Here is a 115,343-nt window from a genome sequence, read left to right as displayed (position 1 = left end):
GAGCTTGCACGATCCGCGCGCGTACGGCCAGCGTGAAGGCGCAGTCAGCTTGGTGGCGCTGGGGCTTCAGTCAGCCGCGGCGGCGGCACGCAGTGCGGCGGCGCGATCGGCGCCCAGATAGCGGGTGATAGCCCGCCGCATCAGGTACAGCAACGGAATCAGGGCAATCGCAAAGCCCATCTTGTACACGTAGTTGACGCTGGCGACTGCCAGGAACAGCGAGGTCGGCCAGTGTTGCGGGCCCAGCACGAAGGCGATCCAGATCACCACGAAGCTGTCCACCACCTGCGAGATCGCGGTCGAGCCGGTCGCACGCAGCCACACGTGGCGCTCACCGGTAGCCTGGCGGATGCGGTGGAACACCGCCACGTCGATCAGCTGGCCGAGCAGGAAGGCCACCAGCGAGCCGGCGATGGTCCACATGCCCTGGCCGAACACCGCAGCGAACGCGGCCTGGTAGTCGGGCACGCCGTAGCCGTTCATCGACGTTACCCACCAGCTGGCCGGTGCCAGCGAGATCGCTGCGAAGGCGAACAGGAAACCGTAGCCGATCAGCACCACCGCCAGCCACGAGATGAAGCGCACGCCGCGCTTGCCGAAGAACTCGTTGATGGTGTCGGTCATGATGAACACCACCGGCCACAACAGGGTCCCGGCGGTGAAGCTGAGCGAGCCGGTCTGGCCGAACAGGTTCCAGTTCAGCGGATCGATGCCGAGCGTGTCTTCGAGGGCGAAGATCTTCACCCCGATCAGCTCGGCCAGCACCGCGTTGCCGCAGAAGAACGCGGCCAGCACGATGAACAACAGGACCGCACGATCCTGCAGCGGGCGCTCGAATGGCGCCGCGGTCATTCGGCGCGATCGCCGGCGCGGGTGAACGGCACGGTGGGCGGGGCAACCGCGCCGCCGGAGATGATGAAGCTCATCGCCTGGTCCACGGTCCAGTCGGTCGGGGTCAGCAGCTCGACCGGCACGATCTCCAGATAGCCCGAGGTCGGGTTCGGCGTGGTCGGCACGTATACCGCGGCCAGCTCACGATCGGTGCCGTGTTCCTTGATGACCCGGGTCACCAGGCCGACCGACTTCATGTCGCGGTGCGGGAAGTCGATCAGCACCACGCGCTGGGTGCTGCCCGGCTCGGTCTGCAGCATGTCCAGCAGCTTCTTGGCGCTGTCGTAGATGATGCTGGCCAGTGGAATGCGCTTGATGACCGCGCCGACCCAGCGCAGCAGGCGCTGGCCGAGCACGCGGCGGCTGGCCACGCCCACCGCCAGGATCACCAGCAGGGTGGCCAGCAGGGCGATGATGTCCTGGATCCACTCGGCACGGACCCAACCGAGATAATGCGGGAAGTTTGTCGCGATCTGCTCGGACAATGGCACCACCAGCGGGCTGGAAATGCCCGACAGCAGCACGAACACGAATTTGACCACGACCCAGGTCAGCCAGATCGGCAGCAGGGTCAGCAGGCCGGTGAGAAACAGGCGCTGCAGGGAGGGGCGGGGGACCAGGGCGGGGGCTTCGAGCGACATGCGCGCATTGTAGCGGTCACTGCTGGTCGATTACGCTGGGTGATCGACTGCGGCAACGGCACATGGAAGGGAAGCTGTGTTGAAGATCCTGCGCGGACTGGGCTGGACCCTGGGCGGCCTGCTGGTGCTGGCGATCGTGGTGTGGTGCGCCTCGCGCATGTGGCCCGTGCCCGAATCGAGGGTGCTGGCGCAGCAGCGACTGGAGGCGCGCCTGCCGGCGACCGGGCGCAATGGCTATGCGCTGTTGTGGACGCTTCCGTTTGACGGGCTGGATGCCCGCCAGCGTGAGCAGGCGCTGGCCGAGGACGCGCGGCGCTGGGCGGCCGACCCGCGGGGCGGCAGTATTGGCCAGACCCACCTGGCAGCCAGCCACGCCGAGCTGCACTCACGGCCGGGTGCCAGTTGCGGGCCGACCGCCAGCAACTGCCTGGCCCAGGTGCGCGCCGACCCGCAACCCTTCGTGGACGCCCACGCCGGGCACCAGCAGTTGCACACGCGCCTGGACCAACTGGCTGAAGCGGACCACTTCGTGTCCCCATTCCAGCCGAAGGGCGAGGGCATTCTCGTCCCGTTGCCGACCTATGGCCTGGTGGTGGACGCCACCAGCGCCCGCGCGCTGGCCTATGTGCAGGGCGACGTCGAGGGTGCGTTGCGCGGCAGTTGCCGTGGCCTGCAGCTGGGCCGTCGGCTGGTGCCCGGGGGCAGCTACCTGGTCGAAAGCATCGTCGGTGCCAGCCTGGTCCAGGCCAACGCCCAGCTGCTGGCCGACATGCTGGTGGAACTGCCCGCCGACCATCCCTTGCCGGTCGAGTGCGAGCAGGCGATGCAGCCGATGCGGGCTGACGAACAAAGTCTGTGCCGCGCGACACAGGGGGAGTACGCAATGAGCCGGGCAGCGATTGAAACCTCGGCGAGCGAATTCGGCGGCGTACTGGTGCTGGACCGCAGCAGCACCCTGGCACGCGTGGCCGGCAATCTCGGCTGGGCCTGTGGTGCCACCGCCATGGCGGCGCTGGAAGCAGATCGACCGTTGCCGGTGCAGGCACCGCCGCAGCGGGATTTCGGTTGCCTGTCCAACGTCATGGGTTGCGTATTGACCGACATTGCGGCGCCGATCTATCCCGCGTATTCGTCCCGGACCCAGGACGCTGCGGCGATGCTGCGCCTGCTGGGTGCACAACGCTGGCTGCGCCAGCAGGCCGGTGATCCGGTCGATGCACTGCAGCGGTTGCCCGCGCAGTTCCGCTCGCCGGTACGCACCCCGCGCCTGTCGGCCGATGGCAGCCGCCTGCAGGTGCCACGCCGCTCGCCGCCGCGCAGCAACGATGAAAGCGCCTGGCTGTCGGTACCACTGGCCGCAGGTGCGCCTTCAACCGCCGCACGCGATTGAGGGCAGGTTCAACCGGCCCCGACCAACGGATCGAATCCCCAGCCATCGCCGACCGTTTCAAGCGTCCAGCGCCGACTGCTGCGCAGCGGTTGCCAGCGCACGCTGTCGGTATCGGTCTCGATGCTGCCTTCAACCTGTTTCACCTTGCCGGTGGAAAAGTTGACGCTCAACGACTCGGTCTGCCCGGAGTTGCGCATCACCGAATCGCGGTCATAGCCGATCAGGGCGAAGGCGCCGTTCTGCCAGCGGAAGGTGAACGCGGTCGTGCCCATCGACCAGCTGCCTGCGCTGGCGAACGAAAACAACGCCACCCTCAGCGTGCCGCGCTGGATGCTGACGCCGCCATCTTCGAGCGGATCGCTGAGCACGGGACTTTCCGGGCGCGGAATCAGCTTGTGGTCCTGCGCCGCGAGCACGTAGCCGGACGGGCGCGACCAGGCGATGGCGAGGATGCGCGGATTGCTGTCATACGGAGAAGGACCGAAGCCATCGTGCTCGATGACGTTGCGCGGGTCCTGCTGGCGCAACACCAGCACCAGGTCGGCGCGACCATCGTGGTCGAGGTCACCTTCCAGTCGGGTTTCCAGCGTCCAGCCCTTGGGCACGAAGCCGGCCGCATCGGCCGCCTGCGCCGGCAGCGTCGGGTACTGCACCGGTGGCACATCCAGTGCGTGGGCGGCGAAGGACAGCGGGGTCAGCAGTGCAGCAAGGGCGAACGGGCGCATTGGAGCCTCCATGGCGGGGAGGCAGAGAATAGCGCCGATGCCGCCGATCAGCGTGCGTGTGGTTTCAACCGCAGGTAGACCTGCTTGCGTACCTGTGCGACCACTTCGCCGCTTTCATCGACCACGTCGTTGCTGAACCAGCGCAGCACCTTGTCGCCGCTGGCCGCTTCGGCGCGCAGTTCGTCCAGCAGTGCGTCATCGATGCGGAACGACGTACGTACGGTGCCGCGGCCGGGCTTGAGGAAATCGATCGCACCGGCACGGTCCCACACGTAGTAGTCGCGGCCGAGGATGTGCAGCAGGCCAAGCATCCAGAACGGATCGGTCATCGCAAACAGGCTGCCGCCGAAATGCGTGCCGACGTAGTTGCGGTTCCAGGGCCGCATGCGCAGTTCGACGTCGATCTGCCGGTAGTCCGGCGAGACCCGGGTGACGTGGATGCCGGTGAACAGGAACGGCGGCCAGAGGTTGATGCCGAAGCGGAACAGGCGGGCGTTCATGCGGGTCCGGGGGGCGCAGGGCGAGGCCTACAGTCTAGCCATTCGCATGCGTATGTTGCACCTGGGCCGGTGTTCAGGCCTCGCCGTCGATCACGTAACCGTCGCGCCCGTTGGCCTTGGCCTGGTACAGGGCGGTGTCGGCACCTTCGACGAAGTCGTGCGGTTGCAGCTCGCCGTCCGGCACGCGGGTGAACACGCCGATGGTGAGGGTGACGCCGGCGTCGCTGCCTTCACCGGGCGCCGGCAACGCCCGCACGCAGGCGATCAGGTCTTCGATCACCAGGCGCGCGCCTTCGGCCGGCGTATCCGGCAGCACCAGCGCGAATTCGTCGCCACCATAGCGTGCGGCCATGTCGCGCGGGCGCCGTGCATGCGCACCGATCAGGCGCGCGACATCGCGCAGCACGCGGTCGCCGACCTGATGGCCGTGGCGGTCGTTGTGGCGCTTGAAATGGTCGACGTCGATCAGCGCCAGGCTCAGCGGCTTGCCACTGCGCCGCGCCGCATCGCATTCCTGCTGCAGCGACTGCTCGAAGCGCAGGCGGTTGCCGAGGCCGGTCAGCGCATCGCGGTTGGCCTGGCGGTGCCAGGCCGAAATCCGCCAGGTCGCCCAGGCCAGCAGTACCAGGGTGATGCCCAGCATGGCGCTGGCCGGGGCCCACCACAGGTCGCAGGCGCGCAGCAGCAGCCAGCTCAGCAGCGGCGCCAGCGGCAGCGAGCACAGCGCAGCCAGCCACGGCAGGCGCAAGCCGAGCAGGATCACGCACAGTGCCACCAGCACGCCGCTGATGGCGTGCTGCCAGAGGCGGGGCAGCAGGTCGATCTGCTTGTGCTGCAGCAGCATCGAAGCAATGTTGGCCTGGTACTCGCTGCCACTCATCCAGAATTCGCGGGTGGTCGGGGTCAGCAGCCGCGGCGCGACGCCGCTGGCGGTCATGCCCACCACGATGCGACGGCCGTGCAGCATGGCCATGTCCACGTGGCCATCGAGCACGTCGGCGTAGGAAACCTGGGGCAGGCGTTCGGGTGGGCCGGCGTAGCGCACCCGCACGTAGTCGTCGCGCCGCCATTGATAGGGCGAGTTCACGCCAGGATCGGGATCGGGCAGTCCGCGTACCGCGCCCGGCGGCAGATCGGCCAGCGCCAGCCCGAGTGCAGGCCAGTGCGCGCGGCCGATGCCTGCGTGCAGGTACACGCCGCGGGCAACGCCATCGCCATCCACTTCGACGTCGGTATGGCCGATCGCCGCCGCGCTGGCTGCGATCCGTGGAATCGGCAGCATTTCCTCGGCCATGCGATCACCCGCTGCGGGCGCCGCCAGGACTGGCAGCACGACCCTGCCGTTGCGCCGGATGGCCGCCGCCAACTGTTCATCCTGGCGGCTGTCACGGCGATCAGGTTCGGACAGCATCAGGTCCAGCGCCACGCGCTCGGCACCGGCATCGGTCAGGCGATCCAGCAACCGCGCATGGATCGAGCGCGGCCATGGCCACTGGCCGATGCGCTGCAGGCTGCCCTCGTCGATGGCCACGATCAGTACGCTGGGATCGGGACGGTAATCCCAATTGCCGACCATGGCGTCGTAGGCGGCTTCGTCCTGTCGCCACAACCATTGGCCATGGCTGGCCACGATCGTCAGTATTCCTGCCAGCAGCGCCAGCACGATCCGCTTCGACCATGGAAGCGGCGACCGCCTCACAACAACAACCACAGCAGCAGGGCGCCACCACCGGCGCCGTAGCACAGGCGGCAGGGCAGCTTGATCTGCTGGGCAGGGGAATACTCGCCAGCGTGGCCGTCGTCATCGATGTACTGCACGCGCACGTGCAGGGTGCCGCTCCACGGCCGCTTGAAGCTGACCTGCGGCTCGGTCACGGTTTCGTCGACGAGCGGCGCCTTGAAGTCGCCATGGCGATCCACCTGCACCCGGTAGCGCTGGCCCTCGCTGCCGGCCTGCCAGCGCAGGGTCAGCGCGCCATGCGCGGCTTCGGGTGGTTGCAGGGCGGGATCGACCGGTTCATTGCTCAGTTGCAGCGGCAGTGCCTGGCCGTAGCGGCCCTGGTGTTCGTTGCCATCGCGCGAGGCCACCCGCCAGAAGTACTGGCCCGGCGGCAGGGGCTGTGCCAGGCGCAGGTCGGTGTTCTGAGTGGTCTGTTCCTGCAACGGCTGCTGGAAGGTCGGTTCGGCGGCGATCTGCAGCACGCTGCTGTGCGCGCCGGGGGCCTGGCTCCAGCGGAAACGCGGGCGGTCACTGTTGATCGTCTGGCCGTGCAGCGGTGCGACCGTCAACGGCGGTGGCGGCTGGTCGCTGAGTTCGAAATCGGCACTGGCATCGAGGCCTTCCACGCCCTGGGCATCGACGGCGCGCAGCAGGATGCGCAGCTGGCCCGGTGGCAGGTCGCCGATCGACAGGCGGGTGTCGGTGGTGGTGGCGGCGAACAGCAGGATCTCCGGTGTCGCCGCCTGTACCACTTCAACGCGGTACTGCGCGGCGCCGTCGACCGGCTCCCAGGCCAGTCGGGTCGGCAGCGGCGCCAGGCGCAGTTCATCGTTGCGCAGCTGCGGCGCAGGCAGCAGGGCGGAGACCGCATCGGGCGCGCTATCGGCGCTGCTGCTGCGGCTGGCGTGGCCAGGCTTGACCAGCTGCCGGCCATGGCTGTTGCCGACCTGTACCTTGCCCTGCAGGACTTCAGTGGCGGCAACATGCTGGGTGTCGCCGGCACTGACCCGGAACACGGTGCCGCGAACGCTGCTGGTCGCGGTGGGTGCGTCGATGATGTAACGCGACGCAGGACCGCGGGCTGGCGTCACGCGGTTGCTGGCGCGGCCCTGCTGCAGGCGCAGGCGGGTGTCGACCATACCGGTGTGGCCGTAGCGGCTGAGCTGGTCCAGGCGCAAACGGGAATATTCGCGCAACTGCAGGCGCGAGGCATCGGCAAATTCGAGAGTGACGCTGGAATCGCCTTCGGTCTCGATGGTGTCACCGATGTGCAACTGCTCGCCGGCCAGAATGGCGCGGGTAGCCCTGCCATCGGCGCCGGACAGTTCGACCTTGCCGCGTACCGACAGCACCCGGGCCGGCGCCGGTTCGATGCGCAGCCAGCTGATCGGGAAACGCAGCAGCTGGCCGGGCGGCAACTGGTAGGGGTTGTCGATGCGGTTGTGCTGCTGCAGCTGCTGCCAGCGCACCGAGGGCTTGAGGTAAACGCCACCAAGGTCCCACAGGGTATCGCCGGGGCGGACCCGGTAGTTCCAGTCCTGGGCCGCAGCCACGGTCGGCAGCAGGAGGAGGGCGCAGAGCAGCGCACCCTTGAAGCGCATGGCAAACGACAGCGAGCGGACGAAGGTCACAGTTGGCAATCCCGGCAATGCGGGGGCGCAGCTGCAAGACCCCATGGCCCCGACCTCATCCCCCCGAACGGATCGTGGCGACCGTACGGCCGCCATCCCGCGCATTATTGCCCGCGTTCAGTGCAGGGATTCTGAACGAAGCGGGTTCCCGTTCAGAACAGCAGGGACGCCATCCGGCGGCGGTACTGCCCGACCAGGTCCTCGTCGGAGATCACATTGAAGGCGTCGATCAGCGCTTTGCGCGGCAGCCCTTCCTCGAAACCACGGTCGATCCGCAGCATTTCCAGGAACTGTTCCAGCGCGGCTTCGTCGTGGCCGCCAAGCAGCAGCTGCACGCCGCGCAGGTGGCGGGCCTTGAGGTCCTTGCCGTCGGCGGCAATTCGCGCTTCCAGCACCTCGGCGGCCGGGGCGTCCTTCAACGCAGCGGCAAATGCCAGGCGGGCGCGGCCACGCACGGCGCGATCATCGGTGGCCAGGTTGGCCGGCAGGCCATCGATCAGCGTGCCGGCTTCGTCCACGCCGCCGATCTGCAGCAGGGCCAGGGCCAGGTCCAGCTTCAGCTCATCCTTGTCCGGCTCGGCGGCGATCTGCGCACGCAGCACGTCCACCTGTGCCTGCGGGTCCAGCGGCGCGTCGTCCTCGGTGAGGGTGTCACCAGCATCGGCCGGCACCACACCGTGCTGGGCCAGGAACTCACGCAGCTGGCCTTCGGGAATGGCGCCGGGGAAGCCGTCCACCAGTTGGCCGCCCTTGACCAGGAACACGGTGGGCACCGAGCGGATCTGGAAAGCGGCGGCGATCTGCTGTTCGGCGTCGACATCGACCTTGGCCAGCTCGAAGGCGCCGTTGTACTCAGCGGCCAGCTTTTCCAGCATCGGCCCCAGGGTCTTGCACGGCCCGCACCAGGTCGCCCAGAAGTCCACCAGAACCGGGGTCTGCAGCGACTTCTGCAGGACTTCGGCCTCGAAAGTCGCAGTGGTGGCGTCAAATACGTAGGTCGTCTCGGTCATGGGGGAGGCATCGCTTGGCGTCTGGAGACCGATTCTATGGTGACGATCGATGCCGGTCTCAACCCGGGTTGCGGCAAATACCTGACAATGCAGCCTTCCCATAGACGTCGTTTCCGGAGCCCGCATGTCGCCCCTGTCACCGTTGCTGCGCCTGTCCGGTCTGGCTGCCGCGCTGTTGTTCGTAGTGGCGGTGCTGGGTTTCGGCGCCGGCCTGGACGGCTACGCGCAGGCGCGCCACCCTGTGGCGCTGCTGGGTGCGCAGGGCGTGCCGCACGCCCTGGCCTTCAATCTGCTGGGCTTCGTGCTGCCGGGCCTGCTGGCGGTGGTGGTTGCCGAGTGCCTGCGCCGGCGCCTGCCGGCCACGGCCAGCTGGGCGCCGCGGGTCGGCAGCCAGATGCTGTTGCTGGCCGGGCTGGCGTTCGCCGCGATGGGCCTGCTGCCGCTGGACGTGGACGATCTGCACGGGCCGGCCAGCCAGCTGCACGCCAGTGCCTGGATGGTCTGGGTGCTGGGCTTCGTCGCCGGCACCCTGTTGCTGGGCATCTCCCAGCTGCGCCAGGCGCGCGGCCGCGCGCTGGGCGGGGTGGCGGTTGCCTGCGGCGTACTGGCGGCGTTGGCGGCTTTCGCCCTGCAGGGCGTACTGCCGGCACCGCTGGCGCAGCGGGTCGCTTTTGCCTGCTGGGCGGTCTGGCTGGCGCTGGCCCTGCCGCTGTCGCGGCCACGCTGAGACAGGTTCCGGGCGCTGGCGGCGCCTGCGTCGGGCGGGCGGGATTGGAGCCATTTGCCGCACTGCGGTACGCTGTACCGCTTTGCCGCCGCAACCGCGTGTTACATGACCAGCGTCGAACCCAACGTTTACGATCCGCAGCAGGTTGAATCCGCCGCCCAGCAGTACTGGGATGCCACCCGTGCCTTCGAGGTCGATGAAGCCTCGGACAAGCCGAAGTACTACTGCCTGTCGATGCTTCCGTACCCGTCCGGCGCGCTGCACATGGGTCATGTGCGCAACTACACGATCGGCGACGTGATCAGCCGCTACAAGCGCATGACCGGCCACAACGTGCTGCAGCCAATGGGCTGGGACGCATTCGGCCTGCCGGCGGAAAACGCTGCAATCAAGAACAAGACCGCGCCGGCGGCGTGGACCTACAAGAACATCGATCACATGCGCACCCAGCTGAAGTCGCTGGGCTACGCCATCGACTGGTCGCGCGAATTCGCCACCTGCCGCCCGGATTACTACGTCCACGAGCAGCGCATGTTCACCCGCCTGATGCGCAAGGGCCTGGCCTACCGCCGCAACGCGGTGGTGAACTGGGACCCGGTCGACCAGACCGTGCTGGCCAACGAGCAGGTCATTGATGGCCGCGGCTGGCGCTCCGGTGCGCTGGTCGAGAAGCGCGAGATCCCGCAGTGGTTCCTGCGCATCACCGACTACGCCCAGGAGCTGCTGGACGGCCTGGACGAGCTGGACGGCTGGCCTGAATCGGTCAAGACCATGCAGCGCAACTGGATTGGCCGTTCCGAGGGCCTGGAAATCCAGTTCGACGTGCGTGATGTCGACGGTGGCGTGCTGGACCCGCTGCGCGTGTTCACCACCCGTCCGGACACCGTGATGGGCGTGACCTTCGTGTCGATCGCCGCCGAGCATCCGCTGGCACTGCACGCGGCGAAGAACAACCCCGAACTGGCGGCACTGCTGGCCGACCTGAAGCAGGGCGGCGTGTCCGAGGCCGAGCTGGAAACCCAGGAAAAGCGCGGCATGGACACCGGCCTGCGCGCCATCCATCCGGTCACTGGCGAGCAGGTGCCGGTATGGGTCGCCAACTTCGTGCTGATGGGCTACGGCACCGGTGCGGTGATGGCCGTTCCCGGCCATGACCAGCGTGACAACGAAGTGGCCAACAAGTACGGCCTGCCGATCGTGCAGGTCATCGCGCTGAAGGATCCGCGCAGCGAAGAAGAGCGCAACTGGGACGCCACCCGCTGGCAGGACTGGTACAGCGACAAGAACCGTGCCTTCGAGCTGGTGAACTCGGCCGAGTTCGATGGCCTGGACTTCCAGGGGGCCTTCGAAGCCCTGGCCGAGCGTTTCGAGCGCAAGGCGCAGGGCCAGCGCCGCGTCAACTACCGCCTGCGCGACTGGGGCGTGAGCCGCCAGCGTTACTGGGGCTGCCCGATTCCGGTGATCTACTGCGCCAAGTGCGGCGCGGTGCCGGTGCCGGAAGAACAACTGCCGGTGGTGCTGCCGGAAGACGTGGCCTTCGCCGGTACCGGCTCGCCGATCAAGACCGATCCGGAATGGCGCAAGACCACCTGCCCGGAATGCGGCGGCGCGGCCGAGCGCGAAACCGACACCTTCGACACCTTCATGGAGTCGAGCTGGTACTACGCCCGTTACACCTCGCCCGGTGCGCGTGATGCGGTGGACAAGCGCGGCAACTACTGGCTGCCGGTTGACCAGTACATCGGCGGCATCGAGCACGCGATCCTGCACCTGATGTACTTCCGCTTCTACCACAAGCTGCTGCGCGACGCGCGGATGGTGGACAGCAATGAACCGGCACGCAACCTGCTGTGCCAGGGCATGGTGATCGCCGAAACCTATTACCGCCCGAACGCGGACGGTTCCAAGGACTGGATCAACCCGGCCGACGTGGACGTGCAGCGTGACGAGCGCGGCCGCATCACCGGCGCCACCCTGATCGCCGATGGCCAGCCGGTGGTGGTCGGTGGCACCGAGAAGATGTCCAAGTCGAAGAACAACGGCGTGGACCCGCAGGCGATGGTCGGCAAGTACGGCGCCGATACGGTGCGCCTGTTCTCGATGTTCGCCGCGCCGCCGGAACAGTCGCTGGAGTGGAACGAAGCGGGCGTGGACGGCATGGCCCGCTTCCTGCGTCGCTTGTGGGCGCAGGTACAGAAGCACGCTGCCGACGGTGCCGTACCGGCGCTGGACGCGGCCGTGCTGGACGCCAGCCAGAAGGCGCTGCGCCGCAAGACCCACGAAACCATCGGCAAGGTCGGCGACGACTACGGCCGCCGCCACAGCTTCAACACCGCCATCGCTGCAGTGATGGAGCTGATGAACGCGCTGGCCAAGTTCGACGATGGCAGCGACCAGGGCCGAGCGGTACGCCAGGAAGCGCTGCAGGCCATCGTGCTGCTGCTCAATCCGATCACCCCGCACGCCAGCCACGCACTGTGGCAGGTGCTGGGCCACGGCGAGACGCTGTTGGAAGACCAGCCGTTCCCGCAGGCCGACGCTGCCGCGCTGGTGCGCGATGCGCTGACCCTGGCCGTGCAGGTCAACGGCAAGCTGCGTGGCACGATCGAGGTGGCCGCCGATGCCGCGCGCGAGCAGGTGGAGGCACTGGCCCTGGCCGAGCCGAACACCGCCAAGTTCATGGAAGGCCTGACGGTGCGCAAGATCATCATCGTCCCCGGCAAGATCGTGAACATCGTCGCTGCCTGATGCTTCCCGCACCGGCCGCCCACGGGTGGCCGGTGCTCTTTCCGGTACAGGGCCAGGCACTTGATGGCCCTGCATTCACGCGGCTTCGGGCAGGCTGTGTGTTGCCGTGATCGCCCGGCTCCGCCAGACTGTCTCCATGACCCGAATCCTGCTTGCCCTCGTTCTTGTCCTCGGCCTTGCCGGCTGCGGTTTCCATCTGCGCAGCAAGCTGATGCTGCCGACCGACACGGCACCGGTGAAGGTGGTCTCCACCGCGCCGTACAGCGAACTGGTCAAGCTGCTCAACCGCAGCCTGCTGGCGTCCGGCGCCAGGTTGGCCGATGAGGACAGCAAGGAGCCCAGTGCCCAGCTGCAGGTGCTGTCCGAGCGCTGGGGTGATCTGCCGATCGCCATCGATTCGCAGGGCCGTGCACAGGAATACAGCCTGCGCTACGCAGTGATTTTCATCTTCCGCCGCGAGGACGGCAGCGAGCTGGTGCCGCAGCAGGTGATCGAACTGTCGCGCGACTACGTGTCGCCGCCGACCGACGCCACCGGTACCACCACCGAACGCGAAATCCTGGCCAATGAGCTGCGCCGCGAGATGTCGGCCTCGATCATCCGCCGCATCGACAGCGTGGTCCGCGCCGAGATCGAGAAGGGTGGCAGCTTGTCGGCACCGAAGACCGCGCCGGTCGAAGATGCGGTGCCGGCCGGGCCGGCACCTGCAGTGAAGCACTGAGCCGCGACGATGGAACTGCGTCCGGAGCAGCTGGCCAGCCAGGGCGCTGATACCGCGCTGGCGCCGGTCTATCTGATTGCCGGGCCGGAAACCCTGCGCGTGCTGGAGGCGGCGGATGCCATCCGCGCGCGCGCGCGCGCCGCTGGCATCGGCGAGCGCGAGGTGTTCGACGCGGACGGCCGTGATTTCGACTGGAACCAGCTCGACGCAACATTCAACGCGCCCAGCCTGTTCAGCGCCCGCCGCCTGGTCGAGGTGCGCCTGCCCAGCGGCAAGCCGGGCAAGGACGGGGCCGAGGTGATCAGCCAGTTCTGTGCCAACCCGGCGCCGGACGTGGTGCTGATGATCACCGCCAACGAATGGAGCAAGGCCCACCAGGGCAAGTGGGCCGAGGCGGTCAACCGTATCGGCGTGCTGTCGGTGGCCTGGGCGATCAAGCCGCATGAACTGCCGGACTGGATCGAGCGCCGCCTGCGTGGCAAGGGTCTGCGCGCCGATCCGGCCGCGGTGCAGCGGCTGGCCGAACGGGTGGAAGGCAATCTGCTGGCTGCCGCGCAGGAGATCGACAAACTGGCGCTGCTGGCCGATGGCCAGCCGCTGGATGTAGAACGGATGGAGTCGCTGGTGGCCGATGCGGCCCGCTACGACGTGTTCCGGCTGGTGGAGGCCACCTTCTCCGGCCAGGCGCCGGCGGTGCTGCGCATGCTGGCGGGCCTGCGTGGTGAAGGCGAGGCCGTGGCGGCACTGATGCCGATCGTGATCCGCGAACTGCTGGCCGGTGCCGGCCTGGCACGGGTGCAGGCGCGTGGCGGCAATCTGGCCGCCGAAATGAAGTCCCGTGGTATCTGGGAATCGCGGCAGGCGCCGTACAAGCGCGCGCTGCAGCGGCACCCGGAAGGCAAGCGCTGGGAACGCTTCGTGGCGGAGGCCGGGCTGGTCGACCGCATCGCCAAGGGACGCGCCGACGGCGATGCCTGGCTGGCGCTGGAGCGCCTGCTGGTGGCCGTGGCTGAAGCGCGTGCCGTGCGCCTGCTGGCGCGGGCCTGAGCAATGAGCCTGCGGATCTATTACGGGGGCACCTTTGATCCGGTGCACCTCGGCCACCTGGCGATCGCGCGCGCAGCGCGTGACGAACTGCAGGTGGCGGTGCGCATGATGCCCGCGGCCGACCCCCCGCACCGTGCGCTGCCCGGTGCCAGCGCCGAACAGCGCTGCACCATGTTGTCGCTGGCCATCGGCGACGAGCCGGGCCTGCTGCTGGACCGCCGCGAACTGGATCGAGCTGCACGCTTTCCCGGCCGCCCGTCCTATACCGTTGATACCCTGCGCGACCTGCGCGGGGAGCTTGGCCCGAGCCGGCCGCTGGCCTGGCTGGTGGGGGCCGACAGCCTGCTTGGCCTGCCCAGCTGGCACGAGTGGCAAGACCTGTTCGGGTTGGCCCATTTCGTGGTGGCAGAGCGCCCCGGCAGCCCGTTGCAGGCCTCGGTGGACGGCGAGCTGGGCCGGGCACTGGAGGGGCGCTGGGCCGACAGCGAGCAGGCTCTGTTTTCCAGCCCGGCCGGCCGTATCCTGCGCCTGCACCATCCCCTGCGCGCAGAATCGGCCAGTGCTGTGCGTGCCCAGATTGCCGCCTCCGGCCCCTGGCGGGCGCTGCTGCCGCCGGCCGTGGCCGACTACGTCGCTGCACACGGCCTGTACCGCCCGGCCACGCCGTGAATGGCGCGGCAGCAGCATCCCCGTATAATCGCCCCTACGTTTATCGAGTCGATCCACTTTGAGCAACCAGACCCAGCCCCAGACCATCAAGGTCGATCTGCCCAGCCCGCCGCCGTCCGTGCCGGAACTGCTGGCCAGCGTCCGCCAAGCCACTGAAGACCTGAAGGCCAAGGACCCGGTCGAGATCGACGTGCGTGGCCGCTCCAGCGTCGCCGACTACATGGTGGTCGTGTCGGGTACGTCGACCCGCCACGTCAAGTCGATTGCCGATGAAGTCGTGCGTTTTGCCAAGAAGATCGATGTCATGCCGTTGGGCGTGGAAGGCGAGCGCGAGGCCGAGTGGGTGCTGGTGGACCTGGGCGACGTGATCGTCCACGTGATGCTGCCGCGCGTGCGTGAGTTCTATGCACTCGAGCGCTTGTGGACCGTCGGCGACCAGCCGCCGTCCCGCGACGACGACGAAGTGGCCTGAGCCACACGTTGATGCATCCCTTCGACGGCGCCGATGGCGCCGTCGACGTTTTGGAGGACCGTTGATGAAAGCCCGACTGATTGCTACCGGCGAGCGCGCACCCAGCTGGGTCGCGCAGGGCTTCGCCGAGTACCAGAAGCGTCTTTCGCACTGGCTGCCCTTCGAGCTGGTGGAAATCGAGCCGGGCCTGCGTGGCAAGGGCCGTGACCCGCGCCGCGCCACCGAAGATGAAGGCAAGCGGGTGATCGCTGCGCTGCCGAAGAATGCCTACGTGGTGGCGCTGGATGTACCGGGTCGCCAGCTCAGTTCCGAGCAGCTTGCACAGCGCCTGGAACATTGGCGCGGGCAGGGTAGGGATCTCGCGTTCCTGATCGGTGGGCCGGAAGGACATTCGCCGGAAGTCTCGGCGCTGGCTGATGAGAAGTGGTCGATCGGCCCGCTGACGCTGCCGCACATGCTGGTGCGTCTGGTGGTGGCCGAACAGCTGTATCGCGCTGCGGCGATGTTGGCAAATCACCCCTACCATCGCGCGTGAAGAGTGGTTATACTAGTCGTCTGCCCGAATAGCTCAGCCGGTTAGAGCACTTGACTGTTAATCAGGGGGTCGTTGGTTCGAGTCCAACTTCGGGCGCCACCTTGAGAAACCTGCATCGCGAGATGCAGGTTTTTTTTTGCGTCGATTGTCCGGCCCTACAATCCTTCTTCATCCATAGGGAAGTCGGATATGCGTGCGTCTGTCATTGTCATTGCCATTGCAGTGCTGCTTGTACTGTCGCCCTGCGCGGCGATGGCGGTAACGCCAACCTGGCAGCCACCACCGGGCAGCACCGAGATGCCGCTGTGGCCAGCGGGCAAGGTAACGGCGCCACCGAAACTGAAAGGGCCCGAAGAGATCAGGGATACCATCTCGAAGGCCAGCGGCGAACGCTGGGCGATGCTGCAGAACGTGGCCGTGCCGACGCTGACCGTGTTTCCCGCCAAGGGTGGTGGCAACGGAACGGCGGTGATGGTGGTGCCCGGCGGAGGCTACCGCGTGTTGGCGATGGATCTGGAAGGCAGCGAGATCTGCGACTGGTTGACCGGCCAGGGCATCACCTGCGCGCTGCTGAAATACCGTGTGCCGGCATCGGGGCCGAACTGGGATAGTGACTGCAACTGCCGAGACATTCCAGCGGTGCCGATGGCGCTGCAGGATGCACAGCGTGCGATGGGCCTGCTGCGTGCGCAGGCCGGACGCTGGAAGATCGATCCGAAGCGGGTGGGGGTCATCGGCTTTTCCGCTGGTGGCCACGTGGTGGCTGGACTGAGCACGCATGGCGCGCGCAGCTACGTTGCGATCGATGCCGTAGATGCGCAGCCGAGCCGCCCGGATTTCGCCATGGTGATGTACTCCGGGCATCTGTGGACCGGTGCGAAGCACGGGCTGTCGCTGGCCGGCGACATTACGGTGGATGATGCGGTGCCGCCGACCTTCATCGTGCAGGCCACCGATGACCCGACCGATGACGTGCGCGAATCACTGACCTATTACCGTGCGCTGGTCGGCGCGGGCGTGCCGGTGGAAATGCATCTGTTCGCGCGTGGCGGCCATGCCTTCGGCCTGCGTGTGAAGGACGCGCCGGTGGCGGAGTGGCCGCATCTGGCCGAACGCTGGATGCGCGATATCGGGATGCTGCCCAGGGTCTTGTAGAGTCAAACCCATGTTCGGCCGCTCTGCTTCGTAGCGTCGAGCTTGCTCGACTGCTGCGGAAAACCAGTCGAGCAAGCTCGACTCTACCCAGGTGCAGCCTAGCCATGCTCGGCTTTACAGTGTCAGTGCTCCTCGCCAGAACGCCACCAGCGTGGCGATCGCTACGATCAGGATCGCACCGAACAGCACCCACTCCCAACGCGTGAATACCTGTTCGCCGCGTTGGCGCCGGGTCAGCGCGAACAACACTACGCCCGGTACGTATAGCAGCACCGACAGCAGCAGGTTGTCCAGGCCGCCTGCATACACCAGCCACAGTGCATACGCGCTGGCCAGCAGCGCAACCGCGAAATCGCGCCAGCGCACACCCGGTTCACCTGCGTAGGCGTGACCGCGCCAGGCCAGCTGCACACCGAACGCGGTGGACAGGAAGTAGGGCACCAGGCTCATCGATGCGGCCAGCAGCACCAGTCCGGTGTAGCTGCCGGAATTGACCAGCACCAACAGCAGGAACAACTGGATCAGCCCGTTGCTCAACCACAGTGCATTGGCCGGCACGCCACGCGCGTTCTCACGGCCAAGGAAGGCGGGCATGGTGCCGTCACCCGCGGCGGCATAGAGCACTTCGGCGCACAGCAGCACCCAGGCCAGCAGCGCACCCAGCACGGAAATAATCGAGCCGACGATGATCACCGTCGCGCCCCATTCGCCGACGATGGCGCGCAGCACATAGGCCATCGACGGATTGGGCAGGCCTGCCAGTTCGGCCTGTGACAGCACGCCCATCGACAGCAGGCTGACCAGCACCAGCAGCAGCCACACACCCACGAAGCCGATCACCGTAGCGCGGCCGACATCGGCGCGGCGGGCGGCACGACGTGAGTAGATGCTGGCACCTTCGATGCCGATGAATACCCACACGGTGACCAGCATCATGCCGCGCAGCTGCTGGCCGAGATCGCCCAGTGCAGGCGTGCCGAGGAAATCGGCGCGGAACACGTCCATGCGGAACGCGCCAGCGGCCAGGATCAGGAACAGCGCGATCGGCAGCAGCTTGGCGACGGTCACCAGGCCGTTGACGATGGCTGCGGTGCGCAGGCCGCGCAACACCAGCAGGTGTACGGTCCATAGCAACAGCGACGAGGCCGCCACGGCGGCGGGCGTGTTGCCCTCGCCGAAGACCGGCATGAAGTGGCCGAGACCACTGAAGATCAGCACGAAGAAGCTGGCGTTGCCCAGTACCGAGGCGACCCAGTAACCCCACGCAGCAGAGAAGCCGATGTAATTGCCGAAGCCCTCGCGCGCGTAGGCGTAGATGCCGGTATCGAGATCAGGCCGGCGGTTGGCCAGCGCTTGGAACACGAAGGCCAGCATCAGCATGCCCGCGCCGCTCAGGGCCCAGCCGATCAGAGCGGCGGCCGGGCCGGCGCTGCGCGCCACGTTCTGCGGCAATGAAAAGATGCCTGCGCCGACCATCGAGCCGACCACCAGTGCAGTCAACGCGGGCAGGCCCAGGCGCTGCGATGTCGCGGTCATGGAGATCCCCTGCGGCGATGATGCCGCGTGCACACGGTAGCCATGTGCTTGTGAACATGCCTGCAAGGGGCAGAACGACGAAGGCCCGGGCAGATGCCCGGGCCTGCGAAGGTACTGCGTTGACGGATGGCGCTTGTATTACTTGAAGGTGTACTTGGCACCGACGGTGAAGTAACGGCCCAGCGCACCAGAGAAGTGCATCGGGTTGTAATTCACACCGCCATATGTGGTCGGATCGAGAGGAGCAATGCGGTCGAATACGTTGGCCACGGAGGCGTTGAGTTCGAAGGCGTCGGTGATGTTCCAGCGCCCCGACAGGTCGAACGTAGTGAAGGAGGAGATCTTCGTCACCGGCGTGCCGTCTGCATAGAACGCCTGATACGTGCCGCCGCGCTTATCGGTGTTGTCCATCTTGCCGATGTAGTTGGCAACGCCGCTGACGCTCCACGGTCCCTGCCGCCAGGTGGTGCCGAAGTTGATCTTGTCCTTCGGCGTGCCGATGCAGTTGGTGACGTCGCAGTTGCCGTGGGTGCCGGCATAGTCGACGGTCTCAGTGCCTTCGGTTCGCTCGAACTTCAGGATGTGGCTCCACTGCAGATCCATCTCCAGCTGGCCCGGGCCGATGTCGAAGGTCTGGCGGATGTCGGTATCGATGCCGCGAACACGTGAAGAGTTGGCATTCACGTAGGCCGTGTTGACTGCGAGGATATTGCCGCTGTTGGCAACGCCGCCGATGTTGTTGATGTCACGCACCACGTTGCCGGCCCGGATCGCTGCCGTCGTGCTGCCCTGGGCGATTTCGTTGGTGCGCTTGATCTGCCAGGCATCGACGGTCAACGAGGTCGAGGACGTCGGCTGCAGCACGATGCCCACCGAGTAACTCTTGGATTCCTCCGGCTTCAGATCCTTGTTCGGGCGGGTGATGATCGCCACCGTGCGGGCGGTACATTCGTCGGAGTCGATGGCGCAACGAACCGGGTCGGATGCGTTCGAGAAAGCAGCCAGGCCACCGTCACCGTTTTCGGCAGGGTTCGGTGCGCGGAAGCCTTCAGCATAGCTGGCACGCAGTGCGATCCAATCGGCAGGAGTCCACTTCACGCCGAGCTTCGGCGTGGCCTTGCCTTCACCGCTTTCGTACTTGTCGTATCGCAGGGCACCGGACAGTTCCAGCTGTTCCAGCACAGGTGCGGACAGTTCGACGTAACCGGCATACACGTTCTGGGTGCCATCGTAGGCCGAGTAACCCAGGCCGATGATGTCACCCGTGTCGGTGTAGGTCTGCGGGGTCAGGCTGTTGCTGGTCTTGCGCCATTCTGTGCCGATTGCCAGGCCCAGTGGACCACCCTTCAGGTCCATCAGGCTGCGCGACACGGTGAAGTCGAACATGTCCAGGCCGGATTTCGCACGGGCGCTGATGGTTGGTGAGATGTAGTCGTACAACGCCTGCGAATTCAGATTGGCATTGTCGCCGATGCGCCACACGCCACCTGCGCAGTTCGGATTGCCCAGTGCGCACTGCACGGCGCTGTAGCGCAGGAAACCAGTGCGCTTGTTGACCAGGTCGGTCGCCGAATGCAGGTAGGCGGTGTCGTAGCTCCAGTCACCCCAGTTGCCCTTGACACCCACCAGGAAACGGTTGAACTCGTTGGTGTTGTTGGTCACGCGCGGACCGACATCCCAAGCCGAATAGCGCAGCCTCGAGGCCTGGCCGGGAATCGGGTTGTCAGGATGGTTCGGGCCGAGCACGGTGGCTTTGGAGCCACTGTTCGCGGTGACGACGCCGCCCGGATAGCCCCAGGTACCCGCAGCGCCTGACGGGGTGTTGCTGAAGATCGTTTCCTTCTTCGAGTAGCCGATCTCCGTGTAGATCTCGCCGCCTTCGCCGAAAGCGAAGCTGGCACGGCCGAACACGTTGATGTACTTCTCTTCGGGAGTCAGGTCGCGATACTGCTGCGCCGGATCCCACAGGCAGCCTTGCGCCTGCGCGCTTGCATCCGTCTGGCCCGGAATGGTGGTGAGGTTCGCACAGCCCGGCAGCGCAACCAGGAAGGCAGGATTGTCCTTGGTTACATTGCGGTCGTCGAAGACCGAACCATTGGGGCCGACGCCGCCTGCCGTGCCCTTGGACAGATACGCGCCGCCCAGGAACTGCGAATCGGCTGCGTCGTAGCCCCACGGACGTGTGTCGCCGGTGCCGATCCACTTGCGGTTCTTTCGATCGCTGATCTTGATCGCATCGGTCTTGCCGACGTCCAGGCTGAAGAACGCGTTCCAGCCATCGCTGGCCAAGTCACCGGTGCCAGCAGTCAGGGTCGCCTTCTTGGAATCTCCATCGCTGTCGCCGGACAGGCCATAGGACGCACGCAGGATGGCGCCTTGGAAGTCACTGCGCAGGATGATGTTGACCACGCCGGCGATGGCGTCGGAGCCATAGATCGCCGAGGCGCCGTCCTTCAGAACTTCCACGCGTTCAACGGCATCGAGCGGAATGGTGCTCAGATCGGTGAACACTTTCTGACCATCGTCGGCCAGGCCGTAGGTGGCCATGCGGCGTCCGTTCAACAGGACGAGCGTGGAACCCGCACCCAGGCCGCGCAGCGAGATGCCGGCGCCACCACCTGCGAATCCGTTGCCGAAGGTCTTGGGAATGGAACCCGCGCCGTCTGCGGTGATGGTCTGCAGATACTCGGCAAGGGTGGTCTTGCCGGTACGGTCGATTTCCTGGCGGGTCACCACCTGCACAGGGGACGGTGTTTCAGTGTTGGTACGCGGAATGTTCGAACCGGTGACCGTGATGCGGTCCAGGTTGGTGGCCTTTTCCTGCGCGAAGGCGGAGGTGGAAGCCACGGCGCCAACCAGCAGCAGGGTGCCGCCGGTGAGGATATGGGTGATGGACGATGCCAGGGTGCAGCGGCGGCGGCTGGCGGGCCGTTGGATCGGGTGTTTCACAGCTTCTCTCCTAACTGGAAAACCTTAGCGTTGAGGGCTGTCTCCGGAAGGTTCCGGGACGGACCAATCTAGGTTTCCGACAGGTGACGAAGTCGTGAATTTTTGCTTAATTGATAACAGTTGATCCTGTTCCGTCCGTACCCGCCCGGACGGAAGGGCCGGCCCGGCAGATAGCCGGGCCGGCGATCACGTCAGTCCGGCAGCGAGAACTGTACCGGCACCATGCCGATGGCCGGCACGGCCACGCCATCACGCTGGGCCGGCTCGAAGCGCCAGTGCCTGAGCACTTGCTGGCGAGCGGCCTGGTCCAGGCTGCGCGAGCCACTGCTGCGCTCGATGCTGACTGCCACCGGCTGGCCGCTGCGGTCGACCTCCACCCGCAGCAGTACCGTGCCCTGCTCGTGGTTGCGCAGCGCCGGGGCCGGGTAGGTCGGCGGCGGGGCGCTGCGGTACTGCAGCTGGGCACCGGCCAGCGGTGTGGAGCTGTCGATGCTCGCTGCCACCTGCACCGGCGCAGGCTCGGCAGCAGGCAGGATGATGCCCTGTGCCTCCTCGGCAGTGGCGGTGGGAGCGGGCAATGGCGTGGGCACGGTCTGCTGCCGTGGCTCGGCCTTGACCTGTACCTGTTCCGGGTTGGTGGGCGGCTTGGGCGGCTCCGGTGGTCTGGGCTGTTCCTTCGGGATCAGCCGCACCGTGGTGTTGTCGCGGGGCAGTGCGGTGACGGCGTGGTAGGTCGCCGGGATCAGCAACATCAGCAGCGCGATCAGATGCAGGGCGATGGCCGCGCTCCAGGCGGCAACGCGGGCGGGGTCGAAGTGCGGGGATGCAACGGGATACGTACGAACCATGGTCCACCTCCATGCCAGTGACGAAGTCCTCAACGCACCAGGGCCGATCACGGGGTTGCCGCACGCGGCTGGCAGTGCATCAGTAGCGCGGCGCGGCGGCGACTGCCTAGAGGCAGGGGGGCGATCGTTGGGCTGGCCTTCAGCCAGTGCCGGCCGCGGGCATGAAAAAAGGCGGATCCCCTGCAGGATCCGCCTTTGTCGGCAATGACGAACTGGATCAGCGACCCAGTTCGAACACCACATCCAGGTTGACCGAGACGGTCGACTCGCCCGGCGCGACCGGGGTGGCCTTGTCCATCGCTGCGCCGGCCGACATTGCCCGCATCATCGGCATCGGGCGATAGCCGCCGCCGGCATTCTCGGAAATGCTGACGATGCGACGGACCTGCAGGCCCAGCGACTTCGCATAGGTCTGGGCGCGGGCCTGGGCTTTCTTCAGTGCGGCCAGGCGGGCTTCGTCATAGACCGGTTCCGGCTGGTCGATCTCGAAGCTGGGGCCATTGATCTGGTTGGCGCCCTGCGCCGCCAGTGCGTCCAGTACCTTGCCGAGCTTGGCGATGTCACGCACCTTCAGGCTGACCGTGTTGCTGGCCTGGTAGCCGGTGATCTTCGGTGCTTCGTTGTCGGCATAGCGGTACTGCGGGTTGAGGCTGACGCCGCTGGTCTGCACGTCACGCTCGGCAATGCCGGCAGCCTTGATCGCGGCCAGCACCTTGTCCATCTGCTGGGCGTTCTGGCGCATCGCGCTGTTGCCATCGGCGGCCTGGGTGACTACGCCGGCCGACAAGGTGGCCACGTCCGGCACGCGGGTGGCTTCGGCGTTGGACGAGATGTTCAGCAGGGTGCCTTCGGCCGGGGCGGCGATCGACGGCGACGACGGGGCAGCATGGGCGGTCATCGAGGTTCCAAGGGCGAGGGACAGGGCGAGCAGCAGCGGGGTGGCGGTCAGGCGCATGGGATCTCCTTGTTGTGGGGTGAGGGTGGTGTCGTAGCGATGAACGCGTTGTGAGCCTGTTCGGGGTTGGAAGCGTTCCGCGAGGGGTTGCCGACGATTCAGGTGGCGGCCTCAGGTTATGCTGTGCCGATGCTCTATCTTGCTTCCCGCTCCCCCCGACGCAACCAGCTGCTGGCCCGACTCGGACGCCCCTTCCAGGCCCTGGACCTGGAGGTCGTCGAGCAGCGCGCGCCCGCTGAAAGCGCCGAACAGTATGTCTGCCGGGTCGCTGCCGACAAGGCACGTGCCGGCCTGGCCCGGGTGCTGGCCGATGACCCGCAGGCGCGGGTGCTCGGCTCGGACACCGAAGTGGTGCTGGACGGCGAGGTGTTCGGCAAGCCGGCCGATGCTGGCGACGCGCGGGCGATGCTGGCGCGGCTGGCCGGGCGTACCCATCAGGTGATGACCGCGGTGGTGGTGGTCGGCGCGGAAGGACTGGACAGCGAGCTGGTCGTTTCCGAGGTGACCTTTGCGCCGATCGACAGCGCCGACATCGCCGCCTACGTGGCCACCGGCGAGCCGCTGGACAAGGCCGGCGCCTACGCCATCCAGGGCGGTGCCGAGCGCTGGATCGAACATCTTTCCGGCAGCTACTCCGGTGTCATGGGGCTGCCACTGCTGCATACCGATCGTCTGCTGGCGCGCTGCGGCGTGCCGGCCACAACTGCTGATGCCGCCAGGGAGGCTGCCGATGTCTGAGGAAATCCTGGTCAATGTGACCCCGCGCGAGACGCGCGTCGCGGTGATCGAGAACGGCATGCTGCAGGAACTGCACATCGAGCGCGGTTGGCGCCGGGGTGTGGTCGGCAACATCTACAAGGGCAAGGTGCAGCGGGTCATGCCGGGCATGCAGGCGGCCTTCGTCGAGGTCGGGCTGGAGCGCGCCGCGTTCCTGCACGCCAACGACGTGGTGCGGCCGGCGCCGGTGGCCAGTGCCGATACCGAGAACACCACGCTTCCACCCCCGTCCAGCGTGCCGATCGTCGAACTGCTGCGTGACGGCCAGGACATCGTGGTGCAGGTGGTGAAGGACCCGATCGGGACCAAGGGCGCACGCCTGACCACGCAGATCAGCATTCCCTCGCGCTACATGGTGCTGCTGCCGCAGTCCAAGGTGGTGGGGGTGTCCGCGCGCATCGAGGATGAAACCGAGCGCGCGCGGCTGAAGGCGCTGGTGACCGAATTGTCAGCCCAGCACGGCGGCTACGGCTACATCGTGCGTACCAATGCCGAGGGCCAGCCGGCCGAGGCCATCGCCGAGGACGTCGCCTACCTGTCGCGGGTCTGGAACGTGGTCGAACGTCGTGGCCGCGAGGCGGCCTCGTGCAGCAACATCTATGAAGACCTGAGCCTGCCGCTGCGTTCGGTGCGCGACCTCATCCGCAAGGACGTTGACAAGGTGAAGGTGGACTCCAAGGAGACCTTCGCCCAGTTGCAGGCCTTCGTGGCCAAGTACATGCCGGTGCTGGCCGAGAAGATCGAGCTGTACAGCGGCGATCGTCCGATCTTCGACATGTTCGGGGTGGAGGACGAGATCGGCCGCGCGCTGGACAAGCAGGTGCCGTTGAAGTCCGGTGGCTACCTGGTGATCGACCAGACCGAGGCGATGACCACCATCGACGTCAACACCGGCTCGTTCCTTGGCCAGCGCAACCTGGAAGAGACGGTGTTCCGTACCAACCTGGAGGCGGCGCAGGCGGTGGCCAGGCAGCTGCGGCTGCGCAACCTCGGCGGCATCATCATCATCGACTTCATCGACATGGACGATGCCGAACATCGCCGCCAGGTGCTGCGCACGCTGGAAAAGGCGCTGGCGCGCGACCATGCCAAGACCACGGTGTACGACTTCTCGCCGCTGGGCCTGGTGGAGATGACCCGCAAGCGCACGGTGGAAAGCCTGGAGCGCCAGCTGTCGGAAACCTGCCCGCAGTGCAGTGGCCGCGGCACCATAAAGACCACCGAAACGGTGACCTACGAGATCTTCCGCGAGATCACCCGAGCGGTGCGCCAGTTCGATGCCGCGCGCCTGCTGGTGATTGCCTCGACCAAGGTGGTGGCGCGCATCACCGACGAAGAGTCTTCAGCGGTGGCCGAGCTCGAGGAGTTCCTCGGCAAGAGCATCCGTTTCCAGGCGGACGAGCAGTACCTGCAGGAGCAGTACGATGTGGTTCTGCTCTGATCAACGCCGGCAACGCGCCGGCCGAGGCCGATGAGCGCGCCGCCGCGCCTGCGACTGCGAAGGATCCGCCGTCATTTCATTGCCGCCTGTGCGGTCGGCCTGGTCGGGCTTGCGCTGCTGGTGGGAACGCTCAGCCAGCTGCTGCCGCTGGCCGAGCGCCATCCTGAAAAGATTGCTGCGTGGCTGAGCGAGCGTGCCGGCCAGCCGGTCCGTTTCGATCAGTTGCAGACCGCCTGGACCCGGCGTGGTCCGCTGCTGCAGCTGAAGGGCCTGCGCATCGGTGCAGGGCAGGGCCTGGCCATCGGCGAGGCCGAAGTGCTGGTGTCGATGTACAGCGGCCTGCTGCCGGGCCGCTCGCTGACCGAGCTGCGCCTGCGCGGGCTGGCGCTGGACCTGCAGCAGGGCGAGGACGGGCGCTGGTCGGTACGCGGCCTGCCCCGATCCGACAGCGGTGGTGATCCATTGGACGCACTGCGCCGGTTGGGCGAGCTGCAGGTGATTGGTGGTCGTCTGGGCGTGCATGCGCCTGGCCTCGGCATCGACACTACGCTGCCACGCATCGATCTGCGCCTGCGCGTCAACGGCGAGCGTCTGCGGGTGGGCGTGCGGGCCTGGGCCCAGACCGATGCGCTGCCGCTGACCGCGGTACTGGACGTAGACCGCGCAGGCGGCAACGGTCAGGCCTGGCTGGGTGCCGACCCGGTCGATTTCCATGCCTGGTCGCCGCTGCTGGCGGCCGGCGGCATTCGCCTGCGCGAGGGCAAGGGCGAACTGAACCTGTGGCTGACCCTGCGTGATTTCGCACCGGTGGCGTTGACCACCGATTCGGACCTGCGCGACGTACGCATCGACGGCGCGCCGATGCCGGAGCTGGCTGCACCGCAGCTGCAGCTGCAGCGCCTGCAGGCACGCCTGCGCTGGCAACGCCAGGCCGACGGCTGGGCGCTGCAGGTCCCGCGCCTGCGCTTGAAGACGGAAGAGGGCGAGCAGCAGCTCGATGGCCTGCAGCTGCAGGTCGGCAAGCAGCTGCAGATGAGCTCCGGTGAAGTACAGGCGGGTACCGCGCTGCGCGCACTGGCGCTCAGCGACCGCCTTGACCCCGGCCTGCGCCGCTGGCTGTTCCTGTCCAAGCCGCAGCTGGACGTCGCAGAGCTGCAGCTGTCCGGCGAGCGCGATGGCCCGTTGTGGGCACAGGGCGAGCTGCAGTCGCTGGGCTTTGCCAGCGTCGGTCATTCGCCTGGCCTGCGTGGCCTTGGCGGACGCTTCGAGGGCGATGCCAATGGCTTCAGCCTGCAGCTGCAGCCGCAGCGCCAGTTGCAGTTCGACTGGCCGACCGGCTTTGGCGTGCGCCATGACCTGCATCTGGCCGGCCAGGTGGTGGGTTGGCGCGACGAGGGCGGTGGCTGGCGTATCGGCACTGCGGCGATGCGCGTGGAAGGCACCGACTACGCCGCTGACGTGCGTGGCGGGGTCTGGTTCCAGGGCGATGGCACCCGGCCGTGGCTGCAGTTGGCCGCGAAACTGGATGATGTGCCGATGATCGCGGCCAAGCGCTTCTGGATCCACTCCAGAATGAGCAAGGGCGCTACCGACTGGCTGGACATGGCGCTGGCCGGTGGCCAGGTGCGTGGCGGCATTGGTCTGGTCAGTGGTGACCTGGACGACTGGCCGTTCGACAACAATGACGGCCGCTTCGAAGCCACCGGCCACATCACCAACGGCGATATCCGCTTCCAGCACGACTGGCCGCTGATGAGCCAGGTCGACGCCGATATCGCCTTCATCGGGCCGGGCTTCGACATGCGTGGGCGCGGTGACCTGGCCGGTGTGGCCGTGCAGAAATTCGAAGCGGGCATTGCGGACTTCGGCCAGCAGCCGCTGTACGTGCGCGCCGACACCCAGAGCGAGGCAGGCAAGCTGCTGGCGATGCTGCGGCAGAGCCCGCTGCACAAGGATTATGGCGACACCCTGGACAACCTGGCCGCGGCGGGCCCGGCGCATGTGACCTTCGACCTGCTGCAGCCGTTGCACCACGATGAAGGTGGCGGCCACCTGCAGGGCACGGTAGATCTGGCGGGGGTGAAGCTGGTCGACAAGCGTTTCCAGCTGACCTTCGACAACATGCAGGGGCAGGCGCGCTACGGCAACGGTGGTTTCGGCGCCGAGGAACTAGCGGTGCGCCATCTCGGCCAGGACGGTCGCCTGAGCCTGCGGGCCGGCGGCTATGTGCACGACAGCAAACTGGCCTTCGAATCGCAGCTGTCGGCCAACCTCGACGCTGGCGTGCTGATCGACCGCGCGCCGGAGATGGCCTGGCTCAAGCCCTACATCAGCGGTGTCTCGCCGTGGACCATCGCGGTCAACCTGCCGAAGGTCGCGCCTGGTGCACCGGCCCCGCCGAGCGAACTGCGGCTGAGCTCGGATCTGGTCGGCACCCGTCTTGACCTGCCGGCACCGCTGGACAAGCCCGCCGGCGAGCCGCTGGCGACCACGGTGGCTGCGCAGTTGCCGATGGGCGCCGGCCGTATCGACGTGGCCTTCGGCCAGCGTCTGGCCCTGGCCGCGCGCAGCCACAACAACCGCACCGGCGTGCAGGTCACCCTGGGCAGCGACCATGTTGACCGGGAGCCGCCGCCCAGTGGGCTGACCGTCAACGGCCGCAGCCCGACCCTGGATGCGCTGGAGTGGATCAGCCTGGCCCGTGGGGGTGGCGACGATGATGCGATGCCGCTGCGTGCGGTGGATGTGCAGGTCGGCAAGCTGATGCTGATCGGCGGCGTCTTCGAACAGACCCGGCTGCAGCTGCAGCCCGGCCCGCAGGCACTGGACGTGCGCCTGGATGGACCTACGTTGGCCGGCCGTTTGACGGTACCCAACGCCGAGGGCGGCACCATCAGTGGCCAGCTCGACCGAGTGCACTGGCAGTCGCTGCCGCCGTCCCCCGGGGCTGCCGCGCCGGCGCGGGTGCAGGCCGGTGCCAATGACATGGACCCGGCCAAGCTGCCGCCGTTCGCGCTGGACATCGCCGACCTCAAGTTCGGCAAGGTCGTGCTCGGCCAGACGGTGCTGCGCACGCGGCCGCTGGGCAATGGCCTGAACGTGGATGAGCTGCGCTTCCGCGCGCCGGACCAGGAGATCGACATCAGCGGCCGTTGGCTGGGCCGCAGTGGTGGTGCGCGTACCGAACTGACCGCGCAGGTGCGCAGCGAAGACCTCGGTGGACTCATGCAGAACCTCGACTACGGCGGCCAGCTGCGCGGAGGCTCGGGCCGGGCGCAGTTGCAGGCGTCATGGAGCGGCGGTCCGTCGGACTTCCAGCTGGGCAACCTGCAGGGCACCCTCGATCTGCATGCACGCAACGGCCAGCTGCTGGAGCTGGAGCCGGGTGCCGGCCGCGTGCTGGGACTGCTCAGCGTCACCCAGCTGCCGCGGCGCCTGATGTTCGACTTCCGCGACTTCTTCTCCAAAGGCTTCGCGTTCAACCAGATCGACGGCAGCATGCAGTTCGGCCAGGGCATGGCACGTACCGACAAGGTGTTGATCGAGGGCCCGGCGGCGAACATCACCATCCGCGGCCAGGCCGACCTGCGCAACCAGCAGTTCGACCAGACCATCGACGTCAACCCGCGTGCCGGCAACCTGCTGACCGTGGTCGGTGCGGTGGCCGGCGGGCCTGTGGGCGCTGCGCTCGGTGCCGCCACCAATGCGGTATTGTCCAAGCCACTGGGCGAAATCGGCGCCCGCACGTACAAGGTGACCGGTCCATGGAAGGAGCCGAAAGTGGAAGTGATCGAACGCAGCCGCGACAAGACTCCGCCGCCCGCGCCGAAGCCGGCGCCGGCCATTCCGCCGACCGTTACCGACCTGCCGCGCTCGCGCTGAGCGTGGCCCTCCTGTTCACGGGGCTTGCCTGAGCGCCCCCGCATCCCCAGATCGAGACCATGACTGATACCGCCCTGACGCTTGCCCAAGACCGCCTGTTGCGCCCCGGTGGCCTGGATACCGCTGGCCTGGAGCGCACCTTCGGCCAGTTGCTCGGCCCTGGTGTCGACTTCGGCGACCTCTATTTCCAGCACGCCCGCCGCGAGAGCTGGAGCGTGGAGGACGGCATCGTCAAGGACGGTGCCCATTCCATCGAGCAGGGCGTGGGCGTGCGCGCGATTGCCGGGGAGAAGACCGGCTTCGCCTACTCCGATGACATCCATGCCGACGCGCTGCTGGCGGCGGCGCAGTCGGCGCGTGCGATCTCGCGTGAAGGCGGTGCCCAGTCCGGGCGTTCGCTGCTGCGCGGCAACGCGCGCGCGCTGTACCCGACCCTGGACCCGATCGACAGCCTGGGCAACGAGGCCAAGGTCGAGGTGCTCAAGCGCCTGGATGGCTACCTGCGTGCCGCCGACCCGCGCGTAAAGCAGGTGATGGTCAGCCTGTCCGGCGGCGTGGACACCGTGCTGGTGGCCCGCACCGACGGCGTGCTGGGCGCCGACGTGCGCCCGCTTGTGCGCCTGAACGTGCAGGTGATCGTCGAGCAGAACGGCCGCCGTGAATCGGGCTATGCCGGCGGCGGTGGCCGCTATGGTTATGCCGAACTGTTCGCCGAGGGACGTCCGGAAGCGTTCGCCCGCGAGGCGCTGCGCCAGGCGCTGGTGAACCTGGACGCGGTGCCGGCGCCGGCCGGTGTCATGCCGGTGGTGCTCGGGCCGGGCTGGCCCGGCGTGCTGCTGCACGAAGCGGTCGGCCACGGCCTGGAAGGTGACTTCAACCGCAAGGGCACCAGCGTCTACGCCGGTCGCATCGGCGAGCGCGTGGCTGCCCCGGGCGTGACCATCGTCGACGACGGCACGCTGGACGGCCGCCGTGGCTCGTTGAACATCGACGATGAAGGCCACCCGACCCAGTGCACCACGCTGATCGAGGACGGCATCCTGGTTGGCTACATGCAGGACAGCCTCAATGCACGGCTGATGGGCATGGCGCCGACCGGCAACGGTCGCCGCGAATCATTCGCGCACCTGACCATGCCGCGCATGACCAATACCTACATGCGCGCCGGCCAGCACGATCCGCAGGAGATGATCCGGTCGGTGAAGAAGGGCCTGTATGCCGTCAACTTCGGTGGCGGCCAGGTCGACATCACCAGCGGCAAGTATGTGTTCTCGGCCACCGAGGCCTACCTGATCGAGGATGGCCGGATCACCGCGCCGGTGAAAGGCGCGACCCTGATCGGCAACGGCCCGGAAACCATGCAGAAGGTGCGCATGGTCGGTAACGACCTGGCCCTCGACGAAGGCGTGGGTATCTGTGGCAAGGACGGCCAGAGCGTACCGGTGGGCGTCGGCCAGCCGTCGTTGCTGATCGAAGGCATCACCGTCGGCGGTACCCAGGCCTGAACCGGGCGATGGCCAGCGCCACCGCCAGGCCCGGCGGGGACTCAGTCCTCGTCGCTGGCGTCGGCCGTGTCGTCGGCCTCGACCTCGTCGTCGCTGGCCTTCAGGCCCAGCGCGGCCGGCAGCATCAGCGTACGCAGCACCTGGAAGATCTCGCGGTAGGCGCGCGGCGGCTTGTTCTTGGCCTTTTCGGCCTGGGCGTTGCGTACCAGCGTGCGCAGCTGCTGGCGGTCGGCCTGCGGGTAGTCATCGAGCAGGGCGGCCAGCGCCTTGTCGCCCTCGGCAAGCAGGCGCTCGCGCCAGTCTTCGGCACGGTGCATCATCGCCACTTCGCGGCGGCCGGTCTCACTGTTGGCATCCAGCGCATCGCGGATCGCATCCAGGGTGGCATCTTCTTCGCGGCGCATGTGCTTGGCCAGGAACGCCAGCTGGCGCTTGTGGGCGATGTGGGCGGTGATCCGCTTGCACTCGGCGATGTGCGGCAGCAGGTCTTCCGGAACCGGCAGGCGCGCCAACTGGGCCGGGGTCAGCGACACCAGCTTCTCGCCCAGGGCCAGAACGTCGAGCGCGTCGCGCCGGTTCTGGCTGCGGCTCTTGTCGTGGAATTCACCGGTTTCTTCGTCGCGTCCGCGCATCGTCCATACCTGATTTCAAAAAAAGTCGCCCGGCGTGATGCCGGGCCCAACCTGTACAGGATAAAGCATTGAACGTGATCGCCCCTGAAGTCGCCGTCGGTGACGACAGCCCGGCCCGGCTGGAACGGCTGGCCGACCTCTCCCAGCAGCTGCTCGACCGTGCCCGCGCGCTGGGCGCCAGCCAGGCCGAGGTCAGCTGCAGCGAGGACCGTGGCCTGGAGGTCAATGTGCGCCTCGGGGACGTGGAGACCGTGCAGTCCACGCGTGACCGCGGCATCGCCGTCACTGTCTATTTCGGCCAGCGCAAGGGCAGTGCCAGCACCGGCGACCTGAACGAGGCCAGCCTGGCGGCCACCGTCGAGCAGGCCTGCGCGATTGCCCGGCATACCGAGGACGACCCGGCCGCCGGGCTGGCCGAGGCCGCGCTGATGGCCACCGATTTCCCGGATCTGGATGCCTGGCATCCGTGGGCGCTGCAGGCCGATGAGGCCGTGGACCTGGCCCTGGCCTGTGAAACCGCCGGCCGTGAGGCTGACGCGCAGATCCGCAATTCCGACGGTGCCTCGGTGTCGAGCATGCAGAGCCTGTCGGTGTACGCCAATTCGCATGGGTTCGTCGGCCGTGAGCGCGGCACCCACCATTCGATCGGATGTGCGCTGATCGCTGGCCAGGGTGATGGCATGCAGCGCGACGGCTGGTACACCGGAGCGCTGGCCCGTGAAGACCTGGAGGATGTGGGCCTGGTCGGCCGCCGTGCCGCCGAACGCACCGTTGCCCGCCTGCAGCCACGGTCGCTGTCCACCGGCAGCATGCCGGTGTTGTTCGCCCCGGAAGTGGCGCGCAGCCTGGTCGGCCATCTGCTCTCGGCCGTGTCCGGCGGTGCGCTGTACCGCCAGGCCAGCTTCCTGCTGGACAGCGTCGGCCAGCAGCTGTTCCCGGACTGGATGCAGATCGAGGAACTGCCGCACATGCGCCGCGGCCTGCGCTCGGCCGCCTTTGACGGTGATGGCGTGGCTACCTGCGCCTCGGCCCTGGTCCGCGACGGCGTGCTGCAGCGTTATGTGCTGGGCAGCTACTCGGCGCGCAAGCTGGGCCTGCAGACCACCGCCAATGCCGGCGGCGTGCACAACCTGCAGCTGGCCGCCAACGCCGGTTCCCTGCAGGAGATTGCCCGGCAGATGGGCGACGGCCTGCTGGTGACCGAGCTGATGGGACAGGGCGTGAACGGGGTGACCGGCGACTACTCGCGGGGGGCTGGCGGCTTCCGTGTCGAGAACGGCGAGATCCAGTACCCGGTGGACGGCATCACCATCGCTGGCAACCTGCGCGAGATGTTCCGTTCGATCGAAGCGGTCGGCAGCGATGTCGACCCGCGCTCGCACATCCGCACCGGCTCGATCCTGTTGGGGCGGATGACCATCGCCGGTAATGATTGATAGCGTCGATGGCGTAAGCTATGCCCGCCTGACCCAACCAGCTTGGTGCTGGTGGGTCAAGACCACCCAATGAAAAGGAGTTTTGTCGTGAGCGAATTCGATAACGTCCCGCCGCCGCCGGTCACCACCGATGTGCCGGCCGACCAGCGCACCATGGCCCTGGCTGCCCACCTGCTGGGCATCTTCACCGGCTTCATCGGCGCGCTGATCATCTGGCTGATCAACAAGGACGATGCTGCCAAGTCGTTCGTCACCGACCAGGCCAAGGAAGCCCTGAACTTCCAGATCACCGTGACCATCGCCATGGTCATCAGCATCATCCTGATGATCGTGATCATCGGCGGCATCCTGGCCCCGATCGTCGGCATCATCAACCTGGTGTTCTGCATCATCGCAGCGGTCAAGGCCAACAACGGTGAAGCGTACCGCTACCCGTTCACCCTGCGCCTGATCAAGTAAGACCGGCTGCATGCTGAAACGAAAACGCCCGGCATTGCCGGGCGTTTTTGCTTGGCGGCAGCGCCGGGCCATGCCCGTCGAGCGCGCAGCGCGGCAGCATCACCGCCAGCGATCAGTGATCGCGTTCCACCGCCAGCGTCGCCAGCGCACGCAGCGCGTCGGCTTCCTCGCCATAGGCGGCCAAGGTGGCCTGCATGCGGGCCGCGAGTTCGCGCAGCTGGGCCTTCGCACCGTCCATGCCGAGCAGGGCGGGGAAGGTACTCTTGTCCTGCGCCTGGTCCTTGCCGGCGGTCTTGCCCAGCTGCTCGGAACTGGCTTCGACATCAAGGATGTCGTCACGCACCTGGAAAGCCAGGCCGAGCGCATCGGCGAAGCTGTCGAGCTGGGCGAGCTGTGGTTCGTGGGCCTGGCCGCACAGCGCGCCCATGCGCACCGCTGCACGGATCAGCGCGCCGGTCTTCAGTGCGTGCATGCGGGTCAGAGCCGCCAAGGTCTGCTGCTGGCCGGTAGCATCGATATCCAAGGCCTGGCCGCCGCACATACCGGAGGCACCGGAGGCATGCGCCAGGGTCTGCAGGCAGGCCACGCGCAGCGTTGCCGGCAGCGGTGCATCGGCCAGCAGACCAAAAGCACGAGTCTGCAGCGCATCGCCGGCGAGGATCGCGGTGGCTTCGTCGAAGGCGATGTGGGTGGTCGGCTTGCCGCGGCGCAGGGCGTCGTCGTCCATGGCCGGCAGGTCGTCATGCACCAGTGAATAAGCGTGGATCAGTTCGACCGCCATCGCCGCCGCGTCCAGGCTTTCCGTCTGCGCGCCGAACAGCTGGCCGCTGGCATACACCAGCAGCGGGCGCATGCGCTTGCCGCCGCCGAGCACCGAATAGCGCATGGCCTGGTGCAGGCGCTGTGGCGCCTCGGCCGGCGAGGGCAGGGCGGCGTCGAGCTGGCTTTCGATACGGTCGCGCCAGCGCGCGAACAATGCCTCAGCCGTCATGGCTGGGCGGGTCGAAAGGTTCGGCGGTTTCCGGCTGGGCCGGATCGCTGAGCAGGCGCACGCGCAGTTCAGCCTGCTCCAGCGCCTGCTGGCACTGGCGGTACAGACCGACACCGCGTTCGTAAGCACTGAGCGACGCTTCCAGGCTCAGCTCGCCGGTTTCCATCTGCTCCACCAGCTGCTCCAGCGATTCGAGCGACTGCTCGAACTGGGCGACCGGGGAGGCGTTTTCGGGGGACTTCTTGGCCATGCGGCAAGTGTGGACGGGCCGCGCGCGGGGGTCAATTCACCAGCCGCCCGGCCGCCACTGCAGCTGCGCGTCGTGCGCCTGCAACCAGGCCTGCAGTGGTGCGGCGATGACCACGTCGGCGGCGGCCAGCAACTGCGCGCCATCAAAGATCAACGGCAGCTGCGCGCGACGCCACGGCGCAAGATGTTCGCGCTGCAGGCAGTCCTTCAGCGCGTGTGAATGTTGGCGTCCGGGCAGCTGGATGCGCTCGCCACCCACGCGCGCGCGCACCTGCAGCGGGCGTTCGAAGGCAGCGATGCCCTGCAGGCGCAGCTGGCCACCGTCGGGCAGGGGCAGCGGCGCTCGCCCGTCCCATTCGGTCTGCCAGTCGTTCGGCAGCACGGGAAGCTGCGCGGGCAGCAGGTAGGCATGGTCGCGCCATTGCTGGATCGCGTGATCGTGCCAGCACGCGCGCGCCTGGCGGTCGTTGTCGGCCGGCAGCAGTTCGTCCAGTGCCTGCTGCAGCACCGTGGCCGGCAGCGGCGCGGCACCGTGGCCGACCACCCAGGCACGCAACACGCGCGCGGCGCGGCCCGGCGAGACCTGGCGCAGCAGCTGCAGCGACAGCACGCGCGGTGCCACTTCCAGATGCGTGATCAGTTCCGCGTCTTCTTCATCCAGCAGGTCCCGCGTCTGCCTGCAATGCAACGCGCTGCCCGCCAATGCGCTGGCCGCATGCGGCCAGCGCTGGCGCAGCAGCGGCAGCACCTGAAGGCGCAGGAAATTGCGATCGGCGTGGTCATCGCCATTGCTGGGGTCTTCGATCCAGCGCAGTGCGTGCTGGCGGGCATGGTCGAGCAGGGTGCTGCGGGGCACCTGCAGCAGTGGTCGCCACAGACGGTGACCGTCGAGCAGGCTGTCGGCGGACATCGCCGCAAGGCCGTCGACGCCGGAGCCACGCAAGGCGCGCAGCAGGAACGTTTCGGCCTGATCGTCCTGGTGCTGCGCCAGCGCCAGCGTTTCGCCCTCGCGCAGTTCGGCCGCGAACGCCGCCCGCCGTGCCTGCCGGGCCGCACCTTCGGGTCCCAGGCCTGTATCGCTTTCGACTTGCACGCGGTGTACGGCCAGTTCGATGCCCAATGCTATGCACTGCTGTTGGCAGTGCAGTACCCACTTGTCAGCTGCAGCTTGCAGGCCATGGTGGATGTGCACCGCGCGCAGCGGGGTACCGGAGGCCTGTGCACAGCGCCACAACCAGTGCAGCAGCACGGTCGAGTCGACACCGCCGCTGTAGCCCACCAGCACGGGCGCATCCAGCGGAACAAGGGCAGGGAATTCACTCACGTCGGCAAGTATAGGGTTGGTCGGCAGGGCTGCGCCCTGCACCCGCAGACGCGCAAGCAACGGCAACGGCCGAAGCAACAGCAGAAGCGGGTTTCCTGAGGGCAGGCGGGGTGGGTCCGGTTGCGGGGGGCGCTGCAAGTACATCCATGTAAGCTCGGTCGCCGCATCCATGCGGCTCACGCCCCCGCAACCGGACCCACACCGCCCCACCCAACTCACAGAAGACCAGAGCCGCTTTGGCTGTTGCTGTTGCTCTGGCTTGTAGCAGGTGCAGGGCGCAGCCCTGCCGAAAACCTACTTCACTCGACGACCCTTGCGGTCGATGCGGAACCAGTCGCCGCCTTCCATCGGCGTGTGGCCATCGCCATCCGGCGTGCCACGACGGCAGCCATTGCAGACTTCAGCCACGCCATCCTGGAATGGCCACGCAAAATCGAAAGTGCCTGGTACCGCCTGCTGGAACTTCAGATCGAAGTAGGCCACGCGATTGCCAACGCGCCCGCGCAACAGGCCTTCCTGCGGTGTCTCCGGGCCGTTGTCCCAGGTGATCACCGGCAGGCTGCGACCCTTGCGGTTGACGTAGTGGAAGCCTTCGCCTGCGTAGACCACGGCCAGGCCGTGATCGTCGTACGGCAGTTGCGCCAGGATGTCCCGGTTGATCTGCGGCCGGCCGTTGGCGACCTCGCAGCCCGGCAGCATCCAGAGACCATGCTCTTCGGTCATGACCTTGCAGGCCGGTCCCTGCGCCAGCGCGCTGCCGCTGGCCAGCACGCCGAGCAGGACCAGCGACCGCGCGAGGCGGCCGCTGGCGGGGGCAGGGCGTGCCGGCCACACCATCACTTGGCCTCGGCCTTGCGCTCGAAGACGGTCGGCGCCGGCAACTGCACCGGCACGCCCTTGTCATCGCAGGTACCGGCCTGGCACAGGCGCTCGCGCAGGGCCGGGGTGGCCTGCACGATCATGTGGTAGATCGCGTTCTGTTCCAGCGTGCCGCGGATCGCCTTGCTGCCGGGGCCACGGGCCCAGATGCCGACGTCCTCGCCACCGTGCGATTCGGACTTCATCGGCACCAGCGCTTCCTGCATGTAGTCCGGATGCTCGGTGTCGACCTCGCGCAGGTTCGGGCGGCCGTTGGCCGGTTCGAAGGTGCTGGGATTGTGCGGGTAGCGCTTGCTGCCGGCCGGCTGCTGGTTGCTGCTGCCGGTGTGGCCCGGGCCGTTGGCGTAGCTCAGGGTGGTGTAGGGCTGGCCGGTGCCGTCCAGCGCGTAGTCGAGCTTGCCGGCGCCATCTTCGCCGCCCTTGTCCTTCACCTTGCCCAGGATCGGGTTGCCGCGCGCCGGGTAGCCGACAAAATTCAGGGTGTGCGAGTGGTCGGCGGTGACAATGATCAGGGTGTCATCGGCCGAAGTCAGTTCGTTGGCCACGCGCACGGCGTCGGACAGCGCCACGGTCTCGGTCAGCGCCCGGTAGGCGTTGCCGCTGTGGTTGGCGTGGTCGATGCGCGCGCCTTCGATCATCAGCACGTAGCCTTCCTGGTGCTTTGAAAGATTCTTGATCGCGGCGGCAGTCAGTTCGGCCAGGCTCGGCTCACCACCCGGATCCTGCGGACGCTCGTATTCGTAGCGCATGTGGTCCGGCTCGAACAGGCCGAGGATGGCCGGCGCATTCGCGGCCGCCGCCAGCTGCTTGCTGTTCCAGACGTAGGCACCCTGCGGATGCGCCTGCTGCCATTCCTGCACCAGGCTGCGGCCGTCCAGGCGCTGGCCGACCTTGTCGTCGTACTCGGGATCGCGCTCCTCCACGGTGGTGAACTCGCCACGGCCACCGCCCAGGGCGACCAGCGGGCCGCGGCCATAGCGCGAGGTGGACAGCAGCTGCTGGGCGATGTCCTTGCAGCCGGCGGCCTTCGCCGCTTCGGTCAGATCAGTGTCGTTTTCCCAGTTGCGCTCGGGCGAGTGCGCGTAGGTGGCGGCCGGGGTGGCATGGGTCAGGCGCGCGGTGGAGACCACGCCGGTGGCCAGGCCGGCGCTGTCGGCCAGCTGCAGCCAGGTGAGCAGACCCTTGGACAGGCTGTCGGCACAGTCAGTGCGGCTGCCGGCGCTGACGCCGATCGCGCCCATGTGGGTCTTCACGCCGGTGGTGATGGCAGTCATGGTGCCGGCCGAATCCGGTGTCTGCGAATCGGTGTTGTAAGTCTTGCTGAACGCCGTGGCCGGGAAGCGCTCCCAGGACAGCAGGTTCTCTTCACCCGAGCCGCCCTTCTGCTGGCCTTCGTAGATGCGCGAGGCGGCCACGGTGGTCAGGCTCATGCCGTCGCCGAGGAACAGGATGACGTTTCTGGCCTTGCCGGACATCGCGCCGTTGGCGGCGGCCTGGGCGGCGCCGCTGCGGTACCACCACTGCGGGGTCTCGCCGGCCGGATGGGCAACGGGATCGACGGCGACCTTCAGGCCGGCCGGGGCGGACGCGGGGGTGGTGCTGGCGCAGGCGCCCAGCAGCAGGGTGGTGGCGCAGGCGGCCAACAGGGAGACGGAACGGCGCATGGACGCTGGGATCTCACAAACTGTAACGGGACGTTCATTATGCCCGCCCTCGCAAGGCACGCCGATGACACACTGATTTGCCCGCCCGGCGGTCGTTCTGCGGGCCGCCTTGGGCTATCGTGCCAGCATCCCTTCCTTCCCCTCTGGATTGCCTATGAAGCTGGTCTCTGCCTGGCTGCGGATTCCATTCTGGCAGCGCGTGGTCGGTGGCTTCGTGCTTGGCGCGCTGGCCGGCTGGGCGCTCGGCCCGGCTGCTGAAACCTGGTTCGGCCCGCTGGGCGAGCTGTACGTCACCCTGATCAAGATGATCGCGGTGCCGCTGGTGTTCTTCGCGGTCATCAATGCGATCTCGTCGCTGCACGGCCAGAAGTCGGTCGCCGCGCTCAGTGGCCGCACCTTCCTGTGGTTCGTGATCACCGCAGCGCTGGCGGTCTGCGTCGGCCTGGGCGTGGGCACCGTTCTGCAGCCCGGCGCCGGTGGCCTGCAGCTGTCGATGGCGAGCAACTACGTGCCGCGTGAAGTGCCCAGCGTGGTGCAGGTGCTGCTGGACGTGGTACCGGCCAATGTCTTCTACGCGCTGTCCGGCATCGGCACCAAGGTCAACGCAGCGGGTGAAACCGTGCTGGCCGCCGGCCGAGGCTCGATCCTGCCGGTGATCTTCTTCGCCGGCCTGGTCGGCTTTGCCATCGTCAAGCTGGGCGAGAAGGTGACCGAAGCGCGCAAGCTGGTCGGGCAGATGAGCGACATCATGATCCAGGTGACCCGCTTCGTGCTTGAGGTTACCCCGATCGGTACCTTCGGCCTGATCGCCGGCCTGGTCGGCAGCTATGGCTTCGAGAAGCTGCTGCCACTGGGTCATTTCGTGCTGGCGCTGTATGTCGCCTGCGCGCTGCACATCGTGGTGGTCTACAGCGCGCTGCTGCTTGCCCATGGCCTGAACCCGCTGAAGTTCTTCCGTGGTGCGGCGCCGGGCATGCAGGTCGCCTTCGTCAGTTCGTCCAGCTTCGCTGCGATGCCGGTGGCGCTGCGTTCGATCACCCACAACCTGGGTGTGAACAAGGACTACGGTTCGTTCGCCGTGCCGCTGGGCGCGAGCATCAAGATGGACGGCTGCGGCGCGATCTACCCGGCGCTGTGCGCGGTGTTCATCGCGCAGTACAGCGGCGTGCCGCTGACGCCGGAACAGTACGTGGTGGTGCTGATCGCCTCGGTGCTGGGCAGCTTCGGCACCGCCGGCGTACCGGGTACGGCGGTCATCATGGCCACCGTGGTGCTGAGTGCGGCCAACCTGCCGCTGGAAACCATCGGTTACCTGTACGCGATCGACCGCATCCTGGACATGATGCGCACGATGACCAATGTGACCGGCCAGATGCTGGTACCGGTGATCGTGGCCAAGGAAACCGGGTTGCTCGACCAGGCGGTGTACGACAACCCGTCCAGCAACGTGGGCGTGGACGATCCAGATCCGACGCCGCCACGCGGCTGAGGTTGCGTGGAAATGAAAGGCCCGCCCTGACCGGCGGGCCTTTTGTTTGGGGGATGGCGGACGCGTTGCCGACCAAGGCGGCCCCCCCCCGGTAGATCCACGCCATGCGTGGATGGAGAGTGCCGACCAAGGTCGGCAGCTACCCACCCATAACGGGCACAACAAAAAAGCCGCTGCAGGGGCAGCGGCTTTTTCTCCTATCAGGCGGCGCCGTGGCGCCAGCGGGCCAGATCAGAGGTCGACCCGGCGGGCCTGCATGAACTTGTTGCCCCAGTAGCCACTGAGCAGGGTGTCCACGCGGACGTCCTTGCCCGAGCTCGGAGCGTGCAGGAAGCGGCCGTCGCCAACATAGATGCCGACGTGGTCAACACGGCCCTTGCGGCCGAAGAAGACCAGGTCACCCGCGGCCAGCGCGGTGCGGTCATTGATCAGTTCGGCGTTGTCGTCGTGCGCCATCTCGCGCGAGACGCGCGGCAGCTCGATGCCCAGGGCCGAGCGGAACACGTAGCCGACCAGGCCGCTGCAATCGAAACCGCTGTCCGGGTTGCTGCCACCCCAACGGTACGGGGTACCCAGCAGCGTCATTGCGCGGCGCAGCAGCGACTGCACCTTGCCGTTGTCGGCGGCGGTACCGACAACGCTGCCGTTGGCGGCGCTGCTGGTGTCGTAGTTGGCAAGCAGGCGGCTGAGGTCGCCGGCCACCACGGCCGAGCGGTCCATCAGCGGAATGGTGTCGTTGGCGGCCAGGTGCGGCAGCAGGGCGGCCAGCGTGGCGCTGGCGGCGGCATCGACGCGGCTGCGCTGCGGAGCAGCAGCCTCGGCCTTGGCAGCCGGTCGGGCGGTGTTCTCGGCCGCCGGGGCCGGGGTCACATCGGAACGGTTCGGAGCAGTCTGCGACCAGGCCGGAAGGCTGGTCAGACACAGTGCCAAGCCAAGCAACAGCGGGCGGGCACTACGTGAAGATACGGAAGTCTGGCCTTCGCTTTTCGGGTCGTCAGTCGTCACGCGTCGGTCACAGGAAAAAAACGATGGGGCATCATGCCCTGCGGACGCATCTAAAAGTTAAAAATTCCGTTATAAAACCGTTATTTTGATGGTGATGGACGTCACACTTTTGAACATATCGCCTGTTCATTTTAGCGAAGAACACGTTTTGCGCCGGTGTAGTGGTCTTTCCAATAGGGCCCGCTGAGCGAATCGAGGCGAACCGTACCGCCGGTGCTCGGCGCGTGCACGAAGCGTCCTTCACCTACATAAATGCCTACATGGGTGACGCTGCCGCGGCTGCCGAAGAACACCAGGTCACCCGTGGCCAGGCGCTGCGGATCGATCTTCGGGCCCTGCACCGCGGCCAGGTCGCGCGAGGTCCGCGGCAGCTTCAGGTCCAGCATCTCGCGATAGACGTAGGCGACCAGTCCGCTGCAGTCGAAGCCCGAATCAGGCGTGTTGCCGCCATAGCGGTAAGGCGTGCCGACCAGGCTGATGGCGCGCATCAGCACCGAGTTGGCGGCCTCGGGATTGTCCGGCACCGTCTTCGGCCAGTTCGCCGAGGGCGGTGGTGGGGCCGGGCGCGTGGCCTTGTCGCCGCCACAGGCGGTCATCAACAGGGGCAGGGCCAGCAGCAGGGCCGGGGCGAGGAGCCGGCGCGGGCCGGACGAAACTGGCGTGATCTGCATGATCTCCGGATAATGCGCCACCTTGGATTGGCCGTCATGATGGCGGCGTCCCCGCCGGGCGACAACCCGCCCCAACCCGCCTGCCTCCGGCAGATCCATACAGAGTTGCGCATGAAGATCGAAAAAGACCGCGTTGTCCGCTTCCACTACACCGTTTCCGAAGCCGGCCAGGAGCCGATCGAATCGTCCAAGGACCGCGGCGAGCCGCTGGCGATCCTGATTGGCCACGGCAACATCATCCCGGGCCTGGAAAACGCCATGATGGACAAGGAAGCCGGCGCGACCTTCAATGTCGACGTCAAGGCGGCCGACGCCTACGGCGAGCGCCGTGACGGCCTGTCCCAGCGCGTGCCGAAGAAGCACTTCGGCAACACCAAGCTGGTCCCGGGCCAGCAGGTCGTGCTGCAGACCAACTTCGGCCCGCGTGCGGTGACCGTGCAGAAGGTCGGCATGAGCGTTGTCGACGTTGACCTGAACCACCCGATGGCCGGCAAGGACCTGCATTTCGACGTGGAAATCGTCGACGTGCGCGAAGCCGGCAAGGAAGAGCTCGACCACGGCCACGTCCACGGCGACGGTGGTCACCAGCACTGATCGCAGCGCGATCGTGATGGCTGCAACGGCCCGCTACGGCGGGCCGTTGCGTTTGTGGAACACGGCGCGGCCATCCATGGCGCGCAGGCCAGCGGCATAATGGCGAATCTGCCCGACGGATCCCCCGTGAACGCCGCTTCTCCTTCCCTGCAGCCGGTGGCTTCCGGCGAACGCATCGCGGTGCTGGACATGCTGCGCGGTGCCGCGCTGCTGGGCATCCTGCTGATGAACATCGAGGCCTTCAGCGGACCGCTGGATCTGGCTTTCACCGGCATCGACGCGCATTGGCAGGGCATCGACTATTGGGCTGACGCCTTCGTCTACGTGTTCGTGCAGGGCAAGTTCTTTACCTTGTTCTCGCTGCTGTTCGGTGCCGGCTTTGCGGTGATGGCGCAGCGCGCTGAAGTGGCCGGGCGTGGCTTCACTCCGTTCTACCTGCGCCGCAGCGCCGGACTGCTGCTGATCGGGTTGTTCCATGCGCTGCTGGTCTGGTCGGGTGACATCCTGGTGATGTACGCGCTGGTGTCGCTGCCGTTGCTGGCTTGCCGCGAGGCGCCGCGCAGCTGGCTGCCATGGATGGGCGTGATGCTCTATCTGGGCGGTGTGGTGATGATGCTGATGGTCGGCGCGATGGTATCGATGGCCTCGGCCGAAGATGTGCAGAAAATGCTGGCTGAGGCGCGGCAGAGCATCGATCAGCAACGGTTGGTGTACGGGCACGGCAGCTGGATGCAGGCCAACGTGCAGCGGTTGAGCGAGTTCGGCACGTCGATGGGTGCGCTGCTGATCACCGGCCCCGAAGTGCTGGGCATGTTCCTGATTGGCAGCTGGTTCGCCGGCAGCGGTGCGCTGGTGGCGCCGGAGCGCTTCCCGCGGCTGTACGCGGTGCTGCGCTGGATTGCGCTGCCGCTGGGCCTGCTGGTCACGGTACTGGGCGTTGCCTGGAAGCCGTACCTGGTGCCGGGTGCCTACGACCTGCCGGTGACAGCCGCGATGGCACTGGTGACGATCGGCGGTCTGCTGATGTGCTTGGGCTACCTGGCGTGGATCGTGCGCTGGCGCACGCAGCTGGGTTGGCTGGCACCGGTCGGGCGCATGGCGCTGACCCATTACCTGGCGCAGTCGCTGGTCTGCACGCTCCTGTTCTATCACTACGGCCTGGGATGGTTCGAGGTGATGCCTCGCAGCGTGCAGCTGCTGTCGGCATTGCTGCTGTTCGCCAGCCAGGTGGTGATCAGCCATCTCTGGTTGCGTCGGTTCCGCTTTGGTCCGATGGAATGGCTGTGGCGAGCGATGACCTACGGGCAATTGCCGGCGATGCGACGTGATGCCGGGCAGGGCTGATCGATGCCTGGCACACACGCCGTTGACCTTGATCGCCGCCATCATCTGTGCAGCTGTTGCAGATCATCGGTCGCGTCAGTTCACGTCTGGCCTGCAGTGGGCCGTGTCATGCTCGATATCAGCATGAGTGCCGGCACCGGACCGCTGATCACCGATCCTGTCTGCGACCGTCCACCCGCGATCGATCCTGCCTCCTACCGACCCGAGCGATTCCGATGAGCACTGCACCCTATGATTACGATCTGATCGTCCTTGGCGGTGGCTCCGCCGGCCTGGCTGGCGCGATCCGCGCCGCGCAGCACGGCAAGCGCGTGGCGATGCTGGAGCCGGGCGAGCTGGGCGGGACCTGCGTCAATGTCGGCTGCGTGCCGAAGAAGGCGATGTGGCTGGCGGCCGACCTGCACGAGCGCATCGGCCTGGCCAGTGCGATGGGCTTCGATGTCCAAGCGCGCCCGGCACTTTCCTGGAAGGAACTGGTGATCCATCGCCAGGCCTACATCAGCAACATCCACACCAGCTACCACAAGCGCCTGGATGAGACCGGCGTGGTGCGTATTCCAGCGCGTGGCCATCTGCTGGATGCGCACACCGTGGCCTGTAGCGATGGTGTGCGCTACAGCGCCGAGCACATCCTGATCGCCACCGGTGCGCACCCGTTGCGGCCCGACATTCCCGGTGCCGAACTGGGCCTGGTCTCCGACGATTTCTTCGATCTGCGCGCGGCGCCTGCCGAGGTCGCGATCATCGGGGGTGGTTACATCGCAGTGGAACTGGCCGGCCTGCTGCAGGCACTGGGCAGCAAGGTCAGCCTGCTGGTGCGCGGCAAGCGACTGCTGGAGCGGTTCGACTACGAACTGACCGATCAGTTGGCCGAGAACCTGAAACAGCAGGGCGTGCGCATCCATTTCGACTACCGCCTGCGCGAACTGCAGCGCGATGGTGAACGCGTGCGTGCATTCGGCCATGACGGCCCACTCGACAGCGTGTTCGATGCGGTGTTCTTTGCTACCGGCCGCCGCGGCAACAGCCGTGATCTGGGCCTGGAAGCACTCGGCATCGGCATCGGCGAGCACCAGCAGGTGCAGGTGGACGAGTGGCAGACCACGAACGTGCCGAGCGTGCACGCGGTGGGGGACATCGCCGGCAAGGTCGGCCTGACCCCGGTGGCGGTGGCGGCATCGCGGCGGCTGATGGACCGCCTGTTCGGTGGCCGGCCGCAATCGAAGATGGATTACGAGAACGTGGCCAGCGTAGTGTTCTCGCACCCACCGCTGGGCGCGGTGGGCATGAGCGAAGAAGAAGCACGCGCGTGTTTCGACCAGGTGAGCGTCTACCACAGCCGTTTCCGCCCGATGCTGCAGGCGCTGGCAAATGGCACCCAGCGCAGCCTGTTCAAGATGGTCTGCGCCGGCTCGGAAGAACGCGTGGTCGGCATCCATCTGCTGGGCGAGGCCGCAGACGAGATCCTGCAGGGCTTCGCAGTGGCGGTGAAGATGGGCGCGACCAAGGCCCAGTTCGACGACACCGTGGCGATCCACCCGACGTCGGCCGAGGAAGTGGTGCTGATGCGCTGAGCCGACACTCACGGTAGTGCCGGCCGCTGGCCGGCAACCTCGACAGCAACGGCCGAAGCAACAGCAACAGCAACAGCAACAGCGTGCATTCCGTGGAATGGCGGGGTGGGTCCGGTTGCGGGGGACGCTGCAAGTCCCCCTCCGGGGCCCGGCCCAGCCGCCTGGCGGCTGTGCGTTCGGGCGCTTGCGAAGCAGTGCTTCGCAAGCAAAGCGCCCTCACCCCCGCAAGCTCGGTCGCCGCTTGCTCGTGTGCGCTGTCCTGCGTACACGGCAAGACCGGGGTTGGGCGTCCTGCCCAACCCGCCCGAGGCGTGCCTCGGGCCCATGCGGCTCACGCCCCCGCAACCGGACCCACCCCGCCTTCGACAGACTCCTGCGATCTGTCCGAACTGCGTTTTGTGTTGCTGTTGGTACGTGTCGACCTTGGTCGACACGTAGATCCACGCCATGCGTGGATCAGGAGTTGCAGTGAGCATGAACGGACATCGGATCGTTCGCCCGGAAGTGCCATGAGACAATTGGAAGCAATCCGGCTGCTTCCAGCCGCCCATGCGGCCCGTTTTCTTCCTGATGTCCACTTCTTCCCCCCGCATCGCCACCACGTCCCCGCGCATCGCTCTGGGCGGCATCGGCTTGGCTGCAATCGGCGCCATTGCCGCTTCAGGCAAGGCCATCATCGTCAAGCTGGGGCTGCGCCATGGCGTGGATGCCACAACGCTGCTGGCGCTGCGCATGCTGATGGCGCTGCCCCTGTTCGCGCTGATGGCGGTGTGGGCCTCGCGCCGTGCCGCACCGCTGTCCTGGCGCGACCGTGCACGCGTGCTGTGGCTGGGCTTCACCGGCTATTACCTGTCCAGCCTGCTGGACTTCCAGGGGCTGCAGTACATCAGCGTGACCCTGGAACGATTGATCCTGTACTTGAACCCGACCCTGGTACTGCTGATCAACGTGCTGCTGGCACGACAGCGGCCGGGCCGCTGGCAGATCGGTGCGCTGGTGCTGAGCTATATCGGCGTGCTGATCGCCTTCGGCCACGATCTGCAGCGTGAGGGCGGGCAGATCATCCTCGGCAGCCTGCTGGTGCTGGGCAGTGCACTCAGCTACGCGCTGTACCTGTTCGGCAGTGGGCAGGTGGTGGCGCGCATCGGTGCGGTGCGGCTGACCGCCTATGCCAGCTGCGTGGCCAGCGCGCTGGTGCTGCTGCATTTCGCGGTGACCCATCCGCTGCCGCTGCTGTGGCAGGCTCCGGCGCCGGTGCAGTGGCTGTCGCTGGTCAACGCCACCGTGTGCACGGTGCTGCCGGTGCTGGCGATCATGCTGGCGGTGCAGCGCGTGGGTTCGTCGCTGGCCGCGCAGGTCGGTATGCTGGGTCCTGTTTCCACCATCGTGATGAGCCTATGGCTGCTCGACGAACCGATGGGGCCGGCGCAGATCGCCGGCACCGTACTGGTGCTGATCGGCGTACTGCTGGTGACCCGCCTGCGACGCTGACGCCGGAGCAGGCGCGTGCGCGCATCCTGGCGGTGATCCGTGCGATTCCGCCTGGCAAGGTGATGGGCTACGGCCAGGTGGCGATGCGTGCCGGCCTGCCTGGGCGCGCGCGGTTGACCGCACGCATCCTCGGCCAGAACGACGATCCAGACCTGCCCTGGCACCGCGTGCTGCGCTCGGATGGGCGCATTGCCATGGAAGAAGGGTCGGCCGGCTGGCGCGAGCAGTCGCAGCGGCTGCGTGCCGAGGGCGTAGTGGTGGAGAATGGCCGGGTGCGGATGCCCGCGACCGATCCGGTTGCAGCGCTGGATGCGGCCGTGTGGGGCCCTGGTTGAGCGCCGCTGGCGACTGAACAGGCTACGCCTGCCGGTCGCCAACAAGACACGGTGCTGCGGCTATGATGGAGGCCGTTCCATGCCGGTGCTCCCATGTTCCCGCGACTGCCTACCGTTACCAAGGCCCTGCTGATCGCCAACGCGATCCTGTTCCTGCTGCAGCAGCCGTTCCTGCTCGGCATGCAGACCTTCGAGCCGTTCATGCTGCAACCGTTGCAGCAGGGCTTCGACGCATTCTCGCCGGGTGGCAACTTCCAGCCGTGGCAGCTGCTGACCTATGGCTTCCTGCACGGCAGCTTCGGGCACCTGTTCTTCAACATGCTGGCCGTCTTCATGTTTGGCGCGCCACTGGAGCAGACCTGGGGCGAGAAGCGCTTCCTGCTCTATTACCTGGTGTGCGTGGCCGGTGCCGGCGTCTGCCAGCTGCTGGTGGGCACGCTGCTGGAAAACCCGGCCACGGTGCTGGGCGCTTCCGGTGGCGTGTTCGGCCTGCTGCTGGCCTACGGCATGTTGTTCCCGAACCAACGGGTGATGCTGCTGTTCCCGCCGATTCCGATGAAGGCACGGACCTTCGTGATCCTGTTCGGCGTGGGCGAGCTGGTGCTGGGCATGACCGGCTGGCAGCCGGGCGTGGCCCATTTCGCGCACCTGGGCGGCATGCTGTTCGGCTGGTTGCTGATCCGCTACTGGCGCGGGCAGCCGCCGTTCAACAAGCGTCGTCCGCCCGGCCCGCCGAAGCGCCCGAACCATCTGCGCAGCGTGAAGTGAGGCGCGATGCGCCTCGCTTCACGCGGGTAGGTGCCAACCTTGGTTGGCACGCTTTGAACGGGATCATTTGACGCTGTAGGTGCCGACCGTTGGTCGGCACGCATTGCCCGGTAGTTGCCAACCTTGGTTGGCACCTACCAACAGCAGATCGCGACAACGGCAGGGCAAACCCGCATCCGCGCGTGGCGAGGATCTACAGATCCTGCAACACCACCTGGGCGGCATTGTGTCCCGGCGCACCGGTCACACCGCCACCGGGATGGGTGCCCGACCCGCACAGGTATAGTCCGGGCAGGGCGCCGCGATAGCCGGCCTGGCCGACCATCGGTCGAGCCGAGAACAGCTGGTTGGCACTGAGCGCGCCATGAAAAATGTCGCCACCGATCAGGCCGAAGGTCCGTTCCAGATCCAGCGGTGACAGCACCTGTCGACCGAGAACACTGTCGGCGAAGCCGGGTGCATACCGTTCAACGGTGGCGATCATCAGGTCGGCAACGGTATCGCGGTGATCATCCCAATGGCGGCCTTCAGGCAACACCGGCGCCACGTGCTGGCAGAACAGGCTGGCCACATGCTGGCCGGGCGGCGCCAGCGAATCGTCCAGCGTACTGGGAATGAGCATTTCCACGATCGGTTCGCGCGACCAGCCGTCGCGGCGCGCATCCAGCCAGGCCCGGTCCATGTAGTCCAGGCTGGGCGCCATGATGATGCCGGCGCTGAGGTGATCGCCGGGGCCGGGCAGGGCGCGGAAGTCCGGCAACCGCGACAGCGCCACGTTCATCCGGAAGGTGCCGGAGCCGCAACGCCAGTTCGCCATCCGCTCGCGCGTAGCTGCCGGTACCTGCGAAGGTTCCAACAATTGCTCGTACAGCAGTTTTGGATTGACGTTGGCGATCACTGCTCTTGCACGCAGGATTTCACCGTTGGCCAGTTCCACGCCCACCGCGCGGCCCTGTTCGATCCGCACGCGCTGCACCCCGGCCTCCGCGCGCAGTTCCGCGCCGGCCTCGCGTGCCGACGCCGCAATCGCCTGGCTGATCGTTCCCATGCCGCCGATCGCGTGGCCCCACGCGCCTTTCACGCCATTGCACTGGCCGAATACGTGGTGCAGCAGCACGTACGCACTGCCCGGTGTGTACGGGCTTGCGTAGTTGCCGACGATGCCATCGAAACCAAACAGCGCCTTGATCGGCGCGCTCTCGAACCAGCGATCCAGATACTCGGCCGCCGACAGCGTGAACAGGTCGAGCAGTTCCTGCCGCAGCGAGGTATCCAGCGTAGCCAGTTCACGACCGAGGCGGCCCATCTGCCACAGGGCGGGCAGGGCACGCCAACCGCCCGTCACGCCCAGATCCGGTGGCGCACGCAGAGCCCACGCGCGCAGTACGTCGGCGAAGATCTCCAGGCGCGCCTCGTACGCTGGCAAGCGCTGCGCATCCTGTTTGGAGAACTTCGCTACTTCGGCCTGGGTGCGGCCCAGCGCCGACAGCAGATAGCGGTCATCAGGCAACGGCAGGAAGTTGTTGGCCGGACGCGCGACGATGCGCAGCCCATGTGCATGCAGCTGCAGGTCATCGATCACCTGCGGTTGCAGCAGCGAGACCGTGTATGACGCCACCGAATTGCGGAAACCGGGATGGAATTCCTCGGTGACTGCCGCGCCGCCGAGAACGCCACGACGTTCCAGCACCAGCACTTTCTTTCCGCCGCGCGCCAGATAGGCCGCGCAGACCAGGCCGTTGTGGCCACCGCCAACGATGATCGCATCCCAGGTCATCAGCACCTCGGAAAAAGGGACGGAGGGAGTTAAGTCGCAATCTGCATCTGAGCACAGGACAGGGGCAGAAACGACTTAATCCCCTCCGTCCCCTTTTTTGATTGCCGCTTCGATGGTGGCGATGTCGATCTTCTTCATCGGCATCATCGCGTTGAAGGCGCGCTTGGCCAGTGCCTTGTCCTTGCTGGTTACCGCTTCGATCAGCATGCGCGGGCTGATCTGCCAGGAGATGCCCCAGCGGTCCTTGCACCAGCCGCATTGGCTCTCCTGTCCGCCGTTGCCGACGATCGCATTCCACAGGCGGTCGGTCTCGGCCTGGTCCTCGGTCTGGATCTGGAAGGAGAACGCTTCGCTGTGCTTGAACGCGGTGCCGCCGTTGAGGCCGACACAGGGAACACCACAGACCGTGAACTCGACCGTCAGCACATTGCCTTCCTTGCCGTCGGGATAGTCACCGGGGGCGTGATGCACGGCGGTCACCGCGCTGTCGGGCAGGAGGCTGGCGTAGAAGGTGGCGGCCTCGAGCGCGCCGTTGTCGTACCAGACACAGATCGTATTCTTGTGTGCCATGTCGGGGCTCCGCGATGGACGAAGCCGCAGCGATAGCACGCCCGGTGTTAACCCGGGATCGTGCTGCACCCGCAAAAAAGGGCGCCCGAAGGCGCCCTCTGCATTACCGGTGCGGCAGTTGGCTCAGCGCCAGACCTTGATCTGCTCGGCTTCGCTGCGCTGCATCGGCTGGCCGGCCTTGCAGCTGAAGGTGGCGCCAAATGCCGGCAGGTTGGCCAGCGTGCCGTTGCTGCGCCACAGGCCCGGCGCACGGATGTCGGCGGTCAGGCGGCGCACGGCTTCGTTCGGCGACAGCTGCTGTGCCCACAGCGCCGACCAGGCGCGGAAGAAGCCCTGCTGCTGTGCCTGCTTGGCCTTCGGCTCCTGTGCGAGATAAGCCGCCCAGGCCAGCTCCAGGCCGGCGATGTCGGCCAGGTTCTCTTCCTGGGTCAGCGTGCCGTTGACCTTGGCACCCTTCACGCCCGGGAAATCATAGCTGCCGTACTGCGCGGCCACGCGGTTGCCGAGCAGGGTCCAGGCGGTCTTGTCGGCCGGGGTCCACCAGCTGCGCAACTCGCCCTTGGCGTCGACCAGCGCACCCTTGGCATCGATCGCACGGGTCAGTTCGTGGCCAACCAGGCCACCGAAGCTGCCGAACTTGTCGGCGGCATCGGCCTTGGCGTTGAACACCGGGCCCTGCAGGATCGCGGCGGTGACGATCAGGCGGTTCTGGGCCAGGTCGTAGGCCAGCGACGGCTGCTGCGGCAGCACGTCCCAGCGACGGTCGGCGTTGCCCTTGCCGATGCGCTTCATTTCCTCGCGATGGCGCCAGGTCGAAGCGATCAGCATGTTGCCGCCGAACGAGCCACGGCCCATCGGCTGCACGCTGTAGTCGAGGTCGCGCAGCGGGGTGCCGATCTCGATCTTCAGCGCGGCCAGCTTGGCCTGCGCTTCGGTCTTGGCCTCGGCGCTCATCCAGCTGCTGTTCTTGACCGCTTCGATCTGCACTTCACGGACCTTGTCGACGATCCACGCCGCCTGGCGACGGTCTTCGGCCGGCAGGTAACGGGCGGCGTATTCGCGACCGACCATCGGGCCAGCGGCCACGTTGATCGCATCGAGCACGTCTTCCCAACGCTGCGGCGGCAGGGTCTCGCCACGCAGCACGCGGCCGCGGAATTCGAACTCGGCGTCGCGGTAGGCCTTGGACAGGTACGGCGCCATCGAGTCGCCCACGCGCCAGCGCAGGTAGGCCTTCCACTGGTCCGGCTTGAGCTTGGTGACCATGCCGTCGAGCTGCTTGAACAGGCCCGGGTCGGCCAGCGAGACCAGGTCGTCATCCACGCCCTGTGCCTTCAGGAAAGCGTCCAGCTGCAGGTTGCGGTAGCGGCTGTTGAGCTCCTTGGTGGAGATCGGCGCGTAGTTGTTGAACGGGTTGTTGATGCCGGCCAGCGACTGCGCATTGCGTGCCAGCTCGGTTTCCAGCGCGATCACCGCCTGCGACTCGGCATCCAGCTTGGCGGCCGGGGTGCCGGTCAGCGCCAGGATCTGCTTGACGTAGTTGCGGTAGCGCCCCATCAGGGCCACGGTGTCGGCATCGGTACGGGTATAGAACGCCGGATCCGGCAAGCCCATGCCGCCCTGCATGAAGTAGCCGATGTGGCGGTCAAGTGCCTTCAGGTCGACGTCCGGGCCGAAGTTGAAGGCCACCGGGATGCCGACCTGGTGCAGTGCCGCGATCGAGGCCGGTACATCCTTGGCCTTCTTGATCGCGTTGATGCGGGTCAGCAGCGGTGCGATCGGGTTGGAGCCGTCCGCTTCCACGGCCGCTTCGTCCAGGCCACTGGCCCAGAAATCACCCAGCAGCTTCTGCACGTTGCCCTGCGGCGACTTCATCGCCGCGTCGAGCAGTTCGCGCTGCTGCTGGCGGCTGCGGTCGACCAGCTGGCCCAGCGCGGTGATGGCGCCGGTCTGCGGTACCGGGTTGGCTTTCAGCCAGCCTGCATTGGTGGCGTCGTAGAAGTCGCTGCACTGGGCGCTGACAGCCGGGGCGCGCGCGGCCTTTTTCTTGGCGGCGAATGCATCGTGGGTCGGGACCAGGGTCGCCAGGCTGATGCCCAGGGCGATGGCAAGCGGACGGAAATTGGGCATGTGGAACGAATCCGTGATGGATTGAGGGCGCGCGCACTATAGCAAGCTGTGCATCGACGCGGCATGCAGGCGTCACGCCCTGTTCGCGGGTCACCGGCATCAGTAGATCCAGGCCATGCGTGGATGACATGCAATGCGCCGCCAAAAGCAGAGGCCCGGGAATTCCGGGCCTCTGCAAGTCTACCTTGGCATCAGCCAGGGCTTACCAGATCACCACCTGCTGTTCGCCGGCGCGGACCATCGGCGAACCGGCCTTGCACTGGAACGCAGCGGCGAAGGTCGGCAGGTTCGACGGCGCACCCATGGCACGGAACTGCGCCGGGGCGTGCGGATCGGTGGCCAGGCGGACCTTGGCGTTCTCCGGGGTGTACTTGGTGCGCCACACGGTGGCCCAGTTGAAGAAGAAGCGCTGGTCGCGGGTGAAGCCGTCGACCTTCGCATCTTCCTTGCCGGCGGTGGCCTTCTGCAGGGCATCGTAGGCGGTGGCAAGGCCACCCAGATCGGCGATGTTCTCGCCCAGGGTCAGGTGGCCGTTCACCGCCTGGCCGTCGACCTTGTACTGGTCGAACTGCTTGACCAGCTTGCCGGTCAGGCCTTCGAAGTTCTTCTTGTCGGCCGGGGTCCACCAGTCTTCCATGTTGCCGGTCGGCCCGAAGCGCGCCCCCTGGTCGTCGTAACCGTGGGTCATTTCATGGCCGATCACCGCACCGATGCCGCCGTAGTTCAGCGCGTCGTCGGCCTTCGGATCGAAGAACGGCGGCTGCAGGATGGCAGCCGGGAACACGATCTCGTTCTGCAGCGGGTTGTAGTAGGCATTGACCGTCTGCGGGGTCATGCCCCACTCGGTCTTGTCCACCGGCTTGCCGATCTTGGACAGGTTGAACTTGTAGTTGAATTCGCTGGCGGCGCGCACATTGCCCAGGAAGCTGTCGCGCTGGGTCTGCAGGCCCGACCAGTCACGCCACTTGTCCGGGTAGCCGATCTTCGGGGTGAAGGTTTCCCACTTGGCGATGGCCTTGGCCTTGGTTTCCTCGCTCATCCAGCTCAAGCCCTGGATGCGTTCCTTCAGCGAAGCCGCCAGGTTCTTCACCAGCTCTTCCATCTTCGCCTTGGCTTCCGGCGAGAAGGCCACCTTCACGTACAGCTGGCCGAAGGCTTCGCCGGCATCGTTCTCGATGGTGCCCAGCACGCGCTTCCAGCGCGGCTTCTGTTCCTTCTGGCCATTGAGGGTCTTGCCGTAGAACTCGTAGTTCTCCTGCACGAAGGCGTCGGCCAGGTACGGCGAAGCGCTGTCCACGGTGTGGAAGCGCAGGTAGGCACGCCACACCGACGGATCGGTATCGCCCAGCGCCTTGCTCACTTCTTCATGGAAGGCCGGCATGGCCAGCGAGAACTTCTCCGGCGCGGCAACGCCCTGCGACTTGAAGAACTCGGTCCAGTTGAAGTTCGGGGTCAGCTTGTCGGCGTCGGCCAGAGTGACCGGGTTGTAGAACAGCTCAACGTTGCGCGACAGCTCGACGCGCGACTTGGAGGCCTTGGCCAGGCGGGTTTCGAACTTGACCACTTCTTCGGCCTGCTTGGCGGCGTCGGCCGCGGCGACGCCGGACAGTTCCAGCACCTTGGCGACGTGCGCCTGGTAGGCCTTCAGCTTGTCCGCGTTCTTGGCATCGGTGTAGTAGGTGGTGTCCGGCAGACCCAGGCCGCCCTGGCTGGCGTAGGCCATGTTCACGGCCGAGTTCTTGAAGTCTGCTTCGGCGCCGAAGCCGAACAGGATGTTGTCACCCTTGGCGGCGCTGGTGCGCAGGTAGTTGGCGATGGCTGCCTTGTCCTGCAGGCCCTCGATCGCGGTCAGGTCGGCCTTCAGCGGCTCGATGCCCTGCGCGTTGATCTTGGCTTCGTCCATGCCGGTGGCCCAGAGGTCGCCGACGATCTTCTCGATGTGGTTCGGGTTCTTGACCTGCGCCACCTGTTCAGCCAGCTGGTGCTGCACGGCGACCGAACGCTCGTCGAGGATGGTGAACGCGCCCCAGCTGGTGCGGTCGCCCGGGATTTCATTGGCGGCCAGCCACTTGCTGTTGACGTAGTCGCCGAAGGCGCCGCAGGCATCCTTGGTGGTGTCCAGATCGCTCGGCTGGAAGGCGTTGTAGGCCGGCAGCTTGCTTTCGTCCAGCGTGTAGTTGGTGGCTTCGGTGGTGGCCGGCGTGGAGGCGGTGGCGTCCTTGGCCGGGGTTTCGTTCTTGCCGCAGCCGACCAGCGCGGCCGAAACGGCCAGGGTCAGCAGCACGATCTTGGGAGTACGGGTCACTTGAATGGCCTCCAGGCCGAGTGAGTCAGGGAAGGGCCGCGGGGACGGCCGTGGGCCGAACGATACGCCGCCGGCCAGAGCAGCAAGGGTGTCGAAGGTCATGGCCCCATGCAAGGGGGCGCAGGTGCCACAAAGGCGTGAGCCGGGTCGGTGGAAGGCTGTGCCCGGCATTGAGGGAAGGTCACTTTTTCCCATTCAAGTCGAGTGAATTTATTGTGAATATGTGATCTCAGTTGCAGCCTGGGCAGGCGCAGTCATTGGCAGTGGAAGCGTGCTGGATGAGACGGGGCGAGGTCGCCGTGCACGGCGCTTTCCAGCTGCCGCTGCATAGAGCGATTATAATTAAGTTGTTGATTTATTTAAATAATGTTTCATCTCTTGTGCCTAATCTCCACCTTGTGCACTCCTTCGGTGACGTATTCAGTGAACTTGAATTTTTGCTGAATGTTGCTGTTTAGTGTCGTTATGTGTATGAATTCCGTTATCGGCACGTGAACGGTTGCTGACCGTATTGCCTCTGCCTTGCCGATGCAGAGCTTTTTATGCCTTCACTTTTCAGAGAGAGAGACATGGAGAAGACTCGCCCACTACCCCGCAATCCGTTGAGTCTCGCGCTCAGCTCGGCCCTTCTGCTTGCTGTCGCCCTGCCTGCCTTCGCGCAGGATGGGGATGCTGCAAAGGAGACCGCCGAGAGCGCGAAGAAGGCTTCCAATGAAGCCGCGGCCACCCAGCTGGACCGCATCACGGTAACGGGCTCGCACATTTACCGCGCCGGCTATGACACCCTGGAACCAGCGGCCGTGGTGTCCCGCCAGGACATCGAGGCTTACGGGCACACCAACCTGATCGATGCGTTGACCAAGATCCCCGGTGTTTCGGCTGGTGTTTCCTCGCGCGGTGACCAGGCCGGCTTCGGTGCGGGCGTGAACTTCGCCAGTCGTTTCGGCCTGGGCAGCAACCGCTTGCTGACCCTGGTCAATGGCCGACGCTTCGTGACCTCTGCACCGCCAACCGTATTCGGCGCGGGCGGCGGTTCGGGCATCCAGGTCGACATGAATTCGATCCCGACTGTGATGGTCGAGCGCGTGGAAAGCCTGAGCATCGGTGGTGCACCCACCTATGGTTCCGATGCCATCTCCGGCGTGAACAACATCATCCTGCGCGACAAGTTCGAAGGTGCCGAGGTCGAGCTGGGCTTTGGTAGAACCACCAAGAATGACAATGACCGCTACTCCTGGTCTGCCATCTTCGGTAGTGGTTTCGCCGATGGTCGTGGCCACTTCACCATTGCTGCCGAACTGGATAACAGCGACGGCGTGAATGCGCTCCAGCGCGACTTCTACCGCAACGGCTACAGCCTGCAGACCAATCCGACGGCTGCAAACGTGGCGCGTTTCCAGTCGTGGCGCACGCCGGGCAACGATGGTCGCATCGATTCCGGCATCCCGTTCAACACCGGACCGGCCGATGGCATTGCCGACCAGGTCTGGATCCGAAACCGGCGCATTTCCAGCATGACCTTCGGTGGCCTGATCATGCCGTCGGACATTCAGGTGCGACGCAGCTACCAGCGGAATGCTACGGGTGAGTTGAATGGCTTCGGTGCCAACAATCAGCTCTGGCACTTCAACAACAAGGGTGATCTGGTTGCCTATGATCCGGGCATCAGCTATCCCAGTGGCAATGCTTCCGGTGGCGATGGACTCAACCTCAACGAAACCCTCCCGCTGATCGCCGACCTCGAACGCCGTTCGGTCTACTCGACCGGCAGCTTCGACTTCAACGACAACGTGCGTGGCTTCTTCGAACTGTCGCACTACAGCGCCACCGCCCGCGAGACGCTGGACCAGAACGTCTACAACGCGGCTGGTTTTGGTGCAGCAAACCCCGATGGCAGTGGTGACCAGAGCGGCGCGATGCTGTTCAGCGCGAGCAATCCATTCCTCAGCGCTGAGTCGCGGCGCATCCTGGCCGAGAACGGCATCACCTCGTTCCGCCTGTCGCGCTCGTCGCGCGACCTGAGCATGAACAACGCCAGCACCGACACGCGCCTCAGTCGTATCGTGCTAGGCCTGGACGGCTTCTTCGATATCGGCGAACGCCGTTTCAACTGGGAAACCAGTGTGACCCACGGTCGAGGCGACTTCGACTACAAGGGTACTGGCCTGATCCAGCAGAACTTCATCAACGCGCTCAACGTGAAGCGTGATGCCAGCGGCAACATCGTCTGTGATGCATCCGCGCCGGGCACCACTGCGGATCCGAACTGCCGTCCGCTGAATCTATTCGGCGAGAACCAGGCATCACCCGAAGCGCTGGCTTATGTGTCAACGCCCACACTGGCCAAGGCAACAACGCGCCAGACCGTGTTCAACGCGTCGGTGACCGGCGGTCTGTTTGACCTTCCGGGTGGCGAGTTCTCCTTCGCCGCGGGTGTGGAGCATCGCCGTGAAGAAGGTTCGTTCACCCCGAGCGAGTACCAGCGACTGGGGCAGGGCCGTTCGGTGCCGATCCAGGGCGCCAAGGGCGACTATCACACCAATGAAATCTTCGCCGAGTTCCTGGCGCCGCTGTTCAACCCCGACTGGGATCTACCGGGCCTGCATCGCCTGGACGTGACCCTGAAGGGCCGCCGCGTGGTCAACTCGGTGGCTGGCGGCTTCAATGCGTACACCTATGGCATCCAGTACGAGCCGTTCGCGGGAATCCAGCTGCGCGGCAGTAAGACGCAGTCGCTGCGTGCACCGTCGATTGCCGAGCTCTATACCTCGCTGCAGCCGGCGTACTACAACATCCCGGAAGTCTGCTCCGTGTCGGCCATCAACGGCGGCACCAATCCCGCGGTTCGCCGCCGCAACTGCGAGGCCTTCTTCCAGGCTTACCCAGGTGCGGATCCGGCAACCTTCCAGGCGTCGCCGACCAACACCCTCGGCTCGGTCAACGGCTATACCGGCCTGAAGAACGAGAAGGCCAAGTCGTGGACGGCGGGCATCGTGTTCGCGCCGGACTGGGCAAAGGGCCTGCGGGTCGCGGCTGACTGGTATGACATCAAGATCACCGATGTGATCACCAGTCTCAGCCCGACCGACATCATCACCGGCTGCTTCGATAACCCGGACTTCAACGCGTCCAACGTGCCCAACGCCAACCGCTTCTGCAGCCTGGTGACGCGCAATCCGCTGAGCGGTGCGGCTACCGATATCCGCACCGAGTACGGCAATGGCCCGGTGCTGATGTTCCGCGGCTGGACGGCCGAGGTGGACTACAACTGGGATATGGGCCAATTCGGCCAGGTGGCACTGGGCTTCTACGGCTACATGCCGAAGAACCGTGGCCAGGCCGCCAGCGCCGATGTGCCGTTCGTGGAGCGCGTGGGTACGTTCGACGAGCCCAAGCGCCAGTTCCGCTGGACGGCGCAGCATGCCATCGGCAAGTGGAGCTATGGCGTGACGTCCAACTACACGAGCGGCTCGCAGTTCAGCTTGACCGCAACCCCGGAAAGCCGGCAGTACTTCAAGCGTGACAGCTGGACGACCTGGGACGCCAACGTCAGCTACCGTTTGACGGACAGCGCCCGCATCAATCTGTCGGTACTGAATCTGTCCGATGACATCGGCCCGTTCCCGTACGTGCTCGATGCGCTCGGCCGCCGCTACATGGCCAGCCTGCGCTACGCCTTCCGTTGACCGGAAGAGGGGATAGGGGGAGGTCCCGCTTGCCAGGGCCTCTTTCTTTTCCCGTACTGCAGGGCAAGAAAAAGCCCCGCCATGGCGGGGCTTTCTCGTTGCTGCTGAAGCAAACGTTTACTTGCCGCCGAACTCGTACTTGGCCTGCACATAGATCGCACGCCCGTAGGCGTTGTACAGGTAGTTGTTGTACGGCTGGCCGCTGGTGCCGGCGAAGCTGAAGCGCTGGTTGTCCGGCATCTTGTTGAACACGTTGTTGACCATCAGCGACAGGGTCAGGTTGTCCAGCGCACGGTAGTTCACGCTCAGGTTGTAAGTGGTGTAGGAGCCCCACTTGCCTGCCTTGTAGCCGGAGCTGTGGACGTAGTCGTAGCCATTGCCCACGTACGCCATGTAGTTCGGCGTCTTGCCGATGTAGTTGGCGTACAGGGTGGTGGTCCACTTGTCCTTGGCCCAGCCGACTGAACCATCGGCACGCACCTTGGCATACGAGTCGTACACCCACATCGCGTACGGGTCACGCAGCAGGTCCAGGAACTCATCGCCCGGCTGCGGCTGCAGTTCACGCTTGAGCATGTCGGTGTAGTTGCCCGAGAACTGAAGCGAACCGAAGCGGCCCATGTCGTGCACGTACTTGAAGCTGGCGGTCAGCGCTTCCAGGTTCTGGCGGGCGACGTTCATCTTCGGGGTGTAGATCTCGTCCAACACGCCGGACGCATCGCGGGTGATCCAGTCGTTGACGTTCTGGCAGCTGGCCGAGGTGTTGTTGGCCTGGCCGCCACGGCAGTAGTACTCGGCCAGCAGCAGCTGGTCGGAGCTGAGCGTATCGACCTCGTTCTTGATCTTCCAGTTGTAGTAATCCACCGACAGCGACAGGTTGTTGATCGGTGCCCACACAACACCTGCATTCCAGACGTCGGCGGTGATCGGTTCCAGGTCCGGATTGCCGGCGCGGGTGCCGAACACCGAGACGCTGTCATACGGACAGCCGGTGGTATTGGCCGGGTCGTAGCCCAACTGGCCGCAACGGTAGTAGTCGGTGGAGCCGTTGGCGTAGTAGCCGCTACGGCCCTGGAATGCGTCGGAGAGGGTCGGAGCGCGGAACGCCGTGCCGTACTTGCCGCGGAACAGCAGGCTTTCGATCGGACGGAACTCAATGCCGATGCTGTAGGTGGACTTGTCGACGGTGTTGCTGCCGATCTTGAAGGCGTCGTAGCGGCCGGAGCCGGTGACCGTCAGCGTGTCATGCAGCGGCAGGCGCAGTTCACCGGTCACTGCGTAGTTGCTGCGGTGGCCGGCACCGGAAACCGCCGTGGTGCCCCACACGCTGCCATCCATCAGGCCCGGATCAGGGCTGTAGTCCCAGCCTTCGCTGCCACCTTCAACGACCACGGCCAGGCCGGCGTCGCCACCCGGCAGCTTGAACAGCGAACCGTTGGTGACCTGCGCACGGGCCAGGTTCTGCCAGGTACGGCTTTCGCTGTAGCTGTAACCGGTGAAGCTCTGGAAGTCGCCAGACGGCAACGGTGAGTAGAACGCTTCCCAGTTCGGGCTGTAGATGTCGTAGCCGGTGCTGGTGGTGCCCAGTACCGGGCCCAGCACGCGCTGCTCGAAGTAGTCGTTGATCGGGTCGTTCCAGCGCACGAAGTTGCGCTCGGTCAGCTTGTACTCGCCGCGGGTGAAGCTGAGGCTGTAGTCCCAGTTGCCGGCCGTGCCGCGCCCACCCAGCGTTACCTGGTAGGCCTTGTTGCGGTCGGTGTTCATGATGTCGCGGTAGCCGCCGCCGCCGATGTCCTCCGGAGCGAACACGCGCTGCAGGTTCATGTACTGGCCACTGGCCTGGTCGTAGAAACGGCCCCAACCGGACGAGGTGCCCCACCAGGTGTAGCCGGAACCCGTCGCGTACTTGACCTCTTCCAGGCTGTACAGCGCATCGCCGAACAGCTGGAAGTTGTCATTCACGTCGAAGGTGGCAGAGCTGTAGATCTGCGCGCTTTCCTTGCCGTTCTTGATGGTCTTGTAGCCGGTGCCATAGGTCGAGCCACATGCCTGGCCGGTGGGCCGGGTGCCGAGCACGGTGGTGCCATCGAACTGCCCGGCCACATTGGCGCACAGGTTCGGGTCCATCATGGCGTAGGCGTTGTTGGCAGCCGGCAGCAGCACCAGGAAGTCGTTGGAGACGTACTGCGGGCTGTAGCCGTCGGGATTGTTGACCTTGGTCAGGTCACGCTGGTAACCCCAGATCGGGCTGGTCTTTTCGTACTGCACGTTGACCAGGGCATGGAAGCGATCATCGACGCCATTGAAGCCGCGGGCGCCGCTGAGGCGGAAGCTGTTGCCGCCGCCTTCACTGTAGGCGCCGCCACGTACGTTGAGGACGCCACCATCCATGCGTTCCTTGAGGATGATGTTGACCACGCCGGCGATCGCGTCCGAACCGTAAAGGGAGGACTGGCCACCCGGCAGGATCTCGATGCGCTCGACGATGTCGATCGGAATGCCGCTGATGTTGTTGAACGTATCGCCGCCGTTGTACAGCGCCGGATACGAAAGCATCGGGCGGCCATTGATCAGGTATTTGGTATAGCCCGGGCTGAGGCCGAACATGCCGGCCGCTTCTGCGCCCTGGGTGAACGAAGCCGAAGTCTGGCCACCCTGCAGGCCGCCGGTGGACAGCGAGGACTGCTGCAGTACGTCGGCGACGCTGGTGAAGCCTCGGGTCTGGATGTCCTCGGCGGTCACGGTCAGGACCGGTGTGTGGTTCTCGATCTCGGTCTGCGGAATCAGCGAGCCGGTGACGGTGACACGGTCGAGCTGGGTCGGCGCGTTGCCGCTCTGTGCCAGGGCGGTGCCCGAGGCGAGGAGGGTGCCGAGCAGGGCGAGGGTCAGTGGGTGGCGTGGGAGTGTGGAACGATGGCGAGACATGGTGAATCCCCGTAGTGAGCAATGTCTTGGCGACCGGCCTCCTTGCCGGTTTAACAATCTGTTCAGTTGCATTCCATTCAGTTGGACCGTAACACGCGTTTAACGCGTTCAACACGCAACCGTCATCTCCTCAAGCGGTCTTTGAGTTCAAAACAGCCCTGAAATCAATGGCTAACGACCATTGTTTTGGTGTGTTTCAAAACATGGCAATGTGCGGTGGATCCTTTCGTACTGCACGCAACGCTTCTGCATCAATGGGTTGCGCTAGCTGCGACGCCGATGTCCGTTGCCTGGATCGCGGCCGCTCGACCGCCTTCTGCGAGCAAAAAAAAGGCCCCGCCGAAGCGGGGCCTGGTCCAGACACGAAGTCCGGAAAACGACGGGATCAGAAGTTGTACTTGACCTGGGCCGAGATCTGACGGCCGTAGACGCTGTAGAAGCCGTCGTTGAACGGGGTCGATTCGTTGCCCGGGTAGTTGTAGCGCTGGCCTTCCGGCAGCTTGTTGAACACGTTGTTGACCATCAGCGACAGGACCAGATCTTCCTGTGCCTGGTAGTTCATGCTCAGGTTGTACGTGGTGTACGAACCCCACTTGCCGGCCTTGGCGCCGGAGGAGTGGACATAGCCGTAGCTGCGGCCGGTGTAGGCCAGGTAGTTCGGGGTGCTGCCGACGTAGTTGGCGTACACGGTGGTGGTGAACTTGGCGATGTTCCACGCCACCGACAGATCGCCGCGGACCTTGGCGAAGTTGTCGTAGTACCACATGTTGTACGGATCGCTCAGCAGGTCGAGCTTGGCGGCACCCGGCATCGGCTGCACTTCACGCTTCAGCATGTTGGTGTAGTTGCCGGAGAACATCAGCGAGCCGAAGCGGCCGATATCCTGCTGGTACTTGGCCGCCACGGTCACCGCTTCCAGGTTCTGGCTGGCAACGTTGAGCTTCGGCGTGTACACGCGGGTCAGGTTGCCACCGGCATCGCGGGACACCCAGTTGGTCACGTCACCGCAGCTGGCCGAGGTGTTGTTCGGCAGGCCGTTGTGGCACTGGTACTCGGCCAGCAGCAGCTGGTCGCTGCTGAGAGTCTTGACCTCGTTCTTGATCTTCCAGTTGTAGTAGTCGGCCGACAGCGAGAAGTTGCTGACCGGGGCCCACACCACACCTGCGCTCCACACATCGGCGGTGATCGGCTTCAGGTCCGGGTTGCCGGACTTTTCGCTGTACACCGAGGTGTTCTTGTAGAACGAGCAGGCCTCATCACGCAGGCCATAGCCCAGCTGGCTGCAGCGGTAGTAATCGTTCTGGCCGGACGAGTACGAACCGCTCATGCCCTGGAAGGCATCGGACAGGGTCGGTGCGCGGAAGGCGGTACCGTACTTGCCGCGCAGCAGCAGGCTCTCGATCGGACGGAATTCCAGGCCGATGCTGTAGGTGGCCTTGTCGACGGTCTTGTCGGCGATCTTGAAGGCGTCATAGCGGCCCGACGCGCTGACGGTCAGCTTGTCGTGCAGCGGCATGCGCAGCTCGCTGGTGACCGCGTAGTTGCTGCGGTGGCCGGCACCGGCGACGGCGGTGGTGCCCCACACATTGCCATCGACGAACGCCTGGTCCGGCGAGTAGTCCCAACCTTCGCTGCCACCTTCCAGCACGACGGCCAGGCCGGCGTCACCGCCCGGCAGGCTGAACAGCGAGCCGTTGGTCACCTGCACGCGGCCCAGGTTCTGCCAGGTCTTGCTGCGGTGGGTACCGTAGCCGGTGAAGCTGGCGAACTGGTCCGGAGTGATCGGCGAGTAGAAGGCCGCGTAGTCCGGGTTGTAGATGCCGAAGCCGCCAGCCGAGGTGCCCAGGCGCGGGCCCAGCACGGTCTGGCCGAAGAAATCTTCGATCTTGTCCTTCCAGCGCACGAAGCGGTTCTGGTCCAGGCGGTACTCGCCACGGGTGAAGCTGGCGCTGTAGTCCCAGTCGCCGACCATGCCCTTGCCGCCCAGGGTGACCTGGTAGGCACGGCTTTCGTCGGAGTTCATGATGTTGTTGTAGTGACCCGGGCCGATTTCTTCCGGCGCGAAGGCACGCTGCAGGTTCACGACCTTGCCCAGGCCCTGGTCGTAGAAGCCGCCCATGACCGACTTGGTGCCCCACCAGAGGGCGCTGGAGCCGGAGGTGAACTCGGTCTTTTCCTTGCTGTACAGCACGTCGGCGAACAGCTGGAAGTTGTCGTTCACGTCAAAGGTCATCGACGAGTAGAACTGGCCGCTGTTCTTGCCGTTCTTCAGGGTCTTGTAGCCGGCGCTGTACACCGAACCGCAGGACTCGCCCGACGGGCGCTGGCCGACCACGGTGGTGCCGTCATACAGCCCTGCCACGTTGGCGCAACGGCTCGGGTCCATCATCAGCAGCTTGTTGTCAGCGTTGGTGATGACGGCGAAGTCGTTCGACGGAACCTGGGCGGTGTAGCCGACCGGGTTGTTCTGGCGGGTGATGTCGCGCTGGTAGCCCCAGATCGGGCTGCCGTTCTCGATCTGCACGTTGAACAGTGCATGGAAGCGGTCATCGAAGGCATTGATGCCCTTGGCAGCGCTGAAGCGGATGTTGCTGCCACCGCCTTCAGTGTAGGTGCCGCCACGGAGGGTCATGGTGCCGCCGTCCATGCGCTCCTTCAGGATGATGTTGACCACACCGGCGATCGCGTCCGAGCCGTACAGCGAGGACTGGCCGCCCGGCAGCACTTCGATGCGCTCGACGATGTCGATCGGAATGCCGCTGATGTTGTTGAAGGTCTCGCTGCCGTTGTACAGCGCCGGATACGAGAGCATCGGGCGGCCGTTGATCAGGTACTTGGTGTAGCCCGGATTCAGGCCGAACATGCCGGCTGCCTCGGCGCCCTGGGTGAACGAACCCGAGGTCTGGCCGCCCTGCAGGCCGCCGGTGGTCAGCGACGACTGCTGCAGCACTTCAGCAACACTGCTGAAGCCGCGGGTCTGGATGTCTTGTGCGGTGATGGACATCACCGGGGTCTGGGTTTCAACCTGGGTCTGCGGGATCAGCGAACCGGTGACGGTGATCTTGTCCAGGTTGGTCGCCTTGTCCTGGGCCATTGCCGGGGAGGCAGCCATCAGAGCGGAAATCAGGGCGACGGCGAGCGTATTGCGACGTGCGGTGTTGCTTACGTATTTCATGTAGTTCCATTGGAGAGCAAAAACAAAATCGGCACTGCGCATGCGCCATCGTGCGCGCTGGAAAGCCAGCTTCGCAGCCCAAAACAGTGCTCTGCGAACGTAACATGAACTTAACAATCTGTGCACGAATCTGTAGCAACCCTGAATTTCAGTCAGGTTGCGTCCAGCTTGTATGATGTTGGGTTATTACCCCTGACCCCGCCGGTGCTCGTTGTGAACAGTTCTCCCCGCCGTCCCCATGCCAGCCAGGTCCAGAAGGGACTGACGCCGCATGCCCGCATCCGCAACGTGATCGCGGTCGGCTCGGGCAAGGGCGGTGTCGGCAAGTCGACCACGTCGGTCAACCTGGCCGTGGCGCTGCAACAGTTGGGCGCGCGCGTCGGCGTGCTCGATGCAGACATCTACGGCCCGAGCGTGCCGGCCATGCTGGGTCTGTCCGGTCGCCCGGAAAGCCCCGACAACAAGAGCATCGAGCCACTGCGCGCATTCGGCGTGGACACCATGTCGATCGGCTATCTGATCGAAGAGGACACGCCGATGATCTGGCGCGGTCCGATGGCCACCTCGGCGATGACCCAGCTGTTCAACGACACCCTGTGGGACGACCTGGACTTCCTGCTGATCGATCTGCCGCCGGGTACCGGTGACATCCAGCTGACCCTGACCCAGAAGATCCCGTTGGCCGGGGCGGTGATCGTCACCACGCCGCAGGACATCGCCACTCTGGATGCGAAGAAGGCGCTGAAGATGTTCGAGAAGGTCGAGGTGCCGGTACTGGGCATCGTCGAGAACATGGCAGTGCATACCTGCAGCAACTGCGGCCATGTCGAGCACCTGTTCGGGGAGGGCGGTGGCGAGCGCATGGCCGCGCAGTACGGCGTGCCGCTGCTGGGTTCGCTGCCGCTGCAGATCGGCATCCGCGAGCAGGGCGATGCCGGGACGCCCATCACCGTCGCCCAGCCGGACTCGGTACCGGCGCAGGCCTATCGTCATGCCGCACAGCGCCTGATCGAGGAAGTGGGCAAGCGCCCGCGCGCCTCGATCCCGATCCTGTCGTCGCTGCTGTAAGGGACGGGGGCAGGGGCCGGCGACGATGCCCGGCCCCCTGCTAGAATCCTCGCGCCCCCTCGTATTCCCCAGGACAAAGCATGAGCATCAAGAGTGACCGTTGGATCCGCCGCATGTCCGAGCAGCACGGCATGATCGAGCCGTTCGAGGCCGGGCAGGTCAAGCAGGCCAACGGCGAGCGCATCGTCAGCTACGGCACCTCCAGCTACGGCTATGACGTGCGCTGCTCGCGCGAGTTCAAGGTGTTCACCAACATCAACTCGACGATCGTCGATCCCAAGCATTTCGATCCGGGCAGCTTCGTCGACATCGTCGGTGACGAGTGCATCATTCCGCCGAACAGCTTCGCGCTGGCACGCACGGTCGAGTACTTCCGCATTCCGCGCGACACCCTGGTGGTGTGCCTGGGCAAGAGCACCTACGCGCGCTGCGGCATCATCGTCAACGTGACCCCGCTGGAGCCGGAATGGGAAGGCCACGTGACCCTGGAATTCAGCAACACCACGCCGCTGCCGGCGCGCATCTACGCCAACGAAGGCGTGGCGCAGATGCTGTTCTTCCAGGCCGCAGCCGATGACGTCTGCGAAACGTCGTACCGCGATCGTGGTGGCAAGTACCAGGGCCAGACCGGCGTGACCTTGCCGCGTACCTGACTGCCTGCGTCAGCGCGTATCGGTAGCGCCGGGCCATGCCCGGCGTTTCCGTTTGTGGGGCTGCGCGCTGCTTTCGCCGGGCAGGGCCCGGCGCTACCTTATTTCCCGCGACCGAACAGCATCGCGATACCGACGCCGACCAGCGCCACCGGCCACCAGGTCAGCAGCAGCTTGGACAGGTTCAGGTGGGTCCAGCCCAGGTTGCTGGCGAGCATGAACAGCCCGACCAGGATCAGCAGGACGGCGGCAACGAGGTTGAATCGCATCGGTCGGCAACGGCTCAGGACTGGGCCGGATATCCTAGCCGTTCCTTCCAGTAGGCGACATGCTGGTCCAGCGCCGCCGGCTCGTAGCGGTGCGCTGGACCGCTGCCCCAGACCGGTCCCGGCCAGGCCGGATCGCCGTCGTGGCGGCCGATCACGTGGAAGTGCAGCTGGCGCACGATGTTGCCCAGCGCGCCGATGTTGATCTTCTCCACCCCGTCGGAACCGTGCAGGGCCTTGCAGGCGCGGTTGAGCTCTGTGCGCAGCTTGTCCTGCTGCTCGCCGTCCAGCTCGATCCACTCGGTCACCCCGGCCAGGCGCGGTACCAGCACCAGCCAGGGGAATCGTTCGTCGTTCATCAGCCGCACTTGCGACAACGGTCCTTCCGCCACCAGCACGCTATCGGTGGCCAGGCGTGAATCGAGTTCGAAATCGCTCATCCAAGATGCTCCGAGAAGAAGTCCAGGGTGCGTTGCAGCGCCAGGGTGGCGCTGTCTGGATCATACGCATGTCCGACCTCCCGGTTGAAGGCGTGATCGGCCGGATAGACGTAGGTGGCCATCTGCGGCAGCTTCTGGCGATGGGCCTGGATGGCTTCCGGCGGGATGCTCTTGTCCTGGGCGCCGAAGTGGAAAATCACCGGGGCTTTTGGCGTCTCATCGAGGAACTGGACGTTGCGTGCACCGTAGTAGCTGACCGAAGGCAGGCCCAGGCGCAGCGCGGACAGCAGGGCGACGCTGCCGCCCCAGCAGTAACCGACCGTGCCGACCTTGCCGTAAGGGGCCAGCCGGGTCGCTGCGGCACGGACCACCTCCAGTGCCTTCTCCATGCCCAGAGCGGTCACCCGCTCCAGGCCCTGCTTCACGCCGTCGGCGTCGTAGGGCAGGGCGTCCGGATCGGCATCAGCGCCATCGACCAGGTCGAAGAACGACGGCGCCAGCACCGCATAGCCTTCGGCGGCAAAGCGCTCGGCCACGCTGCGGATGTGCGGGTTGGCGCCGAAGATTTCCTGCACCACCACCAGCCCGCCGCGCGGGGCGCCCTCGGGCAGGGCCTGCCAGGCGCGGACAGGGCCATGATGCGTATCCAGGGTGATCCACTCGGCCATCGTCATCTACCTCGTTGTGGGGAACCGGACTGCATTGTCGGTGCTGCGCGGGTTAGCGCGGTGTCAGCGGCTGTGCGTGATCAGGCGGTTGGCCATTCAGAGCGCGGCCGCCAACCCCGGTATACTGGCGCCCTTTCAGGCCCCGGCCCCCAGGAACCCCTGCCACGACGGCAGGGGCCCAGGCCCCCAGAGTCCCGCGATTCCATGTCCCAGCTGAACCCCAAAGTCGGCTTCGTCAGCCTTGGCTGCCCGAAGGCCCTTGTCGATTCCGAGCGCATCCTTACCCAGTTGCGGTCCGAGGGATACGACATCGTCCCGTCCTACGATTCGGCCGACGTGGTGGTGGTCAACACCTGTGGCTTCATCGATTCGGCGGTGACCGAATCGCTGGACGCCATCGGCGAGGCGATGAACCAGAACGGCAAGGTGATCGTCACCGGCTGCCTAGGCAAGCGCCCGGAACAGATCCGCGAGGCCTATCCGAACGTGCTGGCGGTGTCCGGCCCGCAGGACTACCAGAGCGTGATGGAGGCCGTGCACGAAGCGCTGCCGCCCAAGCACGACCCGTTCGTGGATCTGGTGCCTGACTACGGCATCAAGCTGACCCCGCGGCATTACGCGTACCTGAAGATTTCCGAAGGCTGCAACCACAAGTGCAGCTTCTGCATCATTCCGTCGATGCGCGGCAAGCTGGTCTCGCGCCCGGTTGATGAGGTGCTGCGTGAAGCCGAGCGCCTGGTGCGCGGCGGCGTGCGTGAGTTGCTGGTGGTGTCGCAGGACACCTCGGCCTACGGCGTGGACGTGAAGTACGCCGAGAAGATGTGGCGCGACAAGGCCTACCAGACCCGCCTGAAGGCACTGTGCGAAGGCCTGTCCGAGCTGGATGCGTGGGTGCGCATGCACTACGTCTACCCGTACCCGCACGTGGACGAGGTGGTGCCGCTGATGGCCGAGAACCGCATCCTGCCGTACCTGGACATCCCGTTCCAGCACGCCAGCCCGCGCATCCTGCGTCTGATGAAGCGCCCCGGCGCGGTCGAAAAGACCCTGGAGCGCGTGCAGAACTGGCGCCGCATCGCGCCGGACATCACCGTGCGCTCCACCTTCATCGTCGGCTTCCCGGGCGAGACCGAAGCCGAATTCGAAGAGCTGCTGTCGTTCCTGGACGAAGCGCAGCTGGACCGCGTCGGTGCGTTCGCCTACTCGCCGGTCGAAGGTGCCACCGCCAATGACCTGCCCGATGCAGTGCCGGAAGAAGTGAAGCAGGAGCGCCTGGCCCGATTCATGGAAAAGCAGGCGCAGATTTCCGCCGCACGACTGGAAGCCAAGATCGGCACCGTGCAGCAGTGCCTGGTCGACGCCATCGAAGGCGATATCGCCGTGGCCCGCTCCAAGGCCGATGCCCCGGAGATCGACGGCCTGGTGCATATCCAGAACGCCGATCAGGTGCCGCTGCGCGTGGGTGAGTTCGTCGACGTGGAAATCACCGAGAGCGACGAGCACGACCTGTACGGTGACGCGCTGCCGGCCGCCACCCGCCCGGCATTCGATCTCAAGATGCTGTGACCGCAGCGACGACCGCCGCCGGTGACGGCAGCGGTGTCCGTCGCTTCGTGCCGCCGCCGCGTGCGGCGGTCGACGCCACTGTATTCGAGCACCCGGTGTTTGCGGGGTTGAAGGACTTCCATGACCTGCTGGCTGGCCGCGAATGGCCAGCCATCGCCGATCTGGATGTGCGGCTGGGGCTGCCGGGACTGCACCTGGTCGAGCAGGATGCCACGCTGCTGGCCGACGGCCTGCACTACGAAGTGCGCATCGCACAGGGGCGCCTCGCGACCCGTGCCGACAATTGGCACGACCTGTTCAATGCGCTGGTGTGGGCACGCTATCGGCAACTCAAACATGCACTCAATGCGCGGCAGTGCATGCATATCGAGTCCATGCCGCCGGGCCAGCGCAACCGCGCGCAGGCCGCGCTGACCCAGTTCGACGAAACCGGCGTGATCGTGCGCGTGCGCAATCACGCGTTGCTGGCTGCGTGGGATGCGCACGACTGGCGCGCGTTGTTCGAACCTGCGCACTGGCAGAGCGGCGACATCGCCATCGCTGCGGTATTCGGCCATGCATTGATGGAGCAGGCGGTGCTGCCTGGACGCAGGCTGGTGGGCAAGTGCGTGGTGGTGCAGGGTGATGCCGACGCGGAGTGTGTCGATGCCGTCGCACGGGCCATCACCGTGGGCGGGGTACTGACGGATCCCTTGCAACTGCGGCCCCTGCCGCTGGCTGGCATTCCCGGCTGGTACGAGGTGCAGGATGCTGCCTTCTACGCAGATGCCGACTATTTCCGCCCGCTGCGTGCCGGCCGCGCGTATCCGGCGCCGTTGCCTGGCGGTAGAGTCGACTGTTAGTCGACTGCTCTTCCTGCAGCACCGCGAAAACCCCGCGCTGCGCGCGATAGTCGACTGACAGTCGACTCTACAGGGGCTCGTAGTCCACGCCGATCACCGCAAAAGTATGCGGCCCGCTCGGCAGCTCCACCGAGAATTCATCATCCAGCCGTTTCTTCAGCAGCGCACGCGCCAGCGGTGAGTCGATGCTGATCCAGCCCAATCCCGCATCGGTCTCGTCCGGGCCGACGATGCGGTAGCGGCTGGTCTGCCCGCTGTCCACGTTCTCCAGTTCCACCCACGCACCGAAGAACACCGCCTGCGGATCGGTCGGCGTGGTATCCACCACCCGCAGCGACTCCAGCCGCTTGGTCAGGTAGCGAACGCGACGGTCGATCTCGCCCAGCTGCTTCTTGCGGTAGGTGTACTCGGCGTTTTCCGAACGGTCGCCTTCTGCAGCCGCCGCGGCCAGTGCTTTCACCACTTCGGGGCGCCGCACACGCCACAGCTCATCCAGTTCAGCCTTCAACCGTGCATGGCCGGAGGCGGTGATCAGTGCGGTGCTCTTTTCTGCAGGGGGACGCCAACGCGACATATGGTGCGATTTCTTTTCAGGGGAGCGATGGAGGCGTGGGGTCGGATCCCTTTCCACGGGAAAGGGCTCTGACCCCAGCAGGGGCAGCTAGCGTTTGCCGCCGAAAATGCCACCCAGGATGCCGCGCACGATCTGGTTGCCCAGCTTGGTGCCGACCGTGCGCGTGGTCTGCTTGGCCATGGTCTCGATCATGCCCTGGCGGCGCTTGGTGCCGAAGATCGCGTCCTTGATCGACTGGCCAAAGCCACCTTCCTGCGCCTCGTCCTGCTCACGGCTGCGGGCAGCGGGAGCCTCTGCTTTCTCAACCGCCTTCTGCGCACGTTGTGCCAACAGTTCGGCAGCCGATTCGCGGTTGATCGCCGTGTCGTAACGGGTACCGACCGGGCTGCCGGCACGCACCTGGGCGCGCTCGGCCTCGGTGATCGGCCCCATCCGGCAGCGCGGCGGTGCGATCATCGTCTGCTGTACCGGCATCGGCACGCCCTTGTCCTGCAGCGTGGAAACCAGCGCTTCGCCAGTGCCGAGCTGGCTCAGTACCTTCACCACATCCAGTTTCGGATTGGGCACGAAGGTTTCGGCGGCGGTCTTGACCGCCTTCTGGTCGCGCGGGGTGAACGCGCGCAGTGCATGCTGCACGCGGTTGCCCAGCTGGCCGAGGATGTTGCCCGGCACGTCGTCCGGGAACTGCGAGCAGAAATACACGCCCACGCCCTTGGAGCGGATCAACCGCACCACCTGCTCGATGCGCTGCACCAGCGAGGCGGGTGCATCGTCGAACAACAGGTGGGCCTCGTCGAAGATGAAGACCAGCTTCGGCTTGTCCAGATCGCCCACTTCCGGCAACTGCTCGAACAGCTCCGACAGCAGCCACAGCAGGAAAGTGGAGTACAGCTTGGGCTTGAGCACCAGCTGGTCGGCGGCCAGGATGCCGATCACGCCGCGGCCGTCGTGATTGACCCGCATGACGTCGGCCAGTTCCAGCGCGGGTTCGCCGAAGAAGTTCTCGCCGCCGTCCTGCGCCAGGCGCAGCACCGAACGCTGGATGGCAGCGATCGACTGTGCGCTGACCAGGCCGTACTCGGTGGAGATGTCCTTGCGTTCCTCGGCAACCAGTCCGAGCAAGGCGCGCAGATCGTCCATGTCCAGCAGCAGCAGGCCGCGGTCGTCGGCCAGCTTGAACACGATGTCGAGCACGCCGGCCTGGGTGTCGTTCAACTCGAGGATGCGCGACAGCAGGGTCGGGCCCATTTCGCTGACGGTGGTGCGCACCGGGTGGCCGAGCTTGCCGTACAGGTCCCAGAAAATGGTAGGGCTTGCCGCTGGCGCATAGTCGGCCACGCCGATCTCGGCGGCGCGCGCGAGCAGGTTCTCGGCGCCGGTGCCGGGCACGGCCAGGCCGGATACATCGCCCTTCACATCGGCCAGGAACACCGGCACGCCCAGCCGCGAGAAGCCCTCGGCCAGGGTCATCAGGGTCACGGTCTTGCCGGTACCGGTGGCGCCGGCAACCAGGCCGTGACGGTTGCCCAGTTTCGGCAGCAGGGTGACGGCAACATCGTCGGTGATGCCTTTGCCGAGCAGAATCGGATCCATGGTCCAGCCCTTGTGGTGAATAGCCCAATGTTAACCGCCGGCGGTGACGGTCCGAAGGTCCGCTTGCCCGGACCTTGGCGGCGCCGCTACTCTGCCTGCCTGTTTCGCACACAGTGCCATCAATGCCCGTTCCTGTCCTGATTTCCCGCGGTTGGCCGCTGCTGGCCCTTGCCGGCCTGGTTTCCCTGGCACCCGATGCCCATGCACAGCGGGTCTCGGCCCGGGACAAGGTGAAGGTGGATGCGCTGCAGCAGCGCATGACCGCCGCCGAGAAGCGCTACAGCGATGCCCTGCTGCTGGTCGCCAATGCCGACCCCAAGGGCAGCAACGAGGCCGATGCCGCGCTGGAGGACATGGAAGATGTCCTCAACGACTGCGTGAAGCAGAAGGGCTGCCAGATGGGCACCCTGCTGGCCAGCTACAAGCGCCTGCTCAAGCACGATGCCGATGCAGCTGCCAGCGATGACGTGGCCGATGAAGGTGGCGACCGCCTGGAAGCCGACCCCGACCATATCGGCCCGCTCACCGCCGACGTGCCCGAGGCGGCCCGCGCCGCTGCGCTGCTGAACGACAAGCGGCACGCCTTCGACAGCATGGTGGAGTACAACCCGGCGGTACAGGCCGGTATCCGCCGCTGGCTGACCGACATGCGCCCGGCGCTGATGACCACCTACGAGAACTACCAGAACCTGCGCGCGGTTATGTGGCCGGAGTGGGAAAAGCGCGGTCTGCCCGAGGCATTGCTGTTCGGCATCATGGCCAAGGAATCCAATGGCCGCGTACATGCCTCTTCGCGTGCCGGTGCCGCCGGCCTGATGCAGTTCATGCCGGCCACTGGCCGCCGCTTCGGCCTGGGCCCGGATGGCACCGGTTTCGACACCCGCTTCGATGCACGCAGTGCTGCAGAAGCCAGTGCCACCTACCTCAACGAGCGCATGCGCGAGCTCAACAACAACGTTGAACTGTCGCTGGCCGGCTACAACGGCGGCGAAGGCCGCGCAGCGCGCGTCTACAAGCAGTACCCGGGGCAGAGCTTCTGGGTGGACAGCGTCTACAACCAGTTCCCGGGCGAAACCAAGGACTACGTGCCGATGGTGATCGCCGCGGCGTGGATCTTCCTGCACCCGCAGCAGTACGGCGTGGAGTTCCCGAAGATCAGCGCGCAGCCGGCAACCATCCGCCTGGCGCGATCCACCACGATCTATGAACTGACCATCTGCCTGGGCAGCCATGGCACCCGCGATGGTTACATGCGCGCGCTGCGCAATCTCAACCCGCGCTATGAGGCTGATGGCTGGATTCCGGCCGGCACGCTGATCAACGCCACTACCCGCATTGCCGGCCTGTACCAGCGCAACTGCGTCAGCGGTCCGCGTGCCGACCTGGCCCGCACCCTGATCACCGCCGATCTGAATGCAGCGATCGTGCGCCCGACCGCCGCCAGCTACACCGGCAGCGTGGCCGTGGGTGGGGTGGTGCCGGTGGCCGATGCGGCCGCATCCACCAGCGTGCCGACCACGCCCGTAGCGCCGGTGGCCACGCCACGTCCGGCTGCGCGGCCGAAGCCGGTGCGCAGCCACAAGGTGGGCAAGGGCGAAACCCTCGGCGCCATCGCCGCGAAGTTCCAGTGCGATGTGCCGACCCTGGCCCGCGCCAACGGCCTGAAAGCCCCGGCCTACAGCCTGCGCCACGGCCAGACGCTGAAGCTGCAGGGCTGCGACAAGTAACCCCCCCACGACCCTGGAACCCGCATGGACCTCGAAGACACCCGCAACCTGTTCGCCAACCTCCGCGAAAACACCGACTGGGACATCAACGGCCCGTTGCTGTGGGGGTACTTCTTCGTCCATTCCAGCGCCGAGCCGCTGCAGGCACTGGCGGATCATCTGCAGGCGCAGGGCTACAGCTTCGTCGAACTGTTCGAACAGGAGCCGGAAGAGGGCGGTGCACCGTTCCATGTGCTGCATGTGGAGCGCGTGGAGATCCACGACGAAGCGTCGCTGGACCGCCGCAACCAGGAGTTCGCGGCGTTGGCTGCGGAAAAGGGTGTGGAAGACTACGACGGCATGGACGTCGGCCCTGCACCGGCCCTGCAGTAACGCGCGTACCAGTAGTGCCGGCCGCTGGCCGGCAATGCTCGACGCGTTGGATCAACGGAGATGCCGGCCAGCGGCCGGCACTAACGGAAGCCTCAGCGCAGCTTCGCCAGGGCCTGGCCCAGCTGCACCGGGCTTTCGGCACCCAGCTGCGGGGCAAACTCGGCCACGCCCGGCGGCAGCAGCACGATCACGGTCGAGCCGTAGTTGAAGCGCGCCATCTCGGCGAAGCGCTCCAGCTGGATGCCCTGGCCGCGGTAGTCCTTGCGGGTGATGCGGTCACCGTAGGCCGGAATTTCTTCGCCGCTCCACACGGTTTCCACGCCGGACACCAGCAGCGCACCGACCATCACGCTGACCATCGGGCCGAAGCTGGTGTCGAAATGGCAGACCAGGCGCTCGTTGCGCGCGAACAGGCGCGGCACGCCGTTGACGGCGGCCGGGCCGACGCTGAACAGGCGGCCGGGCACGTGCACGGTTTCTCGCAGGGTGCCGGTCCACGGCATGTGCACGCGATGGTAGTCGCGCGGCGACAGGTACACGGTGGCGTACAGGCCGTCGTTGTACGGCTTGGCATCCTCGTCACTGCCCAGCAGTTCGGCGGCGGTGAACGACTGGCCCTTGGCCTGGAAGATGCGACCGGCCTCGACCCTGCCGAGCTGGCTGATGCGGCCGTCGGCCGGCATCACCAGGTTGCGCGGATCGGCATCGGCCACGCGCGCGCCCGGCTTCAGTGCACGGGTGAAGAACTGGTTGAAGGTCGCATAGCTGCGCGGGTCCGGATTGGCCGCTTCGTCCAGGTTGACATTGAACTTGCGGGTGACCGTGTCGATCAGCCAGCGCGACACGCGCGGATCGTCCGAGTACGCCAGCGAACGCGCCATCGAGGACAGCAGGCGGTGGGGCAGGGCGTACGTCAGGGCGGTGGTGAGACTCATGGGGCGGTTTTCTCGGTCAGCTTCTGCAGGTCGCGGGCAATCGCCGGCGCGTTGAACGGGGGCCGCACCAGGCCGGCGAGGCGGCCCTGCGGGTCGAGCACGGCCAGGCTGGCCGAGTGCTCGACGGTATAGTCCTCGGGATTTTCGTCGAAGTGCTTGCCCGGCACCTTCTGGAACACGAAGCCCAACGAGGTGGCAAAGCGCTCCAGCGAGGGCACATCGGCAGTCGCGGCCAGGGTGTCCTTGTGGAAGCCGTGCACGTATTCGCCGAGGCGGGTGGCGCTGTCGCGGTCGGGGTCGACCGAGACGAACAGCACGCGCGGGCGCAGGCTGTCGGGCAGGGCCTCCCACTGGTTCTGGGCGCCGGCCAGCTCGGCCAGGGTGGTCGGGCAGACGTCCGGGCAGAAGGTGAAGCCCAGGAACACCAGGGTCCAGTGGCCCTTCAGCTCGCCCGGAATCAGGCGGGTGCCGTCGGACTGGGCCAGGTTGAAGTCGGGCAGTTCGCGGGCCTGCGGGTACAGGGTGATCGCTTCGGTGGCCGCTGCATTGGCCGGAGGCTTCGGCGCGAACACCTGCTGCGCGGCCAGCAGGCCAAGGCCCGCCGCCAGGGCGACCAGCAGGATGATGCCGGCGTTGCGATTGAACATGGGAGCCCCCGCGCGAAGTGGGCTCCATCATACCGGCTGTGGCCCGATCGTTTCCGCCGCAACGGATGCCGCCACGGGCGCCAGCCCCTATAATCGGGGGCCACTTTGCCCGCAGTACCGCCATGACCGCTGAAACGGCCGCCGAACTCCACACGATCATCGATCTGATCCGCTACGGCACCAGCCGTTTCAACGCTGCGGGGCTGACCTTCGGCCACAGCTACGACAACGCACTGGATGAAGCGACCCAGCTGGTGCTGCACAGCCTGCACCTGCCGCACGATCTGGGCCCGGCCTACGGCCAGGCGCGTCTGCTGCAGGAAGAGAAGGTGCGCGTGCTGGAACTGTTCCAGCGCCGCATCGACGAGCGCATCCCGGCCGCTTACCTGACCGGTGAAGCCTGGTTCGCTGGCTTGAGCTTCAAGAGCGATACGCGCGCCCTGGTGCCGCGCTCGCCGATCGCCGAACTGATCGAATGCGGCTTCGAGCCGTGGTTGGCTGGCCGCGATGTCAGCCGCGCGCTGGACCTGTGCACCGGTTCGGGCTGCATCGCCATCGCCATGGGCCACTACTACCCGAACTGGGAAGTGGACGGCGTGGACCTCAGCGATGAGGCGCTGTCACTGGCCGAAGAGAACAAGGAACGCCTGCAGGCGCACAACGTGACCCTGCTGAAGTCGGACCTGTTCAACGGCCTGACCGGGCGCCACTACGACCTGATCGTCACCAACCCGCCGTACGTCACCAACGACGAGACCGATGCCCTGCCGCAGGAGTACTCCTACGAGCCGGACATGGGCCTGCGTGCCGGTGACGACGGCCTGGACCTGGTGCTGAAGATCCTGCGCGACGCGCCGCTCCACCTGAGTGAAGACGGCCTGCTGATCTGTGAAGTGGGCGAGTCCGAGCAGCACCTGATCAAGCTGCTACCGGAAGTCGACTTCGCCTGGATCGAGTTCAAGGTCGGCCAGATGGGCATCTTCGCGGTCGAATGCCGCGAGCTGATCGCCCACAGCGCGCGCATCACCGAACTGGCGGCGCAGCGCCCGTGAGCTCCAATTCGTTCGGCAAGCTGTTCACCGTCACCACGTTCGGCGAATCGCACGGGCCGGCCATCGGCTGCGTGATCGATGGCTGCCCGCCGGGGCTGGCGCTGGACGCGGCCGAATTCGCCCACGACCTGCAGCGCCGCGCCACCGGCAAGAGCCGGCACACCTCGGCGCGCCGTGAGGCCGATGAGGTCGAGATCCTGTCCGGCGTGTACGAAGGGCTGACCACCGGCACCCCGATCGCACTGCTGATCCGCAACACCGACCAGCGCAGCAAGGATTACGCCAACATCGGCCAGCAGTTCCGCCCGGGCCATGCCGACTACAGCTACTGGCACAAGTACGGCATCCGTGACCCGCGTGGCGGCGGCCGTTCCTCGGCGCGCGAGACCACCATGCGCGTGGCCGCCGGCGTGGTCGCCAAGAAGTGGCTGGCCGAGCGCTTCGGCGTCACCGTGCGCGGCTACCTGTCGCAGCTGGGCGAGATCACCCCGGCGGGTTTCGACTGGTCGGCGGTGGAAGACAACCCGTTCTTCTGGCCGCATGCCGCACAGGTGCCGGAGCTGGAGGCGTACATGGATGCGCTGCGCAAGTCCGGTGATTCGGTCGGCGCGTGCGTGGACGTGGTCGCCGACAACGTGCCGCCCGGCTGGGGCGAGCCGATCTACGGCAAGCTCGACGGTGACCTGGCCGCCGCGTTGATGAGCATCAATGCGGTCAAGGGCGTGGAGATCGGCGACGGTTTCGCCAGCGCCGTGCAGAAGGGCACCGAACACCGTGACCTGCTGACCCCTCAGGGGTTTGCCAGCAACCACGCTGGCGGCATTCTCGGCGGCATTTCCACCGGCCAGCCGGTGGTCGCCTCGATCGTGCTCAAGCCGACCTCCAGCCTGCGCCTGCCCGGCCCGTCGCTGGATACATCCGGCAACGTGGTCGAGGTGGTCACCACCGGTCGCCATGATCCCTGTGTTGGCATTCGCGCCACGCCGATCGCCGAGGCGATGGTGGCGATGGTGCTGATGGACCAGGCGCTGCGCCACCGTGCGCAGTGCGGCGACGTCGGCACCGTCACCCCGCGTATTCCTGGTCAGCTCGATGGCTGACACGCGGCCGACGGTATGGGTGAGCCAGCCGCTGATCGACGCGGCCATCGCGCCGCTGCGCGATCGCGTGCAGCTGCGCAGCACCGACACCGTCACCGCGTGGTCGCCTGAGCAGATCGCCGAACAACTGGCCAGTGCCGACGGCGCGATCATCACCCTCAACGAGCGCATCGGCGCGGCCCAGCTGGCCGATGCCGCGCAGCTGCAGGTGATCGCCAATGTCGGTGTCGGCTACAACAACCTGGACGTCGACGCGCTCAGCGCGGCCGGCATCCTCGCCAGCAACACCCCCGACGTCCTCACCGAAACCACCGCCGATCTCGGCTTTGCGCTGCTGATGGCCACCGCGCGCCGGATCACCGAATCCGAACGTTGGTTGCGCGAGGGGCAGTGGGGCCAGTGGTCGTTCCAGACCATGCTTGGCGCCGACATCCACGGCAGCACGCTGGGCATCCTTGGCATGGGCCGCATCGGCCAGGGCATCGCCCGCCGCGGTGCGCACGGTTTTGGCATGAAGGTGCTTTACCACAACCGTTCGCGCCTGCCGGCCGACACCGAGGCCGCTGTCGGCGCTTCGTATGTGGATCTGGATACGCTGCTGGCGCAGGCCGATCACCTGATCACGGTGCTGCCTTATTCGCCGTCCTCGCATCACATCATCGATGCAGCTGCACTGGCGAAGATGAAGTCGACGGCCACGCTGGTGAACATCGCCCGCGGCGGCATCGTCGACGAACTGGCACTGGCCGACGCACTGGCCAATGGCCGCCTGGCCGCTGCCGGGCTGGATGTGTACGAAGGCGAGCCGACGGTGCGTCCGGAACTGCTGGCGCTGCGCAACGTGGTGCTGACCCCGCATATCGGCAGTGCCTCGCTGGCCACGCGCACGGCGATGGTACAGCTGGCGGTGGATAATCTGCTCGCCGGGCTTGGCCTGGACGGCGCCCCATCGCGCATGCCAAGCGCGATCAACGCTGACGCGGCAATAGCCGCGCGCGTGACGCTGGGCAAAAAAACCGGGAAACGATAGGGAGCCTCCGTGCGTGCCGCTTGAGGAGGTTCCCCGAACCCAGCTGTCGTGCGTGATTTTCCCCATCCCTGTTTTCGTGAGAGTTTCCCCCCATGAGCAATGCACAGCGCAGTTTTCACGTCGCCGTCGTCGGTGCCACCGGTGCCGTCGGCGAGACCATGTTGTCGATCTTGGCCGAGCGAGATTTCCCGGTCGGAACCCTGAGCGTCCTGGCCTCCGAGCGTTCGGCGGGCGGCGAGATCGAGTTCAACGGCCAGAAGGTCAAGGTCCAGGACCTGGCAACCTTCGACCCGAGCGGCGTCGAGATCGCCCTGTTCTCGGCCGGTGGCAGCGTGTCCAAGGAATACGCACCGAAGTTCGCCGCCGCCGGTGCGGTGGTGATCGACAATTCCTCGGCCTTCCGTTACGACGATGACGTGCCGCTGGTGGTGTCCGAGGTCAATCCAGAGCAGGTCGCCAACCGTCCGCGCGGCATCATCGCCAACCCGAACTGCTCGACCATGCAGATGCTGGTCGCGCTGGCACCGCTGCACCGCAAGTACGGCATCGAGCGCATCAACGTGTCCACCTACCAGTCGGTATCCGGCGGTGGCCGTTCGGCACTGGAAGAACTGGGCAAGCAGACCGGCCAGCTGCTGAGCTTCCAGGAAATCGATCCGCAGCGTTTCCCGGTGCAGATCGCCTTCAACCTGATCCCGCACATCGACGACTTCCAGGACAACGGCTTCACCAAGGAAGAAATGAAGCTGGTCTGGGAAACCCGCAAGATCCTCGGCGACGACAGCATCCTGGTGAACCCGACTGCAGTGCGCGTGCCGGTGTTCTATGGTCACTCCGAGTCGGTAGCGATCGAAACCCGTGACAAGGTGACCGTCGCCGAAGCACGCGCGCTGCTGGAGCAGTCGCCGGGTATCGAAGTGGTCGATCGCCACGAGGCTGGCGGCTACCCGACCCCGGTCACGCATGCGTCGGGCACCGACGCAGTGTACGTCGGTCGCATCCGTGAGGACCTGTCGCATCCGCGCGGCCTGAACCTGTGGATCGTGTCGGACAACGTGCGCAAGGGCGCGGCACTGAACGCCGTGCAGCTGGCCGAGCTGGTCGCCGCCGAACAGCGCTGATCACCGGTTCTGTAGAGTCGAGCCATGCTCGACTGCTTGTCGGTAGTGCCGGCCGCTGGCCGGCATTGCCCTGATCCACCAGCTGAAAGGATTGCCGGCCAGCGGCCGGCACTACCTCAAGGGTCTTTCCGGTGGGTGCGGACCCCGGTCCGCACGCTTTATAGTGTCGCCCATGAATAAACGGGCCAAGGGCGCAAAGCGCCCGCTCAGCTATCTTTCCGCCGCGCTGCTGGCCCTGGCCAGCAGTTCGGCGCTTGCCTTGGGCTTGGGTGACATCCGTGTCCTGTCCAAGCCAGGCCAGCCCCTGCTGGCAGAAATCCCGGTGATCTCGGCCGACCCGTCCGAGCTGGAAAACCTGCGCGTGGCGCTGGCGTCACCAGTCACCTTCGAACGCGTGGGCCTGCAACGGCCGACCGGGCTGGTCAGCGAGCTGCAGTTCGAACTGACCCGCAATGCACAGGGCAGGGCAGTGGTGCGGGTGACCTCGCAGGCACCGGTCGAGACCCCGTCGCTGAGCTTCCTGATCGAGGCCGACTGGGGCCAGGGCCGGCTGGTGCGCGAGTACTCGGCGCTGGTCGATGCACCGTCCAGTGCGCTGGCCGTGGCCGAACCGGAGATCGTTGCTCCTGCAGGCACCCTGTCCAACACCATCACGCGCGACGTGGCGCCTGAGCCTGCAGCAGCCGAAACGGCAAGCGTGCCAGCGCCCGTGCGTGCATCCACCGCTGCGCCGGTGCCGGCTCGCCCGCGTACAGCAGCTACACCGGTTGCCGCGCCGTCAGCCGATGGCAGTGTCACCGTGCAGCGCGGGCAGACCCTGTCGCAGATCGCCGGCGCGGTGGCACGTGGCAACCAGATCAGCCGCGACCGCGCGATGATCGCCCTGCTGCGCGCCAATCCCGAAGCCTTCATCCGGGGCAACGTGAACCTGCTCAAACAGGGCGCGGTGCTGCGCATGCCGGGCAGTGATGCGCTGGCAGCCGTCGATGCCGCCGAGGCCGCTGCGCTGGTGCGCGAGCACGCCGCGCAATGGCGGCAGGCGCGTACCGTGCCGCAACCGGCGGGCACGGTCGCCCCGGTCGCCAAGGCGGTCGCGGCCACCGATTCCTCCCCGGCTGCGGCCAACGGGGCACGACTTGAGATCGCTCCGGCGCTGGCGTCCGACGCCGCGCGTGCGGGCACAACCACCGGCACCGCTGCCGGCAGCGAGGGTGACATGCTGGGCAACGAACAACTGCGCCAGGCGCGTGAGGACATCGCCACCCGCGATGCCGAGATCGGCGAGCTCAAGCAGCGCGTGGCCGACCTGGAAGCGCTGAAGCAGCAGCAGCAGTCGCTGATTGCCATGAAGGACAACGATCTGGCCGCCGCGCAGCAACGCCTCGCGCAGGCCCCCGGTGCCCGCGACGCAGCAACGCCATGGTACTGGCTGGGCCTGCCGGTGCTGCTGCTGGCGGCCGCTGCGGCGTGGCTGCTGCGCCGTCGCAAGCCGTCGCCATTGCCGCCGTTGCGTGAAGAAGACGATGCCACCGGGCTTGCTGCGGCGGTTCCGGCTGGAGCCGCGCTGGATACCCTGGCCGAGCAGTCTTCATGGTCGTCGGTGGTTGCCGAAGGGGGCCGCCAGGAGCCGGCGATGCCAGCCTGGGCCACCGAAACCGAGCACGAAACGCATGACCCGTCGCATGCCGAGCCGACGGCCGATCACGCAGTGCAGGCCGACTGGCAGGTCGGGACGCTGCGCGCAGAGGATGTGGTGGAGCTGCCTGCGGCAGTGACCGAACAGCCGCGCTGGGACGAGCCAGCGTCCGGACATGACGACGGGCTTGTCGTCGAACAGCACCCTGACGAACCGGCGGTGCAGGAAGCCGCTGCCGACGTCGGTGTGCCGGACTATGCGCTGCACGCCGAACAACAGCCGCAGTTCCGTGGCGTATTTGACCTGCCGGCGGAGTCGCATGAGGTCGAGGCCGTGGTCGACCGCGTCCACCATGACCGCATCGACAACGCGCACACTGATGACGTCGCTACGACGGATGGCGCACCCACCAACGATGCTGGCTGGTCACCGCGTGCTGGCCAGGAGCGCCTGGAACTGGCCATCGCCTATCTCGACCTGGGTGACGCACAGACCGCGCGTACCCTGCTGCTGGAAGTCGCCGAAGGCGGCGACCTGCACAGCCAGGCACAGGCCCGGGAACTGCTGGCCCGCCTGCCGTGACCGAACCTGCCGACAAGGACTGTGCCATGAGCCGCGAGCGCCGCATCGATTACGTTGAATTCGCTTCCAGCGATCCGGCCGCCAGCCGTGCTTTCTTCGAGAAGGTGTTTGGCTGGTCATTCGTCGACTACGGCAGCGATTACACCGCCTTCGACGACGGCCGCCTGCAGGGCGGTTTCTTCCGCGGCCAGCCACAGCGGGCCACGGACGGTGGCGCACCGCTGCTGGTGCTGTATGCCGATCAGCTGGCGCCGGTCGAAGCGGCCGTGCGTGATGCCGGCGGCGCGATCGTGCGCCCGGTGTTCTCTTTCCCCGGCGGCAGCCGCTTCCAGTTCGTCGAGCCCGGTGGCAATGAACTGGCGGTCTGGTCCGAACGCGACCCGGCCTGAGCGTCACCCCCTCCGCAACTTCGAGGTAGCACATGCGTTACGCGCTTGGCGTCGAGTATGACGGCAGCGATTTCAGGGGCTGGCAGAACCTGGGCGAAGGTGGTCCCAGCGTGCAGGCCAGCCTTGAACAGGCCTTGTCCTCGGTGGCGGACACGCCGCTGCAGGTGGTCTGTGCCGGTCGTACCGATGCCGGTGTGCACGGCCAATGCCAGGTCGTGCATTTCGATACCGACGTGGTGCGCGATCCGCGCGCCTGGATGCTGGGCACCACCACCCGTCTGCCGCGTTCAATCGCAGTGCGCTGGTGTGTTCCGGTCGCCGACGATTTCCATGCCCGTTTCTCGGCGCGCGCGCGCCGCTACCGCTACCGACTGCTCAACCGTGAAGTGCGGCCGGCGCTCGAGCGGCAGACCCTGAGCTGGGAGCGGCGTGCGCTGGACGAGACGCTCATGCACACCGCCGGACAGGCCCTGCTCGGTGAGAACGACTTCAGTGCATTCCGCTCGGTCCAGTGCCAGGCGCTGCACGCGCGGCGTGAGCTGCAGTCGCTGCAGGTCAGCCGCCACGGCGAGGTGATCGAAGTCTCAGTACAGGGCAATGCATTCCTTCATCACATGGTCCGCAATATCGTCGGTTCGTTGATCCTGGTGGGCAGCGGCGAAAAACCGGTGGAATGGATCGCTGAACTGCTGGCCGGGCGTGATCGCACCGTAGCCGGTCCCACCGCACCGCCGCAGGGCCTGGTGTTCCTTGGGCCCCTGTACCCCGACAACTGGCATCTGCCCGCCGAGGTCACGCTATGAGCCGTTCCTACTACCGTACGCGCATCAAGTTCTGTGGCATGACCCGTGCCGGCGACGTCCGCCTGGCCGGTGAGCTGGGCGTGGACGCAGTGGGTTTCATCTTTGCCCGCGAGAGCAGTCGCCGGGTCGCTCCGGCCGAAGCGCGCGCGATGCGCCAGGCGATCGCACCGATGGTCGACGTGGTGGCGCTGTTCCGCAACAACAGCAAGGAAGAGGTGCGTGAGGTGCTGCGCACGGTGCGACCGACCCTGCTGCAGTTCCACGGTGAGGAAGACGAGAGCTTCTGCCGCAGCTTCAACATGCCGTACCTGAAGGCGATCGCCATGGGCGGGCGTGAAGAGGTCAACGCACGCACCCTGCAGCTGCGCTACCCCAGCGCAGCCGGCTTCCTGTTCGACAGCCATGCGCCGGGCGGCGGTGGCGGTACCGGCGTGGCGTTCGACTGGAGCCGCGTCCCGACCGGACTGCACCGTCCGTTCCTGCTGGCCGGAGGCCTGAACCCGGAAAACGTCTACGACGCCGTGCTGGCGACGCTGCCGTGGGGCGTGGACGTCTCCAGCGGCATCGAACTGGAGCCGGGCATCAAGGACGGCTACAAGATGCGCACCTTCGTCGAGGAAGTGCGCCGCGCCGATTGCACCGTTCTGGAGTGATCCGCGTCACCTGAGGGGGGCGCCCGGAATGTCATCGGCGACGGTGCATTCCGCCGGGTCTGTCTCCTTGGCGGGTGTGCGTAGCCTGCGAGCCTGGCCTGTAGCGCGCCGCGCCTTGAAGGCGGGCGCCCCCTGAATGCGACGAGCATCACGCTTTCGGCTGATTCAGGTTCCAGCGCCAAAAAGTCGACAGCCCCCAAACATCTGATCGGACACAATGCGCCCAGCCTGTCACGGTTGGGTGCGACGCTGCGTGCGTGTCGCTGGCAGCACCCTCGAGATACGCCTTACCTTTCCAACGAGGACGCAATGGATATGCCCCATCTCTCTTCCCGCCGTATCCGCCTGGCCCGCCTGGCGATCGTGCCCGGCCTGCTGCTTGCCTTGGGCGCGTGTGCGGCCGGCGACTCATCCGCCCCGGCCACATCGGCACCGGCTGCTGCCACACCGGCAGCCGCACCTGCCACGGCACCGGCCACGGTTCCGTCGGCAGCACCGGCTGCCGACGGTCTGGCGTCGCTGATCCAAGCCAGCGGCGTGAAATGCAGCAACGCCAGTACCGGCAGTGGCTGCACGGCCGGCGACGTGGACAGCGGTGATTTCTACGATGTCGAATTGTCGCCGGACTGTGGCGACCAGGGTTTCTTCGCTGGCGTGGCCGACGCCAAGGGCGTGGAGACATTGAATGCGGTGCCATCCACCGGTAGCAAGGTCAGCGTGACCGCGAAGCTGTCGAAGGGGCAGCTGGTCTGTGTGCAGGGCATCGGGCGCGCCGGACAGAACCCGCTGTTCTATTACGTCGTTGCGGTTCCCGCTGCGACAGTCGGGAAGTGCAAGGGAAACACATTGTGTGACACCTATGGCGACAGGCCGATCACTGGCCTGGCGAACACGGGGGGCGAGGCCTGCCATGCGGCGGCGCCGGGACATTACGCCGGGAACTGCGCACAGGGTTGGGTCAGTGCGGACGTGCTCGACGTGTTTTCCAACGGAATGTAATCACCGCCAGGGGAGCGGTCCAATCAACCACTGGCAAAGGAACAGCTCATGTCGGATCCAAAAATCACCCGGCTGGTCAGCAGCGTAGGTACCACGCGCACGCTGGAAATGGACGATGGCAGCGTCGTCGAACGATCAGGTGGCAGCGTCTCGTGGCGCAACAACAATCCTGGCAATCTCAAGTTCGAATTCGCCGGCAGCGCGGACAAAACGGTCACCAATCCGCGTACCCGCGAGCAGGCGCTGGAATCGGCGCAGGGGCGCTACACGGGCGTGGTCGATCTCGACCAGTGGGGCAACGCGGTTTTCGAGAGCTATGAAGCCGGCCGGGTGGCGAAGATCCAGCTGCTCGAACGCCGGTTCGGTGACAAGACCGTGGAGGAAATGCTGCCGAGCTACTCCACGAAGGATTACAGCGGCACCACCCACCACAAGGAACAGGCGGCCACCATCTATGCCGAGGGCGATCGCCAGGGTGTCGACCTGCGCTCGAAGACCGTCGGCCAGATGAGCGTGCGCGAGCGCGAGGTGCTGGCAGACGGCATCCGCCGTTTCGAGGGCTGGCAGCCGGGTGAGGTCGCCACGTTGCAGCAACCCACGCGCACTCAGTCGGCCGCGCCGGTGCAGACACCGACCCAGGCGCAGGTACAGGCGCCTTCGGTGACGGCGCCCGCTGTGGGCCGGGCCGCGGCTGCAGTCGGCGGTGCCGCGGTCTACAACGAGGCCTATCAGCATTTCATGGCCTCGGGCCGCCAGTACGAATACGGGCGCCCGGACCATCCACGTCCCGGGCGCGACAGCAGCCGGCTGGAGCGTGACCTTGATGGTGACGGACGCTTCGGCGTGGATTGCTCGGCGTTTGTATGGCGCGGCCTGAAGAACGCGGGTTACGACGTGCGTGGCGAGAGTGCTGCCGGGTTCACTACCTCGACGCTGTTCAATGGTGCGAACACCACGACTTATGCACGTGAGCATTTCGATGTGACCCCGGCTGCCGAAGCACGCAAGCCGCACGGATCGCTGAAGCAGGGCGACATCCTGATGTTCTCCTCGTCGCAGGGCCAGCATGTCGGCATTTTCAAAGGCTACGATGCGCAGGGAAACATCCAGTTCATCGGTTCGCAGGGAAGCACCGGGCCGGCCGAAGTCACCATCCGGCCAGGCGGGTACTGGGATGGCGGAAGCACCCGCATCGTTGGTGCGCTGACACCGAAGCCGGAATTCCAGGTGCGCGCGCCGCTGCACGGCAGTGGCGAACCTGCGCTGTCCCGGCCTGCCGCCAGCGTGCAGCCGGCTGCATCGCACCCCGCGGCCAACGAGGTGATGAAGCAGGGCCAGCGTGGCGCCGACGTGCAGGCGTTGCAGCAGACCCTCAACCAGCTCGGCGTGCGTGATGCACAGGGCCATCGATTGTCAGAGGATGGCCGTTTCGGTGACCACACCCGCGAAGCGGTGATCGCGCTCCAGAAACAGCAGGGGCTGGTGGCCGATGGAATTGTCGGTCGCCAGACCACTGCCGCACTGGCGGCGGGCCGTGTGCAGGGCCATGAACCTGCAGCGGCTGTGCCGAAAGGACCGTCGCTGAACGATGCATCGCATCCGGACCACGGACTGCACAACGCCGTCCGCAGCAAGCTTCCCAGCGTGTTCTCCGAAGAAGCTGCGGCCAATATCACCCTGCATGCAAAGCAGAACGGTATCGACGCGGCCGACAAGCTGCAGAGCATCACGGTGCAGGATGGCAAGGCGTTCGTGATGGGCACGACGCCGGGTTTCCGCACCGCGGTCGACCTGGCCCAGGCGCCACCGTCGCTGGAGCAGACCAGTGCCAAGCTGCTTGCAGATCCGTCGCATCAGCAGCAGGTGCATGAGGAGCAGCAGCGGGTCGCGATGGGCGGTCGCTGAGGAATGTATTGCCGGCTCCGGGTGGTGAACGCCGCCCGGGGCCTCGCCTCATCGCAGTTGCGCTGCTGCCCAGTCGGCCAGGGCATCCACGCGCGCATCGACCGGGCCGTCCGGCCGCGCCAATACCCAGAAGCCACCCGTGGCGGCAAATCCCCACGGCGCGACCAGCCGGCCCGCCGCCAGATCCTCCGCGACCAGCGGCTCGGGCGCGATCGCAGGGCCCAGCCCGGCCACAGCCGCCTCAAGCAGGTAGTACAGGTGCTCGAAAGCAGTGCCCAGCTGCAGTCTGGACGTTTCCAGGCCGTGCGCCTGCGCCCACGCCGGCCACGCCTGTGGCCGTGAGCTGGTGTGCAGCAGTGTCTCCTTCAGCAGTGCAGACGGCGGCACGTTGCGCAGGCGCAGTGCCGCCGGATGCGAGGGGGCCACCACCACGCCGACCCGTTCCGCTGCCAGTTCGCGCACCTGCCAACCGCGTGGCCACGGTCCCTGTGCAAGCAGCAGCACCGCATCCAGTGCCGCCTGCGCCTCGGTGAAGCTGCCGTCCAGCGCCGACCATTGCAGGCGCACGCCGGGCAGGGCGGCCTGCAGCGCGGGCAGGCGCGGGATCATCCAGCGCGCGAGCACGCTGCCACTGCAACCCAGGACCAGTACCGGAGAGGCCGCGGGTCGTCCCAGCTCGCGCACGCAGTCCTCGATGCCGGTGAAGGCTTCGCTGCAGGCGGCCTGTAGACGGATGCCCGCAGTGGTCAGGCGCAGGCCACGGCCGGCACGCTGGAACAGCGCCAGGCCGAGGTGGTCTTCCAGCAGCTTCAGCTGCCGGCTGACCGCACCGTGGGTGACGTGCAGGTCCTGTGCAGCGCGGCCAACCCCGCCCAGACGGGCGGTGGCCTCGAAGGCGCGCAGCGCATTGAGCGGTGGCAGCAGGGAGCGGCTCATGTGAGATTTCCTGACGATATACGCGAGATAATATCGATTTTCCGGTCACGACCCGTGCGCTAGAGTATCCACCTGTCTCGAACCAGCGGTCGCTTCCATGTCTGCCTCCCCCATTGCCGACTACCACGCCTTCCCGGATGCCCAGGGCCACTTCGGCCGCTACGGCGGCAGCTTCGTCGCCGAAACCCTGGTCGGCCCGCTGCAGGAACTGGCCCAGGCCTATGACCAGGCCCGCCAGGATCCGGAATTCCAGCTGGCCTACGACCGCGACCTGGCCCATTACGTGGGCCGGCCGAGCCCGATCTACCACGCGCAGCGCCTGAGCGACCATGTCGGCGGCGCGCAGATCCTGCTCAAGCGCGAGGACCTGAACCACACCGGCGCGCACAAGATCAACAACACCATCGGCCAGGCGCTGCTGGCGGCGCGGATGGGCAAGAAGCGCATCATCGCCGAGACCGGCGCAGGCCAACATGGCGTGGCCAGTGCCACCGTCGCCGCACGGCTGGGCCTGGAATGCGTGGTGTACATGGGCGCCACCGACATCGAGCGGCAGAAGATCAATGTCTACCGCATGAAGCTGCTGGGCGCGACGGTGGTGCCGGTCACCTCCGGCTCGGCCACCCTGAAGGATGCGCTCAACGAAGCGATGCGCGACTGGGTGACCAATGTGCAGGACACCTTCTACATCATCGGTACAGTCGCCGGCCCGGATCCCTATCCGCGCATGGTGCGCGATTTCAACGCCATCGTCGGCCGCGAAGCACGCGAGCAGATGCTGGCCGAGTACGGCCGCCTGCCCGATGCGATCACCGCCTGCGTCGGCGGCGGCAGCAATGCGATCGGCCTGTTCCATGCCTTCCTCAATGATCGTCAGGTCGAAATCGTCGGTGCCGAAGCGGCCGGTGATGGTATCCATACCGGTCGCCATGCGGCCTCGATTGCTGCCGGTCGCCCCGGGGTACTGCATGGCAACCGCACCTACGTGCTGTGCGACGACGACGGCCAGATCATCGAGACCCATTCGGTGTCGGCCGGCCTGGACTACCCGGGCGTCGGCCCGGAGCACGCGTTCCTGGCCGACAGCGGCCGCGCGCGCTACCTGGGCATCACCGATGAGGAGGCCCTGCAGGCCTTCCATCTGCTGGCGCACACCGAGGGCATCCTGCCGGCGCTGGAATCCAGCCACGCGTTGGCGCAGGCGATGAAGCTGGCACGCGAGCGTCCGCGCGATCAGATCGTGCTGTGCAACCTGTCCGGCCGTGGTGACAAGGATGTGCACACCATCGCCGCGCGCGAAGGCCTGGTGCTGTGAGCACGCGTCTGCGAAGCAGCGGCGTGCTTCTGCTGGCCTTCGGCCTGGCGGCATGCCAGCCGCCGGAACCACCGGTGCTGGCACCGGCGGCCAAGGCCACCACGCAACCGGTGCAGCAACCGGCGGCCAATGATGACCTCGACCCGATGGCGCGCACGCCGATCGACGATCCGCCCTCCACGGAAGAGACCAACAGCGATGACGCGCCGGCGGTGGTCTCGGTGGCGCTGGACCATGCCGGCGAGGTGCTGATCGGACAACACATGACGGATCTGAAGGCATTCGGGCCGTGGACGGCACAAGGAGCGGTCGAAGCGCTCGGCGGAAGCTGCGAGTACTACGACGGCAAGGGGCTGCCGCCCGGCGTGTCGATGATGACCGACGAAGATCGCGTGGTCCGTTTCGACCTCGGCCTGGATCCGGAGAGCGGGGCGCCGACCCAGCAGCCGGGCCCGTTCGGCCTGCGCGTCGGCATGACCCGCGCCCAGGCGGTTGCCCGGTTTCCGAAGCCGCCTGTGTCCAGCCCGCATGCCTACGATGGCGAGCAGGGCGAGTACCTGACCTGGCAGGACCCGGGCTCGGCCCTTGGCATCCGCGTGGAACTGTTTGAAGGGAGGGTCATCCAGATGTACTGGGGGACCAGCGATGCGATTGAACTGATTGAAGGATGTGCCTGAGATGCCTGTTTCCCGACTCGATGCCTGTTTCCAGCGCCTGCGCGCGCAGCAGCGCAAGGCGCTGATCCCTTTCATCACGGCAGGTGATCCCTCGCTGGAGGCGACCGTGCCGGTGATGCATGCACTGGTCGGAGCCGGTGCCGATGTGATTGAGCTGGGCGTGCCGTTCTCCGACCCGATGGCCGACGGCCCGACCATTCAGCGCAGCTCCGAGCGCGCGCTGGCACGCGGTGCTGGCAGCCGTTACGTGCTGCGGGCGGTGGCGCAGTTCCGCGAGCGCGACGCGCAGACCCCGGTGGTACTGATGGGCTACCTGAACCCGGTGGAGATCCATGGCTACGCAGCATTCGCCAGGAACGCCGTGGACGCTGGTGTCGATGGAGTGCTGCTGGTCGACCTGCCGCCGGAAGAAGCCGGTGAGGCGCAGCAGGCCTTCGATGCAGCCGGCCTGGCGCTGGTGCTGCTGGCCTCGCCGACCACCAGCGAGGCACGTGCCGACAAGCTGCTGGCATTGGCGCGTGGTTACCTTTACTACGTCAGCTTCGCTGGCGTCACCGGTGCCTCCGAGCGGCTGGACAGCGATGCCGCAAGCGCTCGGCTGCAGGCCCTGCGCGCGCGCGCATCGGTGCCGGTGGTGGCAGGTTTCGGCATCAAGGATGCAGCCAGTGCTGCGGCCATGGCCCGACAGGCCGATGGCGTGGTGGTCGGCAGCGCGCTGGTCGCCGCGCTGGCTGAGGCGGGCTCGGTGGAACAGGCGGCGCAGCGTGCCGCTGCCTTCCTGGCCCCGCTGCGGCAGGCATTGGACCAGTAACGGTAGCGCCGGGCCATGCCCGGCGGTGCCGGGCGGAAGGGGATCCGCCGGGCATGGCCCGGCACTACCCGCGCGGCGTTGCCGCGCTAAACGTACGTCCCAGCATGGTTTTTCCCGGCCTTCCGCCGGTGGCACAGGGGGTGCACGGGCAGGGAAAGCGGAGCTAGACTGTCCGCCTTTGCGGCCCATGGGCCGCCCTGAACGGAAGTGTCCTCCCGCATGAGTTGGCTCAGCAAGTTGATGCCGTCCGGCATCCGCACCGACAACACCCCCAGCAAGAAGCGCAGCGTCCCCGAGGGCCTGTGGGAAAAGTGCAGCAACTGCGGCAGCGCGTTGTACCGGCCAGAACTGGAAGAGAACCTGGAGGTCTGCCCGAAGTGCGGCCACCACATGGCGATCCGTGCACGTGCGCGCCTGGCAGCGTTGTTCGACGCCGACAGCACCACCGAGATCGCTGCGCGCCTGGGCCCGACCGACCTGCTCAAGTTCAAGGACCAGAAGAAGTACAGCGAGCGCATCAAGATCGCGCAGAAGAACACCGGCGAGTACGACGCGCTGATCGCCATGCGCGGCCTGCTCAAGGGCCGTGCGCTGGTGGCCTCGTCGTTCGACTTCGCCTTCATGGGCGGCTCGATGGGCTCGGTGGTGGGTGAGCGCTTCTCGCTGGCTGCCGAAACCGCAGTCGAGATCGGTGCTCCCTATGTATGCTTCTCGCAGAGTGGCGGTGCGCGCATGCAGGAAGGCCTGTTCTCGCTGATGCAGATGGCCAAGACCTCGGCGGCGCTGGGCAAGCTGCGTGAAGCCGGCCTGCCGTTCATTTCGGTGCTGACCCACCCGACCACCGGTGGCGTATCGGCATCGTTTGCGATGCTGGGCGACATCAACATCGCCGAGCCGCAGGCATTGATCGGCTTCGCCGGCCCGCGCGTGATCGAACAGACCGTGCGCGAAAAGCTGCCGGAAGGCTTCCAGCGTTCGGAGTTCCTGCTCGAGCACGGCGCCATCGACCAGATCTGCGACCGCCGTGAAATGCGTGACCGTCTCGCCGACCTGCTGGCGATGCTGGGCCGTCAGCCGGCGCCGGAGGTGGCGTGATGGGAGGCCGCAAGTACTTCGGTACTGATGGCATCCGTGGGCGGGTCGGCCAGGGCGTGATCTCGGCCGACTTCGTGCTGCGTCTGGGCAACGCCCTGGGCCGGGTGCTGGTGGCCCAGCGTGGCCAGGACGGGCGCCGGCCGATCGTGATCATCGGCAAGGACACCCGCATTTCCGGCTACATGTTCGAAGCGGCGCTGGAGGCTGGGTTGGTCGCCGCCGGTGCTGATGTGCAGCTGCTGGGGCCGATGCCGACCCCGGCCGTGGCCTTCCTGACCCGCACGCTGGGCGTGGATGCCGGCATCGTCATCAGTGCTTCGCATAACCCGCACTACGACAACGGCATCAAGTTCTTCTCCGCCCAGGGCGAGAAGCTCGACGATGCCACCGAGCTGGCGCTGGAAGCGGCACTGGATGTTCCGTTCACCACCGCCGAATCGGAGAAGCTGGGCAAAGCTTCGCGTGCACGTGAGGCGGTCGGCCGCTACATCGAATTCTGCAAGGCCAGCGTGCCGCGTGCATTCGACCTGCGTGGCGTGCGCCTGGTCCTGGACTGTGCGCATGGGGCCACCTACCAGATCGCACCGCTGCTGTTCCGTGAGCTCGGTGCGGAAGTGATCGGTATCGGTGCTGAACCCAACGGCGTCAACATCAACGCCGGCGTCGGTTCCACCCATATCGACAACCTGGCGGCCAAGGTCCGCGAGACCCGCGCCGATCTCGGCATCGCCTTCGATGGCGATGGCGACCGCGTGCTGATGGCCGACGACCAGGGCAATCCGGTCGACGGTGATGACCTGCTGTACATCCTGGCACGTGCGTGGAAGGACGAAGGTCGCCTGCGCGGTCCGGTGGTTGGTACGCTGATGAGCAACTACGGTGTGGAGAAGGCCTTCGCTGATCTGCAGATTCCGTTCCTGCGCAGCAACGTCGGTGACCGCTACGTGCACCAGGCGCTGATCGAAGGTGGTGGCGTGCTCGGCGGTGAAGCGTCGGGACACCTGCTGTGCCTGGATCGGGCCACCACCGGCGATGGCATCGTCAGTGCCCTGCAGGTGCTGGTGGCGCTGCGCAACAACGGCCAGACCCTGCGCCAGGCGCTGAAGGGGCTGGTGCGGGTGCCGCAGAAGACGGTGAACGTGCGGCTGGGCAATGTCTCGGCCAAGGCCACGGTGCAGGCTGAAAGCGTGCAGTCTGCGCTCGCCGACGCGCAGCAGGCGGTGGCCGGTCGTGGTCGTGCCTTCCTGCGTCCTTCCGGTACCGAGCCGGTGGTGCGGGTTACGGTGGAAGCTGACGACGCGACGCTGATGCAGGACACGCTCGATCGCCTGTCTGCCGCGGTACGCGCCGCCGCCAGCTGAGGCTGCCGCGCGGTGAAATGAAAACGCCCCGGGAAGCCGGGGCGTTTTTCTTTGCGCGGGCGGTGCACGCGGTACTCAGGGCCCCGGCACCATCTTCTTCTGCCGCGCCTTGAAACCATTGAACAGTGGCCCGATCAGCGGGTTGTAGCTCAGCCTGATGCGCTTGCGCAGCCAGCTGGCCGGCCGGTTGCGGATGGCGAACCGGTAGATGCGTTCCGGGTCGCCTCCGACCAGGTTGCGGCCGAAAGGATGAGTGGTGTGCAGGTAGCGGAAGCCGTGCTCGCGCGCCACCTCGATGTGGTCCTGGTCGAAATCGCCATACGGCCAGCACAGCGTGTCCGAGACTTGGCCCAGCTTGTCCTGCAGGACCTCGCGCGAAACCGCCAGGTCCTGGCTCAGGCCTGCGCGGCGCTGCGCACGGTCCAGGTCGGTGCGGCGCAGCCAGCGCGTATGGGTATGGGTATGGCAATGCATCTCGAAGGTGCCGGCGGCAATGCTGGCGCGCGCTTCGCTCCAGCGCATCATCACATCGTCGCTGCGGTCCTGTTCGTAGATCGCCGCTTCGCAGCCCCGGTGGTCCGGGGTGGCAGGCAGCGTTGCCCCTTCGATGCCTGCATGCGGGCGTTCCGGGCCTTCGCCCATCCAGCCGGTGACCACGAACACCACTGCGTGCATGCCGTACTTGTGCAGGATCGGATGCGCATACACCCAGTTGTCCAGGTAGCCATCGTCGAAGGTGATCACGATTGATTTGCGTGGTACCGGCTTGCCGGCGAGGAAGCCGGCATATTGGTCCAGCGTCAGCGACGTCCAGCCATTGCCGGCCAGCCACGCGATCTGGCTCTCGAAGTTTTCCGGCGACACCGTGATCATGCCCGGTGAAGGACTGACGTGATGGTGCATCAGCACCGGTACGGTTCGGGCCTCAGCCATGTCCCAGCTCCTTCAGCCACTGGTGGTAATAGTGTTCGGTGGTCTCGCCGTGACCGTCCGGGGTGAAACGGTGTGCGCTGTGCATCCAGTCCCAGCCGGCGCGGCCCATCTGCCGACGCCGCTGTGGATCGTCCACCAGCAGGCGCAGGGCACCGGTCAAGGCTGCATTGTCGCCCAGGCGGGTGAGGATCGCATTGCTGCCATCAACCACCATTTCCGGTACGCCGCCGACCCGGGTGGCCACGATCGGTACACCGACATAGGCCGCTTCCAGGAATACGGTACCGGCCGCTTCCTTGTGCGAGGCGAGGGCGAAGATGTCGAAGCCGGCCATCAGGCGGCAGGCGCCATCGCGGTATCCCAGCAGGTGTACCTGCTGCTGCACTCCATGCTCTGCGCACAGCGCCTGCAGCCGTTCCATCACCTGTTGGCCATCGCCGACGATGACCAGATGCAGGTCCGGGTTGGCTTTGCACAGGGGAACCATCGCCTGCAGCAGGTCGGCATGGCCCTTGGGCTCACGCAGCACCGCCACGCAGCCGACCACGATGTCCTGTTCGCCGAAACCGAGCTCGGCACGCACTTGCGCGCGCACCTCCTGCAGGCACTGCCAGGGATCGGCCTTGCGGATCTCGCTCCAGCGCGGCGGCACCGCGATCGGCGGCACGATGCCGATATGCTCGGCCGGTATGCCACGGTCGACCAGCAGCTGCTTGACGAAACTGCTGACGGTCAGAACCCGGTGTGGAAGCCTGGTATAGGTCAGCAGCGAATTGACCGGACTCATCAGATGGCGCGAGCGCACCACCAGCGGCGTACCGCCCAGACGCGCACCTGCAGCGGCGATCAGCGCGTCACGGCGGCTGGTGGTATTGACCACGTCGTAACGTTCGCGGCGGACCAGTCGTGACACCGACCAGATACCGCGCAGCAGGCGGGCGAGCCCGCCCATGCGCAGCGCGTGCACGGCGAAACCGTCATCACGCGCCAGCTTGGCCAGCCGTGCATCCGGCTGGCACAGCAGCGACACATCATGGCCGCGCGCACGCATCACCTGCATGTGGCGGAAGATGTAGATCTCCTGCCCGCCCATTCCCTTGGCGGCTTCGGTATGCAGGATGCGCAGCGGACGGTTCATGCGGGATGATCCTTGGGGGTCAGCGGTTGCGGAAGCGGGTCAGCGCTTCCCATGCAGAGCGGACGGCGGCGGAGTCCGGGACCTGCTGAGGCAGCGGGCGGTAACGCAGGTCAAGCGCCGTTGCGTTGCCGAATTTGTCGAACACGTAGATGGCGTCGCCGTGGCGGACCGCGCGTTGCGACCAGCTTTCCACCACCAGTGCGCGTTGGCCCGTGGGTTCGCCCAGCAGGTCCTGGCCGGTGCTGAAGTCGGTCAGCGCGTTCTCGCAGCCCAGTGCGTGGCGCATCAGGGTCGGCACCCAGTCTTCGTGGGAACTGGTGCGTGTCTGAATGCCGCTGGCCTGGCCTGGCCAGTGCAGTACGAACGGCACCTGCAGCTGGTAATCGGAGAAGTTGCCGTTGTGTCCCCAGTAGTTCAGCTTGAGGTCGTTGAATTCTTCGGCGTGATCACCGGTGACCAGGACGATGGTGTCCTCGGCCAGGCCCTGCGCGCGCAAGTCGTCCAGCAATGAGCCGATAAGACTGTCGGCGTAGTGCACGGCGGTGCGGTAGCGGTTGAGCTCCGGCGTCGGGTCGTGGTCGGGGCCGAATTTCAGGAAGTCGATTTCCTTGGCCATCGGTGTGGCCACCGGCGGATAGCTGGCAGGCAGGTGGTAGCCAGCGTGGGTGGAGTCGAGGAACACGAAACCGAACCAGGGCTGCTGTGCCGCCTGGCTGGTACGGATGTCCTTCTGCAGCGCAGCGACGATGGCACGGTCGCGGCCATCCGGGCCGAGTTCGGACGGTCCTTGATGCAGCTGATCGCGGACGTCGGCAAACACGGTGCGGTCGAATTCGGGGCTGTACAGCGGCGCACTGCCATACAGGTGCAGGTCGTAGCCCTGTTGGCGCAGTACCTGGAACAGCTGCGAGCCACGCTGTTCGTCCAGCATGCTCTGCCAGTAGCCACCGGGCAGGCCGTAGAGCAGGCCGAACAGGCCATAGCGGGTGGCGTTGCCGGTGCTGAAGTGGTGGTCGTATACACGCGACCCCTGTGCCAGCGCCGAGGCATTGGGCATCAGCTGGGGGGTCAGGACGTCGTGGCGCAGCGACTCCAGCACCACCATCAGCACGTTGGGGCGGTGCGGGTTCTGGCAGCGCAGCGGCTGCAGCGGATACTGCAACTGGGCGTGGCGCGGATCTGGCAGCCCGGCCTGCTGTTCGCTGACCACACCGAGCTTGCGCATGAAGCTCTTGGCGGTGATCGGCTGTGCCCACGGCAGATAGTTCCACTGCGCGATCACATCGCGGTCGCCGCGGGCATCGTAGTAGGCGGTGGCGACCTGGCCGCCGGCCATCAGCAGTGCGACCACCGCCCAGGCCTGCAGTACCGTGCGCCGACGGGGCAGGGCTGGCAGCAGCTTCCAGCAGGCCCAGGCCAGCAGGCCTTCGGCGGTGAAGATGGCGGCCACCAGCAGGCCCGCCTGCAGCCAGGTTTTCCAGGACAGCGCTACCTGGTCCTGCAGTGCGCCACCGAAGACCATGTTCACCACCATGGCATTGAGGTGGAAGCGGTACAGGGTGAACACCTTGGCGTCGACCAGCAGCAGGCATAGCCACAGGCCCTGCAGCAGCACTGCACTGACACTCAGGATGCGTGCGTTGCGCTGCCAGAGTCCCAGCAGCAGTGGCAACAGGCCGGCCAGCGCGCCGAATGCCAGCAGATGGCCGGGCAGGGCGACGGACAGGTAAACCAGGCCGATTGCGCCACCGGGGTTGTCGGTCAGCGGCACGTTCCCAACAGTGATGGCTGCGGCCAGGATCGCGTTGCCGGCCACGAACAGCGACCACCAGGCCAGCCGGCGCCAGTGGCGGGCGGTATCTGCTACGGGCGTAGTGTCGGCTGGGTCGGAGGGCATGGTGCGGGCGGGGTCGGATGGCTGGAAGAAACGCGCGGCACCAACGTGATTGAATCGTTAAATGTGCTCGGGTCGCGCATTGTATCGGTTTGTTTCCTTGTATCGAGTCGCGTTCGCCGGGCGATCTGTCACAATGTTCAGGCGGGCCCTGAATGCGCAGGCCCGTTTCAGACCCAACGACAAGCCAGGAACCGCTGTGAGCCAGATCCCGACCCTCGACATCACCCGTTTCGACAGCGACCGCGAAGCCTTCGTGGCCGAGCTGGGCGCGGCCTACCGCCAATGGGGATTCGCGGGCATCCGCAACCACGGCATCCCGCAGGCCGACATCGACGCGGCCTACGGTGCCTTCAAGGCCTTCTTCGCCCTGCCGGATGAGGTCAAGCGCAAGTACCACGTGGCCGGCAGCGGCGGCGCCCGCGGCTACACCCCGTTCGGTGTTGAAACCGCCAAGGGTTCCAAGCACTTCGACCTGAAGGAGTTCTGGCACATCGGCCGCGAGATCGCTGACGACTCCAAGTACCGCGACGTGATGGCCCCGAACCTGTGGCCGACCGAGGTCGAGGGCTTCCGTGAGCGTGGCTACGGCCTGTACCAGGCGCTGGACAACCTGGGTTCGCGCGTGCTGTCGGCGCTGGCCCTGCACATCGGCCTGCCGGAGGATTTCTTCGCCGACAAGACCAATTTCGGCAACTCGATCCTGCGTCCGATCCATTACCCGCCGATCACCACCGACGACATCCCGAATGTGCGTGCGGGCGCCCATGGCGACATCAACTTCATCACCCTGCTGGTCGGCGCCAGTGCCGCCGGCCTCGAAGTGCAGTCGCATGATGGCAAGTGGGTGCCGTTCACTTCGGACGCCGACACCATCGTGGTCAACATCGGCGACATGCTGCAGCGCCTGACCAACCATGTGTATCCGTCGACCATCCACCGCGTGGTCAACCCCCCGGGTGAGCTGGCGCGCCAGCCGCGCTACTCGGTACCGTTCTTCCTGCACCCGAACCCGGACTTCCTGATCGATGTGCTGCCGTCCTGCATCACCCCGGAGAACCCGAGCCGGTACCCGGAGCCGATCACCGCCCACGGCTTCCTCGAGGAGCGCCTGCGCGAGATCAAGCTGAAGTAATGAGAAGTGAAGGCCGCCGAAAGGCGGCCTTTTTCTTTGCAGGGCTGCGCCCTGCACCCGCAGAGGCCGAAGCCGAAGCCAAGGCCAAAGCCAAAGCCAAAGCGGCTCTGGGATGTTCCGTGGGGAGGCGGGGAGGTGTCGGATGGCGGGGACGCCGTGAACCCGTCCATGGGGGCTTGGCCGCGGCATCCATGCCGCGGACACTCCGCCATCCGACACCTCCCCGCCTTCGACAGTTTCCCGGTGACGGCGGGTAACTCGCGATTTCCGGTAGGTGTCGACCTTGGTCGACACGGTAGATCCACGCCATGCGTGTGGGGTAGGGGTCAGATCCCTTTTCCGCAGGAAAAGGGATCTGACCCCGGCAGCTAAAGCAGGGGAGGGGCCGAAGCTCTGCTTTCGCTTTTGCTTTTGATCTTCTTTTTTCTTTCCGTGGCGGGCGGACCGCCGCAATGTGTCATGGGCCGGGCGGGTGGGGCTGGCGAGGGTGTCCGCGGCATGGATCCGCGGCCAAGCCCCCAGGGATGGGTTCACGGCGTCCCTCGCCAGTCCCACCCGCCCGGCCAACCCCACAAATCCAGCCGGGGCTCTCCGCGACCAACCCCACCCCGCCACGAGGGGCTGCGCCGTTGGCTGAAAATCCATGTAACCGCTTACAAGGAAACGGATTTTTGCCGTAACGGGTATCATGACCGGCTGACTTCACACAGGAGCCACCCGCTCATGCGCCGCAAGATCGTCGCCGGAAACTGGAAGCTGCATGGCAGCCGTCAATTCGCCAATGAACTGCTGGGGCAGGTGGCCGCCGGGCTGCCGCTGGAGGGGGTGGACGTGGTGATCCTGCCGCCGTTGCCGTACCTGGGGGAGCTGGTCGAGGACTTCGGCGAAACCGGTCTTGCCTTTGGCGCGCAGGACGTGAGCAGCAACGAGAAGGGGGCCTATACCGGCGAGGTCTGCGCGGCGATGCTGGTCGAGGTCGGTGCCCGCTATGGCCTGGTCGGCCACTCCGAGCGCCGCCAGTACCACCATGAAAGCAGCGAGCTGGTTGCCCGCAAGTTCGCCGCCGCCCAGCATGCCGGCCTGGTGCCGGTGCTGTGCGTGGGTGAGACCCTGGAGCAGCGCGAAGCGGGGCAGACCGAGGCGGTCATCGCCAGCCAGCTGGCGCCGGTGCTGGAACGGGTCGGTGCGGCAGGCTTCGCCAAGGCCGTGGTTGCCTACGAGCCGGTCTGGGCCATCGGTACCGGCCGTACCGCCAGTAAGGAGCAGGCGCAGCAAGTGCACGCGTTCATCCGTGGCGAAGTCGCGCGTATCGATGCTAGAATCGCTGATTCACTGCCCATTGTTTACGGCGGTAGCGTGAAGCCCGACAATGCCGGGGAACTGTTCGCGCAGCCGGATGTCGATGGTGGGCTGGTCGGTGGCGCCTCCCTGGTGGCCGCGGACTTCCTGGCCATCGCACGGGCGGCGGCCGCGAACTAATCCTAGAAGTATTGTCCGAGGGCGGTTTTCAATGCTGATGTTGATCCTCAATGTCGTCTACGTGCTGGTCGCTGTGGCCATGATCGCGCTGATCCTGATGCAGCGTGGTTCGGGTGCGGCGGCGGGTTCGGGCTTTGGCGCCGGTGCCTCGGGTACGGTGTTCGGTGCGCGCGGCGCTTCGAATTTCCTGTCCAAGTCCACCAAGTGGCTGGCAGTCGTGTTCTTCGGCATCAGCCTCTTCATGGCCTGGTATGCCGGTCACGGCACCCGTCCGGCGGCCGAGCAGGATCTGGGTCTGATGTCCGCCCCGGCGGTGACCGCTCCGGCGGCCCCGGCGGGCGAATTGCCGGCCGTTCCGAAGGCCGATGCGGTCCCGGCCGCCCCGGTTCCGGCCGCAACTGTGCCGGCTCAGGCGGAATCTTCGGTTTCTGGTGAAGAAAAGCCTTCGGAAGGCTCCCAGAAACACTGAAGCCGGTTACAATACGCGGCGCATCGGGAAGATAGTCTGATGTGATCGTTTGCCCAGGTGGCGGAATTGGTAGACGCACTACCTTGAGGTGGTAGCGACTTAGGTCGTAGGGGTTCGAGTCCCCTCTTGGGCACCATTTGTAAGTAAAGCGGGTTCGTCTGGCGCGCAAGGCGCCAGGCAGATTCCCGTCCACTCCCCCATGCCAAAGCGCCTGCAGGCGCAGCGGCAGAGGCAAGAGAGAATCGCTGTGCTGGCCGAATATTTGCCGTCTCTGCTGTTTCTGATCGTTGCCACCGGTATCGGCATTACGCTGATGCTGGTTGGCCGATTCCTCGGTCCCCGCCGCCCCGATCTGGAAAAGCTGTCGCCGTACGAGTGCGGCTTCGAAGCCTTCGAAGACGCGCGCATGAAGTTCGACGTGCGCTACTACCTGATCGCGATCCAGTTCATCGTCTTCGACCTGGAAATCATCTTCATCGTGCCGTGGACCCAGGTCTTCATGGAGCTGGGCGCGCGTTCGCTCATCACCATGGGCCTGTTCGTCGGCATGCTGTTCCTCGGTTTCATTTACGTCTGGAAGAAGGGAGCGCTGGAATGGGAGTGATTCAGACTCTCGATGGCCTCATGAACAATCCGACGCCGGAAGGCCGGGTTGATGACATCCTGCGGCCGGAAGGCGACAACCCGCTGCTGGAAAAGGGCTTCGTCACCACCAGCGTCGACGCACTGCTGAACTGGGCGCGTACCGGCTCGATGTGGCCGATGACCTTCGGCCTGGCCTGCTGTGCGGTCGAGATGATGCATGCCGGTGCCGCGCGCCTGGACCTTGACCGCTACGGCGTGGTGTTCCGTCCGTCGCCGCGTCAGTCCGACGTGATGATCGTGGCCGGTACCCTGGTCAACAAGATGGCCCCGGCGCTGCGCAAGGTCTATGACCAGATGCCGGACCCGAAGTGGGTCATCTCGATGGGCAGCTGCGCCAACGGCGGTGGTTACTACCACTATTCCTATTCTGTGGTGCGCGGCTGTGATCGCGTGGTGCCGGTGGACGTCTATGTCCCGGGCTGCCCGCCGACCGCCGAGGCGCTGGTGTACGGGATCCTGCAGCTGCAGAAGAAGATCTGGCGTACACAGACCATCGCCCGCTGACCCCTTCACCTGACAAGAGCGCGCCAAGCCCCCATGGCAGAGCAAGCATCCTTCATCGACCGACTCTCCGCACGTTTCGCAGGTGCGAAGGTCATCGTGGTCGAACCCCGCGGCGAAGTGACGCTGGAAGTGCCTGCCGCCGAGTGGCACGCCACCGCCCTGGCGCTGCGTGACGAGTTTGGTTTCGAACAGGCCGTCGATCTCTGCGGCGTCGACTATCTCGGTTATGGCTCCGATGAGTGGGACACCGCCGATGTGTCCTCGCAGGGCTTCAGCCGTGGTGTCGAAGGCAAGGCCCAGGGCCGTTTCGCGTGGGGCGAGTTCCCCACCGAGGAAAACGGTGCCGACGGCGCCCGCCCGCAGCACATGCCGACCCAGCGTTTCGCCGTGGTCGCCCAGCTGCGTTCGTACCAGCACAACCTGATGATGCACCTGCGCTGCTTCGCCCCTGACGAAGCGCTGCCGGTGGTGTCCTCGCTGACCGGCATCTGGCCGGGCCTGAACTGGTTCGAGCGCGAAGCGTTCGACCTGTACGGCGTGATCTTCGAAGGCCACCCGGACCTGCGTCGGATCCTGACCGATTACGGTTTCGTCGGTCATCCGTTCCGCAAGGACTTCCCGCTGATCGGCAATGTCGAAGTCCGCTACGACGAAGAAAAGAAGCGCGTGATCTACGAACCGGTCACCTCGGTGGAGCCGCGTGTCGGCGTGCCGCGCGTGATCCGCGACGACGCCCGCCTGCAGACCGCAGAAGGTGAGCGCGCGCAGGAGGCAGTGAAGTGAGCCACGTACACCAGGCCGGCGAAGCATTCGCCAGCAGCCCGGCCGAGAGCCGGCAGGAAATCCGCAACTACACCATGAACTTCGGCCCGCAGCATCCGGCCGCCCACGGTGTGCTGCGCCTGATCCTGGAAATGGACGGCGAAACCATCATGCGCGCCGACCCGCACGTGGGTCTGCTGCACCGTGGTACCGAGAAGCTGGCCGAGTCCAAGCCGTTCAACCAGTCGATCGGCTACATGGATCGCCTGGATTACGTGTCGATGATGTGCAACGAGCACGCCTACGTGCGCTCGATCGAGACCCTGATGGGGATCGAGGCGCCGGAGCGTGCGCAGTACATCCGTACCCTGTTCGATGAAATCACCCGCATCCTCAACCACCTGATGTGGCTGGGTTCCAACGCCCTCGATCTGGGCGCAATGGCGGTGATGCTGTACGCCTTCCGCGAGCGTGAAGAGCTGATGGACTGCTATGAAGCGGTCTCCGGCGCGCGCATGCACGCGGCGTACTACCGTCCGGGCGGTGTCTACCGCGACCTGCCGGACCACATGCCGAAGTACAAGGAATCGCGCTGGCACAAGGGCAAGGCCCTGAAGAACCTCAACGCCGCGCGCGAAGGTTCGCTGCTGGACTTCCTGGAGAACTTCACCAACGAATTCCCGGGTCGTGTCGACGAATACGAGACCCTGCTGACCGACAACCGTATCTGGAAGCAGCGTACCGTCGGCATTGGCGTGGTGACGCCCGAACTGGCCCACCAGTGGGGCATGACCGGTGTGATGCTGCGCGGCTCGGGCGTTGCCTGGGACCTGCGTAAGAAGCGCCCGTACGCCAAGTACGATGCCGTCGATTTCGACATCCCGCTGGGCAAGGAAGGCGACTGCTACGACCGTTACCTGGTCCGCATCGCCGAAATGCGCGAGTCCAACCGCATCATCAAGCAGTGCGTGGCGTGGCTGAAGGCCAACCCGGGCCCGGTGATGGTGAAGAACTTCAAGGTCGCTCCGCCCAAGCGCGAGGACATGAAGGACGACATGGAAGCGCTGATCCACCACTTCAAGCTGTTCAGCGAAGGCTATTGCGTGCCTGCCGGTGAAACCTACGCCGCCGTTGAAGCCCCGAAGGGCGAGTTCGGCTGCTACCTGGTCTCCGATGGCGCCAACAAGCCGTTCCGCGTGCACCTTCGCGCGCCGGGCTTCGCCCACCTGTCCTCGATCGACTCGATCGTGCGCGGCCACATGCTGGCCGACGTGGTGGCGATGATCGGCACCTACGACCTGGTGTTCGGCGAGGTTGACCGGTAATGCCGTCCGCCACGCCAACGCCCGCTGCAGGCAGCCGGCGCAAGCCGGCGCCGCAGTTTCTGCAATTTCACGTTATGCATTTCGCTGAGGTCGGCCGATGAAGGCGACAGGTAATTTCGAGGCGGCGCGCGACGTCGACCCGATGGTGGTGCTGAGCGACAAGACGCGCGCTCACATCGATCACTGGCTGTCCAAGTTCCCGCCGGACCGCAAGCGCTCTGCCGTGCTGCAGGGCCTGCACGCGGCCCAGGAGCAGAACGAGGGCTGGTTGACCGACGAGCTGATCGCCGGCGTGGCCAAGTACCTGGACCTGCCGCCGGTCTGGGCCTACGAGGTCGCCAGCTTCTACTCGATGTTCGAGACCGAGAAGGTGGGCCGCAACAACGTGGCCATCTGCACCAACATCAGCTGCTGGCTCAATGGCGCCGAGGACATCGTCCGCCATTGCGAGAAGAAGCTGGGCATCAAGCACGGTGAATCGACCGCGGACGGCCGCGTCTACCTCAAGCGCGAGGAAGAGTGCCTGGCAGGCTGCGGTGGCGCACCGATGATGGTCATCAACGGTCATTACCATGAGCGTCTGACCCTGGAAAAGGTCGACGAGCTGCTGGACGGGCTGGAGTAAGGGCATGGCACATCACCACGAATCCAAGGGGCCGGTCGGTCCTGCGCCGCTGCCGCACCAGGTGGTCTACACCACCCTGCATTACGACACCCCGTGGTCGTACGAAAGCTACCTGAAGACTGGTGGCTATGCCGCCCTGCGCAAGATCCTCGAAGAGAAGATCCCGCCGGAGCAGGTCATCGAGATGGTCAAGGCCTCGGGCCTGCGCGGCCGTGGCGGCGCGGGCTTCCCGACCGGCCTGAAGTGGTCCTTCATGCCCAAGGGCAACATGCAGAAGTACATCCTCTGCAACTCGGACGAATCCGAGCCGGGCACCTGCAAGGACCGCGACATCCTGCGCTACAACCCGCATTCGGTGGTGGAAGGCATGGCGATCGCCTGCTACGCCACCGGTTCGACCGTGGGTTACAACTACCTGCGCGGTGAGTTCCACCACGAGCCGTTCGAGCACTTCGAGCAGGCCCTGGCCGACGCCTATGCAAACGGCTGGCTGGGCAAGAACGTGATGGGCTCGGGCGTGGACATCGACATCTACGGTGCGCTGGGTGCCGGCGCGTACATCTGCGGCGAAGAAACCGCACTGATGGAATCGCTGGAAGGCAAGAAGGGCCAGCCGCGCTACAAGCCGCCGTTCCCGGCCAACTTTGGCCTGTACGGCAAGCCGTCGACGATCAACAACACCGAAACCTACGGTTCGGTGCCGGCGATCATCCGCAACGGTCCGGAGTGGTTCAAGGGCCTGAGCCTGACCGCCAACGGCGGCCCGAAGTGCTTCTCGGTGTCCGGCTGCGTGCAGAACGGCGGCAACTTCGAAGTGCCGCTGGGCACCACCTTCCACGATCTGCTGCAGATGGCTGGTGGCCTGCGTCCGGGCCGCACCCTGAAGGGCGCGATCCCGGGCGGCGTGTCGATGCCGGTGCTGACCGCGGCCGAGCTGAAGGACCTGCCGATGGACTACGACACCATCCGTGCGCTGGGCTCCGGCCTGGGTTCGGGTGCGATCGTGGTGCTCGACGACAGCGTCTGCTGCGTCAAGTTCGCCTGCCGCATCAGCCAGTTCTTCCACAAGGAATCCTGTGGCCAGTGCACCCCGTGCCGTGAAGGTACCGGCTGGATGCACCGCGTGCTGGAGCGCATCGTGGCCGGCAAGGCCACGATGGAAGACCTGCACCAGCTGAAGGCGGTGGCCGGCCAGATCGAAGGCCACACCATCTGTGCGTTCGGTGAAGCGGCTGCATGGCCCATCCAGGGCTTCCTGCGCCAGTTCTGGGACGAATTCGAGTACTACATCGTCAACGGTCATTCGATGGTTGACGGCAAGAAGGTGGAGGCAGCCGCCGCATGAGCGCGCAACCCGTAAACCCGAGCGTGCCACCGGATCACGTGACCATCGAGATCGATGGCAAGTCGCTGGTCGTACCCAAGGGTTCGATGATCATCCAGGCCGCCGACAAGGCCGGCATTTCGATTCCGCGCTTCTGCTATCACGAGAAGCTGCCGATCGCCGCCAACTGCCGCATGTGCCTGGTGGACGTTGAAAAGTCGCCGAAGCCGGCGCCGGCCTGTGCCACCCCGGTGATGGATGGCATGAAGGTCGCCACCCGCAGCGAGAAGGCACTGAAGTTCCAGCGCTCGGTGATGGAGTTCCTGCTCATCAACCACCCGCTGGATTGCCCGATCTGCGATCAGGGCGGCGAGTGCGAGCTGCAGGACGTGTCGCTGGGCTATGGCCGTTCGGTCAGCCGCTTCAACGAGCGCAAGCGTGTGGTGCCGGACGAGGACATGGGCCCGCTGGTCGCCACCGAGATGACCCGCTGCATCCAGTGCACCCGCTGCGTCCGCTTCACCGCCGACGTTGCCGGTACCTATGAACTGGGTGGCATGTACCGCGGTGAGAACCTGCAGATCGGTACCTTCGACGGCAAGCCGTTGACCACCGAGCTGTCGGGCAACGTCGTCGACGTCTGCCCGGTCGGCGCGCTGACCAACAAGGTGTTCCAGTTCCGCGCCCGTCCGTGGGAACTGACCGCGCGCGAATCGCTGGGCTACCACGACGCGATGGGTTCGAACCTGTTCCTGCACGTGCGTCGCGGCGAAGTGCTGCGCACCGTGCCGCGCGACAACGAAGCCGTGAACGAGTGCTGGCTGTCCGACCGTGACCGCTACTCGCACCAGGGCCTGTACAGCGAAGATCGTGCGGTCAAGCCGCTGCGCAAGGTCAATGGCGAGTGGAAGGAAGTGAGCTGGGCCGAAGGCCTGGCCGCCGCTGCCGAGATCCTCAAGGCCAACCAGGGCGACAACCTGGGCGTGCTGGTGCACCCGTCGACCTCGAACGAGGAAGGCGCGCTGCTGGCCCGCCTGGCCAAGGGCCTGGGCTCGAGCAACATCGACCACCGCATCAACAACCGCGATTTCTCCGACGCTGCAACCGCTGAAGTGTTCGGCCTGCCGCTCGCCGAGATCGAAGGCGCCGACCGCATCGTCGTTCTGGGCAGCAACATCCGCCACGAACTGCCGCTGCTGCACGCTCGCCTGCGCAAGGCGCAGACCACCAATGGCGCGAAGATCCACGTCGTCAACCCGGTGGACTTCGACTTCGCCTTCAGCATCGCCGGCAAGCAGATCGTCGCGCCGTCGAAGTTCGTCGACGCGCTGGCCAACGCCGAGCTGCGTTCGGCGGTGCAGGGCGGCAACAACACCGTGCTGATCGTCGGTGGCATCGCTGAAAACCATCCGCAGGCTGCCGCGATCCGCGCCGCTGCGCGTGAGTTCGCCGCCGCCACCGGTGCCAAGCTGTGCCGCATACCGCAGGGCGCCAACGCCGTTGGCCTGACCCGCGCCGGCGTGCTGCCGGCCGGCAAGGACGTCGCCGAGATGCTGGCGCAACCGCGCCAGGCCTACGTGGTGTACGGCCTGGAGCCGGGTCTGGACTTCGCTGACGCTCCCGCCGCGCGCAAGGCGCTGGTCGGTGCCAAGGTGGTGGCCTTCAGCCAGTTCGCCTGCGTCTCCACCCGCGACGTTGCCGACGTCATCCTGCCGATCGGTGCGCTGCCGGAAATCGACGCCACCCTGACCAACCTCGATGGTCGCGAACAGTCGGCCCGTGCCGGCGGCAAGCTGCCGGGCGAGGCCCGTGAGGGCTGGCGCGTGCTGCGCGCACTGGGCGGCGACATGGCGCTGGCCGGTTTTGACTTCACCGACCTGGCCGGCCTGCGTGCCAGCCTGGCCCCGGTGTCGGTCACCGTTGCCGCTTCGGCGCAGCCGGTGGTTGCCGGCGAAGGCCTGGAAGTGGCTTCGACCGCCGCGATCTACCGCACCGATGCGGTGGTCCGTCGTGCCCCGGCGCTGCAGTCGCATCCGCTCAACAACGCGCCGCGCATCGTGCTGAACGCTGAAGATGCCGCTCGCCTGCAGCTGCAGGAAGGGCAGATGGCCAAGGTCGGCACCGATGCCGGCAAGGCCACCCTGCCGGTGGTGATCGACGCCCGCGTCGCTGCGGGTTCGGTCTGGATTGAATCGGGCCACGGCGCGACCGCGCCGCTGGGTGCCGCTCGCGTAACGGTGGTGGCTGCATGAACGAATTGCTGTTGAACGCGGTCGACCCGCTGCACCAGTGGCTGCTTGGCCTCGGTGACATCGGCGCGCTGATCTGGATCATCCTGAAGATCCTGGTGATCACCGTTCCGGTGATCATCTCGGTGGCCTTCTACGTGGTCTGGGAACGCAAGCTGATCGGCTGGATGCACGTCCGCCACGGCCCGATGTACGTGGGCATGGGCATCTTCCAGGCCTTCGCCGACGTCTTCAAGCTGCTGTTCAAGGAAGTGGTCCAGCCGAGCAGCGCCAACAAGGCGATCTACCTGCTGGCACCGCTGATCACCTTGGCTCCGGCCTTCGCGGCCTGGTCGGTGGTCCCCTTCGATTCGCAGATCGTGCTGTCCAACGCCAACGCCGGCCTGCTGTACCTGCTGGCGATGACCTCGCTGGGCATCTACGGCATCATTCTGGCCGGTTGGGCATCCAACTCGAAGTATGCGTTCCTGGGTGCGATGCGTGCCTCGGCGCAGATGATCAGCTACGAAATCGCCATGGGCTTTGCCCTGGTCGGCGTGATGATCGCGTCGGGCAGCCTGAACCTGAGCAACATCGTGATGGCGCAGGCCGGCAATTCCGGTTTCTTCGACTGGTTCCTGCTGCCGCTGTTCCCGCTGTTCGTCATCTACTGGGTGTCGGGCGTTGCCGAAACCAACCGCGCGCCGTTCGACGTGGTGGAAGGTGAATCGGAAATCGTCGCCGGCCACATGGTTGAGTACTCGGGCGGTGCGTTCGCGCTGTTCTTCCTGGCCGAATACGCCAACATGATCCTGATCAGCTTCCTGATCTCGATCTTCTTCCTCGGCGGCTGGCTGAGCCCGATCCAGGGCTGGGTCAACCCGGGCGATATCTCGCCGCTGGTCGACTGGATCTGGAAGGGCGGTGCACCGTGGCTGTTCGTCAAGGTGTTCTTCTTCGCCAGTGCCTACATCTGGTTCCGTGCCAGCTTCCCGCGCTTCCGCTATGACCAGATCATGCGCCTGGGCTGGAAGGTCTTCATCCCGCTGGCCATTCTGTGGATCGCGGTTACCGCCGTCATGGTGTTCTTCGGCGTGATTCAAAAGGGCGTCTAAGTGATGAACAGGATTACCCATTACTTCAAGAGCCTTCTGCTGCTCGAACTGCTGGGCGGCCTTTGGCTGACGCTGAAGTACAGCTTCAAGCCCAAGTACACGATGATGTACCCGATGGAGAAGTTCCCGCAGTCGCCGCGCTTCCGTGGCCTGCACGCCCTGCGCCGTTACCCCAACGGTGAAGAGCGCTGCATCGCCTGCAAGCTGTGCGAAGCGGTGTGCCCTGCATTGGCCATCACCATCGACTCGGCCAAGCGCGAGGACGGCACCCGCCGTACCACGCGCTATGACATCGATCTGTTCAAGTGCATCTTCTGTGGCTTCTGTGAAGAAAGCTGCCCGGTGGACTCGATCGTCGAAACCCACATCCTCGAGTACCACTTCGAGAATCGTGGCGAAAACATCGTTACCAAGCCGCAGCTGCTGGCCCTGGGCGACCGTCTCGAATCCGAGATCGCCGAGCGTCGCGCCGCCGATGCCGCTTACCGCTGAGGTCGAGAGATGGATTGGGTAAATATCGCTTTCTGGGTCTTCGCCATCGCGGCAACGGTTTCGGCCGGTGCGGTGATCAGCGTGCGCAATCCGGTGCATGCCGTTCTGTGTCTGGTGCTGACCTTCTTCTCCATCGCCTGCGTGTGGCTGCTGGTCGGCGCCGAGTTCCTCGGCGTGGCACTGGTGCTGGTGTATGTCGGCGCTGTGATGGTGCTGTTCCTGTTCGTGGTGATGATGCTCGACATCGATCCCACCAAGCTGCGTGAGGGTTGGGTGCGCTACCTGCCGGTCGGCCTGATCGTCGCCGTGGCGATGCTGGTGCAGATGCTGATCCTGATCGGCGTGAAGGGCAGGGCGGTCACCCCGTTCCCGGCCGACAACGCCGCCGCGCTCGCCGCCGACAGCTCCAACGTCACCTGGCTGGCCCGTACGCTGTTCACCGAGTACCTGCTGCCGTTCGAGTTCGCTGCGGTCATCCTGACCGTGGCCGTGGTGGCCGCCGTGATGCTGACCCTGCGTCGCCGTACCGGCGTGAAGAGCCAGAACCCGGGCGAGCAGACCATGGTCAAGGCCGGCCAGCGCCTGCGCATGGTCAAGATGGACGCCGAAGCGCCGGTCGTGCACAGCAACAGCAAGCCGGCCACCGGCGAGGAGACCCAGCCGTGATTACCCTTGGCCACATGCTTGCGCTTGGCGCGGTGCTGTTCGCCATCAGCCTGGCCGGCATCTTCCTCAACCGGAAGAACGTCATCGTCCTGTTGATGTCGATCGAGCTGATGCTGTTGTCGGTGAACGTCAATTTCGTCGCCTTCTCGCGTCAGCTGGGCGATCCGTCCGGCCAGCTGTTCGTGTTCTTCATCCTGACCGTCGCCGCCGCGGAAGCCGCCATCGGCCTGGCGATCCTGGTGACCCTGTTCCGTACCCGACGCACGATCAATGTCGGCGAAGTCGATTCGTTGAAGGGCTGATCCACAGATGGAAATCACTCTCTCCAAGAGTCTGTTGATCGCAGTGGTGCTTGCACCGCTGTTCGGCAGCATCATCGCCGGCCTGTTCGGTCGCCAGGTCAAGCGCTTCGGTGCGCAGACCATCACCATCCTCGGCGTCGCGGTGGCCTGCGGCCTGTCGATGTACACGCTCTACCAGCTGCTGTGGGGCGGTGCGCAACCGTTCAACCAGAACATCTACACGTTCTTCGAAGTCGGCCAGTACTCGGCCCATGTCGGCTTCATGGTCGACAAGCTGACCGCGATGATGATGGTGGTGGTGACCTTCGTGTCGCTGCTGGTCCACATCTACACGATCGGCTACATGCAGGACGATCCGGGCTACCAGCGGTTCTTCAGCTACATCTCGCTGTTCACCTTCTCGATGCTCACCCTGGTGATGAGCAACAACTTCCTGCAGCTGTTCTTCGGCTGGGAAGCGGTGGGCCTGGTGTCGTACCTGCTGATCGGCTTCTGGTTCAAGCGCCCGACCGCGATCTTCGCCAACATGAAGGCGTTCCTGGTCAACCGCGTCGGTGACTTCGGCTTCCTGCTCGGCATTGCCGGCGTGCTGTGGGTGTTCGGCACCCTGGATTACTCGCAGGTGTTCTCGCAGGCCGGCATGCTGGCCGACCCGCGCGCCCAGCTGCAGATCTGGGACGGCACCATGTTCGGCATGCAGCTGTTGAACGAGCCGGTGATCTGGTCGATCGCCACCGTCATCTGCATCTGCCTGTTCATCGGTGCCATGGGCAAGTCGGCCCAGGTCCCGCTGCACGTGTGGCTGCCGGACTCGATGGAAGGCCCGACCCCGATTTCGGCACTGATCCACGCCGCGACGATGGTGACCGCCGGTATCTTCATGGTCACCCGCATGTCGCCGCTGTTCGAGCTGTCGCAGACCGCGTTGAACTTCATCCTGTTCATCGGTGCCACCACGGCCTTCTTCACCGGCCTGATCGGCATCGTGCAGAACGACATCAAGCGCGTCGTCGCGTACTCCACGCTGTCGCAGCTGGGCTACATGACCGTCGCACTGGGCGTGTCGGCCTATTCGGCGGCCGTGTTCCACCTGATGACCCACGCCTTCTTCAAGGCGCTGCTGTTCCTGGGTGCCGGTTCGGTCATCATCGCGATGCACCATGAGCAGGACATGCGCAAGATGGGCGGCCTGCGCAAGTACATGCCGATCACCTTCGTCACCATGTGGATCGGTACCCTGGCCCTGGTCGGTACGCCGTTCTTCTCCGGTTTCTACTCGAAGGACACCATCATCGAAGCGGCCGAGATCCACGCCCACATGCAGAACAGCTGGGTGGCCACCTATGGCTACTGGGCTGTGCTGGGTGGCGTGCTGGTGACCAGCTTCTACAGCTTCCGCCTGCTGTTCATGACCTTCCATGGCAAGGAGCGCTTCCGCGACGCGCACAATGACGATCATGGCCATGGCCATGACGATCACCACGCTGCTGATGCGCATCATGGCGACGCGCACCATGACGACCACGGCCATGGCCACGGTCCGCATGAGCCGCACGAAACCCCGTGGGTGGTGACCCTGCCGCTGATCCTGCTGGCCATCCCGTCGATCGCCATCGGTTTCTTCAGCATCGGTCCAATGCTGCACGGTACCGACTGGGCGGGTAATCACGCTCACGCGGCGATCAAGGGCCAGGCACAGACGTTCTTCACCGGTGTCGTGGACTTCTACGATCCGGCCAAGAACACCGTTGCCTTCCTCGGTGAGGAGTTCCATGGCCCGGTCGCGTTCGCGCTGCACGGCATGATGCTGCCGCCGTTCTGGCTGACCCTGGCAGGCTTCCTGCTGGCCGCGCTGTTCTACCTGTGGAAGCCGGACCTGTCGGGCAAGGCGCGCAAGACCTTTGCTCCGCTGGTGTCGGTGCTGGAAAACAAGTACGGCTTCGACAAGCTGTGGATCGATGGCTTTGCTGGTGGCGGTGTCAAGCTGGGCAAGGTCTCGCGCTGGATCGACAGCAACATCGTCGATGGCGTGGTCAATCTTTCGGCACGTGTTGTGGACGTTGCAGCCGGCGTGCTGCGTCGTACCCAATCCGGTTTCCTCTATCACTACGCCTTCGCGATGATCATCGGCCTGATTGCCCTTCTGGGCGTGCTGATGCATTACCTGCGTTGATGACCTGTACGGAATAAGAAGACGTGTCGAACTGGCCTCTACTCAGTGTCCTCATCTGGCTGCCGATCATCGGTGGCGCCCTGATCCTTGCGATCCGTGATGCGCAGACCGCCCGCTGGGCGTCCCTGGGCGTCGCCGTGCTGACCTTCGTGGCGAGCCTCTCGCTGCTGAGCGGCTACAACGCGGGTGTCGACGGCATGCAGTTCGTCGAGACCCATGCCTGGATCCCGGCGTACAAGATCGGCTACAACCTGGGCGTGGACGGCATTGCCGTGGCGCTGATCCTGCTGACCACGCTGGTCAGCGTGCTTGCCCTGATCGGTGCCTGGAGCGCGATCGACAAGCGCGTCAACCAGTACGTGGCGGCCTTCCTGATCCTGGAAGGTGTCACCGTCGGTATCTTCGCCGCAACGGACGCGATGCTGTTCTACGTGTTCTTCGAAGCGATGCTGATCCCGATGTTCCTGATCATCGGTGTCTGGGGCGGCCCGCGCCGCATCTACGCCGCGCTGAAGTTCTTCCTGTACACCTTCCTCGGCTCGGTGCTGATGCTGGTGGCGCTGATCTACCTGTACATGAAGGGCGGCAGCTTCCAGCTGGCCGACCTGTACGCGCTGCCGCTGTCGGCCAAGGAGCAGACCTGGATCTTCTTCGCCTTCCTGATCGCCTTCGCGGTCAAGGTGCCGATGTTCCCGGTCCACACCTGGCTGCCTGACGCCCACGTGGAAGCGCCGACCGCCGGTTCGGTGATCCTGGCTGCCATCGCCCTGAAGATCGGTGGCTACGGCTTCCTGCGCTTCAACCTGCCGATCGTCCCGGACGCGTCCCAGGAATGGGCCTGGCTGGTGATCGCGCTGTCGCTGATCGCGGTGATCTACGTCGGCCTGGTCGCGCTGGTGCAGGACGACATGAAGAAGCTGATCGCCTATTCGTCGATCGCGCACATGGGCTTTGTCACCCTGGGTACCTTCATCGCCCTGTGGTTGGTGCGTGAAGCCGGCAACGCCGATGCCGCCCGCCTGGGCCTGCAGGGCGCGATGGTGCAGATGATCTCGCACGGCTTCGTGTCCGGCGCGATGTTCTCCAGCGTCGGCGTGCTGTACGACCGCATGCACAGCCGCCGCATCGCCGATTACGGCGGCGTGGTCAACGTGATGCCCTGGTTTGCCACTTTCGCCATGCTGTTCTTCATGGCCAACGCAGGCCTGCCGGGCACCAGCGGTTTCGTAGGCGAGTTCATGGTCATCCTCGCGGCCTTCCAGCGTAATCCGTGGATCGCGCTGGGCGCGGCCACCACCCTGATCATCGGCGCCGCCTACACCCTGTGGCTGTACAAGCGCATCTTCTTCGGCGAAGTGGCGAACAGCCATGTTGCCGAACTGAAGGACATCAACGGCCGCGAATGGCTGGTGCTGGGCGTGTTCGCCATCGGCGTGCTGGCCCTGGGCATCTACCCCAAGCCGCTGACCGACCTGATGGAGCCCTCGATCGCGAAGCTGGCGATGCAGATCGCATCCAGCAAGCTGCTGTAATTCCAGGATTTGATGATGACCACCTCGCCGCTGCTGCCATTGACCGCCGCTGACCTGCCACCGCTCGCCCCCGAGCTGGTGCTGATCGGCAGCGCCTTCGCCCTGATGATCCTCGACCTGTTCGTCAGCAACCGGAACAAGCTCGTCACCCACCTGTTCTCGCTCGCTGCGCTGGCCGTGGTGCTGTTCATGCTGGCCACCGGCGTGGGCGGGCAGGGGGAGGTCTTCCATGGCATGTTCGTGCGCGATACCGCCGCAGACGTGATGAAGACCGGGATCGTTCTGCTCAGCGGCCTGACCCTGGTCTATGGCTGGCGCTACCTGCGTGACCGCAACCTGTTCCAGGGCGAGATCCCCGTGCTGATCCTGTTCGGCACCGCCGGCATGATGATCCTGGTCTCGGCCGGCAGCCTGCTGATGGTCTACCTGGGCCTGGAACTGCTGGCGCTTTGCTCCTACGCGCTGGTTGCCAGCAACCGTGAGAACGGCCTGGCCTCGGAAGCGGCGATGAAGTACATCGTGCTGGGCTCGCTGGCCTCGGGTCTGCTGCTGTACGGCATGTCGCTGATCTACGGCGCCACCGGCAGCCTGCACCTGGACGTGATCCGTGAGGCCATCCCGCACTCGGAAGAGCGCGTGCTGCTGATCACCGGTGCGGTGTTCATGATCGCCGGCGTTGCCTTCAAGCTGGGTGCCGCGCCGTTCCACATGTGGCTGCCCGACGTCTACCAGGGGGCTCCGGCACCGATCGCGCTGTTCATCAGCTCGGCACCGAAGCTGGCTGCCTTCGGCATGGCCTACCGCCTGCTGGAGATGGGCGTGGGCCCGCTGTCGGCCGAACTGCAGCTGCTGATTGCCGGCCTGGCCGCGGTCTCGCTGGTGATCGGCAACCTGATGGCCATCGCGCAGAGCAACCTCAAGCGCATGCTGGCGTTCTCCACCGTTTCGCACATCGGCTTCCTGCTGATGGGCATTGCTGGTGGCGGTTCGCAGGGCTATGCCGCCGCGCTGTTCTACGCACTGGCTTACGCCATCATGTCGACCGCGGCCTTCGGTGCGATCATCGCGCTGTCGCGTGCCGGTTTCGAAGCCGAGAACATCGAAGACTTCAAGGGCCTGAATGCCCGCAACCCGTGGATGGCCGGCCTGGTGCTGTGCATCATGGCGTCGCTGGCTGGCATCCCGCCGTTCCTGGGCTTCTGGACCAAGCTGGCGGTGCTGGGCGCAGCCATCAACGGTGGCCTGCTGTGGTTGGCCATCCTGGGCGTGCTGTGTGCCGTGGTCGGCTGCTTCTACTACCTGCGCGTCATCAAGGTCATGTACTTCGATGAGCCGGTAGGCGAGGCCATGCCGCGAAGCAACGACCGCGTGCTGGGCCTGGTGCTGGGCGTGAACGCACTGGCGCTGCTGGCGCTGGGCCTGGCCTGGAACCCGATCATGATCTGGTGCCAGAAGGCATTTGCGCATATTGCATAAAAGTTGACACAAAGCTGCGCGATTCGTGTAATATGCGCAGCCTGAGTTGTCACTGCAGCGGTTCAGCCAGAACATCGTTGCAGGGCGCCTCCCTCGCCAAGAGAGGGGCAGCAGTTCAAACACTTTCGGTGCGGGGTGGAGCAGTCTGGCAGCTCGTCGGGCTCATAACCCGAAGGTCGCAGGTTCAAATCCTGCCCCCGCTACCAACTTCATATCGGCGCCAACCGATTTGATGAATGAGGAAAAGCTTGCATGTTTTGAAGCTATGCCTCATAATTCCGCTTCTGATGCGGGGTGGAGCAGTCTGGCAGCTCGTCGGGCTCATAACCCGAAGGTCGCAGGTTCAAATCCTGCCCCCGCTACCA

General features: G+C 66.0%; 97 protein-coding genes and 4 tRNA genes. 65 read left to right on the top strand and 36 right to left on the bottom strand.

From position 1 onward, the window contains the following. Nucleotides 1-66: 66 nt before the first annotated feature. Both V9K93_RS16745 and V9K93_RS16740 read right to left on the bottom strand, forming a co-directional pair. Entirely contained in the window at nt 67-852 is a 786-nt protein-coding gene (locus V9K93_RS16745; RefSeq protein ID WP_046983549.1) for a queuosine precursor transporter, read from the bottom strand. After that, on the bottom strand, nt 849-1,532 hold the full coding sequence (locus tag V9K93_RS16740) for a DUF502 domain-containing protein (protein WP_046983550.1): 684 nt from the start codon (nt 1,530-1,532) through the stop codon (nt 849-851). The genes V9K93_RS16745 and V9K93_RS16740 overlap by 4 nt, the downstream gene beginning before the upstream one ends. A gap of 76 nt (nt 1,533-1,608) precedes the next feature. Between V9K93_RS16740 and V9K93_RS16735 the strand changes: the two genes are divergently transcribed. Further along, nucleotides 1,609-2,922: a hypothetical protein gene (locus V9K93_RS16735; RefSeq protein ID WP_337302904.1), complete on the top strand. Its 1,314-nt coding sequence runs from the start codon at nt 1,609-1,611 to the stop codon at nt 2,920-2,922. A gap of 8 nt (nt 2,923-2,930) precedes the next feature. Here V9K93_RS16735 and V9K93_RS16730 read toward each other — a convergent pair whose 3' ends face one another. From V9K93_RS16730 to trxA, 5 genes are all read right to left on the bottom strand, one after another. Further along, nucleotides 2,931-3,647, bottom strand: a complete 717-nt coding sequence (locus V9K93_RS16730) for a hypothetical protein (protein ID WP_046983552.1) — start codon at nt 3,645-3,647, stop codon at nt 2,931-2,933. A 47-nt stretch (nt 3,648-3,694) separates the two neighbouring features. Further along, complete coding sequence (locus V9K93_RS16725) at nt 3,695-4,147, bottom strand: DUF4442 domain-containing protein (RefSeq protein ID WP_046983553.1); 453 nt, start codon at nt 4,145-4,147, stop codon at nt 3,695-3,697. 73 nt (nt 4,148-4,220) lie between these two features. Beyond that, a complete protein-coding gene (locus V9K93_RS16720) occupies nt 4,221-5,846 on the bottom strand; it encodes a CHASE2 domain-containing protein (RefSeq protein WP_046983554.1) in 1,626 nt (541 codons plus the stop codon). Beyond that, on the bottom strand, nt 5,843-7,543 hold the full coding sequence (locus tag V9K93_RS16715; protein WP_308518031.1) for a FecR family protein: 1,701 nt from the start codon (nt 7,541-7,543) through the stop codon (nt 5,843-5,845). Before V9K93_RS16715 ends, V9K93_RS16720 begins: the two co-directional genes overlap by 4 nt. 107 nt (nt 7,544-7,650) lie before the next feature. Continuing rightward, nucleotides 7,651-8,508, bottom strand: a complete 858-nt coding sequence (trxA, locus tag V9K93_RS16710; protein WP_046983556.1) for a thioredoxin — start codon at nt 8,506-8,508, stop codon at nt 7,651-7,653. A 124-nt stretch (nt 8,509-8,632) separates the two neighbouring features. Between trxA and V9K93_RS16705 the strand changes: the two genes are divergently transcribed. From V9K93_RS16705 to V9K93_RS16665, 9 genes are all read left to right on the top strand, one after another. Further along, nucleotides 8,633-9,235: a DUF998 domain-containing protein gene (locus V9K93_RS16705; RefSeq protein ID WP_308518030.1), complete on the top strand. Its 603-nt coding sequence runs from the start codon at nt 8,633-8,635 to the stop codon at nt 9,233-9,235. A 105-nt stretch (nt 9,236-9,340) separates the two neighbouring features. Continuing rightward, entirely contained in the window at nt 9,341-11,983 is a 2,643-nt protein-coding gene (gene leuS, locus V9K93_RS16700; RefSeq protein ID WP_295378712.1) for a leucine--tRNA ligase, read from the top strand. A gap of 136 nt (nt 11,984-12,119) precedes the next feature. Beyond that, on the top strand, nt 12,120-12,704 hold the full coding sequence (locus V9K93_RS16695; protein ID WP_046983559.1) for an LPS-assembly lipoprotein LptE: 585 nt from the start codon (nt 12,120-12,122) through the stop codon (nt 12,702-12,704). Nucleotides 12,705-12,713: 9 nt separating this feature from the next. Continuing rightward, nucleotides 12,714-13,751 carry a DNA polymerase III subunit delta gene (holA, locus tag V9K93_RS16690; RefSeq protein ID WP_046983560.1) on the top strand — a complete coding sequence of 346 codons (1,038 nt, stop codon included), beginning with the start codon at nt 12,714-12,716 and terminating at the stop codon, nt 13,749-13,751. Nucleotides 13,752-13,754: 3 nt separating this feature from the next. Next, on the top strand, nt 13,755-14,420 hold the full coding sequence (gene nadD / locus V9K93_RS16685) for a nicotinate-nucleotide adenylyltransferase (protein WP_337302903.1): 666 nt from the start codon (nt 13,755-13,757) through the stop codon (nt 14,418-14,420). A gap of 58 nt (nt 14,421-14,478) precedes the next feature. Beyond that, the gene (rsfS, locus tag V9K93_RS16680) at nt 14,479-14,892 is read left to right on the top strand and encodes a ribosome silencing factor (RefSeq protein ID WP_012511764.1); all 414 of its coding nucleotides are present in this window, start codon (nt 14,479-14,481) and stop codon (nt 14,890-14,892) included. Between the two features lie 64 nt (nt 14,893-14,956). Continuing rightward, on the top strand, nt 14,957-15,427 hold the full coding sequence (gene rlmH / locus V9K93_RS16675; RefSeq protein ID WP_012511763.1) for a 23S rRNA (pseudouridine(1915)-N(3))-methyltransferase RlmH: 471 nt from the start codon (nt 14,957-14,959) through the stop codon (nt 15,425-15,427). 22 nt (nt 15,428-15,449) lie between these two features. Next, nucleotides 15,450-15,526: transfer RNA gene (locus tag V9K93_RS16670), tRNA-Asn, on the top strand. A 111-nt stretch (nt 15,527-15,637) separates the two neighbouring features. Beyond that, on the top strand, nt 15,638-16,582 hold the full coding sequence (locus V9K93_RS16665; RefSeq protein ID WP_308518032.1) for an alpha/beta hydrolase: 945 nt from the start codon (nt 15,638-15,640) through the stop codon (nt 16,580-16,582). Nucleotides 16,583-16,696: 114 nt separating this feature from the next. On the opposite strand, the gene V9K93_RS16660 is transcribed toward V9K93_RS16665, so the two are convergent. From V9K93_RS16660 to V9K93_RS16645, 4 genes are all read right to left on the bottom strand, one after another. Continuing rightward, nucleotides 16,697-18,118 (bottom strand): basic amino acid/polyamine antiporter, encoded by a 1,422-nt coding sequence (locus V9K93_RS16660; RefSeq protein WP_046983563.1) that lies wholly within the window; start codon nt 18,116-18,118, stop codon nt 16,697-16,699. 138 nt (nt 18,119-18,256) lie between these two features. Further along, a complete protein-coding gene (locus V9K93_RS16655) occupies nt 18,257-21,067 on the bottom strand; it encodes a TonB-dependent receptor (RefSeq protein ID WP_046983564.1) in 2,811 nt (936 codons plus the stop codon). Between the two features lie 191 nt (nt 21,068-21,258). After that, the gene (locus V9K93_RS16650) at nt 21,259-21,915 is read right to left on the bottom strand and encodes an energy transducer TonB (RefSeq protein ID WP_046983565.1); all 657 of its coding nucleotides are present in this window, start codon (nt 21,913-21,915) and stop codon (nt 21,259-21,261) included. Between the two features lie 217 nt (nt 21,916-22,132). After that, nucleotides 22,133-22,870 (bottom strand): SIMPL domain-containing protein, encoded by a 738-nt coding sequence (locus V9K93_RS16645; RefSeq protein WP_046983566.1) that lies wholly within the window; start codon nt 22,868-22,870, stop codon nt 22,133-22,135. A 129-nt stretch (nt 22,871-22,999) separates the two neighbouring features. Here V9K93_RS16645 and V9K93_RS16640 point away from each other — a divergent pair, with 129 nt between their 5' ends. From V9K93_RS16640 to tldD, 4 genes are read left to right on the top strand one after another with little or no spacing between them, the layout of a single operon-like run. After that, nucleotides 23,000-23,608, top strand: a complete 609-nt coding sequence (locus tag V9K93_RS16640; RefSeq protein ID WP_046983567.1) for a Maf family nucleotide pyrophosphatase — start codon at nt 23,000-23,002, stop codon at nt 23,606-23,608. Then, the gene (gene rng, locus V9K93_RS16635) at nt 23,601-25,088 is read left to right on the top strand and encodes a ribonuclease G (protein WP_136639646.1); all 1,488 of its coding nucleotides are present in this window, start codon (nt 23,601-23,603) and stop codon (nt 25,086-25,088) included. The genes V9K93_RS16640 and rng overlap by 8 nt, the downstream gene beginning before the upstream one ends. A gap of 30 nt (nt 25,089-25,118) precedes the next feature. After that, a complete protein-coding gene (locus tag V9K93_RS16630; RefSeq protein WP_337302902.1) occupies nt 25,119-28,970 on the top strand; it encodes a YhdP family protein in 3,852 nt (1,283 codons plus the stop codon). A gap of 59 nt (nt 28,971-29,029) precedes the next feature. After that, complete coding sequence (gene tldD, locus V9K93_RS16625; protein ID WP_046983570.1) at nt 29,030-30,475, top strand: metalloprotease TldD; 1,446 nt, start codon at nt 29,030-29,032, stop codon at nt 30,473-30,475. Nucleotides 30,476-30,516: 41 nt separating this feature from the next. Here the strand turns inward: tldD and yjgA are convergent, their stop codons facing one another. Beyond that, complete coding sequence (gene yjgA, locus V9K93_RS16620; RefSeq protein ID WP_012511756.1) at nt 30,517-31,107, bottom strand: ribosome biogenesis factor YjgA; 591 nt, start codon at nt 31,105-31,107, stop codon at nt 30,517-30,519. 68 nt (nt 31,108-31,175) lie between these two features. Between yjgA and pmbA the strand changes: the two genes are divergently transcribed. Beyond that, nucleotides 31,176-32,543 (top strand): metalloprotease PmbA, encoded by a 1,368-nt coding sequence (pmbA, locus tag V9K93_RS16615; RefSeq protein WP_337302901.1) that lies wholly within the window; start codon nt 31,176-31,178, stop codon nt 32,541-32,543. Nucleotides 32,544-32,630: 87 nt separating this feature from the next. After that, nucleotides 32,631-33,002 (top strand): DUF4870 domain-containing protein, encoded by a 372-nt coding sequence (locus V9K93_RS16610; RefSeq protein WP_012511754.1) that lies wholly within the window; start codon nt 32,631-32,633, stop codon nt 33,000-33,002. Nucleotides 33,003-33,114: 112 nt separating this feature from the next. On the opposite strand, the gene V9K93_RS16605 is transcribed toward V9K93_RS16610, so the two are convergent. The 5 genes from V9K93_RS16605 to V9K93_RS16585 form a co-directional block, all read right to left on the bottom strand. Further along, complete coding sequence (locus V9K93_RS16605) at nt 33,115-33,993, bottom strand: polyprenyl synthetase family protein (protein ID WP_046983572.1); 879 nt, start codon at nt 33,991-33,993, stop codon at nt 33,115-33,117. Then, on the bottom strand, nt 33,983-34,243 hold the full coding sequence (locus V9K93_RS16600) for an exodeoxyribonuclease VII small subunit (protein WP_006381978.1): 261 nt from the start codon (nt 34,241-34,243) through the stop codon (nt 33,983-33,985). The genes V9K93_RS16605 and V9K93_RS16600 overlap by 11 nt, the downstream gene beginning before the upstream one ends. Nucleotides 34,244-34,279: 36 nt before the next feature. Next, a complete protein-coding gene (gene tilS, locus V9K93_RS16595) occupies nt 34,280-35,566 on the bottom strand; it encodes a tRNA lysidine(34) synthetase TilS (protein ID WP_337302900.1) in 1,287 nt (428 codons plus the stop codon). 294 nt (nt 35,567-35,860) lie between these two features. Next, nucleotides 35,861-36,403 (bottom strand): WG repeat-containing protein, encoded by a 543-nt coding sequence (locus V9K93_RS16590; protein ID WP_489686272.1) that lies wholly within the window; start codon nt 36,401-36,403, stop codon nt 35,861-35,863. Next, entirely contained in the window at nt 36,403-38,109 is a 1,707-nt protein-coding gene (locus tag V9K93_RS16585; protein WP_046988033.1) for an alkaline phosphatase, read from the bottom strand. The genes V9K93_RS16590 and V9K93_RS16585 overlap by 1 nt, the downstream gene beginning before the upstream one ends. A 154-nt stretch (nt 38,110-38,263) precedes the next feature. On the opposite strand from V9K93_RS16585, the gene V9K93_RS16580 reads away from it, so the two are divergent. Then, complete coding sequence (locus V9K93_RS16580; RefSeq protein ID WP_046988032.1) at nt 38,264-39,598, top strand: dicarboxylate/amino acid:cation symporter; 1,335 nt, start codon at nt 38,264-38,266, stop codon at nt 39,596-39,598. A 231-nt stretch (nt 39,599-39,829) separates the two neighbouring features. Here V9K93_RS16580 and V9K93_RS16575 read toward each other — a convergent pair whose 3' ends face one another. Next, a complete protein-coding gene (locus V9K93_RS16575; RefSeq protein ID WP_489686271.1) occupies nt 39,830-40,603 on the bottom strand; it encodes a C40 family peptidase in 774 nt (257 codons plus the stop codon). A gap of 131 nt (nt 40,604-40,734) precedes the next feature. Beyond that, the gene (locus V9K93_RS16570) at nt 40,735-41,274 is read right to left on the bottom strand and encodes a C40 family peptidase (RefSeq protein ID WP_337302898.1); all 540 of its coding nucleotides are present in this window, start codon (nt 41,272-41,274) and stop codon (nt 40,735-40,737) included. A 111-nt stretch (nt 41,275-41,385) separates the two neighbouring features. Between V9K93_RS16570 and V9K93_RS16565 the strand changes: the two genes are divergently transcribed. The 6 genes from V9K93_RS16565 to V9K93_RS16535 all read left to right on the top strand — a co-directional run bounded on the left by V9K93_RS16565 (nt 41,386) and on the right by V9K93_RS16535 (nt 47,380). Further along, entirely contained in the window at nt 41,386-41,868 is a 483-nt protein-coding gene (locus tag V9K93_RS16565) for an FKBP-type peptidyl-prolyl cis-trans isomerase (RefSeq protein ID WP_012511747.1), read from the top strand. A gap of 99 nt (nt 41,869-41,967) precedes the next feature. Then, entirely contained in the window at nt 41,968-43,212 is a 1,245-nt protein-coding gene (locus V9K93_RS16560) for a DUF418 domain-containing protein (RefSeq protein WP_337302897.1), read from the top strand. 215 nt (nt 43,213-43,427) lie between these two features. Beyond that, nucleotides 43,428-44,786, top strand: coding sequence for a glutathione-disulfide reductase (gene gorA / locus V9K93_RS16550; RefSeq protein WP_337302896.1), 1,359 nt, complete (start codon nt 43,428-43,430; stop codon nt 44,784-44,786). Nucleotides 44,787-45,356: 570 nt separating this feature from the next. Continuing rightward, nucleotides 45,357-46,277, top strand: coding sequence for a DMT family transporter (locus V9K93_RS16545; protein ID WP_046983623.1), 921 nt, complete (start codon nt 45,357-45,359; stop codon nt 46,275-46,277). Next, a complete protein-coding gene (locus V9K93_RS16540) occupies nt 46,184-46,612 on the top strand; it encodes an MGMT family protein (protein ID WP_428705144.1) in 429 nt (142 codons plus the stop codon). Before V9K93_RS16545 ends, V9K93_RS16540 begins: the two co-directional genes overlap by 94 nt. 93 nt (nt 46,613-46,705) lie before the next feature. After that, nucleotides 46,706-47,380, top strand: coding sequence for a rhomboid family intramembrane serine protease (locus V9K93_RS16535; RefSeq protein ID WP_005410509.1), 675 nt, complete (start codon nt 46,706-46,708; stop codon nt 47,378-47,380). A gap of 193 nt (nt 47,381-47,573) precedes the next feature. Here V9K93_RS16535 and V9K93_RS16530 read toward each other — a convergent pair whose 3' ends face one another. The 4 genes from V9K93_RS16530 to V9K93_RS16515 form a co-directional block, all read right to left on the bottom strand. Then, nucleotides 47,574-49,157: a phytoene desaturase family protein gene (locus tag V9K93_RS16530; RefSeq protein WP_337302895.1), complete on the bottom strand. Its 1,584-nt coding sequence runs from the start codon at nt 49,155-49,157 to the stop codon at nt 47,574-47,576. Between the two features lie 75 nt (nt 49,158-49,232). Further along, nucleotides 49,233-49,727, bottom strand: a complete 495-nt coding sequence (locus V9K93_RS16525; protein ID WP_046983574.1) for a VOC family protein — start codon at nt 49,725-49,727, stop codon at nt 49,233-49,235. Between the two features lie 123 nt (nt 49,728-49,850). After that, nucleotides 49,851-51,857, bottom strand: a complete 2,007-nt coding sequence (locus V9K93_RS16520) for a M13 family metallopeptidase (RefSeq protein WP_046983575.1) — start codon at nt 51,855-51,857, stop codon at nt 49,851-49,853. Nucleotides 51,858-52,059: 202 nt separating this feature from the next. Next, complete coding sequence (locus V9K93_RS16515; protein WP_337302894.1) at nt 52,060-54,162, bottom strand: M13 family metallopeptidase; 2,103 nt, start codon at nt 54,160-54,162, stop codon at nt 52,060-52,062. Between the two features lie 569 nt (nt 54,163-54,731). Between V9K93_RS16515 and V9K93_RS16510 the strand changes: the two genes are divergently transcribed. Then, nucleotides 54,732-57,848, top strand: a complete 3,117-nt coding sequence (locus tag V9K93_RS16510; protein WP_337302893.1) for a TonB-dependent receptor domain-containing protein — start codon at nt 54,732-54,734, stop codon at nt 57,846-57,848. Nucleotides 57,849-57,965: 117 nt separating this feature from the next. Here the strand turns inward: V9K93_RS16510 and V9K93_RS16505 are convergent, their stop codons facing one another. Both V9K93_RS16505 and V9K93_RS16500 read right to left on the bottom strand, forming a co-directional pair. Next, nucleotides 57,966-60,773, bottom strand: coding sequence for a TonB-dependent receptor domain-containing protein (locus tag V9K93_RS16505; RefSeq protein ID WP_253078233.1), 2,808 nt, complete (start codon nt 60,771-60,773; stop codon nt 57,966-57,968). Between the two features lie 385 nt (nt 60,774-61,158). Further along, nucleotides 61,159-63,948, bottom strand: a complete 2,790-nt coding sequence (locus V9K93_RS16500; RefSeq protein WP_136639368.1) for a TonB-dependent receptor plug domain-containing protein — start codon at nt 63,946-63,948, stop codon at nt 61,159-61,161. Between the two features lie 213 nt (nt 63,949-64,161). Here V9K93_RS16500 and apbC point away from each other — a divergent pair, with 213 nt between their 5' ends. Beyond that, nucleotides 64,162-65,016 (top strand): iron-sulfur cluster carrier protein ApbC, encoded by an 855-nt coding sequence (apbC, locus tag V9K93_RS16495; RefSeq protein WP_049447715.1) that lies wholly within the window; start codon nt 64,162-64,164, stop codon nt 65,014-65,016. A gap of 80 nt (nt 65,017-65,096) precedes the next feature. Next, nucleotides 65,097-65,669: a dCTP deaminase gene (dcd, locus tag V9K93_RS16490; protein WP_012511735.1), complete on the top strand. Its 573-nt coding sequence runs from the start codon at nt 65,097-65,099 to the stop codon at nt 65,667-65,669. Nucleotides 65,670-65,767: 98 nt separating this feature from the next. Here dcd and V9K93_RS16485 read toward each other — a convergent pair whose 3' ends face one another. From V9K93_RS16485 to V9K93_RS16475, 3 genes are read right to left on the bottom strand one after another with little or no spacing between them, the layout of a single operon-like run. Next, nucleotides 65,768-65,935 (bottom strand): LiaI-LiaF-like domain-containing protein, encoded by a 168-nt coding sequence (locus V9K93_RS16485; RefSeq protein ID WP_046983580.1) that lies wholly within the window; start codon nt 65,933-65,935, stop codon nt 65,768-65,770. A gap of 14 nt (nt 65,936-65,949) precedes the next feature. Then, complete coding sequence (locus V9K93_RS16480; RefSeq protein ID WP_006381641.1) at nt 65,950-66,372, bottom strand: HIT domain-containing protein; 423 nt, start codon at nt 66,370-66,372, stop codon at nt 65,950-65,952. Continuing rightward, nucleotides 66,369-67,040 carry a dienelactone hydrolase family protein gene (locus V9K93_RS16475; RefSeq protein ID WP_046983627.1) on the bottom strand — a complete coding sequence of 224 codons (672 nt, stop codon included), beginning with the start codon at nt 67,038-67,040 and terminating at the stop codon, nt 66,369-66,371. The genes V9K93_RS16480 and V9K93_RS16475 overlap by 4 nt, the downstream gene beginning before the upstream one ends. A 204-nt stretch (nt 67,041-67,244) precedes the next feature. On the opposite strand from V9K93_RS16475, the gene rimO reads away from it, so the two are divergent. Together rimO and V9K93_RS16465 are read left to right on the top strand one after the other, a co-directional pair. Beyond that, nucleotides 67,245-68,606: a 30S ribosomal protein S12 methylthiotransferase RimO gene (gene rimO, locus V9K93_RS16470; RefSeq protein WP_049436796.1), complete on the top strand. Its 1,362-nt coding sequence runs from the start codon at nt 67,245-67,247 to the stop codon at nt 68,604-68,606. Further along, the gene (locus V9K93_RS16465; RefSeq protein WP_136639370.1) at nt 68,603-69,448 is read left to right on the top strand and encodes a DUF3025 domain-containing protein; all 846 of its coding nucleotides are present in this window, start codon (nt 68,603-68,605) and stop codon (nt 69,446-69,448) included. Before rimO ends, V9K93_RS16465 begins: the two co-directional genes overlap by 4 nt. Nucleotides 69,449-69,515: 67 nt before the next feature. Here the strand turns inward: V9K93_RS16465 and greB are convergent, their stop codons facing one another. Together greB and V9K93_RS16455 are read right to left on the bottom strand one after the other, a co-directional pair. After that, the gene (greB, locus tag V9K93_RS16460; RefSeq protein ID WP_006381559.1) at nt 69,516-70,022 is read right to left on the bottom strand and encodes a transcription elongation factor GreB; all 507 of its coding nucleotides are present in this window, start codon (nt 70,020-70,022) and stop codon (nt 69,516-69,518) included. Nucleotides 70,023-70,109: 87 nt separating this feature from the next. Continuing rightward, nucleotides 70,110-71,615, bottom strand: coding sequence for a helicase HerA-like domain-containing protein (locus V9K93_RS16455; protein ID WP_136639371.1), 1,506 nt, complete (start codon nt 71,613-71,615; stop codon nt 70,110-70,112). Between the two features lie 122 nt (nt 71,616-71,737). Here V9K93_RS16455 and V9K93_RS16450 point away from each other — a divergent pair, with 122 nt between their 5' ends. Then, complete coding sequence (locus tag V9K93_RS16450) at nt 71,738-73,342, top strand: transglycosylase SLT domain-containing protein (RefSeq protein WP_006381476.1); 1,605 nt, start codon at nt 71,738-71,740, stop codon at nt 73,340-73,342. 24 nt (nt 73,343-73,366) lie between these two features. Further along, the gene (locus V9K93_RS16445; RefSeq protein WP_136639373.1) at nt 73,367-73,714 is read left to right on the top strand and encodes a ribonuclease E inhibitor RraB; all 348 of its coding nucleotides are present in this window, start codon (nt 73,367-73,369) and stop codon (nt 73,712-73,714) included. A 92-nt stretch (nt 73,715-73,806) separates the two neighbouring features. Here V9K93_RS16445 and asd read toward each other — a convergent pair whose 3' ends face one another. Continuing rightward, nucleotides 73,807-74,649, bottom strand: coding sequence for an archaetidylserine decarboxylase (gene asd, locus V9K93_RS16440; protein ID WP_136639374.1), 843 nt, complete (start codon nt 74,647-74,649; stop codon nt 73,807-73,809). Continuing rightward, entirely contained in the window at nt 74,646-75,296 is a 651-nt protein-coding gene (locus V9K93_RS16435; protein ID WP_136639375.1) for an SCO family protein, read from the bottom strand. The genes asd and V9K93_RS16435 overlap by 4 nt, the downstream gene beginning before the upstream one ends. A 122-nt stretch (nt 75,297-75,418) precedes the next feature. On the opposite strand from V9K93_RS16435, the gene prmB reads away from it, so the two are divergent. The 10 genes from prmB to V9K93_RS16385 all read left to right on the top strand — a co-directional run bounded on the left by prmB (nt 75,419) and on the right by V9K93_RS16385 (nt 86,566). Further along, nucleotides 75,419-76,348: a 50S ribosomal protein L3 N(5)-glutamine methyltransferase gene (gene prmB, locus V9K93_RS16430; protein ID WP_337302892.1), complete on the top strand. Its 930-nt coding sequence runs from the start codon at nt 75,419-75,421 to the stop codon at nt 76,346-76,348. Next, nucleotides 76,345-77,448: a chorismate synthase gene (gene aroC, locus V9K93_RS16425; protein ID WP_136639377.1), complete on the top strand. Its 1,104-nt coding sequence runs from the start codon at nt 76,345-76,347 to the stop codon at nt 77,446-77,448. Before prmB ends, aroC begins: the two co-directional genes overlap by 4 nt. Further along, nucleotides 77,441-78,478, top strand: a complete 1,038-nt coding sequence (locus tag V9K93_RS16420; protein WP_136639378.1) for a 2-hydroxyacid dehydrogenase — start codon at nt 77,441-77,443, stop codon at nt 78,476-78,478. The genes aroC and V9K93_RS16420 overlap by 8 nt, the downstream gene beginning before the upstream one ends. Before the next feature lie 92 nt (nt 78,479-78,570). Further along, complete coding sequence (locus V9K93_RS16415) at nt 78,571-79,599, top strand: aspartate-semialdehyde dehydrogenase (protein WP_253078228.1); 1,029 nt, start codon at nt 78,571-78,573, stop codon at nt 79,597-79,599. Between the two features lie 172 nt (nt 79,600-79,771). Continuing rightward, nucleotides 79,772-81,817: a FimV/HubP family polar landmark protein gene (locus tag V9K93_RS16410; RefSeq protein ID WP_337302891.1), complete on the top strand. Its 2,046-nt coding sequence runs from the start codon at nt 79,772-79,774 to the stop codon at nt 81,815-81,817. 26 nt (nt 81,818-81,843) lie between these two features. Next, entirely contained in the window at nt 81,844-82,206 is a 363-nt protein-coding gene (locus V9K93_RS16405; RefSeq protein ID WP_006381353.1) for a VOC family protein, read from the top strand. A gap of 32 nt (nt 82,207-82,238) precedes the next feature. Next, on the top strand, nt 82,239-83,009 hold the full coding sequence (gene truA, locus V9K93_RS16400; RefSeq protein ID WP_136639381.1) for a tRNA pseudouridine(38-40) synthase TruA: 771 nt from the start codon (nt 82,239-82,241) through the stop codon (nt 83,007-83,009). Continuing rightward, a complete protein-coding gene (locus V9K93_RS16395; RefSeq protein WP_135274607.1) occupies nt 83,006-83,662 on the top strand; it encodes a phosphoribosylanthranilate isomerase in 657 nt (218 codons plus the stop codon). The genes truA and V9K93_RS16395 overlap by 4 nt, the downstream gene beginning before the upstream one ends. Before the next feature lie 309 nt (nt 83,663-83,971). Next, the gene (locus V9K93_RS16390) at nt 83,972-84,661 is read left to right on the top strand and encodes a hypothetical protein (protein WP_337302890.1); all 690 of its coding nucleotides are present in this window, start codon (nt 83,972-83,974) and stop codon (nt 84,659-84,661) included. A gap of 48 nt (nt 84,662-84,709) precedes the next feature. After that, nucleotides 84,710-86,566, top strand: coding sequence for a C40 family peptidase (locus V9K93_RS16385; RefSeq protein WP_337302889.1), 1,857 nt, complete (start codon nt 84,710-84,712; stop codon nt 86,564-86,566). Nucleotides 86,567-86,614: 48 nt separating this feature from the next. On the opposite strand, the gene V9K93_RS16380 is transcribed toward V9K93_RS16385, so the two are convergent. After that, nucleotides 86,615-87,502 (bottom strand): LysR family transcriptional regulator, encoded by an 888-nt coding sequence (locus tag V9K93_RS16380; RefSeq protein ID WP_253078225.1) that lies wholly within the window; start codon nt 87,500-87,502, stop codon nt 86,615-86,617. A gap of 97 nt (nt 87,503-87,599) precedes the next feature. On the opposite strand from V9K93_RS16380, the gene trpB reads away from it, so the two are divergent. The 5 genes from trpB to glmM all read left to right on the top strand — a co-directional run bounded on the left by trpB (nt 87,600) and on the right by glmM (nt 92,761). Beyond that, nucleotides 87,600-88,817, top strand: a complete 1,218-nt coding sequence (trpB, locus tag V9K93_RS16375; RefSeq protein ID WP_006381255.1) for a tryptophan synthase subunit beta — start codon at nt 87,600-87,602, stop codon at nt 88,815-88,817. Next, nucleotides 88,814-89,494 carry a hypothetical protein gene (locus V9K93_RS16370; protein ID WP_136639385.1) on the top strand — a complete coding sequence of 227 codons (681 nt, stop codon included), beginning with the start codon at nt 88,814-88,816 and terminating at the stop codon, nt 89,492-89,494. Before trpB ends, V9K93_RS16370 begins: the two co-directional genes overlap by 4 nt. Nucleotide 89,495: 1 nt before the next feature. Further along, nucleotides 89,496-90,305 carry a tryptophan synthase subunit alpha gene (gene trpA / locus V9K93_RS16365; RefSeq protein WP_253078222.1) on the top strand — a complete coding sequence of 270 codons (810 nt, stop codon included), beginning with the start codon at nt 89,496-89,498 and terminating at the stop codon, nt 90,303-90,305. A gap of 219 nt (nt 90,306-90,524) precedes the next feature. After that, a complete protein-coding gene (accD, locus tag V9K93_RS16360) occupies nt 90,525-91,400 on the top strand; it encodes an acetyl-CoA carboxylase, carboxyltransferase subunit beta (protein WP_006381208.1) in 876 nt (291 codons plus the stop codon). Beyond that, on the top strand, nt 91,400-92,761 hold the full coding sequence (gene glmM, locus V9K93_RS16355; RefSeq protein WP_136639387.1) for a phosphoglucosamine mutase: 1,362 nt from the start codon (nt 91,400-91,402) through the stop codon (nt 92,759-92,761). The genes accD and glmM overlap by 1 nt, the downstream gene beginning before the upstream one ends. A gap of 75 nt (nt 92,762-92,836) precedes the next feature. Here the strand turns inward: glmM and V9K93_RS16350 are convergent, their stop codons facing one another. Genes V9K93_RS16350 through V9K93_RS16340 form a run of 3 tightly spaced genes read right to left on the bottom strand, consistent with a single transcriptional unit; the run spans nt 92,837 to nt 96,729 of the window. Beyond that, nucleotides 92,837-93,694, bottom strand: a complete 858-nt coding sequence (locus V9K93_RS16350; protein WP_337302888.1) for a polysaccharide deacetylase family protein — start codon at nt 93,692-93,694, stop codon at nt 92,837-92,839. Beyond that, the gene (locus V9K93_RS16345; RefSeq protein ID WP_337302887.1) at nt 93,687-94,832 is read right to left on the bottom strand and encodes a glycosyltransferase family 4 protein; all 1,146 of its coding nucleotides are present in this window, start codon (nt 94,830-94,832) and stop codon (nt 93,687-93,689) included. The genes V9K93_RS16350 and V9K93_RS16345 overlap by 8 nt, the downstream gene beginning before the upstream one ends. 19 nt (nt 94,833-94,851) lie before the next feature. Beyond that, entirely contained in the window at nt 94,852-96,729 is a 1,878-nt protein-coding gene (locus tag V9K93_RS16340) for a DUF3413 domain-containing protein (protein WP_295379512.1), read from the bottom strand. Nucleotides 96,730-96,925: 196 nt separating this feature from the next. On the opposite strand from V9K93_RS16340, the gene V9K93_RS16335 reads away from it, so the two are divergent. From V9K93_RS16335 to V9K93_RS16240, 20 genes are all read left to right on the top strand, one after another. Beyond that, nucleotides 96,926-97,861 (top strand): isopenicillin N synthase family dioxygenase, encoded by a 936-nt coding sequence (locus V9K93_RS16335; RefSeq protein WP_337302886.1) that lies wholly within the window; start codon nt 96,926-96,928, stop codon nt 97,859-97,861. 723 nt (nt 97,862-98,584) lie between these two features. After that, entirely contained in the window at nt 98,585-99,340 is a 756-nt protein-coding gene (gene tpiA / locus V9K93_RS16330; RefSeq protein ID WP_046983977.1) for a triose-phosphate isomerase, read from the top strand. Nucleotides 99,341-99,371: 31 nt separating this feature from the next. Further along, a complete protein-coding gene (gene secG, locus V9K93_RS16325) occupies nt 99,372-99,809 on the top strand; it encodes a preprotein translocase subunit SecG (protein WP_006381136.1) in 438 nt (145 codons plus the stop codon). A gap of 51 nt (nt 99,810-99,860) precedes the next feature. After that, nucleotides 99,861-99,945 (top strand) — tRNA-Leu (locus tag V9K93_RS16320). 111 nt (nt 99,946-100,056) lie between these two features. Next, entirely contained in the window at nt 100,057-100,413 is a 357-nt protein-coding gene (locus V9K93_RS16315; protein WP_008265012.1) for an NADH-quinone oxidoreductase subunit A, read from the top strand. Beyond that, nucleotides 100,404-100,958, top strand: coding sequence for a NuoB/complex I 20 kDa subunit family protein (locus tag V9K93_RS16310; RefSeq protein ID WP_005410463.1), 555 nt, complete (start codon nt 100,404-100,406; stop codon nt 100,956-100,958). The genes V9K93_RS16315 and V9K93_RS16310 overlap by 10 nt, the downstream gene beginning before the upstream one ends. Before the next feature lie 33 nt (nt 100,959-100,991). Then, nucleotides 100,992-101,741 carry an NADH-quinone oxidoreductase subunit C gene (locus V9K93_RS16305; RefSeq protein WP_005410462.1) on the top strand — a complete coding sequence of 250 codons (750 nt, stop codon included), beginning with the start codon at nt 100,992-100,994 and terminating at the stop codon, nt 101,739-101,741. Further along, nucleotides 101,738-103,045: an NADH-quinone oxidoreductase subunit D gene (locus tag V9K93_RS16300; protein WP_046983976.1), complete on the top strand. Its 1,308-nt coding sequence runs from the start codon at nt 101,738-101,740 to the stop codon at nt 103,043-103,045. Before V9K93_RS16305 ends, V9K93_RS16300 begins: the two co-directional genes overlap by 4 nt. A gap of 97 nt (nt 103,046-103,142) precedes the next feature. Further along, the gene (gene nuoE / locus V9K93_RS16295; RefSeq protein WP_012511709.1) at nt 103,143-103,670 is read left to right on the top strand and encodes an NADH-quinone oxidoreductase subunit NuoE; all 528 of its coding nucleotides are present in this window, start codon (nt 103,143-103,145) and stop codon (nt 103,668-103,670) included. 4 nt (nt 103,671-103,674) lie between these two features. Continuing rightward, nucleotides 103,675-105,015, top strand: a complete 1,341-nt coding sequence (gene nuoF, locus V9K93_RS16290; RefSeq protein WP_012511708.1) for an NADH-quinone oxidoreductase subunit NuoF — start codon at nt 103,675-103,677, stop codon at nt 105,013-105,015. Continuing rightward, nucleotides 105,012-107,246 (top strand): NADH-quinone oxidoreductase subunit NuoG, encoded by a 2,235-nt coding sequence (gene nuoG, locus V9K93_RS16285; protein ID WP_046983975.1) that lies wholly within the window; start codon nt 105,012-105,014, stop codon nt 107,244-107,246. Before nuoF ends, nuoG begins: the two co-directional genes overlap by 4 nt. Beyond that, nucleotides 107,243-108,337 carry an NADH-quinone oxidoreductase subunit NuoH gene (nuoH, locus tag V9K93_RS16280; protein WP_046983974.1) on the top strand — a complete coding sequence of 365 codons (1,095 nt, stop codon included), beginning with the start codon at nt 107,243-107,245 and terminating at the stop codon, nt 108,335-108,337. Before nuoG ends, nuoH begins: the two co-directional genes overlap by 4 nt. A gap of 3 nt (nt 108,338-108,340) precedes the next feature. After that, the gene (gene nuoI / locus V9K93_RS16275; protein ID WP_006381128.1) at nt 108,341-108,829 is read left to right on the top strand and encodes an NADH-quinone oxidoreductase subunit NuoI; all 489 of its coding nucleotides are present in this window, start codon (nt 108,341-108,343) and stop codon (nt 108,827-108,829) included. A gap of 9 nt (nt 108,830-108,838) precedes the next feature. Continuing rightward, entirely contained in the window at nt 108,839-109,495 is a 657-nt protein-coding gene (locus V9K93_RS16270) for an NADH-quinone oxidoreductase subunit J (RefSeq protein ID WP_046983973.1), read from the top strand. Next, the gene (nuoK, locus tag V9K93_RS16265; protein ID WP_006381125.1) at nt 109,492-109,797 is read left to right on the top strand and encodes an NADH-quinone oxidoreductase subunit NuoK; all 306 of its coding nucleotides are present in this window, start codon (nt 109,492-109,494) and stop codon (nt 109,795-109,797) included. Before V9K93_RS16270 ends, nuoK begins: the two co-directional genes overlap by 4 nt. Before the next feature lie 7 nt (nt 109,798-109,804). Continuing rightward, a complete protein-coding gene (gene nuoL, locus V9K93_RS16260; RefSeq protein WP_046983972.1) occupies nt 109,805-111,970 on the top strand; it encodes an NADH-quinone oxidoreductase subunit L in 2,166 nt (721 codons plus the stop codon). A 23-nt stretch (nt 111,971-111,993) separates the two neighbouring features. Then, nucleotides 111,994-113,502, top strand: a complete 1,509-nt coding sequence (locus V9K93_RS16255) for an NADH-quinone oxidoreductase subunit M (RefSeq protein WP_006381122.1) — start codon at nt 111,994-111,996, stop codon at nt 113,500-113,502. 15 nt (nt 113,503-113,517) lie between these two features. Continuing rightward, a complete protein-coding gene (nuoN, locus tag V9K93_RS16250; protein ID WP_136639760.1) occupies nt 113,518-114,978 on the top strand; it encodes an NADH-quinone oxidoreductase subunit NuoN in 1,461 nt (486 codons plus the stop codon). Between the two features lie 129 nt (nt 114,979-115,107). Further along, a tRNA-Met gene (locus V9K93_RS16245) sits at nt 115,108-115,184 on the top strand. Between the two features lie 82 nt (nt 115,185-115,266). Further along, nucleotides 115,267-115,343: transfer RNA gene (locus V9K93_RS16240), tRNA-Met, on the top strand.

It is taken from the genome of Stenotrophomonas sp. CCNWLW162 (genome assembly GCF_037203745.1).
GTDB lineage: Bacteria > Pseudomonadota > Gammaproteobacteria > Xanthomonadales > Xanthomonadaceae > Stenotrophomonas > Stenotrophomonas maltophilia_AQ.
The sequence above is the reverse complement of the archived record's forward strand: the minus strand, read 5'-3'. Positions and strand labels throughout refer to the sequence as shown.

Excerpts from the sequence above, each read along its gene's own strand:
- V9K93_RS16630 (WP_337302902.1), top strand. The coding sequence starts at position 25,119 with ATGAGCGCGCCGCCGCGCCTGCGACTGCGAAGGATCCGCCGTCATTTC.
- tpiA (WP_046983977.1), top strand. The coding sequence starts at position 98,585 with ATGCGCCGCAAGATCGTCGCCGGAAACTGGAAGCTGCATGGCAGCCGT.
- V9K93_RS16415 (WP_253078228.1), top strand. The coding sequence starts at position 78,571 with ATGAGCAATGCACAGCGCAGTTTTCACGTCGCCGTCGTCGGTGCCACC.
- V9K93_RS16605 (WP_046983572.1), bottom strand. The coding sequence starts at position 33,993 with ATGACGGCTGAGGCATTGTTCGCGCGCTGGCGCGACCGTATCGAAAGC.
- V9K93_RS16705 (WP_308518030.1), top strand. The coding sequence starts at position 8,633 with ATGTCGCCCCTGTCACCGTTGCTGCGCCTGTCCGGTCTGGCTGCCGCG.
- V9K93_RS16560 (WP_337302897.1), top strand. The coding sequence starts at position 41,968 with ATGGCGAATCTGCCCGACGGATCCCCCGTGAACGCCGCTTCTCCTTCC.
- V9K93_RS16405 (WP_006381353.1), top strand. The coding sequence starts at position 81,844 with ATGAGCCGCGAGCGCCGCATCGATTACGTTGAATTCGCTTCCAGCGAT.
- V9K93_RS16510 (WP_337302893.1), top strand. The coding sequence starts at position 54,732 with ATGGAGAAGACTCGCCCACTACCCCGCAATCCGTTGAGTCTCGCGCTC.
- holA (WP_046983560.1), top strand. The coding sequence starts at position 12,714 with ATGGAACTGCGTCCGGAGCAGCTGGCCAGCCAGGGCGCTGATACCGCG.
- secG (WP_006381136.1), top strand. The coding sequence starts at position 99,372 with ATGCTGATGTTGATCCTCAATGTCGTCTACGTGCTGGTCGCTGTGGCC.
- nadD (WP_337302903.1), top strand. The coding sequence starts at position 13,755 with ATGAGCCTGCGGATCTATTACGGGGGCACCTTTGATCCGGTGCACCTC.
- rng (WP_136639646.1), top strand. The coding sequence starts at position 23,601 with ATGTCTGAGGAAATCCTGGTCAATGTGACCCCGCGCGAGACGCGCGTC.
- V9K93_RS16715 (WP_308518031.1), bottom strand. The coding sequence starts at position 7,543 with ATGGGGTCTTGCAGCTGCGCCCCCGCATTGCCGGGATTGCCAACTGTG.
- V9K93_RS16340 (WP_295379512.1), bottom strand. The coding sequence starts at position 96,729 with ATGCCCTCCGACCCAGCCGACACTACGCCCGTAGCAGATACCGCCCGC.
- trxA (WP_046983556.1), bottom strand. The coding sequence starts at position 8,508 with ATGACCGAGACGACCTACGTATTTGACGCCACCACTGCGACTTTCGAG.
- asd (WP_136639374.1), bottom strand. The coding sequence starts at position 74,649 with ATGAGTCTCACCACCGCCCTGACGTACGCCCTGCCCCACCGCCTGCTG.
- V9K93_RS16480 (WP_006381641.1), bottom strand. The coding sequence starts at position 66,372 with ATGAGCGATTTCGAACTCGATTCACGCCTGGCCACCGATAGCGTGCTG.
- V9K93_RS16565 (WP_012511747.1), top strand. The coding sequence starts at position 41,386 with ATGAAGATCGAAAAAGACCGCGTTGTCCGCTTCCACTACACCGTTTCC.
- V9K93_RS16475 (WP_046983627.1), bottom strand. The coding sequence starts at position 67,040 with ATGGCCGAGTGGATCACCCTGGATACGCATCATGGCCCTGTCCGCGCC.
- nuoE (WP_012511709.1), top strand. The coding sequence starts at position 103,143 with ATGAAGGCGACAGGTAATTTCGAGGCGGCGCGCGACGTCGACCCGATG.
- glmM (WP_136639387.1), top strand. The coding sequence starts at position 91,400 with ATGGGAGGCCGCAAGTACTTCGGTACTGATGGCATCCGTGGGCGGGTC.
- V9K93_RS16420 (WP_136639378.1), top strand. The coding sequence starts at position 77,441 with ATGGCTGACACGCGGCCGACGGTATGGGTGAGCCAGCCGCTGATCGAC.
- V9K93_RS16600 (WP_006381978.1), bottom strand. The coding sequence starts at position 34,243 with ATGGCCAAGAAGTCCCCCGAAAACGCCTCCCCGGTCGCCCAGTTCGAG.
- nuoN (WP_136639760.1), top strand. The coding sequence starts at position 113,518 with ATGACCACCTCGCCGCTGCTGCCATTGACCGCCGCTGACCTGCCACCG.
- V9K93_RS16435 (WP_136639375.1), bottom strand. The coding sequence starts at position 75,296 with ATGTTCAATCGCAACGCCGGCATCATCCTGCTGGTCGCCCTGGCGGCG.
- V9K93_RS16505 (WP_253078233.1), bottom strand. The coding sequence starts at position 60,773 with ATGTCTCGCCATCGTTCCACACTCCCACGCCACCCACTGACCCTCGCC.
- nuoG (WP_046983975.1), top strand. The coding sequence starts at position 105,012 with ATGAGCGCGCAACCCGTAAACCCGAGCGTGCCACCGGATCACGTGACC.
- V9K93_RS16520 (WP_046983575.1), bottom strand. The coding sequence starts at position 51,857 with ATGCCCAATTTCCGTCCGCTTGCCATCGCCCTGGGCATCAGCCTGGCG.
- leuS (WP_295378712.1), top strand. The coding sequence starts at position 9,341 with ATGACCAGCGTCGAACCCAACGTTTACGATCCGCAGCAGGTTGAATCC.
- V9K93_RS16410 (WP_337302891.1), top strand. The coding sequence starts at position 79,772 with ATGAATAAACGGGCCAAGGGCGCAAAGCGCCCGCTCAGCTATCTTTCC.
- V9K93_RS16305 (WP_005410462.1), top strand. The coding sequence starts at position 100,992 with ATGGCAGAGCAAGCATCCTTCATCGACCGACTCTCCGCACGTTTCGCA.
- V9K93_RS16390 (WP_337302890.1), top strand. The coding sequence starts at position 83,972 with ATGGATATGCCCCATCTCTCTTCCCGCCGTATCCGCCTGGCCCGCCTG.
- rimO (WP_049436796.1), top strand. The coding sequence starts at position 67,245 with ATGTCCCAGCTGAACCCCAAAGTCGGCTTCGTCAGCCTTGGCTGCCCG.
- V9K93_RS16270 (WP_046983973.1), top strand. The coding sequence starts at position 108,839 with ATGGATTGGGTAAATATCGCTTTCTGGGTCTTCGCCATCGCGGCAACG.
- tldD (WP_046983570.1), top strand. The coding sequence starts at position 29,030 with ATGACTGATACCGCCCTGACGCTTGCCCAAGACCGCCTGTTGCGCCCC.
- V9K93_RS16740 (WP_046983550.1), bottom strand. The coding sequence starts at position 1,532 with ATGTCGCTCGAAGCCCCCGCCCTGGTCCCCCGCCCCTCCCTGCAGCGC.
- V9K93_RS16585 (WP_046988033.1), bottom strand. The coding sequence starts at position 38,109 with ATGCGCCGTTCCGTCTCCCTGTTGGCCGCCTGCGCCACCACCCTGCTG.
- V9K93_RS16310 (WP_005410463.1), top strand. The coding sequence starts at position 100,404 with ATGGGAGTGATTCAGACTCTCGATGGCCTCATGAACAATCCGACGCCG.
- nuoL (WP_046983972.1), top strand. The coding sequence starts at position 109,805 with ATGGAAATCACTCTCTCCAAGAGTCTGTTGATCGCAGTGGTGCTTGCA.
- V9K93_RS16725 (WP_046983553.1), bottom strand. The coding sequence starts at position 4,147 with ATGAACGCCCGCCTGTTCCGCTTCGGCATCAACCTCTGGCCGCCGTTC.
- V9K93_RS16580 (WP_046988032.1), top strand. The coding sequence starts at position 38,264 with ATGAAGCTGGTCTCTGCCTGGCTGCGGATTCCATTCTGGCAGCGCGTG.
- V9K93_RS16530 (WP_337302895.1), bottom strand. The coding sequence starts at position 49,157 with ATGACCTGGGATGCGATCATCGTTGGCGGTGGCCACAACGGCCTGGTC.
- trpA (WP_253078222.1), top strand. The coding sequence starts at position 89,496 with ATGCCTGTTTCCCGACTCGATGCCTGTTTCCAGCGCCTGCGCGCGCAG.
- V9K93_RS16445 (WP_136639373.1), top strand. The coding sequence starts at position 73,367 with ATGGACCTCGAAGACACCCGCAACCTGTTCGCCAACCTCCGCGAAAAC.
- dcd (WP_012511735.1), top strand. The coding sequence starts at position 65,097 with ATGAGCATCAAGAGTGACCGTTGGATCCGCCGCATGTCCGAGCAGCAC.
- V9K93_RS16535 (WP_005410509.1), top strand. The coding sequence starts at position 46,706 with ATGTTCCCGCGACTGCCTACCGTTACCAAGGCCCTGCTGATCGCCAAC.
- trpB (WP_006381255.1), top strand. The coding sequence starts at position 87,600 with ATGTCTGCCTCCCCCATTGCCGACTACCACGCCTTCCCGGATGCCCAG.
- V9K93_RS16570 (WP_337302898.1), bottom strand. The coding sequence starts at position 41,274 with ATGCAGATCACGCCAGTTTCGTCCGGCCCGCGCCGGCTCCTCGCCCCG.
- V9K93_RS16385 (WP_337302889.1), top strand. The coding sequence starts at position 84,710 with ATGTCGGATCCAAAAATCACCCGGCTGGTCAGCAGCGTAGGTACCACG.
- V9K93_RS16545 (WP_046983623.1), top strand. The coding sequence starts at position 45,357 with ATGTCCACTTCTTCCCCCCGCATCGCCACCACGTCCCCGCGCATCGCT.
- gorA (WP_337302896.1), top strand. The coding sequence starts at position 43,428 with ATGAGCACTGCACCCTATGATTACGATCTGATCGTCCTTGGCGGTGGC.
- V9K93_RS16640 (WP_046983567.1), top strand. The coding sequence starts at position 23,000 with ATGCTCTATCTTGCTTCCCGCTCCCCCCGACGCAACCAGCTGCTGGCC.
- yjgA (WP_012511756.1), bottom strand. The coding sequence starts at position 31,107 with ATGCGCGGACGCGACGAAGAAACCGGTGAATTCCACGACAAGAGCCGC.
- V9K93_RS16500 (WP_136639368.1), bottom strand. The coding sequence starts at position 63,948 with ATGAAATACGTAAGCAACACCGCACGTCGCAATACGCTCGCCGTCGCC.
- V9K93_RS16350 (WP_337302888.1), bottom strand. The coding sequence starts at position 93,694 with ATGGCTGAGGCCCGAACCGTACCGGTGCTGATGCACCATCACGTCAGT.
- nuoF (WP_012511708.1), top strand. The coding sequence starts at position 103,675 with ATGGCACATCACCACGAATCCAAGGGGCCGGTCGGTCCTGCGCCGCTG.
- greB (WP_006381559.1), bottom strand. The coding sequence starts at position 70,022 with ATGTCGCGTTGGCGTCCCCCTGCAGAAAAGAGCACCGCACTGATCACC.
- V9K93_RS16395 (WP_135274607.1), top strand. The coding sequence starts at position 83,006 with ATGAGCCGTTCCTACTACCGTACGCGCATCAAGTTCTGTGGCATGACC.
- V9K93_RS16645 (WP_046983566.1), bottom strand. The coding sequence starts at position 22,870 with ATGCGCCTGACCGCCACCCCGCTGCTGCTCGCCCTGTCCCTCGCCCTT.
- V9K93_RS16590 (WP_489686272.1), bottom strand. The coding sequence starts at position 36,403 with ATGGTGTGGCCGGCACGCCCTGCCCCCGCCAGCGGCCGCCTCGCGCGG.
- V9K93_RS16485 (WP_046983580.1), bottom strand. The coding sequence starts at position 65,935 with ATGCGATTCAACCTCGTTGCCGCCGTCCTGCTGATCCTGGTCGGGCTG.
- accD (WP_006381208.1), top strand. The coding sequence starts at position 90,525 with ATGAGTTGGCTCAGCAAGTTGATGCCGTCCGGCATCCGCACCGACAAC.
- nuoH (WP_046983974.1), top strand. The coding sequence starts at position 107,243 with ATGAACGAATTGCTGTTGAACGCGGTCGACCCGCTGCACCAGTGGCTG.
- V9K93_RS16380 (WP_253078225.1), bottom strand. The coding sequence starts at position 87,502 with ATGAGCCGCTCCCTGCTGCCACCGCTCAATGCGCTGCGCGCCTTCGAG.
- V9K93_RS16540 (WP_428705144.1), top strand. The coding sequence starts at position 46,184 with ATGGCTGCTCGACGAACCGATGGGGCCGGCGCAGATCGCCGGCACCGT.
- truA (WP_136639381.1), top strand. The coding sequence starts at position 82,239 with ATGCGTTACGCGCTTGGCGTCGAGTATGACGGCAGCGATTTCAGGGGC.
- V9K93_RS16450 (WP_006381476.1), top strand. The coding sequence starts at position 71,738 with ATGCCCGTTCCTGTCCTGATTTCCCGCGGTTGGCCGCTGCTGGCCCTT.
- V9K93_RS16345 (WP_337302887.1), bottom strand. The coding sequence starts at position 94,832 with ATGAACCGTCCGCTGCGCATCCTGCATACCGAAGCCGCCAAGGGAATG.
- rlmH (WP_012511763.1), top strand. The coding sequence starts at position 14,957 with ATGAAAGCCCGACTGATTGCTACCGGCGAGCGCGCACCCAGCTGGGTC.
- V9K93_RS16695 (WP_046983559.1), top strand. The coding sequence starts at position 12,120 with ATGACCCGAATCCTGCTTGCCCTCGTTCTTGTCCTCGGCCTTGCCGGC.
- V9K93_RS16455 (WP_136639371.1), bottom strand. The coding sequence starts at position 71,615 with ATGGATCCGATTCTGCTCGGCAAAGGCATCACCGACGATGTTGCCGTC.
- V9K93_RS16660 (WP_046983563.1), bottom strand. The coding sequence starts at position 18,118 with ATGACCGCGACATCGCAGCGCCTGGGCCTGCCCGCGTTGACTGCACTG.
- prmB (WP_337302892.1), top strand. The coding sequence starts at position 75,419 with ATGACCGCTGAAACGGCCGCCGAACTCCACACGATCATCGATCTGATC.
- V9K93_RS16525 (WP_046983574.1), bottom strand. The coding sequence starts at position 49,727 with ATGGCACACAAGAATACGATCTGTGTCTGGTACGACAACGGCGCGCTC.
- nuoI (WP_006381128.1), top strand. The coding sequence starts at position 108,341 with ATGAACAGGATTACCCATTACTTCAAGAGCCTTCTGCTGCTCGAACTG.
- V9K93_RS16745 (WP_046983549.1), bottom strand. The coding sequence starts at position 852 with ATGACCGCGGCGCCATTCGAGCGCCCGCTGCAGGATCGTGCGGTCCTG.
- V9K93_RS16650 (WP_046983565.1), bottom strand. The coding sequence starts at position 21,915 with ATGGTTCGTACGTATCCCGTTGCATCCCCGCACTTCGACCCCGCCCGC.
- V9K93_RS16730 (WP_046983552.1), bottom strand. The coding sequence starts at position 3,647 with ATGCGCCCGTTCGCCCTTGCTGCACTGCTGACCCCGCTGTCCTTCGCC.